The 86,916-nt window shown below is 72.6% G+C and carries 71 protein-coding genes, 2 pseudogenes and 2 riboswitches; of the genes and pseudogenes, 29 read left to right on the forward strand and 44 right to left on the reverse strand.

What is annotated here, in order from left to right; all coding sequences use genetic code 11:
• Positions 1-316: 316 nt before the first annotated feature.
• Both ACFPZJ_RS17155 and ACFPZJ_RS17160 read right to left on the reverse strand, forming a co-directional pair.
• Positions 317-934 carry an RNA polymerase sigma factor gene (locus ACFPZJ_RS17155; protein ID WP_381022005.1) on the reverse strand — a complete coding sequence of 206 codons (618 nt, stop codon included), beginning with the start codon at positions 932-934 and terminating at the stop codon, positions 317-319.
• A 116-nt stretch (positions 935-1,050) separates the two neighbouring features.
• On the reverse strand, positions 1,051-1,443 hold the full coding sequence (locus tag ACFPZJ_RS17160) for a hypothetical protein (RefSeq protein WP_381022156.1): 393 nt from the start codon (positions 1,441-1,443) through the stop codon (positions 1,051-1,053).
• Between the two features lie 311 nt (positions 1,444-1,754).
• Between ACFPZJ_RS17160 and ACFPZJ_RS17165 the strand changes: the two genes are divergently transcribed.
• The gene (locus ACFPZJ_RS17165) at positions 1,755-4,463 is read left to right on the forward strand and encodes an N-acetylmuramoyl-L-alanine amidase (protein WP_381022007.1); all 2,709 of its coding nucleotides are present in this window, start codon (positions 1,755-1,757) and stop codon (positions 4,461-4,463) included.
• Positions 4,464-4,651: 188 nt separating this feature from the next.
• Entirely contained in the window at positions 4,652-5,920 is a 1,269-nt protein-coding gene (locus ACFPZJ_RS17170) for an N-acetylmuramoyl-L-alanine amidase (protein ID WP_381022008.1), read from the forward strand.
• 22 nt (positions 5,921-5,942) lie between these two features.
• Here the strand turns inward: ACFPZJ_RS17170 and ACFPZJ_RS17175 are convergent, their stop codons facing one another.
• On the reverse strand, positions 5,943-6,338 hold the full coding sequence (locus ACFPZJ_RS17175) for a hypothetical protein (protein ID WP_381022010.1): 396 nt from the start codon (positions 6,336-6,338) through the stop codon (positions 5,943-5,945).
• 182 nt (positions 6,339-6,520) lie between these two features.
• On the opposite strand from ACFPZJ_RS17175, the gene ACFPZJ_RS17180 reads away from it, so the two are divergent.
• Positions 6,521-7,009 (forward strand): DUF1877 family protein, encoded by a 489-nt coding sequence (locus ACFPZJ_RS17180; protein ID WP_381022011.1) that lies wholly within the window; start codon positions 6,521-6,523, stop codon positions 7,007-7,009.
• A gap of 33 nt (positions 7,010-7,042) precedes the next feature.
• Here ACFPZJ_RS17180 and ACFPZJ_RS17185 read toward each other — a convergent pair whose 3' ends face one another.
• The 3 genes from ACFPZJ_RS17185 to ACFPZJ_RS17195 form a co-directional block, all read right to left on the reverse strand.
• Positions 7,043-7,645, reverse strand: a complete 603-nt coding sequence (locus tag ACFPZJ_RS17185; protein WP_381022012.1) for a hypothetical protein — start codon at positions 7,643-7,645, stop codon at positions 7,043-7,045.
• Between the two features lie 96 nt (positions 7,646-7,741).
• A complete protein-coding gene (locus tag ACFPZJ_RS17190; RefSeq protein WP_381022013.1) occupies positions 7,742-8,248 on the reverse strand; it encodes a hypothetical protein in 507 nt (168 codons plus the stop codon).
• A gap of 92 nt (positions 8,249-8,340) precedes the next feature.
• Complete coding sequence (locus ACFPZJ_RS17195) at positions 8,341-9,996, reverse strand: beta-N-acetylhexosaminidase (protein WP_381022014.1); 1,656 nt, start codon at positions 9,994-9,996, stop codon at positions 8,341-8,343.
• 184 nt (positions 9,997-10,180) lie between these two features.
• Between ACFPZJ_RS17195 and ACFPZJ_RS17200 the strand changes: the two genes are divergently transcribed.
• From ACFPZJ_RS17200 to ACFPZJ_RS17230, 7 genes and pseudogenes are all read left to right on the forward strand, one after another.
• Complete coding sequence (locus ACFPZJ_RS17200; protein ID WP_381022015.1) at positions 10,181-10,720, forward strand: 2-oxo-4-hydroxy-4-carboxy-5-ureidoimidazoline decarboxylase; 540 nt, start codon at positions 10,181-10,183, stop codon at positions 10,718-10,720.
• Positions 10,721-10,940: 220 nt separating this feature from the next.
• Positions 10,941-11,321 (forward strand): succinate dehydrogenase, cytochrome b556 subunit, encoded by a 381-nt coding sequence (sdhC, locus tag ACFPZJ_RS17205; protein ID WP_381022017.1) that lies wholly within the window; start codon positions 10,941-10,943, stop codon positions 11,319-11,321.
• 5 nt (positions 11,322-11,326) lie between these two features.
• Positions 11,327-11,812: a succinate dehydrogenase hydrophobic membrane anchor subunit gene (locus ACFPZJ_RS17210; protein ID WP_381022018.1), complete on the forward strand. Its 486-nt coding sequence runs from the start codon at positions 11,327-11,329 to the stop codon at positions 11,810-11,812.
• Between the two features lie 19 nt (positions 11,813-11,831).
• A complete protein-coding gene (gene sdhA / locus ACFPZJ_RS17215) occupies positions 11,832-13,586 on the forward strand; it encodes a succinate dehydrogenase flavoprotein subunit (protein WP_381022020.1) in 1,755 nt (584 codons plus the stop codon).
• Positions 13,586-14,347 carry a succinate dehydrogenase iron-sulfur subunit gene (locus ACFPZJ_RS17220; RefSeq protein ID WP_381022022.1) on the forward strand — a complete coding sequence of 254 codons (762 nt, stop codon included), beginning with the start codon at positions 13,586-13,588 and terminating at the stop codon, positions 14,345-14,347. The genes sdhA and ACFPZJ_RS17220 overlap by 1 nt, the downstream gene beginning before the upstream one ends.
• A 207-nt stretch (positions 14,348-14,554) precedes the next feature.
• Positions 14,555-14,963, forward strand: a pseudogene (locus tag ACFPZJ_RS17225) (VOC family protein).
• A 52-nt stretch (positions 14,964-15,015) separates the two neighbouring features.
• Complete coding sequence (locus ACFPZJ_RS17230; RefSeq protein WP_381022024.1) at positions 15,016-15,774, forward strand: TetR/AcrR family transcriptional regulator; 759 nt, start codon at positions 15,016-15,018, stop codon at positions 15,772-15,774.
• 15 nt (positions 15,775-15,789) lie between these two features.
• On the opposite strand, the gene ACFPZJ_RS17235 is transcribed toward ACFPZJ_RS17230, so the two are convergent.
• The 3 genes from ACFPZJ_RS17235 to ACFPZJ_RS17245 all read right to left on the reverse strand — a co-directional run bounded on the left by ACFPZJ_RS17235 (position 15,790) and on the right by ACFPZJ_RS17245 (position 19,377).
• Entirely contained in the window at positions 15,790-17,346 is a 1,557-nt protein-coding gene (locus ACFPZJ_RS17235) for an ABC transporter substrate-binding protein (protein ID WP_381022025.1), read from the reverse strand.
• A 210-nt stretch (positions 17,347-17,556) separates the two neighbouring features.
• Complete coding sequence (locus ACFPZJ_RS17240; protein ID WP_381022026.1) at positions 17,557-19,035, reverse strand: metallophosphoesterase; 1,479 nt, start codon at positions 19,033-19,035, stop codon at positions 17,557-17,559.
• 102 nt (positions 19,036-19,137) lie between these two features.
• Positions 19,138-19,377 (reverse strand): SCO4848 family membrane protein, encoded by a 240-nt coding sequence (locus ACFPZJ_RS17245; RefSeq protein WP_381022027.1) that lies wholly within the window; start codon positions 19,375-19,377, stop codon positions 19,138-19,140.
• 91 nt (positions 19,378-19,468) lie between these two features.
• Here ACFPZJ_RS17245 and ACFPZJ_RS17250 point away from each other — a divergent pair, with 91 nt between their 5' ends.
• Positions 19,469-20,767 carry a D-alanyl-D-alanine carboxypeptidase family protein gene (locus ACFPZJ_RS17250; RefSeq protein ID WP_381022028.1) on the forward strand — a complete coding sequence of 433 codons (1,299 nt, stop codon included), beginning with the start codon at positions 19,469-19,471 and terminating at the stop codon, positions 20,765-20,767.
• Here the strand turns inward: ACFPZJ_RS17250 and ACFPZJ_RS17255 are convergent.
• The 4 genes from ACFPZJ_RS17255 to ACFPZJ_RS17270 all read right to left on the reverse strand — a co-directional run bounded on the left by ACFPZJ_RS17255 (position 20,715) and on the right by ACFPZJ_RS17270 (position 23,863).
• Positions 20,715-21,632, reverse strand: a complete 918-nt coding sequence (locus tag ACFPZJ_RS17255; RefSeq protein WP_381022030.1) for a YihY/virulence factor BrkB family protein — start codon at positions 21,630-21,632, stop codon at positions 20,715-20,717. The genes ACFPZJ_RS17250 and ACFPZJ_RS17255 overlap by 53 nt on opposite strands.
• Positions 21,620-22,039 (reverse strand): GtrA family protein, encoded by a 420-nt coding sequence (locus tag ACFPZJ_RS17260; protein ID WP_381022032.1) that lies wholly within the window; start codon positions 22,037-22,039, stop codon positions 21,620-21,622. Before ACFPZJ_RS17260 ends, ACFPZJ_RS17255 begins: the two co-directional genes overlap by 13 nt.
• Before the next feature lie 344 nt (positions 22,040-22,383).
• Positions 22,384-23,361 carry a decaprenyl-phosphate phosphoribosyltransferase gene (locus tag ACFPZJ_RS17265; RefSeq protein WP_381022034.1) on the reverse strand — a complete coding sequence of 326 codons (978 nt, stop codon included), beginning with the start codon at positions 23,359-23,361 and terminating at the stop codon, positions 22,384-22,386.
• Complete coding sequence (locus ACFPZJ_RS17270) at positions 23,354-23,863, reverse strand: phosphatase PAP2 family protein (RefSeq protein WP_381022158.1); 510 nt, start codon at positions 23,861-23,863, stop codon at positions 23,354-23,356. The genes ACFPZJ_RS17265 and ACFPZJ_RS17270 overlap by 8 nt, the downstream gene beginning before the upstream one ends.
• Positions 23,864-24,014: 151 nt before the next feature.
• Between ACFPZJ_RS17270 and ACFPZJ_RS17275 the strand changes: the two genes are divergently transcribed.
• Together ACFPZJ_RS17275 and ACFPZJ_RS17280 are read left to right on the forward strand one after the other, a co-directional pair.
• Positions 24,015-25,394: an FAD-binding oxidoreductase gene (locus tag ACFPZJ_RS17275; RefSeq protein WP_381022036.1), complete on the forward strand. Its 1,380-nt coding sequence runs from the start codon at positions 24,015-24,017 to the stop codon at positions 25,392-25,394.
• A gap of 19 nt (positions 25,395-25,413) precedes the next feature.
• Entirely contained in the window at positions 25,414-26,169 is a 756-nt protein-coding gene (locus ACFPZJ_RS17280) for a decaprenylphospho-beta-D-erythro-pentofuranosid-2-ulose 2-reductase (protein ID WP_381022037.1), read from the forward strand.
• A gap of 84 nt (positions 26,170-26,253) precedes the next feature.
• On the opposite strand, the gene ACFPZJ_RS17285 is transcribed toward ACFPZJ_RS17280, so the two are convergent.
• The gene (locus ACFPZJ_RS17285; protein WP_381022039.1) at positions 26,254-26,832 is read right to left on the reverse strand and encodes a 2'-5' RNA ligase family protein; all 579 of its coding nucleotides are present in this window, start codon (positions 26,830-26,832) and stop codon (positions 26,254-26,256) included.
• 166 nt (positions 26,833-26,998) lie between these two features.
• The gene (gene trpS / locus ACFPZJ_RS17290; protein ID WP_381022041.1) at positions 26,999-28,012 is read right to left on the reverse strand and encodes a tryptophan--tRNA ligase; all 1,014 of its coding nucleotides are present in this window, start codon (positions 28,010-28,012) and stop codon (positions 26,999-27,001) included.
• Between the two features lie 89 nt (positions 28,013-28,101).
• On the opposite strand from trpS, the gene ACFPZJ_RS17295 reads away from it, so the two are divergent.
• The 3 genes from ACFPZJ_RS17295 (at position 28,102) to ACFPZJ_RS17305 (ending at position 30,462) form a co-directional block, all read left to right on the forward strand.
• Entirely contained in the window at positions 28,102-28,710 is a 609-nt protein-coding gene (locus tag ACFPZJ_RS17295; RefSeq protein WP_381022043.1) for an RNA polymerase sigma factor, read from the forward strand.
• Entirely contained in the window at positions 28,707-29,630 is a 924-nt protein-coding gene (locus ACFPZJ_RS17300) for a hypothetical protein (RefSeq protein ID WP_381022045.1), read from the forward strand. Before ACFPZJ_RS17295 ends, ACFPZJ_RS17300 begins: the two co-directional genes overlap by 4 nt.
• A 139-nt stretch (positions 29,631-29,769) precedes the next feature.
• Positions 29,770-30,462 (forward strand): hypothetical protein, encoded by a 693-nt coding sequence (locus tag ACFPZJ_RS17305; RefSeq protein WP_381022159.1) that lies wholly within the window; start codon positions 29,770-29,772, stop codon positions 30,460-30,462.
• 278 nt (positions 30,463-30,740) lie between these two features.
• Here the strand turns inward: ACFPZJ_RS17305 and ACFPZJ_RS17310 are convergent, their stop codons facing one another.
• The 3 genes from ACFPZJ_RS17310 to ACFPZJ_RS17320 all read right to left on the reverse strand — a co-directional run bounded on the left by ACFPZJ_RS17310 (position 30,741) and on the right by ACFPZJ_RS17320 (position 34,107).
• Positions 30,741-32,189 (reverse strand): glycine hydroxymethyltransferase, encoded by a 1,449-nt coding sequence (locus ACFPZJ_RS17310; protein ID WP_381022046.1) that lies wholly within the window; start codon positions 32,187-32,189, stop codon positions 30,741-30,743.
• 32 nt (positions 32,190-32,221) lie between these two features.
• Positions 32,222-32,319: riboswitch (ZMP/ZTP riboswitch) on the reverse strand.
• A gap of 177 nt (positions 32,320-32,496) precedes the next feature.
• Positions 32,497-33,693: a glutathionylspermidine synthase family protein gene (locus tag ACFPZJ_RS17315; RefSeq protein WP_381022048.1), complete on the reverse strand. Its 1,197-nt coding sequence runs from the start codon at positions 33,691-33,693 to the stop codon at positions 32,497-32,499.
• A 42-nt stretch (positions 33,694-33,735) separates the two neighbouring features.
• Positions 33,736-34,107 carry a hypothetical protein gene (locus ACFPZJ_RS17320; protein ID WP_381022049.1) on the reverse strand — a complete coding sequence of 124 codons (372 nt, stop codon included), beginning with the start codon at positions 34,105-34,107 and terminating at the stop codon, positions 33,736-33,738.
• Between the two features lie 160 nt (positions 34,108-34,267).
• Here ACFPZJ_RS17320 and ACFPZJ_RS17325 point away from each other — a divergent pair, with 160 nt between their 5' ends.
• Complete coding sequence (locus ACFPZJ_RS17325) at positions 34,268-35,167, forward strand: DMT family transporter (RefSeq protein WP_381022161.1); 900 nt, start codon at positions 34,268-34,270, stop codon at positions 35,165-35,167.
• Between the two features lie 343 nt (positions 35,168-35,510).
• Here ACFPZJ_RS17325 and pdxR read toward each other — a convergent pair whose 3' ends face one another.
• Positions 35,511-36,896 carry a MocR-like pyridoxine biosynthesis transcription factor PdxR gene (pdxR, locus tag ACFPZJ_RS17330; protein ID WP_381022050.1) on the reverse strand — a complete coding sequence of 462 codons (1,386 nt, stop codon included), beginning with the start codon at positions 36,894-36,896 and terminating at the stop codon, positions 35,511-35,513.
• A 47-nt stretch (positions 36,897-36,943) separates the two neighbouring features.
• Between pdxR and ACFPZJ_RS17335 the strand changes: the two genes are divergently transcribed.
• Genes ACFPZJ_RS17335 through ACFPZJ_RS17345 form a run of 3 tightly spaced genes read left to right on the forward strand, consistent with a single transcriptional unit; the run spans position 36,944 to position 38,696 of the window.
• A complete protein-coding gene (locus tag ACFPZJ_RS17335; protein WP_381022052.1) occupies positions 36,944-37,453 on the forward strand; it encodes a carboxymuconolactone decarboxylase family protein in 510 nt (169 codons plus the stop codon).
• On the forward strand, positions 37,450-37,926 hold the full coding sequence (locus tag ACFPZJ_RS17340; RefSeq protein WP_381022053.1) for a carboxymuconolactone decarboxylase family protein: 477 nt from the start codon (positions 37,450-37,452) through the stop codon (positions 37,924-37,926). The genes ACFPZJ_RS17335 and ACFPZJ_RS17340 overlap by 4 nt, the downstream gene beginning before the upstream one ends.
• The gene (locus tag ACFPZJ_RS17345; protein ID WP_381022054.1) at positions 37,923-38,696 is read left to right on the forward strand and encodes an isocitrate lyase/PEP mutase family protein; all 774 of its coding nucleotides are present in this window, start codon (positions 37,923-37,925) and stop codon (positions 38,694-38,696) included. The genes ACFPZJ_RS17340 and ACFPZJ_RS17345 overlap by 4 nt, the downstream gene beginning before the upstream one ends.
• A gap of 26 nt (positions 38,697-38,722) precedes the next feature.
• Here the strand turns inward: ACFPZJ_RS17345 and ACFPZJ_RS17350 are convergent, their stop codons facing one another.
• The 9 genes and pseudogenes from ACFPZJ_RS17350 to ACFPZJ_RS17390 form a co-directional block, all read right to left on the reverse strand.
• Complete coding sequence (locus tag ACFPZJ_RS17350; RefSeq protein ID WP_381022056.1) at positions 38,723-39,673, reverse strand: ABC transporter substrate-binding protein; 951 nt, start codon at positions 39,671-39,673, stop codon at positions 38,723-38,725.
• Between the two features lies 1 nt (position 39,674).
• Positions 39,675-41,623, reverse strand: a pseudogene (locus ACFPZJ_RS17355) (ABC transporter permease).
• The gene (locus ACFPZJ_RS17360; protein WP_381022058.1) at positions 41,623-42,801 is read right to left on the reverse strand and encodes a quaternary amine ABC transporter ATP-binding protein; all 1,179 of its coding nucleotides are present in this window, start codon (positions 42,799-42,801) and stop codon (positions 41,623-41,625) included. The pseudogene ACFPZJ_RS17355 and the gene ACFPZJ_RS17360 overlap by 1 nt, the downstream one beginning before the upstream one ends.
• On the reverse strand, positions 42,798-44,330 hold the full coding sequence (locus ACFPZJ_RS17365) for a GMC family oxidoreductase (protein WP_381022060.1): 1,533 nt from the start codon (positions 44,328-44,330) through the stop codon (positions 42,798-42,800). Before ACFPZJ_RS17365 ends, ACFPZJ_RS17360 begins: the two co-directional genes overlap by 4 nt.
• Positions 44,331-44,418: 88 nt before the next feature.
• Positions 44,419-45,939 carry an aldehyde dehydrogenase family protein gene (locus ACFPZJ_RS17370; protein WP_381022062.1) on the reverse strand — a complete coding sequence of 507 codons (1,521 nt, stop codon included), beginning with the start codon at positions 45,937-45,939 and terminating at the stop codon, positions 44,419-44,421.
• Between the two features lie 443 nt (positions 45,940-46,382).
• Positions 46,383-47,372 (reverse strand): malate dehydrogenase, encoded by a 990-nt coding sequence (locus ACFPZJ_RS17375; RefSeq protein ID WP_381022064.1) that lies wholly within the window; start codon positions 47,370-47,372, stop codon positions 46,383-46,385.
• 560 nt (positions 47,373-47,932) lie between these two features.
• Entirely contained in the window at positions 47,933-49,183 is a 1,251-nt protein-coding gene (locus ACFPZJ_RS17380; protein WP_381022066.1) for a helix-turn-helix domain-containing protein, read from the reverse strand.
• Positions 49,184-49,728: 545 nt separating this feature from the next.
• Positions 49,729-50,208 (reverse strand): DUF3017 domain-containing protein, encoded by a 480-nt coding sequence (locus ACFPZJ_RS17385; protein ID WP_381022068.1) that lies wholly within the window; start codon positions 50,206-50,208, stop codon positions 49,729-49,731.
• Entirely contained in the window at positions 50,198-51,052 is an 855-nt protein-coding gene (locus tag ACFPZJ_RS17390) for a bifunctional methylenetetrahydrofolate dehydrogenase/methenyltetrahydrofolate cyclohydrolase (RefSeq protein ID WP_381022070.1), read from the reverse strand. Before ACFPZJ_RS17390 ends, ACFPZJ_RS17385 begins: the two co-directional genes overlap by 11 nt.
• Before the next feature lie 308 nt (positions 51,053-51,360).
• On the opposite strand from ACFPZJ_RS17390, the gene ACFPZJ_RS17395 reads away from it, so the two are divergent.
• Positions 51,361-51,957, forward strand: a complete 597-nt coding sequence (locus ACFPZJ_RS17395) for a hypothetical protein (RefSeq protein WP_381022072.1) — start codon at positions 51,361-51,363, stop codon at positions 51,955-51,957.
• A gap of 761 nt (positions 51,958-52,718) precedes the next feature.
• Here the strand turns inward: ACFPZJ_RS17395 and purH are convergent.
• Together purH and purN are read right to left on the reverse strand one after the other, a co-directional pair.
• Entirely contained in the window at positions 52,719-54,281 is a 1,563-nt protein-coding gene (purH, locus tag ACFPZJ_RS17400; RefSeq protein ID WP_381022074.1) for a bifunctional phosphoribosylaminoimidazolecarboxamide formyltransferase/IMP cyclohydrolase, read from the reverse strand.
• Positions 54,278-54,916, reverse strand: coding sequence for a phosphoribosylglycinamide formyltransferase (purN, locus tag ACFPZJ_RS17405; RefSeq protein ID WP_381022076.1), 639 nt, complete (start codon positions 54,914-54,916; stop codon positions 54,278-54,280). The genes purH and purN overlap by 4 nt, the downstream gene beginning before the upstream one ends.
• A gap of 312 nt (positions 54,917-55,228) precedes the next feature.
• On the opposite strand from purN, the gene ACFPZJ_RS17410 reads away from it, so the two are divergent.
• Complete coding sequence (locus ACFPZJ_RS17410) at positions 55,229-55,999, forward strand: hypothetical protein (protein WP_381022078.1); 771 nt, start codon at positions 55,229-55,231, stop codon at positions 55,997-55,999.
• Between the two features lie 32 nt (positions 56,000-56,031).
• Here ACFPZJ_RS17410 and ACFPZJ_RS17415 read toward each other — a convergent pair whose 3' ends face one another.
• Positions 56,032-57,849 (reverse strand): cell division protein PerM, encoded by a 1,818-nt coding sequence (locus ACFPZJ_RS17415; RefSeq protein WP_381022162.1) that lies wholly within the window; start codon positions 57,847-57,849, stop codon positions 56,032-56,034.
• 62 nt (positions 57,850-57,911) lie between these two features.
• On the opposite strand from ACFPZJ_RS17415, the gene ACFPZJ_RS17420 reads away from it, so the two are divergent.
• The gene (locus ACFPZJ_RS17420) at positions 57,912-59,069 is read left to right on the forward strand and encodes a helix-turn-helix domain-containing protein (RefSeq protein WP_381022080.1); all 1,158 of its coding nucleotides are present in this window, start codon (positions 57,912-57,914) and stop codon (positions 59,067-59,069) included.
• Between the two features lie 68 nt (positions 59,070-59,137).
• Here ACFPZJ_RS17420 and sucD read toward each other — a convergent pair whose 3' ends face one another.
• The 8 genes from sucD to ACFPZJ_RS17460 form a co-directional block, all read right to left on the reverse strand.
• A complete protein-coding gene (gene sucD, locus ACFPZJ_RS17425) occupies positions 59,138-60,022 on the reverse strand; it encodes a succinate--CoA ligase subunit alpha (RefSeq protein ID WP_381022082.1) in 885 nt (294 codons plus the stop codon).
• A 21-nt stretch (positions 60,023-60,043) separates the two neighbouring features.
• A complete protein-coding gene (sucC, locus tag ACFPZJ_RS17430) occupies positions 60,044-61,225 on the reverse strand; it encodes an ADP-forming succinate--CoA ligase subunit beta (protein ID WP_381022084.1) in 1,182 nt (393 codons plus the stop codon).
• Between the two features lie 592 nt (positions 61,226-61,817).
• Entirely contained in the window at positions 61,818-63,833 is a 2,016-nt protein-coding gene (locus ACFPZJ_RS17435) for a hypothetical protein (protein WP_381022086.1), read from the reverse strand.
• A 281-nt stretch (positions 63,834-64,114) separates the two neighbouring features.
• The gene (locus ACFPZJ_RS17440; protein WP_381022088.1) at positions 64,115-65,302 is read right to left on the reverse strand and encodes a hypothetical protein; all 1,188 of its coding nucleotides are present in this window, start codon (positions 65,300-65,302) and stop codon (positions 64,115-64,117) included.
• A gap of 192 nt (positions 65,303-65,494) precedes the next feature.
• Positions 65,495-66,658 carry a VWA domain-containing protein gene (locus ACFPZJ_RS17445; protein WP_381022090.1) on the reverse strand — a complete coding sequence of 388 codons (1,164 nt, stop codon included), beginning with the start codon at positions 66,656-66,658 and terminating at the stop codon, positions 65,495-65,497.
• Positions 66,655-66,807: a hypothetical protein gene (locus ACFPZJ_RS17450; protein WP_381022092.1), complete on the reverse strand. Its 153-nt coding sequence runs from the start codon at positions 66,805-66,807 to the stop codon at positions 66,655-66,657. The genes ACFPZJ_RS17445 and ACFPZJ_RS17450 overlap by 4 nt, the downstream gene beginning before the upstream one ends.
• A complete protein-coding gene (locus ACFPZJ_RS17455; RefSeq protein WP_381022164.1) occupies positions 66,804-69,395 on the reverse strand; it encodes a DUF5682 family protein in 2,592 nt (863 codons plus the stop codon). Before ACFPZJ_RS17455 ends, ACFPZJ_RS17450 begins: the two co-directional genes overlap by 4 nt.
• Positions 69,396-69,491: 96 nt before the next feature.
• Positions 69,492-70,691 carry an ATP-binding protein gene (locus tag ACFPZJ_RS17460; protein WP_381022094.1) on the reverse strand — a complete coding sequence of 400 codons (1,200 nt, stop codon included), beginning with the start codon at positions 70,689-70,691 and terminating at the stop codon, positions 69,492-69,494.
• A 133-nt stretch (positions 70,692-70,824) separates the two neighbouring features.
• Between ACFPZJ_RS17460 and ACFPZJ_RS17465 the strand changes: the two genes are divergently transcribed.
• Positions 70,825-72,180 (forward strand): SWIM zinc finger family protein, encoded by a 1,356-nt coding sequence (locus ACFPZJ_RS17465; protein ID WP_381022096.1) that lies wholly within the window; start codon positions 70,825-70,827, stop codon positions 72,178-72,180.
• Positions 72,181-72,370: 190 nt separating this feature from the next.
• Positions 72,371-74,026, forward strand: coding sequence for a DUF5691 domain-containing protein (locus ACFPZJ_RS17470; protein WP_381022098.1), 1,656 nt, complete (start codon positions 72,371-72,373; stop codon positions 74,024-74,026).
• Between the two features lie 590 nt (positions 74,027-74,616).
• Here ACFPZJ_RS17470 and ACFPZJ_RS17475 read toward each other — a convergent pair.
• Entirely contained in the window at positions 74,617-75,033 is a 417-nt protein-coding gene (locus ACFPZJ_RS17475) for a cobalamin B12-binding domain-containing protein (protein ID WP_381022100.1), read from the reverse strand.
• Positions 75,034-75,668: 635 nt separating this feature from the next.
• Between ACFPZJ_RS17475 and ACFPZJ_RS17480 the strand changes: the two genes are divergently transcribed.
• Positions 75,669-76,529, forward strand: coding sequence for an esterase/lipase family protein (locus tag ACFPZJ_RS17480; protein ID WP_381022101.1), 861 nt, complete (start codon positions 75,669-75,671; stop codon positions 76,527-76,529).
• 270 nt (positions 76,530-76,799) lie between these two features.
• Positions 76,800-78,314 (forward strand): M23 family metallopeptidase, encoded by a 1,515-nt coding sequence (locus ACFPZJ_RS17485; protein WP_381022102.1) that lies wholly within the window; start codon positions 76,800-76,802, stop codon positions 78,312-78,314.
• 70 nt (positions 78,315-78,384) lie between these two features.
• Here ACFPZJ_RS17485 and pcrA read toward each other — a convergent pair whose 3' ends face one another.
• On the reverse strand, positions 78,385-80,862 hold the full coding sequence (gene pcrA, locus ACFPZJ_RS17490; protein ID WP_381022104.1) for a DNA helicase PcrA: 2,478 nt from the start codon (positions 80,860-80,862) through the stop codon (positions 78,385-78,387).
• Positions 80,863-81,197: 335 nt separating this feature from the next.
• Positions 81,198-81,370: riboswitch (cyclic di-AMP (ydaO/yuaA leader) on the forward strand.
• 8 nt (positions 81,371-81,378) lie between these two features.
• Between pcrA and ACFPZJ_RS17495 the strand changes: the two genes are divergently transcribed.
• Entirely contained in the window at positions 81,379-82,554 is a 1,176-nt protein-coding gene (locus tag ACFPZJ_RS17495) for a C40 family peptidase (protein WP_381022106.1), read from the forward strand.
• Between the two features lie 85 nt (positions 82,555-82,639).
• On the opposite strand, the gene ACFPZJ_RS17500 is transcribed toward ACFPZJ_RS17495, so the two are convergent.
• On the reverse strand, positions 82,640-82,993 hold the full coding sequence (locus tag ACFPZJ_RS17500) for a hypothetical protein (RefSeq protein ID WP_381022108.1): 354 nt from the start codon (positions 82,991-82,993) through the stop codon (positions 82,640-82,642).
• 459 nt (positions 82,994-83,452) lie between these two features.
• On the opposite strand from ACFPZJ_RS17500, the gene ACFPZJ_RS17505 reads away from it, so the two are divergent.
• Positions 83,453-84,520 carry a C40 family peptidase gene (locus ACFPZJ_RS17505; RefSeq protein ID WP_381022110.1) on the forward strand — a complete coding sequence of 356 codons (1,068 nt, stop codon included), beginning with the start codon at positions 83,453-83,455 and terminating at the stop codon, positions 84,518-84,520.
• Positions 84,521-84,575: 55 nt separating this feature from the next.
• On the opposite strand, the gene ACFPZJ_RS17510 is transcribed toward ACFPZJ_RS17505, so the two are convergent.
• The gene (locus ACFPZJ_RS17510) at positions 84,576-85,319 is read right to left on the reverse strand and encodes a LuxR C-terminal-related transcriptional regulator (protein WP_381022112.1); all 744 of its coding nucleotides are present in this window, start codon (positions 85,317-85,319) and stop codon (positions 84,576-84,578) included.
• On the reverse strand, positions 85,316-86,608 hold the full coding sequence (locus tag ACFPZJ_RS17515) for an ATP-binding protein (protein ID WP_381022114.1): 1,293 nt from the start codon (positions 86,606-86,608) through the stop codon (positions 85,316-85,318). Before ACFPZJ_RS17515 ends, ACFPZJ_RS17510 begins: the two co-directional genes overlap by 4 nt.
• Positions 86,609-86,916 lie beyond the last annotated feature (308 nt).

The raw sequence follows: 86,916 nt of genomic DNA on the forward strand, positions 1-86,916 counted from the left end.
CGGCTCGCCCGGTCCGGTCGGGCCTTGCGATCCGTACGGCCCGTGCAGCAGTCCGTACGGCCCGTACAGTTCTCGCCGTTCACTCGGTTCGTACGGCTGGACCGGGGCAACCGGTTCAGCCGGTTCGTCCAGGGCGCCCGGCGCACCACCGGGCGCGCCCGGCTGTCCGCCGATAAGTTCGGCCCGTTCGTTCCGCCCGGCCCGGAGGGTGGGACCACCGCCGCGGCCGGGACGGCCGGGTCGGCCGGCCGGCCATCCCGGTGGGTCCGGTCGCTCCGGTCCGTGCGGTCCGCCCAAGGCCGGACTTCCGTGGCGTTCATTTCGACTCACCCAGCGTCCTGGACGCCTCATCCGTCACACTTTCGGCGCCCAGCTGTCTGGCCAGGCGTTTCAGACCCCGGTACGCGGCCGTCCGCACCGCGCCCGGCCGCTTGCCGAGGACGCGCGCGGCGGCGGGACCGTCGAGGCCGACGACGACCCGCAGCAGCACCGCCTCCGCCTGGTCGCGGGGCAGCCCGCGGACCAGTTCGAGGGCGTACTCGGTGGAGATGGATTCCAGCGCCTGCTCGTGCGTGCTCTGCGGCCCGGGCAGCTCCAGGACGTCCTGTTCCAGCGTCGCGGCCCGGGGCCGTACCCGCTGGCGGCGCAGATGGTCGAGCGCCCGGTGCCGGGCGATGGTCGCCGTCCAGCCCCGGAAGCCCGCGCCGTCGCCCCGGAACCGCCCCAGGTCCCGGGCTATCTCCAGCCACGCGTCGGACGCCACGTCCTCCGCGTCGTCCCCGACCAGCCCGCGCAGATAGCCGAGCAGTCCGGGCTGAACGAGCCGGTAGGCGACCGCGAAGGCGGCCTCGTCACCTTCCTGGGCCCGCGCGACGGCCGCGCCCAATTCCCCGTCGTACGCCTGTACGCGGCGGGGTTCCCCTCCGTGGCCCAAGAACTGTCCTCGTCCGTACCGAGTCTGTGGCGAATCCGCGTCGTGCGGCACGGTCGGCCGTGCCCACGCCTCCACGGTCCTCAGCGTCGGGGTTCACCGAAGTGTCACAGCGCCCCTCAGGCCAGGGCGCGCCGCGCCCTGCCGTGAAGGGTCAGGTAGAAGGTCTGCAGAGACTCCTCCGGGCCGCCGGACTCGAAGCGGTTGCCGACCTTGCCGAGGGGGTTCCAGACCCGTCCGTCCGGCATGCGGACGCCCACGGGCTGGCCGAAGTAGGCGCGTTGGTCGGCGTCGAGGTCCACCCACACCGCGCCCGCCCGGCGCACGAGCACCTCACCGACGTACGCCCCGAGCGCGAGGAGCGTGCCGCGCGCGTCTTCACGGTCCGAGCCGCCCTTGCGCAGCCCGTCGATCAGGAAGTCGACGACGCGCAGACTGGCCACGGAGTAGTCGAGCGGAAGCCGGTTGCGGGCGGTCACACGGGCGACGAACGCCCTGGCGCACGGACGCATCTCACTCGCACGGGGCACACGCCGCCCCTCGGCTCCGTCCATTGGGACCCCCACCCCTTCACTCGGCCCTGGGGGACCCCTGTAACCTCCCCCGGCTGAACAAGCGGCCGACACCTCGGGAACATCACTCGTCCCGACTGTGTCTCTTCGCACACCGACACCCCACAGCCCCGGTACAACCTTTTCCGATCTCGTACGTCATGCGTGGCAATTGCGAACTACCGAGTGATGTTTGGCCATCCCCTGGCGCTGTGTGAGTGTCGCCTGTGTGACGGTGATGCGACCGTGGTCACTTTCTAGGGGTGGGGTAGTTGAGTCCACGCAGGACCCATGCGTACAAACCGCTCAGTCTCAAAAGGCGGGCCTGGCTGACGATCGGAGCCGTCGTCCTGAGCGGCGCGGGTGTCGTCACCTACGCGATGGCCGATCCGGCCACGCCGTCGGACGACAGGGCCGAGGGCCGCGAGCCCGCCGTCCACACGCTGAAGCTCAAGGACCGGGGCGCGGGCCGCAAGGGCCTCGCGAAGCGGGACACGCAGCAGTTCAGCGCGGTGGTGCTCACCTGGAACGACCCGGAGGCGAAGGCCAAGGGCACGCCCGAGGTGCGCACCCGGGACATCGAGACCGGCAAGTGGTCCGGCTGGCAGAAGCTCGCCGTGGAGCCGGTCCAGGCCGACGGCGCCGAGGGTGAGCGGGCCGCCCTGCGCGGTGGTACCGAGTCGATGTGGACCGGCGCGTCCGACGGCGTCGAGGTGCGCGTCGTGAACGCCGACGGCACCGAGGCGTCCGGCCAGCCCGCCGGAATGGACATCAAGCTGCTCGACCCGGGCACCGACCCGCAGGAGCCGCTGGAGCCGGCGGCGTTCGCGGTCGAAACGACGGAGCCGGCGGCCACCGCGTCACCGACGGCCGCGGAGTCGCCGACGGCGACGGCCACGGAGACCGCGCCGGGAACCACGACGCCCGAGCCGACCGGCACCCCGGGCGACCCGGCGTCCACCTCGGCCTCCCCCTCCGAGTCCGCCTCCCCGTCCGAGTCTTCCTCCCCGTCGGGCTCGCCCTCCCCCACTCCCACGGTGCCCGAGCCCCGGCCCTCCACGGTCGTCAAGCCGCCGGTGATCACGCAGGCCGAGTGGGGCGCCTCGACGAACTACGACGGCACGCCCGAGTACGGCACCGAGATCAAGGCCGCCGTCATCCACCACACCGGCATCGACAGCGACAACACGGTCTCCTGCGCCGACTCCCGGGCCCGGCTGCGCTCCATCCAGCAGGCGCACTTCAGCCAGGGCTACTTCGACATCGGCTACAACTTCGTCGTCGACAGGTGCGGCCAGATCTTCGAGGGCCGCAGCGGCGGCATGGACCTGCCGGTGATCGGCGCGCACGACGCCGGATTCAACACCAACACGGTCGGCATCTCGTACATCGGCAACTTCGAGAAGGCCAGGCCCAGCCGCGCCGGGCTCGACGCCATCGCGCGGATCGTGGCCTGGAAGTTCGGCATGTACGGCATCGACCCGACCGGCAACGTCACCCTGACGTCCGGCGCCGACCTCAACTACAGCGGCAACAAGGTCCCCAAGGGCCAGTCGATCACCCTGCCGCGGGTCTTCGGGCACGAGGCCACCAACGCCACCGCCTGCCCTGGCGACTTCCTCATCGACAAGCTCGCCTTCATCCGCAAGCTGGCCAAGACCCCGGGCATCTCGCACGCACTGGCCACCTCCGACTACAACCGGGACGGCGTCAGCGACCTGGTCGCCGGCACGCCGAAGGCGAACTCGGTGACGGTGGTGCCGGGCGGCGTCGACGGCCCGGTCACCGCCGCGAAGCAGACGCTCACCCAGAACAGCGCCGGCGTCCCGGGCTCCTCGGAGACCGGTGACGGCTTCGGCACCGCCACCGCCTGGGGCGACGTCAACGGCGACGGTCACGCCGATCTCGCGATCGGCGCCCCCGGCGAGGACGACACCAGCGGCAACGCCGACCGCGGCTCGGTCACGGTGATGTACGGACCGGCGCTGACCACCGGCTTCTCGTACTCCACCTCGGGCGTCACGGCGGCCGGGGCCAAGCTGGGCTCCACGGTCACCGTCGGCGACTTCAACGCCGACGGCAGGGCCGACGTCTTCTCGGCGGGCACCGGCAAGGGCGGCACCTACAACGTCCGCCTGACCGGCGGCGCCACCAAGTACGGCAGCCTCACCACCGCCACCGGCTCGGTCGCCTACCTGGACGCCGCCACCGGCGACTTCAACCTCGACGGTTACGCGGACGTCGCCCTCAATTACCGCGACACCGGCGGCATCGGCCGTGTCGTCCGCTTCGCGGGCTCCGCCTCCGGCCTGACCAAGGTGGGCGTCATCTCCGTCAAGGGCGGCCGCTCCCTGGCCGCCGGCGACATCAACGGCAACGGCTACGACGACATCGTCATCGGCCAGCCGGTCGCCTCCGAGTCCGGCGGCAAGTCCGGGGGCCAGATCACCATGGTCCCTGGCACGTCGACCGGCTTCACCACCACCGGCATGACGACGATCCACCAGGACACGGCGTACGTCCCGGGCGGCAACGAGTCCGGTGACGCCCTCGGCAGCTGGGTCTCGGTCGGCGACTTCAACGCCGACGGCTACCTGGACGCCCTCGCGGGCGCGCCGGGCGAGGACCTGGCCCGCAGCGGCGTGAACTACGCGAACGCGGGCAACGCGATCCTGGTCAGGGGCAGCGCCTCCGGCCTGACCGGCTCCGGCTCGGTCGGCATCTCGCAGGACACCTCCGGCATCCCCGGCACCGCGGAGGCCGGCGACCGCTTCGGCTCGTCGGCGTCCCTGACGGACCTGTCCGGCTACGGCCGCGCCGACCTCACCTTCGGCGCCGACGGCGAGGACGGCACGGACGGCATCCTGCTGCACCTGCCGAGCAACAGCACCGGGCTCGGTTACGCCGACGCCGTCATCTACAGCAAGTCCACGCTGGGCACGCCCACCGACGCCCGTGTGGGCCAGACGCTGACGCCGTAACACCACGCGTCGGTCTCGTACGAAGGCCGGGGTCCCGCCATCGCCGGGCCCCGGCCGTCGGGTGTTCCGCGGTCCACTTCCCGTCGAGGCGTGGAAGGGATGCCTCGGCAGGCGCCGCGGCACCCGGTCCTCCTTCGGGTGCTTCGCGCGCGCCCTGCCGTCCGAACACCACCGACGAAAGCAGGGCCATGTCAGCCGCCGAACCGAAGGAGCCCGGGAGACGTCACCGGCTCACGCGCTTCCTCCTCCGCACCGCCGTCACCACCGCACTCGTGCTCGGCACCACCGGCGTCGCGGCACCCGCGCAGGCCGGCCCCGCCGGCACCGTGCACAGCATCCCCGTACCGGGTGACGACCCGCTGAACCGGGCGCTGCCCCCGCGCGCCACCGAGTCGTTCAGCATGGTCGGCGTCACCTGGGATGATCCGCACGCCGCCCTCACGGGCACCGCCGAGGTCCGCACCCGCTCCCGCGACACCGGCGAGTGGAGCCCCTGGCGCGCCCTGGACACCGACGTCCGCACGCCCGAGACGGGCCCCGACCACGACGGCGCCGGAGTGCGCGGCGGCACCCAGCCGCTGTGGACGGGACCGTCCGACGGCGTCCAGGTCCGCGTGACGGGCACGAGACTGCCGACGGGGCTGCGCGTCGAGTTGGTCGACCCGGACGGAGGCACGGGCACCGCCACCACCGGCACGGGCACGGGCGATACGACGGACACCCCCGCGACGGCCGCCCCGGCGATGGGCACCCCCGCCACCGGCCCGGCCACCGCCCCCCTTCCCGCCGTCACCCCGCGCTACGGCTGGGGCGCCGACGAGTCGCTGGTGAAGAACCCGCCCACGTACACCACCGACACCAAGGCGATCTTCGTCCACCACACGGCGGGGACCAACACCTACACCTGCGCCGAGTCCGCGTCGATCGTCCGCGGGATCTTCCTGTACCACGTACAGAGCAACGGCTGGAACGACATCGGCTACCACTTCCTCGTCGACAAGTGCGGCACGGTCTTCGAGGGCCGCGCGGGCGGCATCGACCGGCCCGTCCTCGGCGCGCACACCTACGGCTTCAACACCGACACCAGCAGCGTCTCGGTGCTCGGCGACTACACCACCGCGACCACCACCGCCGCCGTGCGCGAGGCGGTCGCGCACGTCGCCGCCTGGAAGCTCGGCCTGTACGGCATCGGCCCGACCGGCACCGTGCTGCTGACCGCCGGCGCCGACAACGGCATGTTCACGGCCGGTCAGAAGGTCACCCTGAACCGCGTCTCCGGCCACCGCGACGGCTACCCGACCATGTGCCCCGGCACCCACCTCTACGCGGACCTGCCCGCGATCCGCGCCCTGGCGGGCAACGCCGGCACGGCCGCGGCGGCCGGGTCCGACCTGACCGGCGACGGACGTGCCGACCTGGGCGTCGGCCCCTACGCCGGGGAGGTGCCGCTGCCCTGACGCCGAGGGCGTCAGCCGGCTGCTACGGCTGCGACGCGCCGGTCGTCGCGTCCCGGCACATCAACCGCAGCGAGCCCTGCCCGGTGAAACAGCGGCGGGCCTCGTCGATGGGGTCCCACAGACGTCCGTCGGGCGTGCGGACCCAGTGGTCGCCGCCCGTGGTCCACCACTCCGCGCCGCTCTGGCGGACCATCACCTCACCGGCGTACGCGCCGAGTCCGCGCAGCACGTTCCGCACGGCGTCCTGTGGCGTGCCCTCGCGCCGGATGGCCTCGATCATCCGGTCGACGCTCCACAGGCTCTGCGCCGAGTAGTCGAGCCGCAGCCGCGCGCCCTCGCGCATCGTCGCCACCGCGTCCGCCGCCCACCGCACCGGCTTCGCCGCTGCCGCGGGCCTGCTCTCCTGCTGGGTCGTCACAGTCGTCACAGTCGGAAGAGCGTGACCCCGAGAGGATTCGTCACGCCGATCCGGCGGGTTCCCAGGACCGGTGCAGGACCACCCCGGCACCACCCCGAGACGGTCACAGGACTCCCTCACGCGCGCAGGTTTACCCGTGGGTGATGATTTGGCTCCCCCGTGCGCTGCCCTGAGGGATGAGCATGTACTTCCATCTCCGCGCGGTGCCGCCCGCCACGCTGCGTGACAGCGCCACCTGGCTGCGACGGCTGTTCGAGGACGACTGGGAGGCGGTACGGGAACGGGTCGGCCGGCACCGGGAGGAAGTGCTGGAGAAGGACTTCCTGCACTACGAGTGCCTCTACGCCGGCACTCCCCCGCACCACGCCCTGGAGGGCCCGAGGGCCCACGTGGTCCTCGGCGGCCGCCCGGTGCCCCCGCCCGAACCGGACGACCCGCCCTTCCTGCTGCTGACGGTGGCCCAGGTCGCCGAGGTGGCAGGCTTCCTCGCCTCGGCCGACTTCGACGAGTTGTGGAAGGGTGCCCGCGCGACGGTGCTGCCGGTGTACGGCGGCGCCGAGGCGGAATCCGAGGCACGCGCCGCCTTCGCGGCGACGCACCGGGACCTGACCGCCTTCTACGCGCAGACCGCGCACTACGGCGACGCGGTGGTGAAGTGGCTGCTGCGCTGAGACCGTCCGGCGCCGTGGCCGCGGCCCCACCGCTCAGCCCTGCTGGCGCGTACGGCGTGACACCACCGCGCGCAGCACCCGCCGCCCCTCCGTCGACACCTCCAGCGCCCGGCGCAGCCCGGCCGGCCCGTGGCCGGCCACGACCTCCAGGACCGTGATCTGACGGCGCAGCTCGGCGGCGACGAGCGGCGACATGCCCTCGGCACGGCCCTGGGTGAGGGTCTGGCCGGCACGAACGGCGTTGAGGGCCTGAGGCAGGGCGTCCACCGAGGGTCCCTCGTCCTCGGCGGGGTCCAGCAGCCGGTGGATCTGCAGCGCGGCGACCGAGCAGGCGTCGGCCCACACCCGGACCTCGGCGGCGGACCGCTCGGCCGGGGCGGCGGCCAGCATGCGGCGGGCCAGCAGCGCGGCCTCGTCCGCCGTGTCGAACTCGTCGAACGCGTCGAGCTTGCCGCGCGCCTGTTCCAGGCCGAGGGCCCAGTCGCCGCTGTCGGCGGTGTCCGTGAGGCTCTGCCACAGGGGCCGCAGCATCTCGTCGTCACAGCCCAGCAGGGGCACGCACCGATCAAGACAAGCCAGCCCGCTCACCGCCAGTCCGCGTTCGTCGGCCTGTGCGATCAGTTCCACCAGGCTCATCCACGCCTCCCTCTGCCGGCCTCCACAGGCCTCCATCGGGCGCCTTCCCTAACGGAGCCCGCACTTCCCCTTACTGCGTGCGACGGCCCCGGAGTGTCACTGGGGCACCACTCCGAGCCGGTCCAGCAGCCGGAAGAGGAGATTTTCGGCCACTGGTTCGGGGTCGGCGGACAGCACCTCGACGAGGGCGTCGGCGTCCGCGGTGTGCCCGGCCTCGGCGGCCCACTCGACGGCGCGTCCGGCGGCGTCACGGGGCTCCAGGAAGTAGTCCTCGAGTGTGAGGCCCTCCCGGTCGGCGCCGAGGTGCCCGGCCATCGCGGCCCGTGCCAGGCACGTCGTCCACGCCCCGCTGTCCGGCGCCGCCGCCTCCACCACCACGCAGTCGCTGTCCATGACGTAACCGAAGAGCGCGGGCGCCCCGGTCTCCCGGGCGAGGGCGTTCATGCTCCCCACGTCGCCGTCACCGCTCGGGTACTCCCAGACCTGCCATCCGCCGGGCACCGACGTGTGCAGGGTGAGGCCGTGCCGGGCGCCCGACAGCGCGTCCAGCTCCGCCAGCGGCCGCTCGGCGCGCCCCACGACGAAATACCCCCAGTAGCCCATCCCGCTTCCCCCCGGCGTTTTCGATTCCGCTCCTCCAGAACACCACCACAGCCGTACGGGAGTTCGCAGCCGGATAGGCCAATTCGTACGGATCAGCCCAGCCGGTCCGCCAGTGCCCGGAAATCCGTCCAGGACATCGCGGGCCTGTCCGGGTCCCACAGCTTCTGGACGGTCGCCCGCAGCGGCAGCCGGATCCCGGCCGCGACCTGATCCTGCGTCTGGGAGTTCGCGAGGTCGCACCAGACGGCGAAGGAGCCGCCGAGGATCTGGTCGTCGTAGCGCGAGGGAACGGCGGAGGTGCCGCGCAGGACCCGCGGGTTCCACTGCTCGTAGATCCGCTGCCCCGTCGGATAGACGAAGGTCTGCGGCTCCCCGAGGACGTAGTACAGGAACTCGTCGTTGTAGTTGATCACCTGCCGGCCCGCGCTCAGGTACTCCACCGGCTGCCGGGCACCGATCTCCTTGCCGGTCCAGTAGGCGACCTGGATGTCCTTGGCGGCCTGCACCGAGGTGCCGCGGAAGAAGCCGTCGTTCCAGGCGCGCGGCGTGCGGTCATGGGCGCGGACGGTGCCGGCGCGGTCGTTGAGCCACCCGGTGGCCAGGTCGGCGACGGTCGCGCCGGCGCCGTACTTCTCCCGCGCCGCGGTGGCCAGCTGCGGGAACGAGGACGCCGGGTCGGAGTAGGTCAGCGCCTGGTACTCGTCGCCGCCGAGGTGCCACTGGCTCCCGGGGAACAGGCCGGCGTACTCGTCGAGCAGGTCGTCGACGATCTCGGCGGACTCGTTCTTGGAGATGTCGATCGCCCCGCGCACCGCCGTGCCGTCGGCGCTGCGCAGCTGGAGGTCGGGGTGGGCGGCGATGACGGCGCCGAGGTGCCCGGGGGAGTCGATCTCGGGCACGACGGTGATGTGCCGGCTGGCCGCGAGCTGGACGATCCTCCTGACCTGCGCCTTGGTCAGGTGGTCCTTGGAGACGATCTCCGGGTGCGTGTCGGACTCGATCCGGAACCCCTGGTCGTCGGAGAAGTGCAGCCCGAGCTGGTTGAACTTCAGGTCCCCCAGCTCCCGGATCCGGTCCTCGATCCAGCCGGGGGTGAAGTGCTTGCGCGCGATGTCCAGCATGAACCCGCGCACCGGCTTGGCCGGCTCGTCGCGCACGACGCCCTCGGGCGCCGTACGTCCGCCGTGCACCACCTGCTTGAGGGTGCGGGTGCCGTAGAAGACACCGGCGTCGGCGGGCCCGCTGATGTTCACCCGCCCGCCGCGCACCGTCATGGTGTACGACTCCGGGTCCGCGCCCTCGTCGCCGTTGAGCGCCAGCCGCACGTCCCCGGCGCGCACGTCGTCCTTCTCGCCCGCGTACGTCAGGTCCAGCTCGCCGGCGATCAGCCGCCCCTCGTCGGCCAGGTCGGCGTCGTTGACGACCACGCGGGCACCGCGCTCGGGCTTCCAGCCCGGGCCGCGCGCCGGGGTGTGGGCCCGGACGGCGGGGATGGTGCGGGGCGTCTCCGACAGGGGGTAGGAGCGGCTGGGGCTCGGGGTCGGCGGCTGCTGCGCCGTGGCCGCCGAGCGTGCCTCCGAGGTCCGCGCCGCCGCCCCCGCCGGTCCGCCGCCGTCGTCGTCCGAGGACGCCCAGAGTCCCAGGCTCACGCCGCCGGACACCACGACCAGGGCGGCGGCCACCGCCGCGATCACGACCCGCCGCTGTCTCACCTTCTGCGCCGGCGCCCGGCGCCTGTGCTGGCTCACTCCACCCAACCTACGACCCGTTCCGGAGGACGGCCGTCCACCACACGTTCCCGTTCTCTCTCGGGCGGGTGAAATTCGGGCATCCGTCGGACACGTCACGCCCGCTCTCGATAACGTGACGGCACAGCTCTCACAAGATCCCCCGCCGACACACACGTGACCCCCACGAGGACCCACGCTGGCTGTGCATCGCCTCCCCGACCTCCCCGGCCGTACCGCCATACCGGTGGAGCACTTCAACACCGCGCCCGCCGAGGAGATCCGGCACCTTCTCCTGGCCTGCCTGCGCAGCGCGCACTGGGCCGCGCGGATCGCCGACCACCGCCCGTACCCGGACGCCGACGCCCTGCTCGCCGCCGCCGACGAGGCGGCATATGACCTGACCTGGGCGGATCTGGCGGATGCCCTGGCGAACGAGTCGCTTCCGGCGCTCCCGGCGGACACGTACTCCGCCGCTCACACGGCCCTGAGCGCGGCCCGCGCGGCCTATGAGGCCCGATTCGGTCACGTGTTCGTCATCTGCCTCGACGGCGTGGCCCCGGAGGAGTCCCTGGACCGCGTCCTGGAGGCGATCCGGTCACGATTGACCAACGATCCGGAGGAGGAACGGGCGATCACGGCGGAACAACTCCGCCGCCTGGCACGGGGCAGACTCGTCAGGGCCCTGAAGGGCACGGGGCGGTGCCGGTACGCGGCCCCGCCGCGGGGCGCGACGAGCCGCTGACGGCCCGCACCCGGCAAACCCCCACACACCACCCGCCTCAGCGGCCGCAATAGCCCACCCGTACCCCTTTGAGTGCCATTTTGATCACACCGTCCGACCCCGGCTCAGCCCGGCGGCAGCGCATCGCTACGATGCTGGGGGCCGGTGGACCGTACCCGGCCGGGCCCGACCGACACTGAAGCCGGCGCGGCCCCAATCCCCGCTCCCGGAGGAAACTTCCGTGCCGGCTGGAACGCTGTACCGCGGCCGGGAAGGAATGTGGTCCTGGGTGGCTCACCGAGTCACCGGCGTCCTCATTTTCTTCTTCCTGTTCGTTCACGTGCTGGACACCGCACTCGTCCGTGTGTCCCCCGAGGCTTACGACAAGGTCGTGGCCACGTACAAGACGCCCATCGTCGCGCTGCTGGAGTACGGCCTCGTCGCCGCCATCCTCTTCCACGCGCTCAACGGTCTGCGCGTCATCGCCGTCGACTTCTGGTACAAGGGCGCGCGCTACCAGAAGCAGATGCTCTGGACCGTCGTCGTGCTGTGGGTCGTGCTGATGCTCGGGGCGATCTACCCCGTCCTCGGTCACGCCGCTCGTGAACTGTTCGGGAGCTGACGCCAATGTCCACGACTGAAAAGACCGCCGCTTCGGGCATCGGCCCCGTCGAGGGCGCCTCCGAGTACAGCGTCGACAACCCGGCGCCCTACATCGAGGCCCCGCGCAAGCGCACCAAGAAGACCCCGAGGTCCACGCGCGGCAACTTCGAGATGGCGGCCTGGCTGTTCATGCGCCTGTCGGGCGTGGTGCTGGTCGTCCTGGTCATCGGGCACCTCGTGATCCAGCTCGTGCTGGACGGCGGTGTCTCCAAGATCGGCTTCGCCTTCGTGGCGGGCCGCTGGGCGAGCCCGTTCTGGCAGGTCTGGGACCTGCTGATGCTCTGGCTCGCGATGCTGCACGGCGCCAACGGCCTGCGCACGGTCATCAACGACTACGCGGAGCGCGCGAACACCCGGCTGTGGCTCAAGGGCCTGCTCTACACCGCCACGGTGTTCACCATCCTGCTGGGCACGCTGGTGATCTTCACCTTCGACCCGAACATCCGCTAGGCACGGGGCTGCGAGAATCATGAAGATCCACAAGTACGACACCGTCATCGTCGGCGCCGGTGGCGCCGGTATGCGCGCCGCCATCGAGTCGACGAAGCGCAGCCGCACCGCCGTGCTCACCAAGCTCTACCCGACCCGCTCCCACACGGGCGCCGCGCAGGGCGGCATGGCCGCCGCGCTCGCCAACGTGGAGGAGGACAACTGGGAGTGGCACACCTTCGACACGGTCAAGGGCGGTGACTACCTGGTCGACCAGGACGCCGCCGAGATCCTCGCGAAGGAGGCCATCGACTCCGTCCTCGACCTGGAGAAGATGGGCCTGCCGTTCAACCGCACCCCGAACGGCACGATCGACCAGCGCCGCTTCGGCGGTCACAGCCGCAACCACGGCGAGGCCCCGGTCCGCCGGTCCTGCTACGCGGCCGACCGCACCGGCCACATGATCCTCCAGACGCTGTACCAGAACTGCGTCAAGCACGGCGTGGAGTTCTTCAACGAGTTCTACGTCCTGGACCAGCTGATCACCGAGGTCGACGGCGTCAAGAAGTCGGCCGGTGTGGTGGCCTACGAGCTGGCCACCGGCGAGATCCACGTCTTCCAGGCGAAGGCCGTGATCTACGCCTCCGGCGGCTGCGGCAAATTCTTCAAGGTGACGTCCAACGCGCACACCCTGACCGGCGACGGCCAGGCGGCGGTCTACCGCCGGGGCATCCCGCTGGAGGACATGGAGTTCTTCCAGTTCCACCCGACCGGCATCTGGCGCATGGGCATCCTGCTGACGGAGGGCGCCCGCGGTGAGGGCGGCATCCTGCGCAACAAGGACGGCGAGCGCTTCATGGAGAAGTACGCGCCGGTGATGAAGGACCTCGCCTCCCGTGACGTCGTCTCGCGCTCCATCTACACGGAGATCCGCGAGGGCCGCGGCTGCGGTCCCGAGGGCGACCACGTCTACCTGGACCTCACCCACCTCCCGCCGGAGCAGCTGGACGCCAAGCTGCCCGACATCACGGAGTTCGCCCGCACCTACCTCGGCATCGAGCCCTACACGGACCCGATCCCGATCCAGCCGACCGCCCACTACGCGATGGGCGGCATCCCGACCAACGTCGAGGGCGAGGTCCTGGCCGACAACACCACCGTCGTCCCGGGCCTGTACGCGGCCGGCGAGGTCGCCTGCGTGTCCGTGCACGGCGCCAACCGCCTCGGCACCAACTCGCTGCTGGACATCAACGTCTTCGGCAAGCGGGCCGGCATCGCGGCGGCGGAGTACTCGCAGACGGCGGACTTCGTCGAGCTGCCGGAGGCCCCGGAGTCCTTCGTCCTCGCGCAGATCGAGCGCCTGCGCGACTCGACCGGCAACGAGCGGGTGTCCACGCTGCGGCGCGAGCTGCAGGAGACGATGGACGCCAACGTCATGGTCTTCCGCACCGAGCAGACGATCAAGACGGCGGTCGAGAAGATCGCGGAGCTCAAGGAGCGCTACAAGAACGTGGCGATCCAGGACAAGGGCAAGCGCTTCAACACGGACCTCCTGGAGGCGATCGAGCTGGGCAACCTGCTCGACCTGGCCGAGGTCATGGCGGTGTCCGCCCTGGCCCGCAAGGAGTCCCGCGGCGGTCACTACCGCGAGGACTACCCGAACCGCGACGACGTCAACTTCATGCGCCACACCATGGCGTACCGCGAGGTCGGCGCCGACGGCACCGAAACCGTCCGTCTCGACTACAAGCCGGTCGTCCAGACCCGCTACCAGCCGATGGAGCGTAAGTACTGATGGCAACCCCCGTTCTGGACAAGGCGGAAGCGGCGTCCGCGGCCTCGCCGTACATCACGGTCACCTTCCGGGTCCGCCGCTTCAACCCGGAGGTCTCGGCCGAGGCGACCTGGGAAGACTTCCAGCTGGAGATCGACCCCAAGGAGCGCGTCCTCGACGGCCTCCACAAGATCAAGTGGGACCTGGACGGCACGCTGACCTTCCGCCGCTCCTGCGCCCACGGCATCTGCGGCTCGGACGCGATGCGGATCAACGGCAAGAACCGTCTTGCCTGCAAGACCCTCATCAAGGACATCAACCCCGAGAAGCCGATCACGGTCGAGCCCATCAAGGGCCTGACGGTCCTGAAGGACCTGGTCGTGGACATGGAGCCGTTCTTCCAGGCGTACCGGGACGTCATGCCCTTCCTCATCACGAAGGACACGAACGAGCCCACGCGCGAGCGGCTGCAGTCGGCGGAGGACCGCGAGCGCTTCGACGACACCACGAAGTGCATCCTCTGCGCGGCCTGCACCACCTCGTGCCCGGTCTTCTGGAACGACGGCCAGTACTTCGGCCCGGCGGCCATCGTCAACGCGCACCGCTTCATCTTCGACTCGCGTGACGAGGCGGCCGAGCAGCGCCTGGAGATCCTCAACGACCGCGACGGCGTCTGGCGCTGCCGCACGACCTTCAACTGCACGGACGCGTGCCCGCGCGGCATCGAGGTGACGAAGGCGATCGCGGAGGTCAAGCGGGCGCTGATCACTCGGCGCTACTGACGTCGGCTCGTGTCGGTCCGTGAGGGCCCTGTCTCCGGACTCGTGCCGGGGGCGGGGCCCTCTCGGCGCTTCCTGCCGCCACGACTGGCTCAGGAGCGTGACCTCCGTGCCGGATGCCAGGTCGATCTGGTGGTCTCGACTCCCGGGCCGGGCCAGGCACCGCCGACAATGACCGGCTGCGGCCGATCATCGACCTATTCTGACGGTATGTCAGACAACGAGTCGTACGAGCTGCTCGGGTTCGACAGCGTGCTGCTGCCCGTCGGGGACCTCGGCGAGGCCGTCGCGTTCTACGCCCGCGCCGGGTTCCCGCTGGACTTCCGGCTCGACGAGGCCGGGATCGCGCTGCTGAAGGTCGGGGGCGAGACGCCCGGGATCCTGCTGCGGCAGGAGGAGAGCCTGGGGCACCGTCCACCGCCGTGGCCGTCCGCGCGTGTGGCTGGAGGTGCCGGACGCGCGGGCGGCGGCCAGGGCGCTGCGCGAGGCGGGCATCGCCCTGCTCGACGAGCCGTCCACCACGGTCACCGGCTGGGCCGTCGAGATCGCCGATCCCTGGGGCAACGTCATCGGGTTCACGGACTACTCCAAGCGGCCGGAGCTCGGCCGGCGGCCCTGACCGCACCGGGGTGCGGCAGGGGCGCCGGCGCCGCTGGTTAGGCTCTGTCTCCGTGCCCGCGAAGAACGACGGCCCCCATGACGGCGCCCCTCACCACAAGTCCGAGCCGACTCCCAGCAAGTCGGAGCAGACCCGCGCCCTGATCCTGGAGACGGCCATGCGGCTGTTCCAGGAGCGCGGCTACGACAGGACGACGATGCGGGCCATCGCCCAGGAGGCCGGTGTCTCGGTCGGCAACGCGTACTACTACTTCGACGGCAAGGAGCACCTGATCCAGGGCTTCTACGACCGGATCGCCGCCGAGCACCAGGTGGCCGTCCGGGAGGTCCTGGCCCGGGAGGCCGACCTGGAGGCGCGGCTCGCGGGCGTGCTGAAGGCGTGGCTGGACATCGCGGCGCCGTACCACGAGTTCGCGGTGCAGTTCTTCAAGAACGCCGCCGACCCGGACAGTCCGCTCAGCCCCTTCTCCGCCGAGTCGGAGCACGCGCGTGTGGAGGCCATCAGCGTGCACCGGGAGGTGCTGCGCGGCGCGAGGACGAAGGTGCCGGAGGAACTGCGGGACATCCTGCCCGAGCTGATGTGGCTCGCGCAGATGGGGCTGGTCCTGTACTGGGTGTTCGACCGCACGGAGGGCCGCGAGCGCAGCTACCGGCTCGCCGAGCGCGGCGCCCGGCTCACCGCGCGGGGCGTCGCGCTGGCCCGCTTCCGGGTGCTGCGGCCCCTCGTCCGGGAGGTGCACGAGCTGTTCACGGACTTCCTGCCGGGCGTGACCAAGGCACCGCCCGACCCCGCCGGGAACCCCGCATCCTGAACTCCGGTCGGCTGATCAGAGCCAGCTCAGGCGCCAGAGGCGGAAGACCCCGGTGCCGTCCGACAGGTACTGGCCCCCGCCGATGTCCTCGCTGCTGACGACGTACTCCTTGGCCTGCCACAGCGGGATGACCGGCACGTCCCGCGCGATGGTCTCCTGCAGGGTGCCGATGTCCTTGGTGGCCTGGCTCCGGTCGGCGTAGCGCTGGCTCGCCTGGATGAGCCGGTCGACGGTCTTGCTGCTGTAGCCGGTGTTCATGGTGCCGTGGGTGCCCACGAGCGGGCTGCCGAAGGTGTCCGGGTCGGGGAAGTCGGCGACCCAGCCGACGGCGTACGCGTCGAGCCTGCCGCTCGCCCACTCCTTCTGGAAACCGTCCCACTGGTAGCCCTTGAGGCTGACTTTGAACAGGCCGCTCGCCTCCAGCTGCCGCTTGATCTCCGCGGCCTCCTGGGCGGCGGCGCCGCGGCCCTCGGCATAGCCGTAGGTGAAGCGGACGGGCAGGCTGACTCCGGCCTCGGTGAGCAGTTGCCGTGCCTTGGCGGGGTCCTGCTCGGGGTAGGTGTCGAAGAACGACGCGGTGTGTCCGGTGATGCCCGTCGGGACCAGCGAGTACAGCGGGTCGACGGTCCCGTCGTACACGTTCGCGGCCAGCCGTCCGCGGTCGATCAGCCAGGCCACGGCCTGCCGTACGCGGGGGTCGTGCAGCGGCTTGCCCGGGCGGGTGTTGAAGTACAGGTTGCGGGTCTCGGAGCTGTCGGCCTCGGAGACGCGCTGCTTGGGGTCGCTGGGGTTGAGCGCGGCGAGCACCTTGGGCGGCAGCTGGCGGGTGGCGACGTCCACCTGTCTGGCCTCCCAGGCCCGGTCGAGGGCGTCCGCGTCGGCGTAGTAGCGCAGTTCGACGGGCCCGCCGCCGTCCTCGACGGCTCCCTTGAAGCGGCTGTTGGGCGTGAGGACGGCCTTCTTGCCCTTCGTGAACGAGGTGAGGACGTACGGGCCGGTGCCGTCGACACCGTTGTCGGTGCGCAGCTTGTCCGCCGGGTACGTGACCGGGTCGACGATCGAACCAGCGCCGGTGGCCACCTTGAACGGGAAGGTGGCGTCCGGCGAGGACAGCCGGAAGGTGACGGTCCGCCCGCTCGCGCTCACCGAGGAGAGAGTGTTCAGCAGGGACGCCGGGCCGACGTCCGAGTTGATCTTCTTGACCCGGTCGAAGGAGTACTTCACGTCCTGCGCGGTCACGGCTCTGCCGCTGGCGAAGGTGAGGCCGTCGCGCAGCTCGCAGCGGTAGGTGCGCAGGTCGCCGCCGACGAACGCGCAGCTGCTCGCCGCGTCCGGAACGGGTGTGGCGCCGCCCGGCTCGAACGTCAGCAGCGACTGGAAGACGTTGCTGAACAGCGCCCAGGAGCCGGCGTCGTAGGCGCCCGCCGGGTCCAGCGACGTGACGGCGTCCGTCGTGCCGACGGTGATGGTCCGGGCGGTGTGCTGCTGCGACGGCAGCAGCTGCCAGGCGCCCACGCCCACGGTCGCCAGGGCCAGCAGTCCCACGAGTATCCGTATGCGAACCGATCGCATCGGCCTTGCCCTCCCAAGGCCCCACCCGGGCCACAGTGCACAGGCCACCCCCTGGTGGCGCGGCTCACCTAATCACACGGGTTTGACCTGGGGGAAGAGAGATCTGCCGAGTTGGAAAAGACCTTACCTCCGGCCCGTTTCGCCCGGTTTCACAGGCACCTCACAGGGTTCCGGCCGTTGACCCGGGGCCGTTCTGGCGTACGGGACCACTCAGGCCTGTCCGGAGGCCAGCTCGATCACCGTGATGTCCGACGGCGCGCCCACCCGGGTCGGCGGGCCCCAGGCTCCGGCACCCCGGCTGACGTACAACTGGGTGTCGCCGTAGCGCTCCAGGCCCGCCAGGGTCGGGTTGGCGGCGGAGGCGATGAGGTTGCCGGGCCAGAGCTGGCCGCCGTGGGTGTGGCCGGAGAGCTGGAGGTCGACGCCGTGCTCGACGGCCTCGTGGATCTGGACCGGCTGGTGGGCGAGGAGCACGCACGCGCGTGCCCGGTCCCGGTCGCCCAGGGCCTGGGCGAAGTCGGGGCCCTGGCCCTCCTCCTCGCCCGCCACGTCGTTCACCCCGGCCAGGTCGAAGTGCGGCAGCTCCGTACGGGCGTTCTCCAGCGGGCGCAGGCCCAGGCGGCGCACCTCCTCCACCCACTGCTCGGCGCCGGAGAAGTACTCGTGGTTGCCGGTGACGAAGTAGGCACCGTGACGGGCTCTCAGCTGCGCCAGGGGAGCCGCCGCCGGGCCCAGGTCCTTGACGCTGCCGTCCACCAGGTCTCCGACGACCGCGATGAGGTCGGGCTGGGTCGCGTTGATCGTGTCGACGACCTTCTGGGCGAACCCCCTGCCCAGAACCGGACCGAGGTGGATGTCGCTGACCACCGCGATGCGGTAGCCGTGCGCCCCGCGCGGGAGTCTGGCCAGCGGCACGGTGACCCGCTTGACCCGCGGGCCGCTCAGCACGCCGTACGTGCCGTAGCCGACGGTCCCGACCGCGGCCGCCGCCGCGGCGCCCGCGACGACCCGGGAGACGAAGAGACGACGGGTGGGGCCGACGGGTCCGGACGGGCCGGAGGCGGGGGTTCCGGGAGCCGGATCGGGGCGCGGCTCGGGCGGAGCCGGCGCGGTGCGCCGGTCCGACTCGGGTGCGGGCCCGGCCTCCGGGCCGTCCGGCGCCGCGACGGAGCCCGGCTCCGGCTCGCCGTCCAGCGCCGCCACGGAGCCCGGCTCCGGCCGGCTGTCCACCGCCGTGGCCCCCGGCTGCGGACCCGTTGCCGCCGCCACGGGCCTCCGCTCACGCCCCTGCGGGTGCGCCGTTGCTCCCGCCATGACCGTTTCCGGCTCCGGTCGCGTCTGCCGTAGAGCCGCCGCCGTGCCGCTCGCCCGCCGTTCCAGGAACCACCTCAGCAGGGGGCGTACGACGTCGCCCGCCAGCACGGCCAGCACCAGGTAGATCGACAGCGCCAGCCACAGGAAGCCCGGCCAGGCCAGCACCTGCTGGAGCCAGAAGGGTGCGCCGCCGCGCTCGGCGACCAGGGCCGCGACGGTGAGTGCCCAGCCGCCGGCTATCAGCACGGCGCCGACGCGGCGCACCGGGCCCGGGCCGCGGGTCGTGTCGCGGAACAGGCGACGCCACACGTACCAGTTGGCCGTCACCAGGACGGCCACGACCAGCAGCGCGACGAGCGTGAAGACGATGACCACGCGACGAGTTCCCCTCCGGTTGCGTGCTGAGTGAACGTCCCGGGTGTTCCTCCGGTTCCTGGCCGCATCACGCGGTTCCCGGGCCGCGCCGGGCGCCGCTTCCTATGACGTGCGGCGCAGTGCGCGCAGACCGCGCAACCCGATGACCCCGATGACCGTCCCCCATACGAAGGAGACGACGGCGAGCAGCAGGTGCACCCAGAAGTACCCCGTCGGGTGACCGTCGTCGAACGCGAGCCCGCTGCTGTCCTTGATCAGGTTTTTGACGAAAGTGATCCAGATGACCCAGCTCCACACCCCGAAGGCGAGCAGGAACCAGGACACGGGGCGGCTGAGCTTCATGCGTCCAGTATCGCCGCCGCTTGTCCGGTTCCGTTCGCGGGGTGGGAGCCGGAGGGGGACTTCCCCGCACGCGCCAGGTACTTTCTCGGTCGTGCCCGCACCCAAAAAGACCGTCAGGCGATCCCTGCTGGTCACCTCCGCCGCCCTGTTGTCCACCGCGCTGACCGCGCCCGGCGCCTTCGCCGCGCCGAGTCCCTCGGGCAGCCCCTCGGCGAGCCCGTCGGTCACGCCCCCGGCGACGATGTCGACCGTCGGCGGCGCCCGGCTCGGGCGGCCCGGGACGCAGGTCGACCTGGCGAGCGGCGTGCCGGTGCTGCCGAAGGACGTGACGGCGCGTTCCTGGATCGTCGCGGACGCCGAGTCCGGCGAGGTGCTCGCCGCGCACAACGCGCACTGGCGGCTGGCTCCGGCCAGCACGCTGAAGATGCTGTTCGCGGACACCCTGCTGCCGAAGTTCCCCAGGACGATGGAGCACAAGGTCACGCCTTCCGACCTGGCGGGCGTCGGTCCCGGTTCCAGCATGGTCGGGATAAAGGAGGACGAGACGTACTCCGTCCACGACCTGTGGCTCGGTGTCTTCCTGCGCTCCGGCAACGACGCCGTGCGCGTGCTGTCGGCGATGAACGGCGGCCTGGAGAACACCGTCAGGGAGATGAACGAGCACGCCGAGGAGCTCCAGGCCCTCGACACGCGGGTCGTCAGCCCCGACGGCTACGACGCCGAGGGCCAGGTGTCCTCGGCGTACGACCTGACGCTGATCGCGCGCTCCGGGCTGCAGAAGAAGGACTTCCGGGAGTACTGCTCGACGGTGACCGCGAAGTTCCCGGGCGAGACGAAGAAGGACAAGAAGGGCAGGACGGTCCGTAAGTCCTTCGAAATCCAGAACACCAACCGGCTGCTGTCCGGCGACGCCGACGTGCCCGTCTACCAGGGCATCGCGGGGGTGAAGAACGGCAACACGACCAACGCGGGCGCCACCTTCACCGGCGTCGCCGAACGCGACGGCAAGGTGCTGCTCGTCACGGTGATGAACCCCGGGAAGGACGAGCACAACGAGGTCTACAAGGAGGCCGCCCGCCTGTTCGACTGGGGCTTCAAGGCGGTCGGCAAGGTGCAGCCGGTGGGCGAGCTGGTGCCGCCGAGGAGCGCCGCGCAGGCCACCGCCCAGCCGGGTGCCAACGCCTCCGGCGAGGCGGGCGGTACCGGGGACGGCACGACGGGAACGGGCGCCAAGCCGGTGGCGAGCGCCCCGGCCGCGGACGGCTCCAGCGGGATCGGCACCGCGCTGGGCATCGTGGGTGGCGTGCTCGTCCTGCTGGCGGGCGGTGCGTTCCTGGTCAACCGCCGCTGGCCGCTGCCGGATCTGGTGCGCCGCCGGACGCGTCCCTGACATCCGGGAGTTCGTCCTCCTTGCTCTGCGTCGCCGTCCAGGCGGCGCAGAACAGCACCAGCTTCGAGGTGAAGTTGATCCACAGCAGCAGCGCGACCGGCACGCCGAACGCGCCGTACATGCTCTTCGCGGCCACACCCTGCAGATAGCCGCTGAGCAGCAGCTTCAGCAGTTCGAAGCCGACCGCGCCGGTCAGCGCGGCCACGACCAGACGGTGGCGGGTGGGTTCGACGCCGGGCAGCAGGGTCAGGACGTACAGCAGGAGCAGGAAGTCGGCGAGTACGGCGATGGCGAAGGCGGCGACGTACAGCAGGAACCCGCCCCAGCCGCCCTCCTGGATGCCGATCTGCCGGATGATCCAGCCGACCATCGCGGAGGCGACGGCGGACGCGGCGATCGTGACGAGGACCGCGCCGCCGAGCCCGACCAGGACGCCCGCGTCCTTGGCCTTGCGCAGGACGGGGTTCTCCTCCTCGTCGGGCAGCTCCCACACCGCGCGCAGGCACTCGCGCGTCGAGCCGGCCCAGCCGATGCCGGTGAACAGCAGCAGGGCGCCCGCGATGAGGCCGACGGTGCCCGCGTTCTGCACCAGGGCGTGGATGTTCAGCTGGTCGGAGATGCCGGGCACCTGCTCGGCGAGCTTGTCCTGCAGCTCGTTCTGCTGCCGGGTGCTGAGCGTGGCGGCGCCGACGGCGGCGGCCACCGTCAGCACCGGGAAGAGCGCGACGAAGCTCGTGAACGTCATCGCGGCGGCCAGCCGCGTCCACTTCACGCGGTCCAGCCGCTCGTACGACCGCCACGCGTGCGTGACCATCAGCCGCGCCACCCAGGGCCCGACGACCGGGAGCTTCTTCAGCCAGTCCATGATCCGACTCTGCCCTCCTGGCGGAAGACCAATGTCCGAGTGCCCCAGAACCTCACAACAGTCGCCAGCGCCATGCCGACGACCGCGCCGGAGACGGTGTCGGCGCGCTGCGAGGTGAGACCGAGGCCGTAGTGGCTGACGGCCAGGCACAGCAGCTGTACGGCGGCACCGCCGACGTTCACCGCGCAGAACACGGCGTAGGGCCGCAGCCCACGCACGCGCGTGCGGCGGTACGTCCCGAACGCGTTGCCCGCGTACGCCACCGTGCAGCCCACCAGGAACGACAGCGCCTTGGCGGTGAGCGGATCGAGCCCGGCGGGACCGCGCAGGTACGTGAACAGCCCCAGGTCGACGAGGTAGGCGAGCACCCCCACGGAGCCGAAACAGAGCAGCTCACGGCGGGTCACCCGGGCAGGCGGGTCGGACCCGTCGTGACGGGGCGTCGAGGAGCGTGCGTGTGGGGATCGGCCGGGGGGCGTGTGGGGGCGGGTGGCTGAGGCGGCGTCGGGGGCTGGGCACGCGCGCGTGTCCGGTGGTCGGCCCCCGATCCTCCCCCGCCGACCCGGTGGCAGGCGGGCCCCCGGCGTCTCACCCCGACGCGACCACGCCCGGCCGCCGAGCGGCCCCCGTCGGCCGGGCCACGCACGGATTCCACGGGCCGCACGCCGGTTCCGTCGGCCGCGCGGGCCCCGTCTGGCCTGCCACCAGCGGATCCCGAAGGGCCCGTCCCGGCTCGGCCGTGCCCCCGGGTTCACCAATTGGCCACCGCCAGGGCGTACATCGCCAGCCATCCCAGGCCGATCAGGGCGAGGGCGCGGTCGCGCAGGACGACGTCCTCCGGTTCGCCGGCCGTGCCGCGGTCGGCGAAGACGGCGTACCGCAGGATCGCGAGGATGAAGGCGACCATGGACAGCTGTCGCCAGGGCAGCACGCTGGTGTGCGGTACGCCGCCCTCCTCCAGGGCCCACAGGCAGTAGCCGAGGACGGCGACACCGGCCGCGAGCTGCCAGACGAAGCGGAGGTAGCCGGTGGTGTACTCGGTGAGCAACGCGCGCGTGGCGCCCGCTTTTCCGGCCATCTGCACGGCTTCGGAGTAGCGCTTGGCCGCCACCATGAACAGCGCGCCGAAGCCGGTGGTGATCAGGAACCAGCGTGACAGCGGGATGCCGAGGGCGAGCCCGCCGATCACCGCCCGCATCAGGAAACCCGTCGTGACGACGACGAGGTCCACGACGAGGACGTGCTTGAGGAAGACGCAGTACGCCAGTTGCATCGCGACGTAGGAGGTCAGCAGCGCGCAGACGGCCGGGGAGCAGAGCCGGGCGGCGACGACGGGCGCGAGGACGGCGAGGGCGGCACCGACGGCGTACGCGACGGGCACGGGCACCTGCCCGGCCGCGACGGGACGGTGGCGCTTGACGGGGTGCGCGCGGTCGGCCTCGGCGTCGCGGGCGTCGTTGACCAGGTAGACGGCAGCGGCACAGGCCGTGAACAGTGCGAAGACCAACGGCAGTTGAGCGAGTGCGGGCCGGGAGAAGAGTTCGCCGGCGGCGGCCGGGGCGGCGATGACCAGGAGGTTCTTGACCCACTGCTTGGGGCGCGCGGTCCTGAGGAGGCCCGCCAGGAGGCGACCCTGGCGGCGTGGTGGCGCAGGATGCCGGTGGGGTCCGCGCTGTTCCAGCAGCGCCGGCGCAGGTGCGGGACCCGTCATCGGCGCGGCCTCAGTCATGTGCGCCCCCTCGCATCCAGCGCGCCCCCACGCGTGCCGTGACCGCGCCGAGGACCGCGCCCGCCGCCACGTCCGAGGGGTAGTGGACCCCGACGACCAGGCGGGAGAGGCACACGGCGGCAGCCAGTGGAGGAACCGCGTAGGCGCCCAGTGCGCCGAAGGCGACCGCGGCGGCCGCGGAAGAGGTCGCGTGCGAGCTGGGGAAGGAGTGCCGGCCGACGGTGCGCACCAGGGGCTCGACATGCGTGGGACGCGGACGGCGTACGATCCGTTTCACGCCCATGCTGACGAGGTGCGCGCCCACGGTGAGCGCCGTGCCGCGCAGCCAGGCACCGCGCCGGGCACCGTCCACGACGGCTCCCGTGAGACCGGCCGCGAGCCACAGCGCCCCGTGCTCGCCGGCCCGTGACAGGGCACGCGCGGCGGCGGCGACACGTGGATCGGTGCCACAGGCGCGCAGCACCGCGAGCATCCGGTGATCCATGTCGTCGAGGTCGTCCATGTGGTCCATGTCGTCCATGTGGACTCACTGTTCACCCCCGCCCGGCCGGAACTCCGGCAATATTGAGCGACATCCCATTAATCACCCATTTCGGGGAGGGATGCCATGTTTGCTAACTAATCGCTCACATAAGGGCGATACGGTCACCGACATGTCTGCCGACACCGTTCCCGACACGGGCTGGGACCGCACCACTGTCACCGGCTGGGGCCGCACCGCCCCCACCAGCGCCCTCCTGATCCGCCCACGGACGTACGAGGAGGCCGTGGCCGCCGTCCGGGACTGCGGGGCACGCGGCGGCATCCCCCGGGGCCTGGGGAGGGCGTACGGGGACGCGGCGCAGAACGCCGGAGGGGCCGTGCTCGACATGACGGGCCTGGACCGCGTCCACGCGATCGACGCCGACGGCGGCACCGTACTGTGCGACGCGGGCGTGTCCCTGCACCGGCTGATGGAGGTCCTGCTGCCGCTCGGCTGGTTCGTGCCGGTGACGCCCGGCACCCGCTACGTGACCGTCGGCGGGGCGATCGGCGCCGACATCCACGGCAAGAACCACCACGTCTCCGGCTCCTTCTCCCGGCACGTGCTGTCGCTGGAGCTGCTCACCGCCGACGGCACCATCCGCACCGTACGCCCCGGCACGCCCCTGTTCGAGGCCACCGCGGGCGGCATGGGCCTGACCGGAGTGATCCTCACGGCGACGATCCGGCTGCTGCCGGTCGAGACCTCCCTCATGTCGGTCGACACCGAACGCGCCACGGACCTCGACGACCTGATGGCACGCCTGGCGGCGACCGACCACCGCTACCGCTACTCGGTCGCCTGGATCGACCTGCTGGCCCGCGGTACGGCGATGGGCCGCGCGGTCCTCACCCGCGGCGACCACGCCCCTCTGGACGCCGTGCCCGCGGGCACCCGCGCGGGGCGCGACCCCCTGGCCTTCCGCACCCCCCGGCTCCCGGCCGCCCCGCCCTTCGTCCCTCAGGGACTGCTCAGCCGGACGACGGTGGGCCTGTTCAACGAGTTCTGGTACCGCAGGGCGCCACGCGCGCGTACCGGTGAACTCCGGCAGATCCCCGCCTTCTTCCACCCGCTGGACGGGGTGCCCCACTGGAACCGGATCTACGGGCGCGGCGGCTTCGTGCAGTACCAGTTCGTCGTCGGATACGGCCAGGAGGAGGCGCTGCACCGGATCGTGCGGCGTATCTCCGAGCGCCGCTGCCCCTCGTTCCTGGCGGTCCTCAAGCGGTTCGGGGAGGCCGACCCGGGCTGGCTGTCGTTCCCCGCCCCCGGCTGGACGCTGGCCCTGGACATCCCGGCGAACCTGCCCGGCCTCGGCGCCTTCCTCGACGCACTCGACGAGGAGGTGGCCGCGGCCGGCGGGCGGGTGTACCTCGCCAAGGACGCCCGGCTGCGGCCGGACCTGCTCGCCGCGATGTACCCGCGCCTGGACGACTTCCGCGCGCTGCGCGCGGAGCTCGACCCGCGCGGGGTGCTCACCTCGGACCTGTCCCGCCGCCTCCACCTCTAGGCAACCTCTAGGAGCTGTCGTGAAGGACGCCTTCGGCCTCCCCCAGTCCCTGCTCGTCCTCGGCGGTACGTCCGAGATCGCGCTGGCCACCGCACGCCGTCTGATCGCCCGCCGCACCCGTACGGTCTGGCTGGCGGGCCGCCCGTCCCCCGAGCTGGAGCAGGCCGCCGAGGACCTGCGCCGCCTCGGCGCCGACGTGCACACCGTCGCGTTCGACGCGCTCGACCCGGCCTCCCACGAAAGCGTGCTGGGCAAGGTCTTCGCCGAGGGCGACGTCGACATGGTGCTGCTCGCCTTCGGCGTCCTCGGCGACCAGGCCCGCGACGAGCGGGAGCCGGAGGCCGCGGTCCGGGTCGCGCAGACCAACTACACCGGCGCCGTGTCGTCGGGCCTGGTCTGCGCCCGCGCGCTCCAGGCACAGGGGCACGGATCCCTGATCGTGCTGTCCTCCGTCGCGGGCGAGCGGGCCCGCCGTGCGAACTTCATCTACGGCTCCAGCAAGGCCGGCCTGGACACCTTCGCCCAGGGCCTGGGCGACGCGCTGCACGGCACGGGCGTGCACGTGATGGTCGTGCGCCCCGGTTTCGTCCGTACGAGGATGACCGCGGGCCTGGACGAGTCGCCGCTCGCCACCACGCCGGAGGCGGTCGCCACGGCCATCGAGGTCGGTCTGCGGCGGCGTTCGGAGACGGTGTGGGTGCCCGGCGCGCTGCGCGTGGTGATGTCGGCGCTGCGGCACCTGCCGCGCGGGGTGTTCCGGCGGCTGCCGGTGTGAGCCGGGCCGGTTCGTCCGCGGAGCCGCCCGGCGCGGCGGTGGGAACCGCTCAGCGGGCGGGGCCGCTCAGCAGGTGAAATCCGTTCAGCGGGTGGAGACCGACCCGCGCTCGACGTGCTCGGCCTGCGGGGGCACGACGGCCGTCCCGAAGGGGAACTCCCGCAGCTTGCGCCACACCCCGTCGGTGCCCTGCTCGTACAGGGCGAAGCCGGTGCACGGCCACTGGGCCTCGTAGTCGGCGAGTTCCTCGTACGCCCGGTCCATCGCCGCCTCGTCGATGCCGTGCGCCACGGTGACGTGCGGGTGGTACGGGAACTGCAGTTCGCGTGCGACGGGTCCGGAGGCGTCGCGGACCTGCTTCTGCAGCCAGGTGCAGGCCTCGGAACCCTCGACGACCTGCACGAACACCACCGGCGACAGAGGCCGGAAGGTGCCGGTGCCGGACAGCCGCATCGGGAACGGGCGGCCTGCTGTGGCGACCTCGGCCAGGTGGGCCTCGATGGCCGGGAGGTCGGCTTCGTCGACCTCCGTCGGCGGCAGCAGGGTGACGTGCGTGGGGATGCCGTGAGCCGCGGCGTCGCCGAAGCCCGCGCGCAGCTGCTGGAGCTCGCTGCCGTGAGGCTCCGGGACCGCGATCGACACGCCGATCGTTACGGTCCCCACGTCGTCTCCTGTCGTTCTGTAGGTGAAGCTCGTCCGGTTGATGAGCGCGGGCGGCCGCTGAGACGTCACCCGGCTATCGACTGTACGGCCACGGCCGGGCCGGGGGCAGGCGCAACCGGAGTGATGTGCAGCGCTCTCGGTGGTACGGCTCGCGCGACGGGCGGGTTCAGTGCTTGGCGGGCAGGAAGCCCACCCTGTCGTATGCCTGGGAGAGGGTCTCCGCGGCGACGGCACGCGCCTTCTCCGCGCCCTTGGCCAGGATCGAGTCGAGCGTCTCGGGGTCGTCCAGGTATTGCTGGGTGCGCTCCCGGAACGGCGTCACGAACTCGACCATGACCTCGGCGAGGTCCGTCTTGAGCGCACCGTAGCCCTTGCCGGCGTACTTCTCCTCCAGTTCGCCGATACCGGCCCCGGTGAGGGTGGAGTAGATGGTGAGGAGATTGCTGATGCCGGGCTTGTTCTCGACGTCGTAGCGGATGACCGTGTCGGTGTCGGTGACCGCGCTCTTGACCTTCTTGGCGGTGGTCTTCGGCTCGTCGAGGAGGTTGATGAGGCCCTTCGGCGTGGACGCCGACTTGCTCATCTTGATCGACGGGTCCTGAAGGTCGTAGATCTTCGCCGTCTCCTTGAGGATGTACGGCTTCGGGACGGTGAAGGTCCTGCCGAAGCGGCCGTTGAAGCGCTCGGCGAGGTCGCGGGTGAGTTCGATGTGCTGGCGCTGGTCCTCGCCGACCGGCACCTCGTTCGCCTGGTACAGCAGGATGTCCGCGACCTGGAGGATCGGGTACGTGAACAGGCCGACGGAGGCCCGGTCGGCGCCCTGCTTGGCGGACTTGTCCTTGAACTGGGTCATGCGGGACGCCTCGCCGAAGCCGGTGAGGCAGTTCATGACCCAGGCGAGCTGGGCGTGCTCGGGGACGTGGCTCTGGACGAAGAGCGTGCAGCGCTCGGGGTCGAGTCCGGCGGCCAGCAGCTGGGCGGCGGCGAGGCGCGTGTTGGCGCGCAGGTCCTTCGGGTCCTGCGGAAGCGTGATCGCGTGCAGGTCGACGACCATGTAGAACGCGTCGTGGGTCTCCTGCAGGGCCACCCACTGGCGGACGGCGCCGAGGTAGTTGCCGAGGTGGAACGAGCCCGCGGTGGGCTGGATTCCGGAGAGCACGCGAGGTCGGTCAGAGGCCATGCCCACCATTCTCTCAGGTCTCGGGGGCCGATCCGGAACTGGTCCGAAACAGGTGGGAACCGATCCGTGCCCCGCGGTGTAACAAGACTGTGAGGACGCGGGAGGGGGGCCGCATCGTCGATGAGGCCGCGGTGATCGCACGCGTACGCGCCGGAGAGCCGGCGGCGTACGCGGAGCTGGTGCGGGCCCATACGGGCATCGCGCTCAGGGCGGCGGCCGCGCTCGGGGCGGGTGCGGACGCGGAGGACGTGGTGCAGCAGGCCTTCGTCAAGGCGTACTGCGCGCTGGGCCGGTTCAGGGACGGCATGGCGTTCAAGCCGTGGCTGCTGGCGATCGTCGCCAATGAGACGAGGAACACAGTGCGCACGGCGGCGCGGCAGCGCACGCTCGCGGGGCGTGAGGCGCTGTTCGTGGAGGCGGAGCCGCTGATACCGGAGTCGGCGGACCCGGCGGTCGCGACGCTGCACACCGAGCGTCGCGCCGCGCTGCTGGCCGCCCTCGAGAAGCTCAGCGAGGAGCACCGCCTGGTCGTCACCTACCGCTATCTGCTGGAGATGGACGAGCCGGAGACCGCCCAGGCCCTGGGCTGGCCCCGGGGGACGGTGAAGTCCCGGCTGAACCGCGCGCTGCGCAAGCTGGCCCGCCTGCTGCCGGACTTCCAGCCCGGAGAGCCTCGGGAAGGGGGTGAGGGAACGTGAGTGACGAGCGGGATGCCTACGACGGTGCGGGTGGCGAGGGGCACCGGCGGGCGGCGGCCGCGCGGCTGCGGGCGGAGCTGATGGCACTGGGGCGGTCGCTGGACCCGCCCGGCGAGGTCGGGGCGGAGTCGATGGTCGAGCGGGTGCTGGAGCAACTGCTGGCCGAGCATGTGCCGGTGCCGGCGGTGGAGCCGCCGGGGGCCGGTGAGCGGCTGCGGCAGAAGGTGCGGGCGGGGCGGCGCCGGGCGCGGGCGCGGTGGCGGTCGCTGACGGCGGTGCTGTGCGGGCTGCTGGCGCTGCTCACGCTCACGCCCCCGGTGCGGGCCGCCGTCTCCGACTGGTTCGGCTTCGGCGGGGTCCAGGTGCGGTACGACCCGTCGGCGGTGCCGTCGCCGGGTACCGAGGTGCCGGGCTGCGGCCGGTCGGTGCCCCTGGCCGACGCCGAGCGGCGGGCCGGGTTCGCGCCGCTGATGCCGGAGACCCTGGGCCCTCCGGACGGGGTGACGGTGAGCGGCCTGCCGCGCGGGCGCGTTCTGGTGAGCCTGTGCTGGCGCGAGCGGGGGCACACGGTCCGGCTGGACGAGTTCCGGGCGCGGCTGGACACCAGCTTCATCAAGACCGTGCCCCAGCAGCCGGAGCTGCTGCCACCGATCGGTGAGACCCCGGCCGACGGCATCCCGGATCCGGCTCTGTGGTTTCCCCGGCCGCATCTGCTGACGTTTCCGCTGGTGGGCCCGGACGGCGCCCGCTACACGTGGAGGAAGCGCACGGCCGGGCCGACTCTGCTGTGGACCTCCCCGGGCGGTGAGGGTGTCGTCACGCTCCGTCTGGAGGGCGTGGGGTCGAAGGAGCGCGCGGTGGAGATCGCGGAGTCGCTGCGCGAGCCGGAGGGCGGGCCCTCCGGCGGCTCCCCTGAATAGCCGGCGCGGGGTGGGAACCCCGAGGGGCCGGGCGGTGTACCAGAAGTGACAGGCGGCCCTCGGACGGCCGCACGGATCAGTCGCTTCGGGGGTTCGGATGCAGCGGTGGAGGAACAAGGCACGTGAACTGACGGCATGGGTGGGGGCGTTGGCGGCGAGCACGGCCCTGCTCGTGTGGGGCGCCTCGCCCGCCTCGGCAGGAGGGCCGACGAGCGTGGTCGTGGTCTCGCCGGGAAGCGAGAAGACGGCGTCGCTGTACCACAGCGACAAGGAGTACAGGGAGCTGGAGCGGCTGCTGGGCCCCCTCGGAGGAGCCGGAGGCACGCGCACCAAGCCCCCTGAGGCCGTGCTGGAGGCCTCCCGCCAGATCAACGTCACATGGCTCATCCACGACGTGACGCCCTGGCGGGTGGACCAGGTGTACGTGGTGAACGGCAGCGGCGGCAACGTCTGGATACACACCACGACGAAGCCGACCGGGTCCTTCGACGGTCTCTGGCATCGCGCCCGTCAGCCCGTCGCGCTGCAGGACCTGCTGGACGAGCTGGGCGTGATGGGCAGGGCCTCGCAAGGCGACAGCTCCGGCTCCGCCCCGGTCCCGGCGCAGACGGACGGCGCGGCGACCTCGACGGCGGGCGGGGCGGCCTCGGCCACCCCGGCGACCGGCACCCGGGCGGCAGCGGCGGACGGCGGCACTGACTGGTGGTGGGCGCTGCCGGGCGCGGCGGTCGGAGCGGTGCTGGCGCTGGTGCTGCGGCCGTTCGCCGGGCGGATCCAGGGCGCCCGCCGGGAACGGGTTGCGGAACCGAAGCAGGAACTTCTCGACGCGTGAGCACGTGAGCAATCGGAGGGGGACTGATGGGACGGCGCGGCGGTGGGAACGGCCGGGCCAGAGCCGGGGGTGGACCAGGTGTGGGTCGGGGTGTGAGGCCGGCGGGGCCTGGTGGGCGGCGGTGGGCTGGGCCGCTCGGGGCGGCGGCACGCTGCTGAAACGCCGCGCGGCGGCCCGGCGCTAGGCCGGACCGCCGCGGGAGGAACCACGCCAGGAGCTGAGCGACCTGTGAGCTCGATGCCCTGATGCGGAAGTCCTCCCGGACTTCGCCCGGGGTGTCAGCCGAGGTCGATCTCCGCGTAGAGCGGGAAGCCCTTGAGCAGGTCGGTGGCGCGGTGGGAGATCTCGTCCGCGACCTTCGGGTCCAGGACGTGCTGGGCCTTGGACGGGGCGCCCTTGCTGGTGGTGCCGGGCTCGGTGGTGGTCAGGACACGGTCGATGAGGGCCGCGATCTCGTCCATCTCGGCGGCGCCCAGGCCCCGGGTGGTCAGGGCGGGGGTGCCGATGCGGATGCCGGAGGTGTACCAGGCGCCGTTGGGGTCGGCCGGGATGGCGTTGCGGTTGGTGACGATGCCCGAGTCGAGCAGGGCGGCCTCGGCCTGGCGGCCGGTGAGGCCGTAGGAGGAGGCGACGTCGATCAGGTTGAGGTGGTTGTCGGTGCCGCCGGTGACCAGGGTGGCGCCGCGGCGCATCAGGCCCTCCGCGAGGGCGCGGGAGTTGTCGACGATGCGCTGGGCGTAGTCGCGGAAGGACTCCTGGCGGGCCTCGGCCAGGGCGACGGCCTTGGCGGCCATGACGTGCGGCAGCGGGCCGCCGAGGACCATCGGGCAGCCCCGGTCGACCTGGTCCTTGAGGGAGTCGTCGCACAGCACCATGCCGCCGCGGGGGCCACGGAGCGACTTGTGGGTGGTGGTGGTGACGATCTGGGCGTGCGGCACCGGGTCGAAGTCGCCGGTGAGGACCTTGCCGGCGACGAGGCCCGCGAAGTGCGCCATGTCGACCATGAGCGTGGCGCCGACCTCGTCGGCGATCTCGCGCATGATGCGGAAGTTCACGAGACGGGGGTAGGCGGAGTAGCCGGCGACGATGATCAGCGGCTTGAACTCGCGGGCGGTGGCGCGCAGGGCCTCGTAGTCGAGGAGGCCGGTGGCCGGGTCGGTCCCGTAGGAGCGCTGATCGAACATCTTGCCGGAGATGTTCGGGCGGAAGCCGTGGGTGAGGTGGCCGCCGGCGTCGAGGGACATGCCGAGCATGCGCTGGTTGCCGAAGGCCTGGCGCAGTTCGGCCCAGTCCTGCTCGGTGAGGTCGTTGACCTGGCGGACACCGGTCTTCTCCAGGAAGGGGGCCTCGACACGGTCGGCGAGGACGGCCCAGAAGGCGACGAGGTTGGCGTCGATGCCGGAGTGCGGCTGGACGTAGGCGTGGCGGGCGCCGAAGAGTTCGCGGGCGTGCTCGGCGGCGAGGGACTCGACGGTGTCGACGTTGCGGCAGCCGGCGTAGAAGCGGCGGCCGACGGTGCCTTCGGCGTACTTGTCGCTGAACCAGTTGCCCATCGCCAGGAGGGTGGCCGGGGAGGCGTAGTTCTCGGAGGCGATCAGCTTGAGCATCTCGCGCTGGTCGGCGACCTCCTGGCCGATGGCGTCGGCGACTCGGGGCTCGACGGCGCGGATCACGTCGAGGGCGGCGCGGTAGGCGATGGAAGCGGTGGAGAGGGGCTCGGCTGACATGAAGGACCTCCGGACGTTGCGTTCAGCGTTCACGGTACGGCCCAGGCGCACGGCACTCGTGCTGGACAGGGTCCAGGGGCCGCTCCCCGATGGTCGGTCCCATCCCAGCGCGCCAGTCACGGCCCGTGGATCAGCCTACCGGGAGGGTCTGATCGCCGAGGCGCCGCGTCCACCATGTGGCCGGGTCCGCCGGGGGCCGCCGCACGAGACGAGACGAGACGCGCCGTATCGCGCCTGGTCCGCGCCGGGCCCCGTGCGGATGCGGCGGGACCGGGGTGCTCTGGGGCTGTCGGGGTGAGGGCGGGTCTCAGAGGATCACGTGGGGCAGGAAGCGGGCGTACTCGTCCGTGACCAGGCCGGAGGACTCTCGGATGCCGAGGCCGGCCGACTCGTTCTCCACCACCCAGGCGCCGAGCACGACGCGGTTGCCGTCGAAGGCGGGCAGGGGGGCGAGTCGCTGGTAGCAGCACGGCTCGTCGCGGACGGCTGGGGCCGCCGCCGTGGCGTCGCCCGGCTCGTGGACCGTCACGCCGGCGCCCTCGCGGCCCAGCAGGGGCTTGGCGACGTAGCCGTGAGTCGTGGCCAGGTCGCGGGGACCGTCGAGGTAGGCGGGGAGGAGGTTGGGGTGGTCCGGGTAGAGCTCCCAGAGGACGGCCAGCAGGGCCTTGTTGCTCAGCAGCATCTTCCAGGCCGGCTCGATCCACAGGGTCGAGCCGGTGCCGCCGCCGTTGTCGAGGGTGTCGAGGACGTGGCCGGCGAAGCGGTCGGTGGTGAGCCACTCCCAGGGGTAGAGCTTGAAGACGCTGCGGATGAAGCGGAGTCTGGTGTCCACGAACCGGCCGGAGAGGCGGTCCCATCCGATCTCCTCCATGGAGATCCAGTCGGTGGCCAGACCCGCCTGCTCGGCGGTCTCCTTCAGGTAGGCGACCGTCATCATGTCCTCGCCGTACTCGTCGGCCGAGGAGTACGCGAAGTACAGGGGGCTGCCGGGCGGGAGGAGGGCGGACTGCTTCTTCCAGGCGTCGACGAGGCGTTCGTGGAGGGAGTTCCACTGGTCGGCGCCGGGGAAGCGCTCCTCCATCCAGAACCACTGGGGAGAGGCGGCCTCGACGAGAGACGTCGGTGTGTCGGCGTTGTACTCCAGCAGCTTGGCCGGACCGGTGCCGTCGTAGCGGAGGTCGAAGCGGCCGTAGACGGAGGGGAGTTCGGCACGCCGGTGCCAGGCCTCGGCGACCGCCCGCGCCACCCGCGGGTCGGTGATGCCGAGGTCGGCGAAGCGGTCCTCGGTGACGATGTGGTCGGCGGCGGCCAGGCACATGCGGTGCAGTTCCTCGACGACCTCCTCCAGCGCCTCGACCTCCTCCAGCGTGAAGGCGTAGTAGGCGCTCTCGTCCCAGTAGGGGCGCAGAGAGTTGTCGGGGTAGCGGGTGAGGGGATAGATGAGGCCCTGCTCCTCGACGGTCTGCTGCCAGCCGGGGCGGGGGTCGATGGTGCGGCGTTCCATGGCGTGGTCCGAGTGCGTCCTGGTCTGTGCTCGGCCGGCCGCTCAGCCGCCGCCGCTGCCGGAGCCCTCGCAGCCGAAGCCGCCCCGGTCGACGGCCTCGCTGCGGCTGAAGGTGCCGTAGTCGGCGTAGCCGCCGTCGATGTCGGCGTCGTAGTACCAGGCCGCGTCCACGCCGTTGCCCGTGCCGGTCTTCTTGCGGCCCTTGCCGTAGGAGGAGCCCGTCGAGGTGCCGGAGGAGCCGGTCTTGCAGTTCTTGTCGGCGACGATCTTGTAGCCGTTGAGGTAGTCGTAGCTGTCCCGGTCCACGCAGCGGCGGTCAGGCTCGGATCCGCAGGACGTCAGGGCCGCCGCCAGGACGCCCATGCCGCCCAGCACCACCGTGCTCGAGCGCAGCCGTCGCCGTGTCTGTGCCATGTCCGTGTCTCCCCGTTGTGTGGTGCCCGACCGTTCGTGATCCGTGCGTCCGGCCCGTGGCGGCGGACCGCAAGCGGCCAGCCTAGAGATCGGTGAGAGTGCGCGTGCGTCGACCCCCTGCCCGGGCTCCCTCGCCTACTGTCGATTTGTGATCTTTGGAATGGTGTGCGCCCTTGGTGCGGCGGTCTGTTACGGCACCGCGACGGTGCTGCAGGCGATCGCCGCGCGGACGGCGGCGGCGACGGGGCCGGGCGGGGACGTGGCCCTGCTGTGGCGGGCGTTGAGGCAGTGGCGGTATGTCGCCGGGCTGATGCTGGACGGGCTCGGATTCCTGTTGCAGGTTCTCGCGCTGCGGTCGGTTCCGATCTATGCCGTGGGCGCGGCGCTGGCGGCCAGTCTCGCGGTGACGGCGGTGGTCGCGGCGCGGCTGCTGCGGGTGCGGCTGAGCCGGGTGGAGTGGGCGGCGGTGGCGGTGGTGTGCGCGGGGCTGGCGCTGCTGGGGCTGGCATCGGGCGCGGAGGGCGACCGGGCCGGATCGGCCGCGCTGAGGTGGGCCATGCTCGGCACCGCGGCCGGTGTGCTGCTGCTCGACGGGGTGGGCGGCCGGCTGCCGGAGCGGGTCCGGGCGCTCGTCCTGGGGCTGGCTTCCGGTTTCGGGTTCGGGGTGGTCGAGGTGGCGGTCCGGCTGATCGACGGCGTGACGCCCGGTGCGCTGCTCGTCAATCCGGCGGCGTACGCGCTGTTGCTCGGCGGCGGGGCGGCGTTCCTGCTGCTGACCTCGGCGCTGCAGCGCGGCTCGGTGACCGCGGCCACGGCCGGGATGGTGCTCGGGGAGACGGTCGGGCCGGCGCTGGTCGGCGTGGTGTGGCTCGGCGACCGTACACGTCCCGGTCTGGGGTGGATGGCGGTGCTCGGGTTCGCCGTCGCGGTGGCGGGCTCCCTGGCGCTGGCCCGGTTCGGAGAGGCGCCGGTGCCGCAGGTCCACGACGGGGGCGGGCCGCCCGGCCCGGGGAGCGCCCCGGAGCCCTCCCGGAGGCCCCGGTTCCGTCAGGCTCCCTGACCGGGCGGCGCCGTGGGGAGCGCCTTCGCCCCCTACGGCACCCGCCGCGCGCTCGGCCCGGCGCACTGTCGGACAGGCCCTCGGCCAGGCACGACAGCCACCGCGGGCGGACGCCGGCCCGAATCCGGAGGGAGCAGGGCCCACACCCCAAGCTCCCGCCACTGCGGCAGGGCGAACCCGCAGCCGACTCCCGCCACCGCCCAACGCCGAACCCGCAGCCGCACTCCCACCACCACCCAACGCCGAACCCGCAGCCGCACTCCCACCACCGCCCAACGCCGAACCCGCGGCCGTGTCCCGGCACGGCGACCGCACCGGCCGTCTTCCGGCGCGTGCCACCGGCCTACGGAAGCGCCTTGCACAGCGCCTCCAGGGTCCCCGCCCAGGCATGGTCCGGTGGCGTGCCGTAGCCGACGACCAGCGCGTCGGCGGGCTCCACCTCGGCGGACGGGTGGCGGAAGCGGGACAGGCCGTGCACGGCGAGGCCCTGCCAGGCCGCCGCCTGGACGACGGACTGTTCGGTGCCCGGCGGGAGATGGAGGACGGCGTGCAGGCCGGCCGCGATGCCGCCGACCCGTACCTCCGGCGCCCGCGTGGCCAGGGCCTTCACGAGGGCGTCACGGCGGCGCCGGTAGCGCAGCCGGGCGGCCCGGACATGGCGGTCGTACGCGCCGGAGGTGATGAACTCGGCGAGCGTCAGCTGGTCGAGGACGCCCGGGGACCGGCCCCCGCCGACCCGCGTGACCTCGGCGACGAGGGACGGAGGCAGGACCATCCAGCCCAGGCGCAGCCCCGGGGCGAGCGACTTGCTGGCCGTGCCCAGGTAGGCCACGTGGTCCGGGTCGAGGTCCTGCAGCGCGCCCACGGGCTGGCGGTCGTAGCGGAACTCCCCGTCGTAGTCGTCCTCCAGGATCAGCCCGCCCGTGCGGCGCGCCCAGTCGACGGCGGCGGCGCGGCGCTCGGGGCGCAGGGCGCCGCCCGTCGGGAACTGGTGCGCCGGATTGAGCAGTACGGCCGGTACGCCGCCCAAGTCCTGGGTGCGGGGGCCGAGTTGGTCGAACGGCAGCGGCACGGTACGCAGACCGGTGCTCTTCAGGAGGTTCCAGTGCACGTCCAGTCCGTACGGCTCGACGGCCAGGGTGCGGTGGCCCCGGGCGTGCAGCACCTCGCCGAGCAGTTTCAGGCCGTGCGCGAACCCGGAGCAGACGACGAGGCGTTCGGGGTCGGCGCGTACGCCCCGCACCCGGGCGAGATAGCCCGCGAGCGCGGTGCGCAGTTCGACACGGCCGCGCGGGTCGCCGTAGCCGAGGGCGTCGTTCGGGGCGGCGGCCAGGGCGCGGCGGGCGGCCTTGAGCCACTCGGTGCGCGGGAAGGACGCGAGGTCGGGGGTGCCGGGGACGAGGTTGTAGGGGAGGCGGCCGGGCGGGCGGCGCGAACCGGCGGGCCGGCGGGACGGCCGGGGCGCCGCGCGGTCGGCGACCCGGGTGCCCGAGCCCTGCCGGGCGGTGAGCCAGCCCTCGGCGACCAGGTCGGCGTAGGCGTCGGCGACGGTGTTGCGGGCGATGCCGAGGTCGGCGGCGAGCGTGCGGGAGGAGGGCAGCCGGGTGCCGGGCGCGAGACGGCCGGAGCGGACGGCCTCGCGCAGCGCGTCGGTCAGGCCCCGCCGCAGCCCCGGGCCGCTCGGCTCCAGATGCAGGTCGATGCCCAAAGTGGCCCAGGGTTCCGCCATGGGAATGGACCATACTCCTGGGCTGCTTCGTTCCTAGGGTCGAGGGCATGACGACGAACGCACCGCAGACCACGACCATGGAGTACGCCCCCGAACTCACCCCCCGCCTGGAGTGGGCCAAGCTCGCCCCGGACGTCTACAAGGCGATGATCCGGCTGGACACGGCCGCGCGGCAGGGCCTCGACCCGACGCTGTACGAGCTGGTGAAGATCCGCGCCTCGCAGATCAACCACTGCGCCCTCTGCATCGACATGCACACCAAGGACGCGCTCGCGGCCGGCGAGAGCGTCGAGCGGATCATCCAGCTCAGCGCGTGGGAGGAGTCGCGGCACTTCTACACCGAGAAGGAGCTCGCGGCGCTGGAGCTGACGGAGGCCGTGACGGTCCTGACGGACGGGTTCGTGCCGGACGCGGTGTACGAGAAGGCCGCCCAGCACTTCGAGGAGGCCGAGCTGGCCCAGCTGATCTCCGCGATCGCGGTGATCAACGCGTGGAACCGGTTCGGTGTGACGTGCCGTATGACGCCGGGGCACTACCAGCCGGGGCAGCACACGTGACGGTGCGCACGGCACTCCTCGACCGGGAGGTCGGGCAGGCCATGTCCGCGCTCAGTGCCGCGGCGAAGAGGGGGCTCGGCGATCCCGCGCTCGCCGAGCTCGTGGTCGTCCGCGCCTCGCAGCTCAACCACTGTGCGTTCTGCCTGGACATGCACCTCGCCCTCGCCCGGGAGCACGGGGTGGGTGAGCGGCAGCTCGACCTGCTCGCCGCCTGGGAGGAGGCCGGGGGCGTCTTCGACGAGCGGGAGCGGGCCGCGCTCGCGCTGACCGAGGCGATCACGGTCCTGACCGGAGGCACCTTTGGGGCTTCCGGCTCCCAGGGAGGCTTCGTGCCCGACGAGGTCTACGCACGGGCGGCCAAGCACTTCGACGACGTGCGGCTCGCCCACCTCGTCGCGCTGGTCGTCGCCATCAACAACTGGAACCGGGTGATGGTCGCCCGCCGGATTTCGCCTGGGGAGTACTCGCCATGAGCAAGGTGGAGACGTTCCGGAAACTGCATCGGGGCCGCCTGCCCGGCGACCCCCTGATCCTGCCCGGCCCCTGGGACGCGGCCAGTGCCCGGGTGTTCGAGGAAGCCGGGTTCCCGGCGCTGGCGACCCCCAGCGCGGGGGTCGCCGCCTCCCTCGGCCACGAGGACGGGCGAACCCCGGCCGACGAGATGTTCGCCGCGGTCGCCCGGATCGTACGGGCCGTGGAGGTGCCGGTGTCGGCGGATGTCGAGGGCGGCTACGGGCTGGCGCCGAAGGAGCTGGTGGAGCGGCTGCTGGAGGCGGGGGTCGTCGGATGCAACCTGGAGGACTCCGCCGACGGGGTGCTCAAGGATCCGCGTCGGCATGCCGACTGGCTCGCCGAGGTACGGGCGGAGGCCGCCGACGCGCTCTTCGTCAACGCGCGCGTCGACACGTTCGTACGAGGCGTCGCGGATCCCGAACGGGCCATCGAACGGGCCGCGCTGTACGTGGCGGCCGGCGCCGACTGCGTGTACCCGATCGGCGCCCCGCCCGAGGTGCTGCCGCTGCTGCGGGCCGGGATCCAGGGCCCGGTCAACGTGTTTGCCCGGCTGGACGGCGAAGGCCCCTCGCCCGCCGAACTCGGCGCGCGAGGGGCCACCCGGATCACCTTCGGGCCGGGACTCCAGCGCCGGGCGACCGCGGCGCTGCGGGAGATCGCGGCGGACCTCCGGGCACAGGGGTCACACACGCACGGATCACAGACCCACGGATCGCAGACGCACGGATGACAGGCGCTGGAGTCAGGCGCTGGGGATCATCGGGACAGCCACGCCTTCCAGGTCGACTCGTGGCCGTCCACCCACTTCTTCGCCGCCTGCTCCGGCGTCATCTTCTGGTCGGCGATCATCAGGGAGACCTCGTTCTGGTCCTCGGTCGTCCACTTGAACTTCTTCAGGAACGCCGCCGCCTTGCCGCCCTGCCGCGCGAAGTCCGCGTTGAGGTACTTCTGCAGCGGGGTGTGCGGATAGGCGCACGCGACCTTCTCCGGGTCGGCGTCGCAGCCCTCCTTGTAGGGCGGCAGCTTCACCTCCGTCATCGGGACCTTCTTGAAGAGCCACTGCGGCGAGTACCAGTAGGTCAGGAAGGGCTTCTTCTCCTTCGCGAACTGCCGGATCTGGGTGATCTGCGCGGCCTCCGACCCGGCGAAGACGACCTGGTAGTCCAGCTTGAGGTTCTTCACCAGCGCCTTGTCGTTGGTGACGTAGGACGGGGAGCCGTCCATCAGCTGGCCCTTGTCGCCGCTCTCGGGGGTGCGGAACAGGTGTGCGTACTTGTTGAGGTTCTTCCAGTCGGTGATGTCGGGGTGCTGCTTGGCGAGGTACGTCGGGACGAACCAGCCGATGTGCCCGGTGACGCCGAGGTCGCCGCCGCGCGTGATCGTCTTCTTGTCCTCGACGTACCGCTTCTCCTGGTCGGGGTGGCCCCAGTCCTCCAGGATCGCGTCGACCCGGCCCTGGCTGAGCGCGTCCCAGGCGGGCACCTCGTCGACCTGGACGGTGTCGACGCGGTAGCCCAGCTCGTGCTCCAGCAGGTACTCGGCGACGGCCACGTTGGCCTGGGCGCCCACCCAGGACTGCACGGACAGGGTCACGGTCGTGGCGCTCTGGGCGTTGGCGAACGGCGACGCCTGCTTGGTCATGTCGGCGGCGCCGCAGCCGGTCAGCAGCAGCAGGGAGCCCACTACGGCAGTCGTACGAAGTCGCATGTCAGGCTCCCTTGCTGGTGCGGCGCTGGGTGGGCTGCGTCACCCGGTCGAGCATCAGGCCCAGGCAGACGATCGCCGCGCCGGCCACCAGACCGGTCGCCAGGTCGCCCTGGGCGAGGCCGAAGACGACGTCGTAGCCGAGCGCGCCACCGCCGACCAGGCCGCCGATGATGACGACGGCGAGGACGAGGACCACGCCCTGGTTGACCGCGAGCAGCAGGGCCGGGCGGGCGAGCGGCAGCTGGACCTGCCGCAGCTGCTGCCAGCTGGTCGCGCCCAGCGAGCGGGACGACTCCAGGGCGGCCGGATCGACCTGGCGCAGGCCCTGCGTGGTGATGCGGACGACGGCCGGCAGCGCGTACACGATGGCGGCGGCGACGGCCGGGGCGCGGCCGACGCCGAACAGGGCGACGACCGGGATCAGGTACACGAACTGCGGCATGGTCTGGAAGACGTCCAGGACGGGCCGCAGCAACCGCTCGAAGCGGTCGCTGCGGGCCGCCGCGATGCCGGTCACGAAGCCGACGACGAGGGTGACGGCGACGGCCGCCAGCACCTGCGACAGCGTGTCCAGGGACGGCTTCCACACGCCGAGGACACCGATCGCGGCCATGGCGAGCACGGCGGTCAGCGCGGTGCGCCAGGTACCGATCAGCCAGGCCAGGGCGGCGACGATCAGCAGTACGGACCACCACGGCAGCCACTGCAGGCCGCCGCGCACCGGGTCCAGGACCCAGGTGGTGAAGCGGCCCGCCCATTCGGCCGTACCGCCGACGACGGGGACGCCCGAGTACAGGTGCGCGGTCATCCAGTCGACGGCGCGGTTGACCGGCTCGGCGATGTTGACGACCCAGGCGTCGGGCCAGTCGAGCCGGCCGGTGAGGCGCCCGGCGACCGCGACGGCCACGGCGGCGGCCAGGGCGACCAGCCATCCCAGGACGCGCCGGGGCTCCGGCTCCGCGCCGAGGCGGGCCCCCGCCGCGCCTGTCACCCGGTCCAGGACGACGGCCAGCAGCACGATCGGGACACCGGCGGCGAGCGCCGCGCCCACGTCGACGGAGGCCAGCGCCTGGTAGACGCGGTCACCGAGGCCGCCCGCGCCGATGACCGACGCGATGACCGCCATGGACAGCGCCATCATGATCGTCTGGTTGACGCCGAGGAGGAGTTCCTTGCGGGCCAGCGGGACACGCGCGGTCAGCAGCCTCTGCCGGGCGGTGGCGCCGAGCGACTCGACGGCCTCCAGCACTCCTTGTCGGCGCCGCGCAGGCCGAGCGCCGTGAGCCGGGCCATGGGCGGGGCGGCGTAGACGACGGTGGCCAGCACGGCCGCGGGGACGCCGATGCCGAAGACCAGCACGACCGGCAGGAGGTAGGCGAAGGCCGGGAGCACCTGCATGGTGTCCAGGACCGGGCGCAGCACGCGGTCCATCCGGTCCGACAGCCCGGCGGCGAGCCCGAGCAGCGCGCCCACGACGACCGACGCGACGACCGCGACCACCATCAGGGCGAGCGTTTGCATGGTCGGCACCCACATGCCGAGCGCACCGCAGGCGAGGAACGCGGCCGCCGTGCCGAGCGCGAGCCGCACGCCCGCGAACCGCCAGGCGACGACGGCGCCCAGGGCGGTGACGCCCGCCCAGCCGGCGGCCAGCAGGGCGAGGTAGACGGCCCGTACGGAGATCACGACGGCGTTGCTGATGTGGCCGAAGAAGTACAGGAACAGCGGGTGGCTGTCCCGGTTGTCGATGATCCAGTCGCTGGTCTTCGACAGCGGCTCGGAGACGTCGACGGTCAGGGCGCTCGGCCAGGTGCCGCTCGCCCAGCGGGCGTCGGCCAGGGGCACGAGGATCGCCGCGAAGACTGCGAGCAGGAGGAGCTTGCGGACGGCCCGGTGCCTCAGGACGCCCGGTGGGCTGAGGCGCAGGGTGGACGTGGTGACGGTTGCCATCAGACCAGCTCCTCGCTGGTGCCCTGGTCGGGTCGGGACGCCGCGCCGCGCCGGGCGGGCGCCGTCCTCCGCGGGAGGGGCGCGGCCTCGGCGGCGGCACCGTCGGCAGCCGGGTCGAGCCCCGTCCCGGCCACGACCTCCAGCAGGGCGTCCGAGTCGACCACGCCCAGGCAGCGGCCGTGGTCCACCACCCGGGCCGGGGCGCCCGCCCGGGCGACCGCCTCGATGGCCTCGGACACCGTCGCGTCGGGCGGGACCGCCGGGCCGTTGCCCGCCTCGTCGGGCGTCGCGCCGCGCATGGCCGTACGGACGGTCATGACCTGCTCGCGCGGGACGTCGCGGACGAACTCGCGGACGTAGTCGTCGGCGGGCGAGCCCACGATCTCCTCGGGTGTGCCGAGCTGGACCACGCGGCCGTCGCGCATCAGGGCGATGCGGTCGCCGAGCTTCAGGGCCTCGTTGAGGTCGTGGGTGATGAAGACCATCGTGCGGCCCTCCTCGCGGTGCAGCCGGACGACCTCCTCCTGCATGTCGCGCCGGATGAGCGGGTCGAGCGCGCTGAACGGCTCGTCGAAGAGGAGCACCTCGGGGTCGACGGCGAGCGCGCGGGCCAGGCCGACGCGCTGCCGCTGGCCGCCGGAGAGCTGGCCGGGCCGGCGGTGTTCCATGCCTTCCAGCCCGACCTTGGCGACGACCTCGGCGGCCTTCTCGCGGCGCTCGGCCCGGCTCATGCCCTGGATCTCCAGGCCGTAGGCGACGTTGTCGAGGACCGTGCGGTGCGGCAGCAGGCCGAAGTGCTGGAAGACCATGGCGGCGCGGTGCCGGCGCAGTTCGCGCAGGCGCCCCTTGTCCATGGCGCGGACGTCCTCGCCGTCGATGGAGATGGTGCCCGCCGTCGGCTCGATCAGCCGGGTCAGACAGCGCACCAGCGTGGACTTGCCGGAGCCGGACAGGCCCATGACGACGAAGACCTCGCCCTTGCGCACGTCGAAGCTGACGTCCCGCACGGCGGCCGTGCAGCCGGTACGGGCCCGCAGCTCGGCGGGGTCGAGGGCGGTCAGTTCGGAATCGCCGGGGACGCGGGCGGCCTTGGGGCCGAAGACCTTCCACAGGCCCTCGACGGAGAAGACGGGGGTGTCGGCGGCGGTGTTCACGGGGGTCGTGGCGGTGGTGGTCATCGCGCACCACCCCCGATCAGGTCGGCGGCCTTCTCCCCGACCATGAGCACTCCGATCATCGGGTTCACCGCGGTCATGGTCGGGAACACGGAGGCGTCGGCGACGCGGATGCCCTCCAGGCCGCGGATCCGCAACTCGGGGTCGACGACCGCGAGTTCGTCCGACGGCGCGCCCATCTTGCAGGTGCCCGCCGGGTGGTACACGGTGTGCGCGACCTTGCGGGCGTACTCGCCGAGCTCCTCGTCGCCCGTGACGTCGGGGCCGGGGCACACCTCGCGCTTGAGCCAGCCGGCCAGCGGCTCGGTCCTCGCGATCTCGCGGGCGATCCTGATGCCGTCGACGAGGGTGCGGCCGTCGTAGTCGTCCTCGTCGCTGAAGTAGCGGAAGTCCAGCGCGGGCTTGACCTGCGGGTCGGCGCTGGTGAGGTACAGCCGGCCGCGGCTCTTGGGCTTGGGGATGTTCGGGGTCATCGACACGCCGAACTCCGGCCGCTCGTAGCCCAGTCGCTCCGGGTTGTCCGTGAACGGGATCTGGTAGAAGTGGAACATCAGGTCCGGGCCCGCGTGTTCGGGGTCACGGCGTACGAACAGGCCCGCGTCGGAGTCCATCGCGGAGTTCTCGGGGATCGGGCCGTGGGTCTCCCAGACGATCACCGACTCGGGGTGGTCGAGCAGGTTGTCGCCGACGCCCGGCAGGTCGTGCGCGACGGGGATGCCGAGCTTCTCCAGGTCGGCCCTGGGTCCGATGCCGGAGTGCAGCAGCAGGCGCGGCGAGTCGATGGCGCCGGCGCACAGCAGGACCTCGTTGCGGGCGCGCACGAGGATCTCCTCGCCGTCCTTGGTGCGGACGTGGACGCCCTCGGCGCGGGTGCCGTTCAGCTCCAGCTTGTACGCCCACGTCTCCAGCAGGATCGTCAGGTTGGGCCGCTCGTCCATCACCGGGTGCAGGTACGCCACCGACGCCGACGAGCGCTTGTTGTTCTCGGGGTGGTAGGCAAGGTCGAAGAAGCCGACGCCCTCGGTGAACGGCTTCTTGTTGAAGCCCTCCACACGCGGCACGCCGAGCGCGGCCTGGGCGGCGTCGACGAAGTCGCGGGCGATGGCGTTCCGGTCCTTCTCGTCGACCGGGACGATGTTGTTGAGCAGGCGCGCGTAGTACGCCTCCATCTGAACCGCGCCCCAGCCCTTGGCGCCGGCCTCTTCCCACTCGTCCCAGTCGGACGGCAGCGGCTTGAACGCGATGAGGGTGTTGTGCGAGGAGCAGCCGCCGAGGACGCGGGCGCGGCTGTGCCGGATGTGGGAGTTGCCGCGGGGCTGCTCGACGGTCGGGTAGTCGTAGTCCAGCTCGCCGCCGAGCAGGCCCATCCAGCGGCGCAGCGTCAGCACGTCGTCGCGGTCGACGTCGCTGGGGCCGCCCTCGATGACGGCGACGGTGACGTCCGGGTTCTCGGTCAGACGGGAGGCGATGACGGAACCGGCGGTTCCGCCGCCTATCACGACGTAGTCGTACTCGTGGGTGTGGTCAGGCATGGATGTGGTACTCCCTGGGGGGATCAGGAGCCGGAAGTCTCGGTGAGGGGACGGACGGGAGAGTCGGGCGGAGATGTCGAGGGACGGCTCAGCCCGCGAACCAGCGCACCGGCCGGGGGGCGAGGTTCTGGTAGACGTGCTTGGTCTCGCGGTACTCGGCGAGTCCGGCCGGGCCCAGTTCGCGGCCCACTCCGCTCTTGCCGAAGCCGCCCCACTCCGCCTGCGGGAGGTAGGGGTGGAAGTCGTTGATCCACACGGTGCCGTGCCGCAGTCGGCCCGCGACCCTGCGGGCCCGCCCGGCGTCGGCGGTCCAGACGGCGCCCGCGAGGCCGTACTCCGTGTCGTTGGCGAGGGCGACGGCCTCGTCCTCGGTGCGGAAGGTCTCGACGGTGAGGACGGGTCCGAAGACCTCCTCCCGCACGACCCGCATCTCGCGGTGGCAGTGGTCGAGGACGGTCGGCTCGTAGAAGTAGCCGTTCTCCGGCCGCTGCGGGGACGGCTCGGGCCGCTTGCCGCCGGTGCGCAGGACGGCGCCCTCCTCCAGCGCGGAGGCGACGTACGCCTCGACCTTGGCGCGCTGCTGCTCGGAGACGAGCGGGCCGCACTCGACGCCGTCCTCGGTGCCGCGGCCCAGGCGGATCTTCCGGGCCCTGCGGGCGAGTTCGGCGACGAAGCGGTCGCGGACCGACTCCTCGACGATGAGGCGGGCGCCGGCCGAGCAGACCTGGCCGCTGTGGATGAACGCGGCGTTGAGGGCCTGGTCGACGGCGGTGTCGAAGGCCTCGTCGGTGGCACAGGCGTCGGCGAAGACGACGTTGGGGTTCTTGCCGCCGAGTTCCAGGGCGACCTTCTTCACGCTCGGCGCCGCGGCCTGCGCCACCTTCGTGCCGCTGGCCAGACCGCCGGTGAAGGAGACCAGGTCGACGTCGGGGTGCTCGGCGAGCCGGGCGCCGACCGTGTGGCCGGGGCCGGTGACGATGTTGGCGACCCCGGAGGGCAGCCCCGCCTCGGCCAGCAGCTCGATGAGCGCGACGGTCGACAGGGGGGTGATCTCGCTCGGCTTGATCACGAAGGTGTTGCCGGCGGCGAGGGCGGGGGCGATCTTCCAACTGGCCTGGAGCAGGGGGTAGTTCCAGGGCGTGATCATCGCGCAGACGCCGACGGGCTCGTGCACCACGACACTGTGGATGTCGGGCGAGCCCGCGTCCACGACCCGGCCCGGGGCCTCGCCCGCGACCAGGTCGGCGAAGTACCGGAAGGCGTCGGCGACGCAGTCGACGTCGACGCGGCCCTCCTCGACGGTCTTGCCCGCGTCCCGGCTCTCCAGCAGGCCGAGTTCCTCCCGGTCCCGCACGAGCAGGTCGGCGACGCGGCGCAGCAGCGCGGTGCGCTCGGCGACGGGCGTGTGCCGCCACGGGCCCTCGTCGAAGGCGTGCCGCGCGGCGGCGACCGCCAGATCGGTGTCCTTCTCGTCACCCTCCGCGACCACGGCGAACGGCAGGGCGTCCGCGGGGTCGAGGATCTCGCGCGTGGCGCCGGAGACGGCCGCCCGCCACTTTCCTCCCGCGTGAATGGTTTCGCGCGCCTGAAGTCCGGTACTTTCCGCCATGATCGGTAACTGCCTTCCGTTCCTGTTCAGTGCCCCTGTGTCACACCTGTGTCACTCACGGGACCGGGTTCGCCTGCCCGGGCGCCCTGGATGCATGCGCGATCCATGGCCGAAAGTGCGCTGCGTCACTGAAGATGTGGACAAATTAGACAGAACACCCACTGAAGGGAAGCTCAGCGTCCCGTTCTGTGGCGTCGCCAGGAGGTTCGGTGCCCCGTTCTACGGCGTCGCCAGGAGGTAGGTTCGGCCGCTGTTCGAGATCGTGGACAGCGCCGGCGGAGTGTCCCTGCGCGAGCCCGGGACCCGGCTCGGCCGCCCGGCGGCTGTCGCGGCCGGCGACCCACCTCTGGTGCGAGCACCGCCTGCGGTGCCCCGGGAACGGCACGGGCCCGCACCGGCGGAATCCGGTACGGGCCCGTGGGGAACGCTCGATCGCGCAGGGATCAGATGAGGCCGAGGCCGCGAACCGCCTCGCGCTCCTCCTCGAGCTCCTTGACGGAGGCGTCGATGCGGGTGCGGGAGAACTCGTTGATGTCCAGGCCCTGGACGATCTCGTACTTGCCGTCCTTGCAGGTGACCGGGAAGGAGGAGATCAGGCCCTCCGGGACACCGTACGAACCGTCCGACGGGATGCCCATGGAGACCCAGTCGCCCTCCGGGGTGCCGTTGACCCAGGAGTAGACGTGGTCGATGGCGGCGTTGGCCGCGGAGGCCGCGGAGGAGGCGCCGCGGGCCTCGATGATCGCCGCGCCGCGCTTGGCGACGGTCGGGATGAAGTCCTCGGCCAGCCACTTCTCGTCGTTGACGACCTCGGCGGCGTTCTTGCCGGCGACGGTGGCGTGGAAGATGTCCGGGTACTGGGTGGCGGAGTGGTTGCCCCAGATCGTCAGCTTCTTGATCTCGGAGACCGGCACGCCGGTCTTCTTCGACAGCTGGGTCAGGGCGCGGTTGTGGTCCAGGCGGGTCATGGCCGTGAACCGCTCCGCCGGTACGTCCGGGGCGGCGGCCTGGGCGATCAGCGCGTTCGTGTTGGCCGGGTTGCCGACCACCAGGACGCGGATGTCGTCCGCGGCGTGGGCGTTGATGGCCTGGCCCTGCGGCTTGAAGATGCCGCCGTTGGCCTCCAGGAGGTCACCGCGCTCCATGCCCTTGGTGCGGGGGCGGGCGCCGACGAGGAGGGCGACGTTCGCACCGTTGAAGGCGACGTTCGGGTCGTCGGTGATGTCGATGCCCTGGAGCAGCGGGAACGCGCAGTCGTCGAGCTCCATGGCCGTGCCCTCGGCCGCCTTCAAGGCCGGGGTGATCTCCAGCAGACGCAGCTTGACCGGCACGTCCGCGCCGAGCAGCTGGCCGGAGGCGATGCGGAAGAGCAGGGCGTAACCGATCTGGCCGGCCGCGCCGGTGACGGTGACGTTCACGGGAGTGCGGGTCATGGCGTTCTCCGTATGACAGCTGGCGGTTGGGGCGTCCCTGCCCCGGGGTGCGGGATCCCCGACGCCTGCTCGTGGCGGACGCCGCCGCGATGATCGATCACGGGTACGAATGATCGATCTCTTGGCGTCAAGAGAGATCCAGCGTCAGGCTATCGCGCATCCGTCATCCCGGACGGCCGGGCTCGTGTGGCCCACCCCACAGAGCACCCACCCGGAGACACAAGCGGCGGCCGCCTGTCCGGGAGAGGGGGAAGGCGGCCGCCGTGGGGGGAACCGACCATGCCGGACTCCCGTGGGGGTACGGTTCGCGTGCCCGGGATTCGGTGAGTCATGCGTGTCCCGCGCGGTTTGTTTTGCCGGCGCGCGCGGTGTGTTCTGCCGACGCGCGGGCCCGGTCCCCCACAGGCTTTCCCGCCGCGCGCCGCCGACCGCGTCCACGGGGGCCGGGGCCGGCACCGGACGGCCGGCGAACGCCCGGGGGACGGCGGCGCCCGGGAGGCGGCGCCCCCGGGCCCGAGGCCCGTACGCCTGCTCCCGGACGCCGCGCCCGACGTGCGGCGTTACTCCGTGCAGCCCTGCTGCCCGGCCGCCAGCAACGCGCAGGCCTTCGCCTCGGTGGCGTTCTTCACCGCCACCATCGGTGTGTACGCGATCGTGTCCCCGGCCACGGTGATGCTGCCGCTCTGCTTCGCCTTGCCGGCGCTCACCTGGACCTCGTCGCCCTGTGCCGCCTGGGTGATGCGTCCCCAGGCAGCCTTGCAGGTCTCGCTGTAGCGGACCTCCACGACGGCCGTGCCGACGGTCGCGGTCTCGGCCGTGGTGACCAGGTCACCACTGCACCCCATGCTCTCCGCGTCCTTGCCGGTGCAGCTGTCCCCACTGCACTTGACCCCGGCCGGCAGGTTCGGGTCGGTGCTGGCGGACGGCGAGGGCGACTTGGCGGCGCGCTCGTTCTTGTCGTCCCCGTCGCCGTTGGTGAGGTAGAAGGCACCGGCGATCACCACCAGCACACCCACGGCACCGGCGAGGAACATCGTCATCCGGCTTGTGCCGCCTCGGCCTCCGACACGGCCACGGCCGCCGCCGCGCGGCGGTTGTCCGTACGTTCCCGCCGTGCTCGCCGCACCCGGCGACCGAACGGGACCGGAGGTGTCCGGTCCGGCAAGCGGACCGGTGCCCTGCCCGGACGCCGCCCCGGGGCGCGGGCCCGCCGTGCGCCCACCGGACCGCGACGGCCCGGCGTACCCGGCCATCCCCCACGAGTTGACCTCGGAGGAACCACCGGACCCGGCGCCCTCCCGCGCGTCCCGCGCGTCCCGTACGTCGCCCACCGAGTCCTGGACGTCCGAGGGCGCCGGCTGCGCCGGCACGCTCGGCACCACGCCCGCGGGCCCGGCGACACCCGGCGTCACCGTGGCGCTGCGGCCCTTGCGGGCCGTCCTGCCGCCGCCGGCGTCGGCCGCGGGCGCGCCGAACTCGCTGAGCGCGGCACGCGCCTGCGATATCCGGATGGCCTCCATGGTCATGTCGTGCCGCATCTCCGAGCGGCTCCACGCTCTCTCGGCGAGCTCCCACATGGTGGTCAGGTGCACCGGATTGGTCCCGGTGACCTCGGCGAGCGCCACGATCGCGCCCTTGGGCGCGAGCAGCCGGCCGTTCAGGTAACGCTCCCAGGACGTCTTGCTGTAACCCGTCCGGTCGGCCACCGACGCGATGCTCAGGCCACTGCGGTCCACGAGCCGCCGCAGCTGGCTGGTGAACTCCCTGATCTGCGGATCGAGTTCATCCGGCAAGGCCTTCCAACGAGGCATTGCTACCCCCCTCTTCCCCCCGGTTCGTGCTGGTATTTCCCCCGCGCATGGTGCCCTTCGCCGAGTCCCCGTTCTGGCTACCCACAGGGATGCGCCCAGTCAGGATCTCAGTTCCCGGGGTGGGGGCGCACGGGAGCATCAGGGCCGCGGGCGTGCACCGTTGCACGCCTGGCCGCGGGCGGTCCAGTGTCCCATCGGTAACCCCCTCCACCGAACCGGACGGCCGGCCGACGCACGGGACGCCCCGGACCGTCCCGATTGCCCACGCTAGCCCCGTCGTTGGGCCACTTCGTGGTAAATCCGCGAACTTGTCAATGCATCGACACACAGAAACCACATATTCGTACACATGAACCCCAGCGGTCCCGCACACCTCAGCACGCCCCGAGCCGGGGATCCGGAGCACGTAGCGGAACCGTCACTTCCGTGCCACAGCGCGCGGACAGCCGTTGAACAGCCGGTTCTCGGTGCAGGAGGGTGGTTCCCGCGGCCCGTCCTCCCTCGGGGGAGAGGACGGGCCGCCGGACGGCACGGCGCACCGACGGCTAACTGTCCACCGTGAAGTGCAGGGTGTCCTTCAGGAAGGGGATCTCCAGCCACGGCTTGGGCTGCGCCATCATCGCCAGCAGCACGATCGCCAGCCCCAGTCCGCCGTACGTGACGATGTCCGTGAAGCGGGAGCGGACGGCGAGCATGCCGACGTCGGGCACGAGCCAGCGCAGGACGGCACCACCCAGCAGCGCGGACCCGATCAGCAGCGTGCCGAGCCGGAACAGGTCGAACGCGGTCAGCAGCAGGCCCAGCCCGACCACGGCCAGCACCGCGAGCACGGGCCACTGCCGGGCGGGCGCGGGGGCGTCCCGGGGCGCGGCCCGGCCACCGCCCTCGGGGCGCGCGGTGTCCCGGGTGAACAGCGGGAAGCGGCGGGTGACGCGCCGCGGCCGGCCCTCGGCGTCCGGTGCGCTGACGGGGTCGCGGACCGTGATCTCCTCGGGACCGCCCTCGGTCCTGTCCTCAGCCGACACTGCGCTCCGCCGCCTCGACCACGTTGACGAGCAGCTGCGCGCGGGTCATCGGGCCGACCCCGCCGGGGTTCGGGGAGAGGAAGCCGGCGACCTCGGCCACGTCCGGGTGGACGTCCCCCACGATCTTGCCCTCGGCGCTGCGGGAGACACCGACGTCCAGGACGGCCGCGCCCGGCTTGACGTCCTCGGGACGGATCAGATGGGCCGAGCCGGCCGCGGCGATGACGATGTCCGCGCGCCTGAGGTGCGCCGACAGGTCGCGGGTGCCGGTGTGGCACTGCGTCACCGTGGCGTTCTCGCTGCGGCGGGTCAGCAGCAGCGGCATCGGGCGGCCGATGGTCACGCCGCGGCCGACGACCACGACCTCGGCGCCCTTGAGCTCCACGCCGTAGCGGCGCAGCAGGGTGAGGATGCCGTTGGGGGTGCAGGGCAGCGGGGCCGGCTCGTTGAGGACGAGGCGCCCGAGGTTCATCGGGTGCAGACCGTCGGCGTCCTTGTCCGGGTCCATCAGTTCGAGGATGCGGTTCTCGTCGATGCCCCGGGGCAGCGGCAGTTGGACGATGTAGCCGGTGCAGGCCGGGTCCTCGTTCAACTCGCGGACGACCGCCTCGATCTCCTCCTGCGTGGCCGTGGCCGGCAGCTCGCGCTGGATGGAGGCGATGCCGACCTGGGCGCAGTCGCGGTGCTTGCCGGCGACGTACTTCTGGCTGCCGGGGTCGTCCCCGACCAGGATCGTGCCGAGGCCGGGCGTGACGCCCTTCTCCTTCAGCGCCGCCACGCGGGCGGTCAGGTCGGACTTGATCGCGGCTGCGGTGGCCTTGCCATCGAGAATCTGGGCGGTCATGGGTCCCATCCTCGCGGATGACCGGGCCCCTGTTCCAATCAGGGCCGGATCCTGGTACCCGGCGGCCCGTACGGTCGGCCGTCCCTCGCATCCGGCACGTTCCCCTCGTATCCGCCCATGATCAGTGATGTTGCACTTGCACAACACATGCCGACCGCGGCTGGACAAGGAAGACACGCGTCAAGAACCATGAGCGGCAACAGTGCCGCGGGCAGAACCGGGGGGACGCACCGCATCTGTAGAAACTTCCTCCGCGCCGTGCCCCGCGTCGTCCCCGCACCTGAAGCGACATCGGAGGAAGACCCGCCATGAGTTTCGGCGACCCGAACAACCCTTACGGGCAGCCGCCCCAGCAGCAGCCGGGCGGTCCCGGTTACGGATACCCCCAGACCCCGCCCGGCGCTCCCCAGCAGGGCTACGGATACCCCGCGGCCCCGCCGGTGCAGCAGCCCTACGGCGGCGGTTACGCGCCCGCCCCCGCCCAGATGCCGGGCATCACGCGCGCGGCGCAGATCATGCTCGGCGTGATCGTCGTGGCCCACGTGATCATCGCGGGTGTGTACGCCTACACGCTGACCCAGTGGGACAAGACGATGGCCGACGCCGGCCTGACCGACTCGGAGACCCAGCAGTTCGCCGACCTCGGCAAGGGTGTCGTCGTCTTCTTCCTGGGCCTGGCCGCCGTCTTCGCGATCCTGGGCCTGGTGCTGCTGCTCCAGTACGGCAAGGGCGGCAACGGCGTCCGGGTCTGCTCGATCGTCTACGGTTCCTTCGCGATCGTCACCGGCATCTTCATGATCGCGGCCTGGGGCCTCGGCCTGGTCATCATCGCGGTCGCGATCATGCTGATCGTCTTCGCCGCCAAGCGTCCCAGCGCGGAATGGTTCAAGCGTCCGCGCTACTGAACGCGCCCGGGGGACGGCACCGTTCGCGCCCCTCACATCCAAGGGCCGTGTCCCACCCGCACGAGGGGGGACACGGCCCTGGTGCGTCGCCCTGGTCTGACGGGCAGCCGTCCGGCACGGAGAGTCTGCGCCGACGAGCACATCACGGTGCGCCCGGGCGGCGGGACTCGCCGGTCCCGTTCGCGTTCGACCCGGATCGTGACGGGCGGCGGGCGGCCTGCTGCCGCTGGAGGTGTGGGCGCCCAGCCACGACCGTGTGAGCACCGAGGGCGCCCGACCGGCCGTCCCGCCGGTCGCCGTCGCCGTCGACCAGGGCGGTCCACGACCGCTTCCGCCTTCTCCGGGGACAGCACCGAGCGCTGCTTCGCGGTCCTGGCCGCGCTGTGCGAACCGCGGCCGGCGGCCAGCCGCACGCCCCGCTGCCCCGCCCGCCGGCCCCCGGTCCCTGCTGCGCCGGTGGATCCAGCGGCGACGGGCTGCCCGCGCAGGAGACACCCCGGCCGCCGCACTCCCCCGCCGAGTCCGTCCCGGCCCTGGGGCCGCTGCCCGTTCTTCATCGACCGCATCCGAGGACCGGCCTGTCCGGCGACCACCGGGTGCTGGTCGCCGCCGCCCGCCGGACGTCGGACCTGAAGGTGAACGACGAGGGCGGCGTCCCCACGAAGGACCGCGACGACGCCGCCCGCGTCACCCACTACGTCAGGCAGTGCAACCACTACGTCAGGCAGTGCGCCCCGGCCGGAAGGACGTGCCCCTCCGCATCAGTGGAAGAAGTGCCGCGTGCCCGTGAAGTACATCGTGATGCCGGCCTTCTGCGCGGCCTCCACGACCAGTTCGTCACGGACCGAACCGCCCGGCTGGACAATGGCCTTGACCCCGGCGGCGCTCAGGACGTCGATGTTGTCGGGGAAGGGGAAGAAAGCGTCCGACGCGACGTAGGACCCCCGGGCGCGCTCGGCTCCGGCCCGCTCCACCGCCAGCTTGCAGGAGTCCACGCGGTTGACCTGTCCCATGCCGACGCCGACCGAGGCGCCGTCCTTGGCGAGCAGGATCGCGTTGGACTTGACGGCCCGGCACGCCTTCCAGGCGAAGGCGAGCTCCGCGAGCTCGGCCTCGCTCAGCGCCTCGCCGGTCGCCAGGGTCCAGTGCGCGGGGTCGTCGCCGTCGGCCTGGAGCCGGTCGGTGACCTGGAGCAGCGCGCCGCCGTCGATGGGCTTGACCTCCACGGGGTTGGTCGGGCCCTCGGGGCAGCGCAGCACGCGGATGTTCTTCTTCTTCGTGAGCGCCTCCAGGGCGCCCTCCTCGTAGCCGGGCGCGACGATGACCTCGGTGAAGATGTCGGCGACCTGCTCGGCCATCTCCTTGGACACCGGGCGGTTGACCGCGATCACGCCGCCGAACGCCGACAGCGGGTCGCAGGCGTGCGCCTTGCGGTGGGCCTCGGCGACGTCGGCCCCGATGGCGATGCCGCACGGGTTGGCGTGCTTGATGATCGCGACGCACGGCTCGTCGTGGTCGTACGCGGCGCGGCGGGCGGCGTCCGTGTCCGTGTAGTTGTTGTACGACATCTCCTTGCCGTGCAGCTGCTCCGCCTCGGCGAGGCCGCCCGTGCCGGAGACGTAGAGGGCGGCGGGCTGGTGCGGGTTCTCGCCGTAGCGCAGGGTGTGCGCGCGCTCCCAGGTGGCGCCGAGGAAGTCGGGGAACTGCGAGTCGTCGACGGGGGCGTAGGAGCTGGCGAACCAGCTGGCGACCGCCACGTCGTACGCGGCCGTGTGCTGGAACGCCTCGGCGGCCAGGCGGCGGCGGGTGGCCAGGTCGAAGCCGCCGGACCGCGCCGCGGCGAGGACGTCGCCGTAGCGGGCCGGGCTGGTGACGACGGCGACGGAGGGGTGGTTCTTGGCGGCGGCGCGGACCATCGACGGGCCGCCGATGTCGATCTGCTCGACGCACTCGTCGGGCGAGGCCCCGGAGGCGACGGTCTCGCGGAACGGGTAGAGGTTGACCACGACCAGGTCGAACGGCTCGACGCCGAGCTCGGCGAGCTGCCGCTGGTGGTCCTCCAGGCGCAGGTCGGCGAGGATGCCGGCGTGGACCCTGGGGTGCAGGGTCTTCACGCGCCCGTCCAGGCACTCGGGGAAGCCGGTGAGGTCCTCGACCTTGGTGACGGGGACGCCGGTGGCGGCGATCTTCGCGGCCGTGGAGCCGGTGGAGACGAGTTCGACACCGGCCTCGTGCAGCCCGCGCGCGAGCTCCTCGAGCCCGGTCTTGTCGTAGACGCTGACGAGCGCCCGGCGAAGGGGCCGCTTGTTGCTCTCGGCGGTCACTGGATAACTACCTTTCGTCCCTCAATGCGATAGCCGTTGCGGGCGAGCCGCCCCACGACCTCGACGAGCAGCCTTCGCTCGACTTCCTTGATGCGCTCGTGCAGAGCGCTCTCGTCGTCCTCGTCCCGGACCTCGACCACGCCCTGGGCGATGATCGGGCCGGTGTCGACGCCGTCGTCGACGAAGTGGACGGTGCAGCCGGTGACCTTGGCGCCGTACGCGAGCGCGTCCCGCACGCCGTGGGCTCCGGGGAAACTGGGCAGCAGCGCGGGGTGGGTGTTGACGAACCGCCCGCCGAACCTCGCGAGGAACTCCTTGCCGACGATCTTCATGAACCCGGCGGAGACGACGAGGTCGGGCTCGTAGGCTCCGACGGCCTCGGCCAGGGCGGCGTCCCACTCCTCGCGGCTGCCGTAGTCCTTGACCTTCCGCACGAAGGTGGGCAGCCCCGCGCGCTCGGCGCGCGCGAGTCCCTCGATGCCCTCGCGGTCGGCGCCGACGGCCACGACCTCGGCTCCGTAGGCCTCGGGGCCGGTGGCGGCGATCTCGTCGAGCAGCGCCTGGAGGTTGGTTCCGGATCCGGAGACCAGCACGACGAGGCGCTTGGCGCGCCGGTCCTCGGGCTTGGCGGCCACGGCGGGGGCCTTTCTCGGGGAGCGTCAGGTCACGGGCGGCCGACGACTGAGGCTCTGCTTTGTACATTCATACGAATGCTTCGCGCCCCCGGATACGGGGAAGCCTACGAAGCGGCCGACCGTCAGCAACGATACCGGCACACCAGGCGGCCCCCACGGGACGGGGGCATGGCCGGAAGGTAGCGTCTGGGAGGAGCCGGTTCGGGAACGACGTCCGCGCACGATGCGTTCATGAGATGACGGACCCGGGCACAGCACCGTTCAGGGACGCTTCAGATCAGTCGTACTCACCAAGGGGAAGACGCTCACTTGATGCCGGACCGCAGCCTGCGACTTCTCACGCTCCCCCAGCAGTCGGTGCAGGGAGGGGAGCGCGGCGCCGTGATGCTGCGGGAGCGCCCCGCGTCCCCGCCCGACGCGCCGCCGGACGGGGGCAACGGTGACGAGCGGAGCCGCGGCTCCCAGGAGGACAACCCCTTCGCCCCGCCGCCGGAGGGCACCCCGGACCGTCCCTGGCAGCCGCGGCGCCCGTCGGGCGAGGAGGGTTCCCAGGACGGGGGCGGCCGCTCCCCGTGGGGCAGCCGGTGGAGCGACAGACAGCCCGGCCGTTCCTCCGGCGGCTTCGGTGAGCGTCCCCGCGGCCCGGAGGGCCCGGGCGGCGGGCAGCCTTCCGGCGGTCCGCGCTGGGACCCCACGGACCCGGCTCAGCGCCGCGCCCGGTACGCGCTGCTGAGCGGCATGTGGGCCTTCTTCTTCGCCCTCTTCAGCTGGCCGTACGTGGCGCTGCTCCTGGGCGCGCTCGCCCTCTACTGGGGCATCAGCTCCCTGCGCGCCAGGCCCCGCAGGCCCGACCCGGACTCCCCGGCCCCCGAGCAGACCGGCCGGCCCCAGACCACCGCCGCGGTGAGCGGCCTGGTCACGGCCTCGCTGGCCCTGGCCCTGGTCGCCGCGTCCTTCGCCGCCCAGCTGGTCTACCGCGACTACTACACCTGCACCAACGACGCCCTCACCAACAAGGCGAAGCAGTCCTGCAGCCGGCTCCTGCCGGAGGAACTGCGGGGCGTGCTGGGGACGAACGGCTGACGGGGAGACCCTGAAGGCTCACGCCGGGCGGCTCACGGGGTGGTGTCCGGTGGGGCCTTCGGGGGTGCGGGGTCGACGGACAGGAAGTCGTACGGGGCGAAAGGGTCGTACGGGACGGCAGGACCGGGGGAGCCGGAGGGTTCGAACCCGGCGTTCTTCTCGTAGGGCGTCTCCAGGGCGTGGACCTCGTACGGCGTCTCCAGCGGATGCGGCTCGTTCGGCGTCGGCGTGGCTCCGGGGCTGTCCCAGTCCACCAGGAGGTCGGGGATCGCGTCGGTCGCGCGGGTCTCCACGGCCTTCGACGACGTCGTGCTCTTCGCGCGGTCGGGTGACGCGGCCCGTGAGAACCAGCCGCGCGAACGCAGGAGCCGCCGACGCCTTCCCGGCCGCCGCCCGTCCAGGGCGTCGGCCTCCGCCGCCTCCCCGCGCTGCCTGCCGATCCGCGCCTCCGGCTCGCGGCGGACGCGGCCCCGCCAGGCCCGTACGACGAGGGCCGTGGGTACCGCCACCGCCCCGACCCACGCCAGTGCCGCGCCGCCGACCTGCCACCACACCGGCCCGAAGCGCGCGAGCGCGGCCACCCCGAGCGGACCGCCCGCCAGGGTCGCCAGCGCCGCTAGGGCGGCGGCGCACAGCACGGCCGCGAGGCCGGCGGCACCGGTGGTGCGGCCCATCGACCACACCGCCCCCGGTCCGTCCGCCGACCGCGCCGCACCCGCCGCCGCCCCGCCGCGTCGTCCGGCGGCCGCTTCCGCGGTGTCCGCGGCCCCGGCTCCCGCCCCGCCCTCCGCCGCCGCCCGTCCCGCGATCCGGCCCACCGCCACGCCGGCCACCACCGGCACGATGGCCGCCGCCCAGTTCACCGGCGCCCCGGCCCCCGCCTCCGGCACCGCCGCCAGCAGCGGAAAGGGGGGCAGGAGCGGTGCGGGGGCCGAGGCGAGCGGGGTCACGACATGGCCGGTGCCGAGGACGAAGCCGGGGCCGAGGGCGTACGCCGCCGCCCACACCGCCGCGTTCGGCACCAGCGCCGCGCACAGCAGCAGCACCGCGCACCGGCCCGACCAGCCCTCCGTCAGTTGCAGGAACGCCACCCGGACCGCACCGCCGTGCCACACCATCGACGCCGCCAGCAGCAGCGCCCCGCCCCCGAGCAGCACCGCGACCCCGGCCGCCGCCGCCCGTGACGCGGCGCCCGGGCGCGCGTCCGGGCCGAGCAGGAGATGCCGTACCCCCCTGGGCACCATCCTGCCCAGTGCGCGGACGAGGGGCCCGGCCGGTCGGCCGTACGCCGTCCACACGCCCGCCCCCGCCGCGCCCAGGGCGACCAGCGGTACGCACACCCCCGTCCACACCCACGACGGCCGCAGCGGACCGTTCGCGGCGTACAGCGCGGCGGGTGCGGCGACGGCGAGGTAGCCGAGGACGACGCTCGCCCACACCGTGCGGGCGGAGACGATCGGCGGTCCGTCGTCGTCCTGCCCTTCGGCGCCGGCGTCGGCTCCGCCGCCGTAGGCCGCGTCCCGGGCCGCCCTGTGCACCAGCCACACCGGAAGGACGAGGAGCAGCAGGGGCGCCACGCCCATGGGTGCCGGCACACCGGAGAGCGTGTCGGTGCGGATCAGTTCGGTGCCGTGCGCCAGCAGCCACAGCGCGGCCGCGACGTGCAGCGCACCGCCGGGCCCGCTGTCGGGGTACGGCGAGCTGATCCACAGCACGGTCACGAGCACGGTGAACGCGGCGAGGCCCAGCCCCGCCGCGAGCGCGCCCCCCAGGAGGCTCGCGGCCAGGGCGGGCGACCGGCCGCGCACCCGGGGGTGCAGGGGCGGACGCGACGGTCGGCGAACGGTCATCGGGGTCACGCCGCCATGCTCCCAACGACACGCGCTTTCCCGTCGTAACAGGCGAAGCCCCGATGTGTCGCTCAATATACGTTTATGTACTTTTCCGTACGGAGGGGCGCCCTGTGACAACGCAGAGCCCTGCACCCCCGCTTCCCCCGCCGAGCGAACGCCGACGCCTGCGGGAGGCCGGTGCGCTGACGCGGGACCAGGTCGCCCGCAGGGTGGGCGTGAGCCGCAACCGGGTGCGCAAGTGGGAGACCGGCCGCGCGACGCCGCGCGGCCGGCAACGGGACGCGTACGCGAAACTGCTGGCGTCGCTCGCCGAGCCGGTCTGCCAGAAGACTGAGTCACGGCCCGAGGTGACCGCACGTCAGCGGCCCGGCACCACCCTCGCCGTCGATCCGGCACCGAGACCGGTCGGTGACAACTCCGCACTGACACCCGCTCAGGCGTTCGACGCGCTGTACGCCTTCTGTGCCCCCGCCCTCGTACGGCAGGCCTACCTGCTGACCGGCCGCCGGGAACTGGCCCGTGAGTCGGTCGAGCGGGCCTTCCAACTCGCCTGGCAGCGCTGGCCCGAGGTGGCCCGGGACCGAGACCCGGCGGGCTGGGTGCGGGCGGCGGCGTACGACTGCGCCCTTTCTCCCTGGCACCGGTTCCGCCCCCGCTACCGGCACCCCGAGCCGCCGCCCCCGGACGCCTCCGACCGCGCCCTGATGGACGTCCTGCTCGGCCTTCCCCCGTCGTACCGCCGCACGCTCGTGCTGTACGACGGTGTCGGTCTCGACCTGCCGGAGACGGCGGCGGAGACGGAGGCGAGCACCTCGGCGACCGCGCACCGGCTGCTGCACGCGCGCGAGACCGTCGCCGAACGGCTGCCCGAGCTGGCCGACCCGGCCGTGCTGCACCGGCGGCTCGCCGAGCTGGCCTCCACCGAGCGTCTGCGGGCCGCCCGGCCGCAGGTGGTACGCCTCGACGGCGAGCGCCGCGCCCGCTTCTGGACCCGGGCCGCCATCGCCTTCACGGTCGCCCTGATCGGCACCACGGCGCTCACGCTCCGCACGGCGCCGACTAGGTACGAGCCGCCGGTGCCGCCCGGGGACTCGGTCCAGGGCGTGCCGCCGCGGGTGGCGCCGGGCGCGCTGTCGGAGGAGGAGCGGAAGCTGCGGTCCAAGCTGCGTCGGGAGTGGCGGTCGGGACCGGAACGGCTGGTGCCCTGGCCGGGGTGACACGACGGCGACACGACGAGGGGCCCGCCCCCACCCGGGGACGGGCCCACCCGTGCCGTTCAGGCTGTTCAGCCGGCGAGGATCTCGCGCGCCAGCTTCGCGGTCTCGGTCGGCGTCTTGCCGACCTTGACGCCGGCGGCCTCCAGGGCCTCCTTCTTGGCCTGGGCGGTGCCGGAGGAGCCGGAGACGATGGCGCCGGCGTGGCCCATGGTCTTGCCCTCGGGCGCGGTGAAGCCCGCGACGTAGCCGACGACCGGCTTGGTCACGTTCTCCTTGATGAAGGCCGCGGCCCGCTCCTCGGCGTCGCCGCCGATCTCACCGATCATGACGATCAGGTCGGTGTCGGGGTCGTCCTGGAACGCCTTGAGCGCGTCGATGTGGGTGGTGCCGATGATCGGGTCACCGCCGATGCCGACGCAGGTGGAGAAGCCGATGTCACGCAGCTCGTACATCATCTGGTACGTCAGCGTGCCGGACTTCGACACCAGGCCGATGCGGCCCGGCTTGGTGATGTCGGCCGGGATGATGCCGGCGTTCGACTGGCCGGGGGTGATCAGACCGGGGCAGTTCGGGCCGATGATGCGGGTCTTGTTGCCCTTCTTGCCGGCGTACGCCCAGAACGACGCCGTGTCGTGCACCGCGATGCCCTCGGTGATGACGACGGCCAGCGGGATCTCGGCGTCGATGGCCTCGACGACCGCGTCCTTGGTGAACTTCTCCGGGACGAAGATGACCGTGACGTCGGCGCCGGTCTTGTCGATGGCCTCCTTGACGGTGCCGAAGACCGGTACCTCGGTGCCGTCGAAGTCGACGGTCGTACCCGCCTTGCGCGGGTTCACGCCGCCGACGATGTTCGTGCCGGAGGCCAGCATGCGGCGGGTGTGCTTCTGACCCTCGGAGCCGGTCATGCCCTGGACGATGACCTTGGATTCCTTGGTGAGGAAGATAGCCATGGTGTTCTGTGACCTCGTCCCTTACTTCGCGGCAGCAGCCAGCTCGGCGGCCTTGTCGGCCGCGCCGTCCATGGTGTCCACGCGCTGCACGAGCGGGTGGTTGCGGTCGTCGAGGATCTGGCGACCCAGTTCGGCGTTGTTGCCGTCGAGGCGCACGACCAGCGGCTTGGTGACCTCTTCGCCCTTGGACTCCAGGAGCTCCAGGGCCTGCACGATGCCGTTGGCGACGGCGTCGCAGGCGGTGATGCCGCCGAAGACGTTGACGAAGACGGACTTGACGTCCGGGTCGCCGAGGATGATCTCCAGGCCGTTCGCCATGACCTCGGCGGAGGCGCCACCGCCGATGTCGAGGAAGTTGGCGGGCTTGACGCCCTTGTGCTTCTCACCGGCGTACGCGACGACGTCCAGGGTCGACATGACCAGACCCGCGCCGTTGCCGATGATGCCGACCTCGCCGTCCAGCTTGACGTAGTTGAGGTTCTTCTCCTTGGCGGCGGCCTCGAGCGGGTTGGCCGCGGCCTTGTCGTGGAACTCCTCGAACTCCGGGTGACGGAACTCGGCGTTGTCGTCCAGCGACACCTTGCCGTCGAGGGCGATGACGTCGCCGGAGGCGACCTTGGCCAGCGGGTTGACCTCGACGAGGAGGGCGTCCGACTTGACGAAGGTGTCCCACAGCTTGACGAGGACGTCGGCGACCTTGTCGGCGACCTCGGCCGGGAACTTGGCCGCGGCGACGATCTCCTGGGCCTTGGCCTGGTCGACACCGTCGATGGCGTCGATCGCGATCTTCGCGACGGCCTCCGGACGGGTGGCGGCCACCTCCTCGATCTCCATGCCGCCCTCGACGGACGCGATGGAGAGGAAGGTGCGGTTGGCGCGGTCCAGGAGGAAGGAGACGTAGTACTCCTCCAGGATCTCCGGGGCCGTCTCGGCGATCATCACCTTGTGGACCGTGTGGCCCTTGATGTCCATGCCGAGGATGTCCGTCGCGCGAGCGACGGCCTCGTCCGGGGTGGCGGCGAGCTTCACGCCACCGGCCTTGCCGCGGCCGCCGACCTTCACCTGGGCCTTGACGACGGACTTGCCACCGAGGCGCTCAGTGGCTGCGCGGGCCGCCTCAGGCGTGTCGATGACTTCACCGGCCAGCACCGGTACATCGTGCTTGGCGAAGAGGTCCCTCGCCTGGTACTCGAACAGGTCCACGCGCTTCCGTCCCTATCAGTGATCTCGCGGTTCGTTGGATGCGTGGGCGTGCCGCGAAGGGCAACGTGACGACCGCATGTGTCACAAGGGAGGCGCACACGGTGTCCGAGCGCGCGGCATGTCCGTCTCGCAGGTTATCGCCGCTTGCGGAGGGTCTCTAAATCAGGGGTCACACGTGAGCGGTGATACCTGTCACATGATGCCGTCATCACTGGCACGGCGTGCCGGGGGTGAGGGGCCTCACCGGGCTGGGGTCGACCCGGTGAGACCCGTCGTACACCGCCGAAGGGCCGCGAACGGCCCGTTTTCCGGGAGGCGGGGCGGTTGTTCCCCACCCCAATGGGGACCACCCGGCCCCGTCCGCGGGGTTTCGGCGGGACGGGCCGACGGCTTTCGGCCGTCCGGGCCTCACACCCCGCGGAGCCGGTTCCTCTGCCACGGCTGTGGGTCCGTGGCGACGGGTGCGTACGGCGGTCGACGTCGTGCCGTGTCGAGTCGCATCGTGTCGCGTCGTGTCGTGTCGACGGCGAATCGCCGTCGCTCGACGCCGAGCCGACGCGCTCGGATGCCGCGTCGGTGCCGTACGAGGGGATCAGACGCTGTACGGCGTGCCGTACTGGACGTGGCCCTGGGCCTGGCCCTGGATGTCGCCCTGGACGTCCTGGACGTAGCCGGGGGTCGTCGAGTGGGCGACGCCCTGGGCGCCGGTGACCGCGTGCCCGGCGAGCGGGGCGGCGGCGTCCTTGACCGTCCCGGTCAGGTCCTGCGCGAACGGCGCGGTCTGCCCGGCGACACCGTGGGCGAACGGGTCGACCTCACCGGCCACCCCGCCCGCGAAGGGCGCGGTGTGGCCCGCGACGCCGTACGCGAACGCCGTGGCGCTGCCGCCGACGCCGTCCACGACCGGCTGCACCAGGTCCACCACGGGCTCGGCGGCACCGGTGACCCCGTGGGCGAACTGCGGCACCTCGCCCGCGACGCCCTGCGCGAACGGGCCGGTCTGCCCCGCGACCCCGTGCGCCAGCGGCGGTACGTCGGCCACGACGCCGCCGGCGAACGGCCGCACGTCGCCGGCCACGCCGTACGCCAGTGCGCCCGCGTCCGCGACGGCCTGCCCGGCGACGGGCAGCACACCGTGCACGGCGGTGTTCGCGACGGGCGGCAGGACCGCGTCCGTGGGGTCGTGGGCGGCGTGCCCGGCCAGGCCGATGGCGTACGGGGAGACGTCGGCGGCGACGCCGTCGGCGACCGACCGGGTCTCGGCCACCGCGCCGGTGGCGACGGGCGTCACGTCGGCGGCGGCGCCCGCGGCGACCGACCGCGCGTCGGCGGCGGCGCCCCCGGCGACGGGCTGGACGCCGTTCACCGTGTGCGTGGCGAGGTACTGCGCGTCGGCGGCCACGCCGTAGGCCAGCGCGCTCGCGGCGTCGACGGTGCGATCCACGGTCCGCGCGGCCCCGGCCGCGGCGGCGCCGGCCGCCGGGGCGGTCTCGGCCACCGCGCCGGTGGCGACGGGCGCGACACCGGCGGCGGTGTGACCGACGACCGGCGTGGCCCCGGCCACGGCGTGCCCGGCCACCGGCACCATGCCCGCCACGGCCTGGCCCGCGACCGTCCGCAGGCCGCCCGCGGCAGCGCCCGCGACCGGCGGAACGGCCGCGGCGGCCGTCTCCTCGACGACCGGGGTGACCGTGCCGGGCACGGTGCTGACCTTGCCCACGAGCTGCTGCTGGACGCCGCCGACCGTGCCGGTGACGTGGCTCGGCACGGCGGAGACGGACGCCTCGGCGGCGGACCGCGCCTTGGCCGCCTCGCCCTGGGCGGTGGCTCCGAGGCCGGTGCCGCGGCCTTGGGCGCCGGCGAGCGCGCTCCGCGCGGCACTGTGCACACCGGCCGCGGTACGGCCCGCGCCCGCGACGGCCTGCTGGGCCTTCGTACGGATGACCCCGTCCACACCCTGGGCCTTGGCGCGGGCGGCGGACTGCCCGGCCTGAAGCCTCGTCTGGGCGGCGGCCAGGGCCTGCTCCAGCTCGGGGGCGAAGGCGGAGAGGGGGCCGAAGAGGTAGTCGATGGTGTCTTCAGGGCTCTTGGGGGTCCCCGGAGCCGTCGCGTCGAGCCCCGCTGCGTGCGCCGTCGCCTCGGCGTGGGCCGTGGCCTCGGCCTGCGCGGTGCGGGCGGCCTTGGCGCCGTGGATGGCCTGCGCGCCGCGGACCTTCTCGGCGTGCGGCACGGTGACCTTCGCCTCGACGTACCGGCGGGCCTGCTCGGCGGCGTCGGCGTCGGCCTCGGCGGTGTCCCGGACGGTGCCGGTCGCGCCGGTGGCCGTACCGGTGACCTTGGAGGTGGCCTTGCCGGTGGTGCCCTGGGCCGTGCCGGTCACTCCGGAGACGGCGTCCCGCACGTCACCGACGACCCCGTCGACCGTGTCGGTGACGGCGCCGAGGACGCCGCCGTCGGTGTGGGTGTCGACGTCGGTGTCGACGGTCGCGTCCGGTACGGACAGGGAGGAGGCCGGCAGCTCGTCGGCGCTGGCCACGCTGGAACCCAGCGCCCAGGCGCCGGTGACACCGGCGGCTATGACGATGGAGCGTCGGATGTTCTTGTTCATGCGAGCGTCAGATCCTTGGATCTCGGGAGTTCGGAAGCTCCTGGGGAGTTCCGGGACTTCGGAAGGCTTGGGGACATTTCCGGGCCGGGGCCGTTCGGTATCCATCGCGTCATGGGCCCGTCGCGTCCGGGGAGTCGAGGACCGGCGGACGAAGGACGCGGATGCGGGATGCGGTTACGGCCCCGGCTGCTTCCGTCCCGACAACGGAGGGATGTCAGGACGGGCGGGCAGACCTGTTCCGCCCCCGCGCGGCAGGTCTTGGGCGGGGGAAGGGCCTGCCCTCAGGCGGGGAAGACGGGAATGTCCCGGTAGCGGTCCCGGGTACCGGCCGCTTCCGCGTGCGCGGTGGCGCCGGGCGCCAGCCGCAGCGGCGCCCGGTGGTCCAGGGTGACGGCGTGCGCGTCGCCGTACCGCGACGTGCTGTTGTCGACCGCCGCGCGGTGGCCCAGCGCGCCGTCGGGGTCACCGGTGGGCACCGGGGTGTGCTGGGCGGGGGCACGGTGGGCGGTCACGGCCCGCTGTGCGTCGTCGCGCACCGCGCTGTCCGTCCCGGCCCGGTCGAACCTCGGGCCGTGGACCGTTGCCACCGTGGCACCGGCCCGCCCTTGCGGGGCGTCCGCGTCCGCCGACGGCGTGGTCGCCGAGCCGGGCTGTGGGGTGGCGGGGGCGGGCGCTGGGACGGGCAGCGTGGGCCCGGGCAGGGTGGGGAAGTCCGGCTGCGTGGGCAGTGACGGTGATGCGGGGATTCCCGGAGACTCCGGAAGTCCCGGGGGTGCCGGGAGGGCCGGTGAGGTCGGCAGTCCCGAGGGCGCCGGGAGGCCCGGTGATGTGGGGAGTCCCGGAGGCCCGGGCGGTACGGAGCCGTCGGGCAGGCCGGGCAGCACGGCCAGGTCCGACGGTGACAGGACTTCCGGGACTGACGGCGAGTCGGATCCTGGCGCCAGGTCAGACGCTGACGGCAGGCCCGACACTGAGGGCAACGGCGGGAGTTCGCCCGGTCGCTGGGCGTCCTGGTCCGGCTTCTGCTCCGGGGCCGTGCGCGGCCGGGCATCGCTGAGGGTGCCGGCCACGCCGCCGTGTGCCCCGCCCCGCGGGACGTCCCGCACGTCGGCCGGGGAGGTCACCGCCCGCTCCGGAAGGTCCGGCCCCGCCGAGTCGTTGTCCACCCGGCCGACCGAACTCCTCGTCAGCGACCGGGCCGCGTCCGTCGAAGCCGAGGCCGCAGCCACGGTCGCCGTGGAAGGCACGGTCGAGGTCGAGACCGAAGTCGAAGGCACGGTCGAAGTCGAAGCCGGACCCCGTGCCGCCTGGGCGGAGGACACGCCGTCCGCCGCGTGCGCCTGCTCCCCGCACAGGAGCCCGAGCGCGAACACCCCGCCCACCAGCAGCGCCACAGGGAGCGCACGCCGCCCGGCCGCCGCGCGGATCATGCGCACAGCGGCACCGGACAGGGCTGCCGACCAGGTCAAGAGGCGGAGGTTCCTCCCATGCGACGGAACGTCTGAGTGTCCGAACCAATGAACGAGCGACGATCCTTGCACGGGACTCCCGAGGTCGCGCAAGCCCACTGTTACCGATGGGCACTCATGTCCGTTTTGCTGGCCGAAGTCGGCTGATGACCGGGTCGACAAGTCGTCATCGGCCGCTGTTCGCCCTCGATCTCACGCCGTGTCCGGTATCGGCAGCGGCCGTTTCTCGATCGCCGCAGCCATGACGTCCGGGAACAGGTCGGGTGTGCAGGCGAAGGCGGGTGCCCCCAGTGCGGCGAGCGCCGCCGCGTGCTCCCGGTCGTACGCCGGTGCCCCCTCGTCCGACAGCGCGAGCAGCGTCACGAACTGCACCCCCGACGCCTTCATCGCCGCCACCCGCTTGAGCATCTCGTTCCGTATCCCTCCTTCGTAGAGGTCGCTGATCAGGACGACCACCGCTTCCGTGGGCCGGGTGATCTGCGACTGGCAGTACGCCAGCGCCCGGTTGATGTCCGTGCCTCCGCCCAGCTGTGTGCCGAACAGCACGTCGACCGGGTCGTCGAGCTGGTCGGTGAGGTCGACGACCGCCGTGTCGAAGACGACGAGCCGCGTGCTGATCGACCGCATGGACGCCAGCACCGCCCCGAACACGGAGGCGTAGACGACGGACGCGGCCATCGACCCGGACTGGTCGATGCAGAGGATGACCTCCTTCTTCACGGACCGGGACGCGCGCCCGTACCCGATGAGCCGCTCCGGCACGATCGTCCGGTACTCCGGCAGGTAGTGCTTGAGGTTGGCCGCGATGGTGCGGTTCCAGTCGATGTCGTGGTGGCGGGGGCGGTTGACGCGGTCGCTGCGGTCGAGGGCGCCGGTGAGGGTGGCCCGGGTGCGGGTCGCGAGCCGCTTCTCCAGGTCCTCGACGACCTTGCGGACGACGGCACGTGCCGTCTCCTTCGTCGTCTCCGGCATCGCCTTGTTGAGCGACAGCAGCGTGCCGACGAGGTGCACGTCGGCCTCCACGGCCTCCAGCATCTCCGGCTCCAGCAGGAGCGTGGCGAGGCCCAGCCGGTCGATGGCGTCGCGTTGCATGACCTGTACGACGGACGACGGGAAGTACGTCCGGATGTCCCCGAGCCAGCGCGCCACGGACGGCGCCGACGCCCCGAGGCCCGCCGAACGCTCGCGCCCGGTCCGCGGTCTGTCCCCCTTGCCGTAGAGCGCGGCGAGGGCCCCGTCCATCGCCGCGTCCCGCCCGGACAGTGCGCAGCCGGTGCCGTCGGCCGCGTCGCCCCCGAGTACGAGCCGCCAGCGCCGCAGTCGCTCGTGGGCCGGGTCCAGCGCTTCGGCCGTCATCCGCGCACCCCCGTACCAAGCCGTTCCCACAGCGGCATCACCGGCACGGTCCTCGCCTGCCCGGGTTCCGCCCGCCGTCCGGGTCCGTCCGTGACGGTGTCCCGCACGTCGGCACCGTCGCTCGGCTCGCTCAGCGTGTCAGTCGTCATCGCGCCACCCCCACCAGGTCGTCGCCCGCGTTCTCTTGCTCTTCGTCCAGCCCCAGCAGCAGCCGCAGCACCGGCAGCACCGCGTCCGCACGCCCGGCGTCCAGGTCCGGCGCGAAGCCGGGTATGCCGGAGCCGGCGGCCGTCGCGCTCGCCCGTGTGCCCGGTCCGCGCCGCACCAGGTCCCCGAGGGTCCGCCGCACCCCGGGCTCGTACGCCGAGAAGGTGCGGCGCAGCAGCGGCAGCACGTCCGTGAACGCCTCCGCCGGCACCCCGGTCAGCCACGCGTCCACCAGCCCGAGCAGCCGTTCGTCGTGGACCAGGAGCATCCCGCCACCGGAGCCGCCGCCGACGAAGCCCTCGATCCACGCGGCCGCGTCCGCCGGCGGGGTCCCCGGCGACAGCACGAGCCCCATCAGCCGCGCCGCCTCGTCCTGCGCCAGCTCCCCGTCGTCCAGCAGGAGCCGCACGGCACGCCCCCGGATGACGCCGGGCACGGTGTCCCGCACCGACAGCACCCGCAGGACCGACCGCCAGCGCGCCCGCAGGTCGCCGGGGCCGGGTGTGACAGCCGCGTGCGGGTCATCCTCTGTGGGCGCGGAGGCAGCGCCCGGGCCGCCGTGAGCCGGTGCCGAGGAGCCCCCCAACAGCCCCACCGCGCCGTGCACCGCGTCCACATGGCGGCGCATCTCCTCGGCGGCGTCCCCGTCCAGCGCGGCGCAGGCCGGGGGCAGCCCGACGAAGACGCGCTCGGCCAGGCCCTCGGCGACCTCCGCGAGTGCCCTGGTGTCCGTGCCGCGCACGTCGCCGTAGCGCAGGGAGCGCACCAGCGCGGGCAGCGCCTGCGCGAGATGGCCGACGTCGGTGTCGAGGGCCGCGCGGTCGCCGAGGATCCGCATCACCGTGGGCAGCGCGTCCGGCAGTTCGGCCAGCAGGCAGCGCTCGGCGAGCTCGGTGACGTCCACGAGGCCCCGCGCTGCGACGGCGTCCGCCTCGGCCTTGGCGGTGGCGGCGCCGAGCACGGTGGTCCCCCACACGCCCGCCTCGGCGGCCCGTACGGACAGCTCGGGCTCCCAGCGCAGCCGCCACGTCTCCCGGAACGTCCCCGTGCTGCCGCGCGAGGCGACCGGCTCGCCCCAGTCGACGCCGAGCAGCCGCAGCCGGTGCAGCAGCCGACTGCGCCCGGCGTCGGTCTCCTTGCGCAGGTCGAGCTCCATCTCCCGCTCCAGAGCCTCGGGTTTGAGCCGCAGCCGTCGCTGGAGGCGGGCGAGGTCCCGCTGCAACGGCACCGCGGGCGCGGTCGGTGGCACCTCTCCCAGCACGTCCCCCACGACCAGCCGGTCGTGCACCAGTGCGAGAGGCACGTCCGAGCCCTCGCACATCACCGCTCGCACGGCGTCGGTCGCCTCGCCCAGGCCGGGCAGCGGCCGGCCGCGCAGCACGGCGAGCGTCTCGGCCAGCCGCACCGCCTCGATGACGTGCGCGGAGGACACGATCCGGTCCTCGGCGCGCAGCAGTCCGGCGACCTTGGTCATCCACCGCTCGACCGGCCGGTCCGGGGCGCTGAACAGATGCCCGTACCAGCCCGGCGAGTCGATGCCCGCGCCGTACCCGCTGACCCGGGACAGCCTGCGGTAGGTCCACGGCACCCAGGTCATGTCCGCCTTGACCTTGGGCAGGCCCTTCAGGAGGGCCTTGTCGGCGGCGACGGTGCTCCTGCGCCGCAGCGCGGGCACGTGCCAGGCCCCGCACACCACGGCCACGCGGCCCTCGAACTCCCGCTGCGCGGCCCGCACCTGCAGCCTCATGTAGGCCTCGCGTACGAGATCCCGCTCGTGCCCGCCGCTCCCGTAGGCCTCCCGCAGCGCTCCCATGGCCTCTTCCAGGACGCCGAACGCGACGAGCGCGTCCCTCTCCCCCGCACCCCGGTGCTCGACGACGTCCTCCCACCAGCGCTCGGGATCGTCGTAGCCGGCGGCCTCCGCTAGGACACCGAGGGGATCGACGCGGACACCGAGGGGATCGGCACGGATGTCGGCACCGGCGGGCGGCTCCCCGGCGGTGTCGCCCGCCCCGGGTTCGGGCCTGTCCGCCGCGCGCGCTCCCTGCGACGTGTCCGCCGTACACGCTCCCTCGGGCCTGTCCGCCGCGCACGCCTCCGGCTCCTGCCGTGCGTCCTCCCCCTCGCCGGGCAGGCCGGCCCCGTGTCCGTCGCCACCGCCCTCCGTGTCGTCCTCCTGCCTGCTCCACGCCAGCGTGTGCGTGGCCGGCAGGTCGATGAAGCGGGCCGGGACGTCGTGCTCCAGGGCCCAGCGCAGGGCGACCCACTCCGGGGAGAACTCGGCGAGCGGCCAGAACGCCGAGCGGCCGGGTTCGTCAACGGCGTGGGCGAGCAGGGCGACCGGCGGCCGCATCTCCTCGTCGGCGGCGAGCGGGACCAGGGCGTCGGCCTCGGGCGGACCCTCGATCAGCACGACCCGTGGCCGGGTCTCCTCCAGCACGGCCCGCACCGCCCGCGCCGACCCCGGCCCGTGATGCCGTACGCCGAGCAGCAGCGGACCCGCCTCGAACGCGAGCCCGTCGTCGACCACGCGCCCGTCGGTGCGGTCAGCGTCGCTCACTTGCTCCCCCTCGCTCCGGGCCCACAGCGTGTCCCCGGCGCTTTCCGCCCCACATCGAGGTGTTGTTCACGCGCTGACCTCCCGGCAGGCCCGGTAGAAGTCCATCCAGCCGTCCCGCTCCCGTACGACCGTCTCCAGGTACTCCTGCCAGATGACGCGGTCGGCCGCCGGGTCGCGGACGACCGCGCCGAGGATGCCCGCGGCGACGTCGCTCGGCCGCAGCACGCCGTCACCGAAGTGGGCGGCCAGCGCGAGTCCGTTGGTGACGACGGAGATCGCCTCCGCGGTCGACAGCGTGCCGCTGGGCGACTTCAGCTTCGTCCGGCCGTCGGTCGTCACCCCGTCGCGCAGCTCGCGGAAGACGGTGACGACACGGCGGATCTCGTCGGCGCCGTCGGGCACGGCCGGCAGGTCGAGGGAACGGCCTATCTGGTCCACGCGGCGCGAGACGATGTCGACCTCGGCCTCGGGGCTCTCCGGCAGCGGCAGCACTACCGTGTTGAAACGGCGGCGCAGGGCGCTGGACAGCTCGTTGACCCCGCGGTCGCGGTCGTTGGCCGTGGCGATCAGGTTGAAGCCGCGGACCGCCTGCACCTCCTCGCCGAGCTCCGGGATGGGCAGCGTCTTCTCCGACAGGATCGTGATGAGCGTGTCCTGCACGTCGGCCGGTACGCGGGTCAGCTCCTCGACGCGGGCCGTCATGCCCTCCGCCATGGCCCGCATGACCGGGCTGGGCACGAGGGCGTCGCGGCTGGGGCCGTGGGCGAGCAGCTGCGCGTAGTTCCAGCCGTAGCGGATGGCCTCCTCCGGTGTGCCGGCGGTGCCCTGCACCAGCAGCGTGGAGTCGCCGCTGACCGCTGCCGCCAGGTGTTCGGACACCCAGGTCTTCGCGGTGCCGGGCACACCGAGCAGGAGCAGGGCGCGGTCGGTGGCGAGGGTCGTGACGGCGACCTCGACGATGCGGCGCGGGCCGACGTACTTCGGCGTGATCACCGTGCCGTCCGGCAGCGTCCCGCCGAGCAGGTACGTCGCGACGGCCCAGGGAGACAGTTTCCAGCGGGCCGGGCGCGGCCGGTCGTCCTGCGCGGCCAGCGCGGCGAGTTCATCGGCGAAGGCGTCCTCGGCGTGCGGCCGCAGCGCCTCCGCGCCGGGCGCGGACGAGGACGCCTCGGCGACGGCGGACGCGGGGGTGTCCCCACCCGTGTTCGCGGGCGCGGACCCGTTCTGGCGCGGGTCGACGGACGTCGGTTCAACGGACACAGGCATGGCTGAGTCCCCCTCCAGCTCGGCCGGTTCGGATCTGGCATCCACCGTGCACCACGCCACTGACAATGCGCTGTGACCTGCGCAAACGTGCTCGCGAGGCCGATTGTCAGTGGGGGGATCTACCTTCGGTGGCATGACTCAGCAGGGGGTGCGCTGGACCGCGGACCAGGTGCTGGCACTGGCGCCTGACGCCGCGTCACGCAAAGCGGGAAGCAAACTCGGGGCGGCCGGGCCGTGGTCCGAGGCGGGGAGTTCCGACGAGGGGACGGTGTGGGGGCTGTGCAAGGGCAGTGGCAGCAAGCCGTATCAGACGGTCGTCGACATCGCGGACGCCGCCGGGCCCGCGTACAAGTGCAGTTGTCCGAGCCGCAAGTTCCCGTGCAAGCACGCGCTCGGGCTGTTGCTGCTGTGGGCGGGCGGGGACGGTGCGGTGCCGCCGGGGCAGCCCCCGCAGTGGGCCGAGCAGTGGATCACGGGCAGACGCGGGCGCGCGGATCGCAAAAGAGCCGCGGACAGCTCCGGTTCCCCGTCCGCCTCCGCTGATCCGGAGGCCGCCCGGCGCAGGGCGGAGCGCCGCGCCGAGCGGGTCACCGCGGGCGCCGCGGAGCTGGAGCAGCGGCTGGCGGACCTGTTCCGCGCCGGCCTGGCCACGGCGGAGCAGTCGGGATACGGGCTGTGGGAGGAGACGGCGGCCCGTATGGTCGACGCCCAGGCGCCCGGCCTTGCCGCACGGGTGCGGGAGTTGGGGGCGATTCCGTCCACGGGTCCGGGCTGGCCGGTGCGGCTGCTGGAGGAGTGCGCGCTGCTCCACCTCCTCGACCGGGCCTGGCTGCGCCGCGAGCGGCTGCCGGACGCCCTGGCCGCGACGGTCCGCTCCCGTGTCGGCCTGCCGTCCCCGGCGGACGGCCCGCCGGTCCTGGACCGCTGGCTGGTCCTCGCCCAGTACGACACCGCGGACACGCGTCTGGTGACCCGCCGCATCTGGCTGTACGGCACCGCCTCGCACCGCACCGCGCTGCTCCTGTCCTACGGCGCCGCCGGCCGCGCGCCGGAGCTCGCCCTGCCGGTCGGGCTGGCCCTGGAGGCGGAGGTGTCCGCGTACCCGGGCGCCGGACAGCTGCGGGCGGCGCTGGGCGAACAGGTCGCACCCCCCGCGCCGACGGCGATACGGCCACCAGGGGTCACGACGTCCCAGGCGGCGGCCCGCTATGGCGAGGCGCTGCGCGACGACCCCTGGCTGGACTCCGTGCCGGTGACGCTGGAGCGGGTCATACCGACCCCGGACGGCGACTCATGGCAGGTGGCGGACGCCGACGGTGACACGGCGCTGCCGCTCACCCCGGCCGCCCGTGCCCGCCCGGGCCTGTGGCGGCTGGTCGCCCTGTCGGGCGGCGCCCCCGTCAAGGTCTTCGGTGAGTGCGGCCACCAGGGCTTCACCCCCTTGGCGGCCTGGCCGCAGGGCCCGGGGGACGCGGTACCGCTGTGCTGAGCCACCGGGCAAGCCCGCAGGCCCCGCATCCCGCCCCGACAGGGCAGATCACACCCCGGACCCGGCGCTACCCCGCGCCGCGTCAGTTCCACCCCTTCTCACCCGATCCGCACATTTGCCCGGCTCCAAGGGACCCCCGATGCGAGTGAGCCTTCAACCACTCCGGCGGCGCCCGACGGAAAGGAAGATCATGACCAGGACTGCCGCTCCTGTGCACCCGCACCCGTCCGTCGCGGGCGCCTGGGAGGGACTCGTCACCGCCGCACTGCTGGGGACGGCTCGGCGCACCCCGCCGGGTTGCCCGCCGGGCCCGGAGGCACCGGTGGCCCTGCTGGACGCGGCAGCCGTGGAGACCGTACGGCGCCGGGCCGGGCTGCGGCCCGCGCGGGCGGCTGAGCCTCCGCGACCGGCTCCAACGGACCCGCGCCCGCCGCTGCCGCCCGCCGCCGCCCGCAGGCTGGTGATGCTGCTGGCCGACCGCCCCGGCACGGCCGGCGGCCGCCGTGGCACCGCACCGGACCTGATGGAGCTGCTGCCCCAGTGGCTCGCGGCGGCCAACGCACGCGGCTACGCGCCACCTCCAAAGGCACTGCCCGCGCTGCTGGACGCGGCCCGGGGGCGCACGGACCTGCGTCCGGCGGCGCTGGAGTTCGCGGGGCCGCGGGCGATGTGGCTGGCCCGGTTCAACCCGGACTGGCGGTTCGCTCTGCGCTCGACCCCGGGCGGAGGCGCCGCACTGCCGCACCTCGACGACACGGACAGGATCCTGCAGTTGTGGCAGGAGGGCCTGTTCGCCGAGCGGGTCGGCCTGCTCGCCGCCCTGCGCTCCCGTGACCCGGCAGCCGCGCGCGATCTGCTCACCACCACCTGGGCGACGGAACGGGCCGAGGACCGGCTGATGTTCCTCGACTCGCTGCGCACGGGCCTGGCACCGGACGACGAGCCGTTCCTGGAACAGGCCCTGGCCGACCGCAGCCGCAACGTACGGGCGACGGCGGCAGAGTTGCTGTCGGCCCTGCCCGGTTCGGCGCTCGCCGCGCGGATGGCGGTCCGGGCCGGGGCGTGCGTGGCCGTCGACCGTACGCGCGACCTCCCGACGCTCGTCGTGGAGGCTCCGCACGAGTGTGACGCGGCGATGGAGCGGGACGGTGTCGTGGCCACGGCTCCTGCGGGGCGGGGCGAACGGTCCTGGTGGTTCGGCCAGTTGGTGGAGGCGGCACCGCTCGGCACCTGGCCGCGACGGCTCGGCGGCCGTACACCGGAGGAGATCGTGGCCCTGCCGGTGGCGGACGACTGGCAGGGCGAACTGCACGCGGCGTGGTGCCGGGCGGCGGTGCGGCAGCGGAACGCCGAGTGGTCCCGGGCGCTGCTCGGCGAGCCGTCGGCACCCGAGGCCGGCGGTCCGGGGGCGGTGTCCCTGGCGGAACGCGCCAAGCTGCTCGGCACGCTGAGCGACTCCGAACGGGCCGAGTGGGTGGCCGGATTCATCGCCGCGCACGGCTTGTCGGAGGCCTTCCAACTGCTCGGGGTGTGCGCGGTGCCGTGGGCGGCGCCGCTCGGGCGGGCAGTGGTCGACGCGCTGAACATCGCGCGGGACGCGGGGAGTTATCCATGGAGCTTCAGCGGAGTCATGGGCCTGGCCGAACGCTGCCTCGACCCCTCGGAGGCGAACCGCCTCGACGGCCTGCTGGCCGTGCCGGACGAGCAGGAGGACGCGTCGCCGGGGGCCGGAGGGTACTGGTCCGAGGCCTTCCAGCGTCTGGTCACGACGTTGCGGCTGCGGGCGGCGATGCTCGAGGAGCTGGAAGCGCCCTCACCCGCGACCGCGCACACGCCCGTGGTCTGAGGGCATCCGGCGCCCGCCGGGGCACGATGCACGCACGGCGGGCGCACCACGACGCGCCGCCCGCCGCCGACCCACGGGAGCGGGCCGCGACGGCCCGGCGCGACCGACCGCCCGACCGGCCCACACACGACCACTCCACACACCCGGCCCTCACAGGACCTACAGCTCGATGGACCGCCCGACCGGCCGTCACACGACCGGCCCTCACACGACCAACAACTCGACCGCCCCTCACGCGACCACCCGCTCGACCGGTCCTCACACGACCACCCGCTCGACCGGCCCGCAGAAGGCCCACCGCGGCAACGGGCAGTAGGGCCGCCCGGAGCACCGCTGCAGGCGGCAGCCGGCCCCTCCGCGCCACGGGGCTCCGGCCGCTCAACGCGTCCGGGGGCGCCACGCCTCCTCCACGGGAGGCCTACGCCCCACACTCCGGAACGCCCCCGGGCACCGTCGCGCACCACCCTCGGCGCAGCACGGACACCCGTCGGCGCACACAAGCACCCGCCCACACCGCGACCGGCGCCCCACAGGCACCCGTCGGCACGGCCTTCGGCGCCCCACAGGCGCCCGCCCGCGCCGCGGGAGACCTACGCCTCGGCCGGCTGACGTACGTTCGCCCGTACCCAGTCCACGATCGACGCGGTCGTCGCGCCCGGCGTGAAGATCTCCGCGACGCCCTTCTCCTTCAGCAGCGGGATGTCCGCCTCGGGAATGATCCCGCCGCCGAAGACCAGGATGTCCTCCGCGTCGCGCTCCTTGAGCAGATCGATCACCGCCGCGAAGAGCGTGTTGTGCGCGCCGGAGAGGATGGACAGGCCGATCGCGTCGGCGTCCTCCTGGATCGCGGTGTCGACGATCTGCTCGGGAGTCTGGTGGAGCCCGGTGTAGATGACCTCCATACCGGCATCGCGCAGCGCCCGCGCGATCACCTTCGCCCCGCGATCGTGGCCGTCGAGCCCCGGCTTGGCCACCACCACGCGGATCGGACCGGCTGCCACACCCATCACTGCCTCCATGAAGCGACTACATCCATCCGTACCGACAAGTACCGCACACATCGCTCATGCCGTACACGTCGCGCACTTCGCACAGCTCGTACACATCGCATGTACCGCACATTCCGCCGCCCACTGCCCCGGGTGCGCCACCACGGCACGGACACCCCGCGCCGCACCGGCCCGGGAAGTGAACGAACGTTATCGCCAGCATCCCGCAACCGGCAGTTTCGCGGTGCATACCGAGGGGGAAATCACACGGTGGGACACGTTCGCCGCGCACCGTTCCGAGCTTTCGCGGCCCGCGCGCCGCATGCTTCCGCGGCACACGGGCCGCAGCGGAACGACGCGCCAGGGGAGCCGCAACGAGGTCGCCGTACCGCCGCGCCAGCCACCGCGCACCGCGGCGGCACGGCGCTTCGGCGAGGGCACGCAGAGCACGCAGGGCAGGCAAGGCAGGACAGCGGGGAGCCTCGTCGCCGCACCGAGAGGGGGTCTCGTCGCGTCACCGGCGCCCCATGCGCCACACGCCGCACCGGCCTCACGCCTCTCACGCGGGCACCGTCGACCACCCTCGTCGCGGTTGCCCATGAGGGCACACGGGGGACAGAGCCGTCCTCCCACGTGCCGACAGGAGGTCGGCCATGAAGGTCACCGGAGCAGCCCTGCCCTTTCTTCCGCTCTGTCAGCGTCTCCTGCCGAGTCGGCTGGCGGGACTCTCCGTGGCTCTGCTGAAGGCCACCGCCCTGGAGATCGCCATTCTCGCCGGGCACCTCCTGCTCTATCCGTCCGGCATCACCCAGGAGCGCCGGGCCGCCGCGCGCCCCGCCCCGGACGGCGCCGCCCAGCTGCCGACGGAGGCCAAGCCCCCGGTCGTCCTGCTGCACGGCTTCATCGACAACCGCTCGGTCTTCGTGCTGCTGCGCCGCAGCCTCGCCCAGCACGGCAGGAACCGCGTCGAGTCCCTCAACTACTCGCCGCTGACCTGCGACATACGCGTCGCGGCCGAACTGCTCGGCCGGCACATAGAGCAGATCTGTGAGCGCACGGGCAGCGACCGGGTCGACGTCGTCGGGCACAGCCTCGGCGGCCTGATCGCGCGGTACTACGTGCAGCGGCTCGGCGGTGACACCCGCGTACGGACGCTCGTGACGCTCGGCACCCCGCATTCCGGTACGCGGGTGGTTCCGCTGGCGAACGCCCACCCGATCGTGCGCCAGATGCGCCCCGGCTCTCCGGTGATCGAGGAACTGTCCCGGCCCGCGCCCGGCTGCCGCACCCACTTCGTCAGCTTCTGGAGCGATCTGGACCACATCATGGACCCGCTGGAGACGGCCTGCATCGACCACCCGGACCTGAAGGCGCAGAACGTGCGGGTGACCGGAATCGGCCATCTCGCGCTGCCCGTGCACCCCACCGTCGCGGCGGGCATACGGCAGGTCCTGGACACGGCGCGCCCGGGAGAGCCGACCGCCGACCACGCCGGCGGCCTCACCGTGGCGTGACCCGCGCCCCGAACATGGCCCCGGCGGCCCAGGACGACCACAGAGACAACAACGGCCCGGCACAACCCACTTGCCGCCCCAGGACCCCCATTCGCCTCGAACGGTTTTCGAACACAGGGCCAAGCCCGCGCCCGCAGTCCGCCGAAACACGGCCGAATGCCCGTTTCCTGCGCGCGCGAAACCTGCCGAAGATTGTCGTGCCCGCGTACCGCCGGGTACAGTCGCCGCACTGCTCTGGCAGCCCCTGTTGTCGAGGCGAAAGAGAAGTTGGTGAACGACCGTCACCCGTCGGGGACCATGACCACCCCGGCTCAGGCTTCCGACGCCGCCTCGGCGCACTACGCGTCGTACGGCACGCAGGAAGCCCCGTACGGGGACTTCACCACCTACGGCGGCTACGGCGCCACTGGTTTTGAGACCGGCGGTCCCGCCACGGCGTCCTTCGACGCGGACCCCCTCTTCGGCAGCCTCCCCGGCGACGGCACGGGCGGGTACGACACCGCCCACTGGGCCACCGGCACCCATCAGCCCCCGCACCACGACGCGTACGCGGCGCACCACGCCACCTACGACACCGGTGCCTACGACGCCACGTCCTGGACGGGCGAGCACGAGCACCTCTCGGTCATTCCGGCGCAGGCCCCGCCCGCCGACGCCACCGGCCAGTGGGACGCGAGCGCCTGGCTCCACCCCGACCAGTCGGGCAACCCGGCCGACCACACCCAGCAGTGGGAATGGGGCACGCAGGCCTTCGACACCGGCGCGTACGACGCCACGCAGTGGAACTCCGACGGCGGCGACACCCCCGCACCCCACGACGCCTACGAGCCGCACGCCCAAACCTTCGACCAGCAGGCGACGGCCACCTTCGAGCACCTCCAGGACCCGCGGGAAACGGCCACCTTCGAGCAGGCCGACTACGACGAGCAGACCCAGGACGGCGGCGAGTTCACGGCCACCGGCGAGCTGCCCACCGTCGCCCCGCTCCTCGACGACCAGGAGGAGACCGCCCCGGCCCCGTCCTCCCGCGCGGCTGCCCGCGGCGCGTCCCGTTCGCGCCGCCGTACGCCGCCCAAGCGCTCCGCCCTGCTGACCGTCGCGGTGCCGTCGGCCTGCGTGATGGGGGTCGCCGGGATCGCCGCCGCCTCGGTCGGCACCCTGACCGACGACGGCAAGGAGACGGCGGCCGCCGCGTCGGACGCGCAGCCGGTGAAACCGTCCACCGTCAACAGCAAGTTGGACACCCAGCTCCAGGTCCTCGCAGCCGGCGCCGACGACTTCGCCGACCGGGCCAGCCGCACCCAGGAGCGCATCGACCTCAAGGCCCAGCAGGAGGCCGAGCGGAAGCGGGCGGCGGAGGAGGCGGCCCGCAAGGAGCGGCTGCGTCCGAAGTTCGCCGTCCCGGTCGCCCGGCACGGACTGAGCGCCTACTACGGCCAGTCGGGCGTCAACTGGATGTCTCTCCACACCGGCATCGACTTCCCGGTCTCCTACGGCACGACCGTGATGGCCGCGACCGACGGAGTCGTCCGCACGCAGTACAACAGCGCGTACGGCAACATGATGATCGTGACCGCGAAGGACGGCACGGAGACGTGGTACTGCCACCTCTCCAGCTACATCGTCCCCTCCGGTACGGCGGTCAAGGCCGGCCAGCCCATCGCCAACTCCGGGAACTCCGGCAACTCGACCGGCCCCCACCTCCACTTCGAGGTACGCCCGGCCGGCGGCTCGGCGATCGACCCGCTCGCCTGGCTGCGCAGCCACGGTCTCGACCCGACGTAACGTCGCGGCAAGCCCCGGCAGGCCCCCGCGCCTGTCGAGCGGGGGCTCACTTCACAAAGCCGCGGCTCCCCTACAGCTTCTCGACCGGCGCGTACCGCAGCAGCAGCCGCTTCGGCTTGGCGTCCCCGAAGTCGATCGTCGCCTCGGCGTTGGCGCCCGTGCCCTTCACCGCGACCACGGTGCCGAGCCCGAACTGGTCGTGCGTGACCCGGTCCCCGACCGCCAGCGACACCACCGGCTTCTCCGACGCCCTGCGCGTGGCGAAGCCGGACGCGCCCTGCGCCGACGAGCGCGAGCGGGACGACGACAGCGAGGCCGCCACTCCCGAGGCGGGCCCGGAGGGCGCGGGAATGCTGGCCCCCGTGCGCTTCCAGTTCAGGTACGCCGCCGGGATCTCCTCCAGGAACCGCGAGGGCGGGTTGTACGACGGCTGCCCCCACGCGCTGCGCAACGTGGACCGCGTGAGATACAGCCGCTCGCGGGCGCGTGTGATGCCGACGTACGCCAGGCGCCGCTCCTCCTCGAGCTCCTTGGTCTGGCCGAGGGCGCGCATGTGCGGGAAGACGCCGTCCTCCATGCCGGTCAGGAAGACGACCGGGAACTCCAGGCCCTTGGCGGTGTGCAGCGTCATCAGCGTGATGACGCCGTCGCCCTCCTCGTCGGGGATCTCGTCCGAGTCGGCGACCAGGGCGACCTGCTCCAGGAACTCGGCCAGGGTGCCCGGGTTGTCCTCGCCGCGGGCCTGCTCGAACTCCAGGGCCACGGCGGCCAGTTCCTGAAGGTTCTCGATCCGGGTCTCGTCCTGCGGGTCGGTGGAGGCCTGCAACTCGGCGAGGTAGCCGGTGCGTTCCAGCACCGCCTCCAGGATGGTCGCCGGGCCCGCGCCGGACTCGACGATGGTGCGCAGCTCCTCCATCAGCGTGTTGAACCGCTTCACGGCGTTCGCCGAGCGGGCCGCCATGCCGTACGCCTCGTCGACGCGGCGCAGCGCCTGCGGGAAGCTGATCTTCTCGCGCTGGGCGAGGGCGTCGATCATGGCCTCCGCGCGGTCGCCGATGCCCCGCTTGGGCACGTTGAGGATGCGGCGCAGCGGCACCGAGTCCTCCGGGTTGGCGAGCACCCGCAGGTAGGCCAGGACGTCCCGGACCTCCTTGCGCTCGTAGAAGCGGACGCCGCCGACGACCTTGTAGGGCAGGCCGACGCGGATGAAGACCTCTTCGAAGACACGGGACTGGGCGTTGGTGCGGTAGAAGACGGCGACGTCGCCTGCCTTCGCCTCGCCCGCGTCCGTGAGGCGGTCTATCTCGTCGGCGACGAACTGCGCCTCGTCGTGCTCGGTGTCGGCGACGTAGCCGGTGATCAGGGAGCCCGCGCCCGCGTTGGTCCACAGGTTCTTGGGACGGCGGGACTCGTTGCGCTCGATGACCGCGTTGGCCGCGCTCAGGATGGTCTGGGTGGAGCGGTAGTTCTGCTCCAGCAGGATCGTCGTCGCGTCCGGGTAGTCCTCCTCGAACTGGAGGATGTTGCGGATCGTCGCGCCGCGGAAGGCGTAGATCGACTGGTCGGCGTCGCCCACGACGCACAGTTCGGCGGGCGGCAGGTCGTCCTCGCTGGGCGGTACGTCGACGGGGTGCTCGGAGGTACCGACGAGCTCGCGTACGAGGGCGTACTGGGCGTGGTTGGTGTCCTGGTACTCGTCGACGAGCACGTGGCGGAAGCGGCGGCGGTAGTGCTCGGCGACGTCCGGGAAGGCGCGCAGCAGGTTGACCGTCGTCATGATCAGGTCGTCGAAGTCGAGGGCGTTCGCCTCGCGCAGCCGCGACTGGTACAGGGCGTAGGCCTGGGCGAGGGTCTTCTCGAAGCCGTCGGTGGCCTGGGCGGCGAAGTCCTCCTCGTCGATCAGCTCGTTCTTCAGGTTGCTGATCTTGGCGCTGAAGGACTTCGGCGGGAAGCGCTTGGGGTCGAGGTCCAGGTCGCGGCAGACCAGCGCCATCAGGCGCTTGGAGTCGGCGGCGTCGTAGATCGAGAACGACGAGGTGAAGCCGAGCTTCTTGCTCTCCCGCCGCAGGATGCGCACGCACGCGCTGTGGAAGGTCATGACCCACATGGCGTTCGCGCGCGGGCCGACGAGCTGCTCGACGCGCTCCTTCATCTCGCCCGCGGCCTTGTTCGTGAAGGTGATCGCGAGGATCTGGCCCGGGTGGACGTGCCGCTCGGCCAGCAGGTAGGCGATGCGGTGCGTGAGCACGCGGGTCTTGCCGGAACCGGCGCCGGCCACGATGAGCAGCGGGGAGCCGGAGTGCACGACGGCGGCGCGCTGGTTGTCGTTGAGCCCCTCCAGGAGCGCGGCGGAGTCCACCACCGGGCGGGCGGCACCGTCCCGGTAGTGCGCGTCCCGGTCCGGCGGCACGTCGAACTTCCCGCCGAACAGATCGTCCGGGATCGGCTCCGGTACGTGATCGTCCTCGGGCGGAGGCGGGGGTTCTGCCCCGTGGCCCCGCGGGGCCTGGAGGTCCGCCAGGAAGCTGTCGTCAAAGAGGCTGCTCATCGCTCTCCGAGTCTAGGGCGCCGCACCGACAGCCCGCCGCCACCCTGGGAACTCGGGGCCGCACCTCCCGCCCGGCCCCTCACCGGCCGGGAGATCCCCGTCACCCACGGTCACCCGGCGGGCCGACCCCGGGGCCGGTGCCCGGCACCCCGGGCCGCCCGCACGCAGGTCCCGGCCGGGCGCACACCGCACCGAGGCGACCACGATCCGTGACCATCAAGGCAGGGTCACGAAAATGTATCGGGCATATCACCCATCAACCTTCACACAAGCCACACGAGTTGGCTACCGTGCGGTCGGGCCGCACGACCCCCACCGGCGAACGTCGCCGGGCCGCGCGGCCTCCGCCGAGTCCGGTGTGCCGCCGTTGCACCTGGAGCCGGGGACCCAACCGAGACGTTTGGGGTGAATCGGCCCGCCTCCCTTCGGGGACCGGCCGTAGGGCAAACCTTCCGAAGCACCCGCCCGAACCCGACAGCTAACCCGGTAGGCGGAACACGGAAGGAGTCGCCTCCCTTGGCGTCGCACCGCAAGTCGCGTCCTGCCGGTACGCGCGTAGCAGGCATACGCACCCCCGCCCTGGCCACCGCCGCCCTCACCTCGGTGGCCCTGCTGTCCCAGACGGCCGACGCCACCCCCTCGGCCGACGACAAGCCGAGCCTGGAAGAGGTCGAGAAGAAGGTCGACGACCTCTACCGCCAGGCGGAGTCGGCGACCGAGAAGTACAACGCGGCCAAGGAGAGGACCGCGAAGCAGCGCAAGCGCGTCGGCACCCTCCTCGACGACGTGGCCCAGCGCACCGAGAAGCTCAACGAGGCGCGGCGGGAGCTGGGTTCCTTCGCCGCCGCCCAGTACCGGACCGGCGCCGGCGCCCCGGACACCGCGACGTTCCTGCTCGCCGACTCCCCGCAGGACTACTTCGACCAGACCCAGCTGATGAGCCGGCTGACCGGCCGTCAGAAGGACGCCGTCGACGACTACGTCGCGCAGCAGTCCGAGACGGTGAGGAAGCGTCAGGAGGCCGCCGAGAGCCTGGAGACGCTCACCGAGTCGCAGAGCGACTTGAAGACGGCCAAGGCCACCGTGCAGCGGAAGCTCGCCGAGGCGCGCGAGCTGCTGTCGAAGCTGACCGCCGAGGAGAAGGCACGGCTCGCGGCGATCGAGAAGGAGAAGCAGGAGGAGGCCGCCCGCGAGGCCGCCGAACTCGCCCGGCAGCAGGCGGAGCAGCAGGCCCGGGAGGCCGCCCAGCAGCAGGAGAGCGGCTCGTCGGGAACCTCCTCGCCCTCAGCCTCGCCGTCGGCGCCGTCCTCCCCCTCGACCGACTCCTCGTACGCCACCAAGGCCGAGAAGGCGCTCGCCTTCGCCCGCGCGCAGATCGGCAAGCCGTACGTGTGGGGCGCCACCGGCCCCGACTCCTACGACTGCTCCGGCCTGACCCAGGCCGCCTGGAAGGCCGCGGGCGTGGACCTGCCGCGCACCACCTACGACCAGGTCGACGCCGGCACGACGGTCCCCCTGTCCCAGGCCCAGCCGGGCGACCTCGTCTTCTTCTACGACGACATCACCCACGTCGGGCTCTACATCGGCAACGGCATGATGATCCACGCCCCCAAGCCCGGCACGTACGTCCGCGAGGAGTCGGTCTACTACGACGGCGAGTCGTCGATCCACAGCGTGGTGCGACCGGCCTGAGCCCCGGGCGGTGGCACCGGGAGGGACGGCGGGACCGGGGCCTGTCGCGGGGGCCTGTCGTCTGGAGCGGACAGGCCCCAGGCGGTCAGGTCCACAGCACGGCGATGAAGACGTTCGCCGTGGTCAGCAGGCCCACCAGGCCGAACAGCCGCTTGTCCGCCCTCTCCTCGTCCCGCTTCACGTAGACGAGCCCGAGGATCACGATCAGCAGCGCCAGCTTCACGCCGATCTTGATGTTGTCGACGGACTGGTCGTCGGCCTGGTTGAGACCGACCAGGATCACTCCGGTGACCAGCATCGTCAGCGCGCCGTGCAGCATCGCGGGACTGAAGCGGGCGGTGCCCTCGCCCATCGCCTTCATCTGCGTGAGGAAGCCGCCGAGGAGCGCGGCGATGCCGACGATGTGCAGGCCGACGAAGAGGTGGATGAGTACGTCCATGAGGCCGGAGCCTAATCACGGCCCCGTGCCCGGCCCGCACCGGCCCGGCACTCCCAGCGGGCGCATATATGCACCCCGTAGCACTCCGCCGCACTCGGCCGCCGGGCTTCCCGGACATCGGTCATCGCTCTGAGTGAAGTCGACGGCGCCAGGACGGGATCACGGTCGCACACGGTCACCTTTCGGTCCGCTCACGCCAGTTCCGCGCAAGCCGTCACCCGCCCCGCACGGCCCGGTTTAGCGTCCTCCACCAGGTGACCGGCTCCCCACCGCCGCCCGGGCCAGGGGCGGCAGTCGGCCACCACCGCCGAGAAGGTCCGGCGGCGGCCCGCTCCCCCCTGTGCGGGCCGTCGCCGGACGCGCGAACCGTCCACGACGGTCGTACGACCGCCCCGGACGGCCGCGCGTGGGACGGGCGGTCGTCGGACGGACGGTCGTCGGAAAGGACGTGGAGCCCAGGTGGCAGCGCACCGCAAGCCCAGACAGCGCTCGATGGGCGGGAGCACGACCCGCACGGCCGCCACGATCGCCCTGGCGGGCGCGGCGACCGCCACCGCCTTCGACGGGACCGGGCAGGCCGAGCCACAGCTGTCACCGGAACAGGTCAGGTCCCGGGTGGACACGCTGTACCAGGAGGCGGAGGCCGCCACCGAGAAGTACAACGGCGTCAAGGAGAAGGCCGACGCGGCCCGGCGGCGGGTGCAGCAGTTGCAGGGTGAAGCGGCCCGTCGGCAGGACCGGCTCAACTCGGCCCGGGAGGCCTTGGGTTCGGTCGCGAAGGCCCAGTACCGCAGCGGCGGCCTCGACCCCGCGCTGCAGCTCGCCCTGTCCGAGGATCCCGACCGTTACCTGGCGGGCGCCGAGTTCGTCGAACGGGCGGGCCACCGGCAGTCGGCGGCCGTCGCGCGCGTACGGGAACAGCTTCGTGAGATCGAGCAGTTGCGGGGAGCCGCGCACATCGAGCTGGCCTCGCTGACGTCGCGGCAGGCGGAGCTCAAGCGGCACAGGAAGACGATCACCGGGAAACTCGGTGCCGCCCGTCAGCTGCTGTCGCGGCTGACGGCCGAGGAACGCGCCCGGCTCGCCGGCCACACGCCCCAGGACCGCGCCTCACGGTCGTCGGCGGACGCGCGCGCCGGCTCCGCCGCCCCCGGGTCCGCCACGGCCCAGGCGCCCACCTCCCGTGCCGCGTCGGCCGTCTCGTACGCCTACCAGAAGATCGGCAGCCCCTACGTGTGGGGCGCGACCGGCCCCGACGCCTTCGACTGCTCGGGCCTGGTGCAGGCCGCGTACCGCTCCGCCGGCATCTCGCTGCCCCGCACGACGTACTCCCAGATCGACGCGGGCCGGCGCGTCAGCCGCTCCGAGCTCCGCCCTGGGGACCTGGTCTTCTTCTACTCCGGCATCAGCCACGTCGGCATCTACGTGGGCGACGGCCGCATGATCCACGCCCCGAACCCCTCGGCACCGGTACGGCTGGCCCCGATCGACGAGATGCCGTTCGCGGGAGCCACGCGCGTGGTGTGAGCCGGGCCCGGCGGTGCGCGGCCCCGCGCCGGTCCCGCCCTCGCACGCTCCGCCGTCAGACCAGGCGCCGGGCCGTCGCCCACCGGGTCAGCTCGTGCCGGTTCGACAGCTGAAGCTTGCGCAGCACCGCCGAGACGTGCGACTCGACCGTCTTCACGGAGATGAACAGCTGCTTGGCGATCTCCTTGTACGCGTACCCGCGGGCGATCAGCCGGAGCACCTCGCGCTCGCGCTGGGTGAGACGGTCCAGGTCCTCGTCGACCGGAGGGGCGTCGGTGGAGGCGAAGGCGTCCAGCACGAACCCGGCCAGGCGGGGCGAGAAGACCGCGTCGCCCTCCTGGACACGGAAAATGGAGTCGACGAGGTCCGTGCCGGTGATCGTCTTGGTCACGTACCCGCGCGCTCCGCCGCGGATCACGCCGATCACGTCCTCCGCCGCGTCCGAGACGGACAGCGCCAGGAAACGCACGGGCCGTTCGGTGTCGGCCATCAACGGGGCGCAGCGGCGCAGCACTTCGACACCGCCGCCGCCCGGGAGATGCACGTCGAGGAGGACCACCTCGGGCCGGGTCGCGGTGATGACCGTGACCGCCTGGTCGACGTCCGCGGCCTCCCCGACGACCTCGACGCCGGTCTGCTCGGTCTGGCCGATCTCGGCCTGGACACCCGTGCGGAACATCCGGTGGTCGTCGACGAGCACCACGCGCACGTGCCGCCGGACGGCGCCGCCGGACGGCTCCGCGGACTCGGCCGCCTCCGCCGGTCCCGCCGCACCGTTCGCCTCGGTCGGGTCGCTCATGACGTCTTCTCCGCCCTCTCCATCTCCAACTCGACCTCCGTGCCGCCGTCCGGCACCGCGCGCAGCCGCGCCGTGCCGCCGTTGCGCTCCATGCGGCCGATGATCGACTCTCTCACGCCCATGCGGTCGGCGGGTATCGCGTCGAGGTCGAAGCCGGGGCCCCGGTCGCGGACGGACACGAAGACCGTCCTGCCCTCGACTTCGGCGTAGACCTGTACGGCGCCGCCCTGGCCACCGTACTTGGCAGCGTTCACCATCGCCTCGCGTGCGGCCTGCATCTGTGCGCCGATCCTCTCGTCGAGGGGGCAGTCTCCGACGACGACCACCTCCAGGGGGACGCCGTGCTTGTCCTCGACCTCCGCGGCGTTGCGCCGCACCGCCTCGGCGAGCGTGGTGGGTTCCTCGGCCTCGTCCTTTCCGTTGCCCTCGGGCTTGTAGAGCCAGGTGCGCAGGTCGCGTTCCTGGGCGCGGGCCAGGCGGCGCACCTCGGCCGGGTTGTCCGCGTTGCGCTGGATCAGGGTCAGGGTGTGCAGCACCGAGTCGTGGACGTGGGCGGCGACCTCCGCGCGCTCCTGGGCGCGGATGCGCATCAGGCGCTCCTCGGACAGGTCCTGCGTCATGCGGACCAGGTAGGGGCCGGCCAGGAGCGTGATGCCGACCAGGACCGCGAGAGCGGCCTGCAGCACGGAGCCGAGGTGGGCGGCGGAGCCCTGCAGGACCACGATGCCGGTGACCCCGGCGGTCACCAGCAGCACACCGGCCACGGAGCGCAGCAGTGTCACCGTGCGCCGGTGGCGGCCGACCTCGGCCCAGCGGGCCCGGCGGGCGTTGTCCGCCTGGCGCCAGACCAGGGCGACGCCCGCGCCGACGAGGACGATCGGCCACAGGTACGCCCTGGCCGCGGAGCCGAGATCGACGTTGCCCACGAAGACCATGGCCACGACGACCATGAGGAGCAGGGCGACGATCTGGCCCTTGTCCGGTCTGCGCGCGACGAGTCTGCGCCGGCCGTCCGGCGCGGTCTCGTCGCTGAACAGGGACGGTGGTTTCTGCGCTTCGACGCCGCCGACACCGAGCGGTACGAAGAACCAGAACGCCGCGTACAGCAGTGCCCCGAGGCCGTCGGCCATGAACAGGCCGACGAAGGCGAGCCGTACCCAGACGACGGGCAGCCCGAGGTGGCCGGCGAGCCCCCGCGCCACGCCGCCGAGCCAGCGTCCGTCGCTGCTGCGGTAGAGCTTGCGCGGCGGCCGCGGTTCGGCGAGTGGCGGTGCTGCGGCTTCCGACATGCCATCGATGGTCACACGGCCGGAGGGCCCGGGCATCAGGGTCGTCCCCGGAGACACCCCTGATCTTCGACCGGCCGCCGCGTCGAACGCTTCCCCCGCGCCGCCTCAGGGCCGATATCAGGGTCCGGCCAGGGTCGTTCCGGCTGCCGCCGCGGCGGCCCGCCCGTCACCATGGACCCATGACAGATCACCACCACGCCGCGACGGGCCCGGGACCCGGCTCCGGCCCGCGCCCGTCCCCGGGCGCCGGACCGCGGGACGCCGCGCCCGCGGAGCCCGGCGGCGGCCCCGGCTCCGGCGGCACCCCG

It is taken from the genome of Streptomyces bullii, assembly GCF_042657145.1.
GTDB lineage: Bacteria > Actinomycetota > Actinomycetes > Streptomycetales > Streptomycetaceae > Streptomyces > Streptomyces bullii.

What these genes read in the sequence shown, in the direction of transcription:
- ACFPZJ_RS17180 (WP_381022011.1), top strand. Translation starts at nt 6,521, where the DNA reads ATGTACTTCCATCTCCGCGCGGTGCCGCCCGCCACGCTGCGTGACAGC.
- ACFPZJ_RS17335 (WP_381022052.1), top strand. Translation starts at nt 36,944, where the DNA reads ATGACGACGAACGCACCGCAGACCACGACCATGGAGTACGCCCCCGAA.
- sucD (WP_381022082.1), bottom strand. Translation starts at nt 60,022, where the DNA reads ATGGCTATCTTCCTCACCAAGGAATCCAAGGTCATCGTCCAGGGCATG.
- ACFPZJ_RS17190 (WP_381022013.1), bottom strand. Translation starts at nt 8,248, where the DNA reads ATGGGCTACTGGGGGTATTTCGTCGTGGGGCGCGCCGAGCGGCCGCTG.
- ACFPZJ_RS17275 (WP_381022036.1), top strand. Translation starts at nt 24,015, where the DNA reads ATGTCTGCCGACACCGTTCCCGACACGGGCTGGGACCGCACCACTGTC.
- ACFPZJ_RS17380 (WP_381022066.1), bottom strand. Translation starts at nt 49,183, where the DNA reads ATGCCTCGTTGGAAGGCCTTGCCGGATGAACTCGATCCGCAGATCAGG.
- ACFPZJ_RS17235 (WP_381022025.1), bottom strand. Translation starts at nt 17,346, where the DNA reads ATGCGATCGGTTCGCATACGGATACTCGTGGGACTGCTGGCCCTGGCG.
- ACFPZJ_RS17420 (WP_381022080.1), top strand. Translation starts at nt 57,912, where the DNA reads ATGTGTCGCTCAATATACGTTTATGTACTTTTCCGTACGGAGGGGCGC.
- ACFPZJ_RS17475 (WP_381022100.1), bottom strand. Translation starts at nt 75,033, where the DNA reads ATGGGTGTGGCAGCCGGTCCGATCCGCGTGGTGGTGGCCAAGCCGGGG.
- ACFPZJ_RS17470 (WP_381022098.1), top strand. Translation starts at nt 72,371, where the DNA reads ATGACCAGGACTGCCGCTCCTGTGCACCCGCACCCGTCCGTCGCGGGC.
- ACFPZJ_RS17395 (WP_381022072.1), top strand. Translation starts at nt 51,361, where the DNA reads ATGAGTTTCGGCGACCCGAACAACCCTTACGGGCAGCCGCCCCAGCAG.
- ACFPZJ_RS17185 (WP_381022012.1), bottom strand. Translation starts at nt 7,645, where the DNA reads ATGAGCCTGGTGGAACTGATCGCACAGGCCGACGAACGCGGACTGGCG.
- ACFPZJ_RS17350 (WP_381022056.1), bottom strand. Translation starts at nt 39,673, where the DNA reads ATGCGACTTCGTACGACTGCCGTAGTGGGCTCCCTGCTGCTGCTGACC.
- trpS (WP_381022041.1), bottom strand. Translation starts at nt 28,012, where the DNA reads ATGGCCTCTGACCGACCTCGCGTGCTCTCCGGAATCCAGCCCACCGCG.
- ACFPZJ_RS17160 (WP_381022156.1), bottom strand. Translation starts at nt 1,443, where the DNA reads ATGCGTCCGTGCGCCAGGGCGTTCGTCGCCCGTGTGACCGCCCGCAAC.
- pcrA (WP_381022104.1), bottom strand. Translation starts at nt 80,862, where the DNA reads ATGAGCAGCCTCTTTGACGACAGCTTCCTGGCGGACCTCCAGGCCCCG.
- ACFPZJ_RS17360 (WP_381022058.1), bottom strand. Translation starts at nt 42,801, where the DNA reads ATGACCACCACCGCCACGACCCCCGTGAACACCGCCGCCGACACCCCC.
- ACFPZJ_RS17325 (WP_381022161.1), top strand. Translation starts at nt 34,268, where the DNA reads ATGGTGTGCGCCCTTGGTGCGGCGGTCTGTTACGGCACCGCGACGGTG.
- ACFPZJ_RS17255 (WP_381022030.1), bottom strand. Translation starts at nt 21,632, where the DNA reads ATGGACTGGCTGAAGAAGCTCCCGGTCGTCGGGCCCTGGGTGGCGCGG.
- pdxR (WP_381022050.1), bottom strand. Translation starts at nt 36,896, where the DNA reads ATGGCGGAACCCTGGGCCACTTTGGGCATCGACCTGCATCTGGAGCCG.
- ACFPZJ_RS17345 (WP_381022054.1), top strand. Translation starts at nt 37,923, where the DNA reads ATGAGCAAGGTGGAGACGTTCCGGAAACTGCATCGGGGCCGCCTGCCC.
- ACFPZJ_RS17480 (WP_381022101.1), top strand. Translation starts at nt 75,669, where the DNA reads ATGAAGGTCACCGGAGCAGCCCTGCCCTTTCTTCCGCTCTGTCAGCGT.
- ACFPZJ_RS17220 (WP_381022022.1), top strand. Translation starts at nt 13,586, where the DNA reads ATGGCAACCCCCGTTCTGGACAAGGCGGAAGCGGCGTCCGCGGCCTCG.
- ACFPZJ_RS17465 (WP_381022096.1), top strand. Translation starts at nt 70,825, where the DNA reads ATGACTCAGCAGGGGGTGCGCTGGACCGCGGACCAGGTGCTGGCACTG.
- ACFPZJ_RS17500 (WP_381022108.1), bottom strand. Translation starts at nt 82,993, where the DNA reads ATGGACGTACTCATCCACCTCTTCGTCGGCCTGCACATCGTCGGCATC.
- sdhA (WP_381022020.1), top strand. Translation starts at nt 11,832, where the DNA reads ATGAAGATCCACAAGTACGACACCGTCATCGTCGGCGCCGGTGGCGCC.
- ACFPZJ_RS17210 (WP_381022018.1), top strand. Translation starts at nt 11,327, where the DNA reads ATGTCCACGACTGAAAAGACCGCCGCTTCGGGCATCGGCCCCGTCGAG.
- ACFPZJ_RS17410 (WP_381022078.1), top strand. Translation starts at nt 55,229, where the DNA reads ATGCCGGACCGCAGCCTGCGACTTCTCACGCTCCCCCAGCAGTCGGTG.
- ACFPZJ_RS17390 (WP_381022070.1), bottom strand. Translation starts at nt 51,052, where the DNA reads ATGACCGCCCAGATTCTCGATGGCAAGGCCACCGCAGCCGCGATCAAG.
- ACFPZJ_RS17270 (WP_381022158.1), bottom strand. Translation starts at nt 23,863, where the DNA reads ATGGACGACCTCGACGACATGGATCACCGGATGCTCGCGGTGCTGCGC.
- ACFPZJ_RS17315 (WP_381022048.1), bottom strand. Translation starts at nt 33,693, where the DNA reads ATGGAACGCCGCACCATCGACCCCCGCCCCGGCTGGCAGCAGACCGTC.
- ACFPZJ_RS17310 (WP_381022046.1), bottom strand. Translation starts at nt 32,189, where the DNA reads ATGTCAGCCGAGCCCCTCTCCACCGCTTCCATCGCCTACCGCGCCGCC.
- ACFPZJ_RS17445 (WP_381022090.1), bottom strand. Translation starts at nt 66,658, where the DNA reads ATGACGGCCGAAGCGCTGGACCCGGCCCACGAGCGACTGCGGCGCTGG.
- ACFPZJ_RS17375 (WP_381022064.1), bottom strand. Translation starts at nt 47,372, where the DNA reads ATGACCCGCACTCCCGTGAACGTCACCGTCACCGGCGCGGCCGGCCAG.
- ACFPZJ_RS17460 (WP_381022094.1), bottom strand. Translation starts at nt 70,691, where the DNA reads ATGCCTGTGTCCGTTGAACCGACGTCCGTCGACCCGCGCCAGAACGGG.
- ACFPZJ_RS17170 (WP_381022008.1), top strand. Translation starts at nt 4,652, where the DNA reads ATGTCAGCCGCCGAACCGAAGGAGCCCGGGAGACGTCACCGGCTCACG.
- ACFPZJ_RS17370 (WP_381022062.1), bottom strand. Translation starts at nt 45,939, where the DNA reads ATGGCGGAAAGTACCGGACTTCAGGCGCGCGAAACCATTCACGCGGGA.
- ACFPZJ_RS17265 (WP_381022034.1), bottom strand. Translation starts at nt 23,361, where the DNA reads ATGACTGAGGCCGCGCCGATGACGGGTCCCGCACCTGCGCCGGCGCTG.
- ACFPZJ_RS17510 (WP_381022112.1), bottom strand. Translation starts at nt 85,319, where the DNA reads ATGAGCGACCCGACCGAGGCGAACGGTGCGGCGGGACCGGCGGAGGCG.
- ACFPZJ_RS17415 (WP_381022162.1), bottom strand. Translation starts at nt 57,849, where the DNA reads ATGACCGTTCGCCGACCGTCGCGTCCGCCCCTGCACCCCCGGGTGCGC.
- ACFPZJ_RS17435 (WP_381022086.1), bottom strand. Translation starts at nt 63,833, where the DNA reads ATGAACAAGAACATCCGACGCTCCATCGTCATAGCCGCCGGTGTCACC.
- ACFPZJ_RS17450 (WP_381022092.1), bottom strand. Translation starts at nt 66,807, where the DNA reads ATGACGACTGACACGCTGAGCGAGCCGAGCGACGGTGCCGACGTGCGG.
- ACFPZJ_RS17365 (WP_381022060.1), bottom strand. Translation starts at nt 44,330, where the DNA reads ATGCCTGACCACACCCACGAGTACGACTACGTCGTGATAGGCGGCGGA.
- ACFPZJ_RS17515 (WP_381022114.1), bottom strand. Translation starts at nt 86,608, where the DNA reads ATGTCGGAAGCCGCAGCACCGCCACTCGCCGAACCGCGGCCGCCGCGC.
- ACFPZJ_RS17320 (WP_381022049.1), bottom strand. Translation starts at nt 34,107, where the DNA reads ATGGCACAGACACGGCGACGGCTGCGCTCGAGCACGGTGGTGCTGGGC.
- ACFPZJ_RS17245 (WP_381022027.1), bottom strand. Translation starts at nt 19,377, where the DNA reads ATGAAGCTCAGCCGCCCCGTGTCCTGGTTCCTGCTCGCCTTCGGGGTG.